Origin of the sequence: Streptococcus sp. S784/96/1 (genome assembly GCF_902729355.1) — a bacterium.
GTDB lineage: Bacteria > Bacillota > Bacilli > Lactobacillales > Streptococcaceae > Streptococcus > Streptococcus caledonicus.
The window spans coordinates 1-101,189 of record NZ_CACVCC010000006.1 but is presented as its reverse complement, the minus strand read 5'-3'; the positions used below and the strand labels follow the sequence as shown (position 1 = coordinate 101,189).

Genomic DNA, 101,189 nt, shown 5'->3' with positions numbered 1-101,189 from the left:
CATACCCTTACCTTTAACCAGAACCTGAGGTAAATCCAGAGACTGAGGTAGAACCAGAACCTGAGGTGAAACCAATGCCCGAGGTAAATCCAGAGACTGAGGTAGAACCAGAACCTGAGGTGAAACCAGAGACTGAGGTGAAACCAGAGACTGAGGTAAAACCAAAACCTGAGATAGAGCCAAAATCTGAGAAAAAACCATCGCCTAAGTTTAAATCAACCCTCCCTCCCAAAAATGAACAACCTAGAGAATCTACTCCGATTGTTCCTAAAACGTCAATGACTCCTGATGTCAGCAAGGAAGTTCAAGTAAAATCTAACAAAATGGAATTACCTGCAGAAAATTTGGAGATAAAAGTCAAGCAAATACCTGTAACATCCAAAACGAAGACAACTTCTATTCAGAGAACAGCTCAGTTACCGATGACTGGTGACCTACCGTCGATCTTAGCCTTGTTGGGTAGCAGTCTACTAGCATTATTAGGAATTACACAAATCAAGAAAAGCAAGGACTAACCTCCCAAATGATTTTGCAACGATTTAACTTTCCAGTTATTTTGCTATCAGAGCTATACGTTGGACTCTCTCTCTAAACAGTAGAGCACTGTCCTTTGTAAGCTGTAAGGGATTGTGAAAACCACATCCTAGAAAGGACTGAACTGCTTCTTTTAAGTGGACAATACTATAATATAAAAGATTGAGCAGCGGCCTTGTTCCTCGTTTAAAGAGGTGCAAAGCCGTTTTGATTCCCTTGAAATCATTCGCTATTGTATAGTTATTTGAATTAAGAACAGGACACAGATGGATCATTTTAACCCGCGATAATACTATTGGTTATTCTATTATTTATCCTAATCTTTTTTTCAATTTACTATAATGCATGCTGCCAGATGAAAAAAATCATCAGAGAAGAACTTAGATTCAGATTTTGAATTTAAAGTAAGTATAAAAACAGATACAGTAATCCGTATCCACTGAAGCGACTTTTATATAGAAGCATCGTACTTCTCTAGAGTTAAGAATAATCCTTCTCGTTGACAATGTTAAAAAAGACAATATCCATAAGTTTTCAACAGTATTTTGGTATCCTTATTTCATTCATCAGTAGCCTTGAGTTCCTTTACCGCTACCTACTCTTTCAGCCATCCTCAGAGCACAAAATCTCAAGAAATATCATGTTTTGGTACTAGTAGGTAAACGAGTTCTTGCTGATCAAACTTATTTTTAGCTCAAAAATAGTCTTCATCAATATCATTTAAGAAACAGCACTAACGGTAATCTCCTAGTGTATGAAAGTCTCGTTAATTGTCTTATGTTGGAAGTCAAAAACCTCCAGCAAATATTAAGCATGTATGAAAGTAGATTGATTAAGTGAAAAAAACTAACAATATAAAGATAGCATTAATAATATTTAGATAACCTTAAGATTGTCTTATCTTTAGATAAAATCGTCACGAAGCCTATTGTAAAGTCAAAAAAAGCCTGTAAAATTAAGTATGAATAAATAAAAGGAGTTAAAAATTAAATGAAAATTCAGTATATCATGTCAAAATGATTAAGAGGAAAAAGCATGGATTAGTATGGTAAGTACATAATGTTGGCAGTAACAAATGTCATGACTTCGACAGTTCATGCTAAGGAAAATACTACCGATCGATTTACACGATTTGCAGAGTAAAGTGAAGGTCAATGGGTATATTGTTCCGGCAGCTGATGAAAAGTTTATTGAGGAGAAAGTCTTATCAAAACTTTCTTATCCAGGAGGAGGAACAGCTCAGTTAACAGGAGAGGTTACTGTAACTGTGCTAGCTAAAGCTAGTGTTGATAAAGTGTGCTATGTTTTAGGCTCTATGAAAGAAAGGTTGCCGTTTATAACAAATCCCGATGGAAGCGTAGGATTTAAGGTTACACACTTTAGTGTTTATGTACTTGTTTATAAAGTGGTAGAATAACCAAGACAGGATATGGATACTATATCTGAGATGCGACCAAAAGATGGGATGCTTGTGCAGATGTTAAGTCTCAACCAAAGCCATGAGATGAACAAGAAAGAACCTGGTCGGTCACAAAAAAGTCATCGTGATAAGGAACAAATGAAAGTATTGGAATTAAAACCAATCGTTAAAGAGCAGTTGTGTTTAACATCAAATCATGATGTCATTGAATCTAATAAAGCAATGGCATGTCGTATACCGAAAAACTTCCACGAGCAAATTCATTGGAATCAAGTCTAACAACAGAGTTGGTGGTATTTCTAGGCGTTTTAGGAGTTTTATCATTTATAATCTATGTGGTGAAACGTCATCGTAAATCTATGAAGTAGAGAATTACAGTACATAGAGAGGTTAAAAAACTCTTTTCTATGTTTATTTAAAATTGATTGAAAGGAGAAAACAATAAAATGATTTTAATGATTGTTGGAGCTATTTTCATACTCCGACTAGCTTTTTTAACGATTTCTAAGAAAAATGAGGCTGATATTCTAGCAAATGGTGGTATTGAATATGGCGTTAAAAATACGAAATTACTAACCGTTGCTCATATCTTATTTTATCTAGGATGCTTCGTGGAGGCTTATGTACGTCATACAATACTTGATCAGGTAGGTTTCTTAGGGCTAGGTTTACTTTTATTTGCCTTTATCATGCTTTGTGTTGTTATCCATTTGTTATCTGATATTTGGACTGTTAAGCTGATGATTGCTAAAAATCACCAATTTAACAATCACTGGCTATTTCGTGTCGTGAAACATCCTAATTACTTTTTAAATATTGCGCCAGAACTAGTAGGTCTTAGTTTGCTATGTCATGCTTGGTGGACCTTGATTTGTGTCGGTCCATTTTATGCTTTGATACTTCGTAATCGGATCGTTGAAGAAAATAACCTTATTATCACACAAATACTACCTAATACGGAAAACAACTGTAAACATGTAACGGGTGAAGGCAGAAGGTTTTAACTAGAATTGGTGCTCATATTTTGTCATAAAATGCTACAATAGGAGAAAGAAATTATTGAACCTTTACGAGGAGGAAAGTGATGTATACGATATTGCTTGCTGAAGATGATCAGGATATTGTTGAATTACTCAGATTATATCTAGAAAATTCGTCTTATACAGTATTGATTGCTAACGATGGCGAAGAGGCTTATGAGCTTTTTAAGCAAAATCAGGTAGACTTAGCGATTGTCGATATTATGATGCCGAAATTGGATGGTTATGGGCTGACAAAATTAATCAGACAGGATAGTAATATCCCAATTATTATTTTATCGGCTAAAATGTCAGACATGGATAAAATTCTAGGCTTAAATATTGGTGCTGATGACTATATCACAAAACCTTTTAATTCTTTGGAAGTTGTAGCGCGTGTGCAATCGCATTTGCGTAGGTTCTATGAACTGAATTCAAAATCGAAAGAGACAAAGGAAATTGTTGCGGGCTCTCTGAGATTAAATATTGATGAGGTGTTGTTAAGGAAAAATGGAGAACCTATTGCAGTAACGGCGACAGAATTTAAAATTCTTCAAAAATTGATGGAATACCCAGGGCAAATTTTTACGAAATTGCAGTTGTATGAAGAGATTAATGGAAGTCATCAATTTATAGATGGTGATGAAAGTACAATTGTTGTTCATATTTCTAACCTTAGAGATAAGATTGAAGATGATCCTAGACATCCTGACTATATAAAAACGATGAGAGGTATAGGCTATAAATTTGAAAAGCAGACCTAAAAAAAGCGTTAGCTTAGTTCGAATGCTCCTATCTCAATTCATTATCTATATGGTTGTTTTATTTGTGGCAATATTTACTTGGATTTTTTTATCACTAATTATGCTGGAGAAAGTAACGATGGGTATTTCCATGACTGATCTTTCTAAAATTGAGAAGGAATTGAAGCGTGAAAATTTTGCAGATAAATCTCTTTCTATTATTAATAGATATGGTCAATTTTATGAAGTCATTTCTGATGGAAGTGTTATTTATTCTAGTAATCCCTCTAAAAGTTACTCTTTTTCTCCAGAGGAGTTAGAGATTATGCTACCTTATGATACAGAATCTTATTATACAAGTACAAGGTACACGGAAGTTGATGGTAAAGGACGTTATTTTATTCAGAAAAATAAGGAAATCGCAGATAAATATGTTGCTTCAGGAGTAATTGTCGAAGAAGAAGAGTTTGTTTATTTATTAGACGAGCAATTAAATGTTTTAATTGCGAATACGTCAACGCGAAAAGAGAGTTTTACACCACGTGAAATTGGTCTATTGACTCAAACCTTGTTTGATGATTTTCACGTCTATAAGTATGACTTTAAGACTAATAGTGGTAAAAAAATGACATTAGTTATGTTTAGGCCATACGATATTATGCTGGTAGAACAACGTTTTTATGACAGTACCATCTTTAATCTTGGAATTTTATTAATTATTGTTACGATAATTATTATCGTATTTACATGGCGCCTAAATAAAAGAATCTCTATGCCGTTGAAAGTATTGAATGACGCTATTAAAAAATTATCTCAAAAAGATCGGATTGAGACAGTTACCGATTACAATGGTCCGAAAGAATTGATGGAAATTTTTAAAACCTTCAATATAGTATCTCTTGAATTTTATAATAGTGAGAAGAAGCGTCAAGAAGTTGAAGAAAGTAATCAAACGATGATTGCCAACCTTTCTCATGATTTAAGAACACCTGTGACGGTAATTCAAGGTTATTCAAAAGCCTTGGCAGATAATTTGATTGCTAATGAGACACGTGAACGTTATACGCAAATTATTTATCAAAAAGCTGTCTTGTTAGATGAATTGATTTCATCCTTGTTTGATTTTAGTCAAGCACAGCATCCAAAATTTCAATTGCAGACCAAAACGATAGACTTTTGTGAATATTTAAGAAGTTACTGGGCAAAACATTATGATGAATTCATTTTGCAGGATTATGAATTGGAGATAGATATCCCAGAAATTGCCTATTATGCTCAATTAGATACTACAAGTTTTACAAGAGCCTTGGACAACTTGTTGAATAATTTTTTGAAGTATAATCCTCCAAAAACGCGATTGACCTTTACCTTGAAGCGTGAGAAACATGTGTTAATTTTGTCAATTGCTGATAATGGAACAAAAATATCCAAAGAGGTAGCAAAAACCCTTTTTCAACCTTTTGTCACTGGCAGTCCTGCCCGAACTGCTGGCAAGAGTGGTGCAGGGTTAGGTTTGTCCATTGTTAAACAATTTGTTATAATGCATCGTGGTAATATTATTCTCCGCACGGAAAATGTAGCTCCTTATTCTAAGATATTTGAGATAACCTTACCGATTGATTCGTATAAAAAATAATATTGTAAAAACTCTAAAGACGGATAAAAACTACTCATAATAAGTTCTTATTTAGACCGTACCTGCTCAGGTTATTTTGTGTTAGTGTTATAATTGTTTAGTTTTTTAATATTAAGATTAAGATAAATTGTCTTAGTGTTACAATTCATTATAAAATATAAATGATGATAACTGTATAATGTTGGCACTCGAAATATATTAAAAACTTCCAAAGTCAGTGATTTTGGAAGTTATTTTTGTCAAGGACAGTATTTGATCAAAATATAGTCATTCCACTTTAAAGAACTGTTCTCAAACACTCCTCAATTGTTTGGCACTAAGCGAGTAGTTTTATGACGCTTTTTTTTAGGATTACCCAAGATTTTTCAATGGGGTTACATTTAGGTGGCTAGGTTGGTAGGGGTTAAAAATAGTAACCTTGTGAAATGCAGGTCTTGTCTAGCGCTTTCTTTGGATGGAAACTGGCATTATCCATGACAATAACATATGAGCCGCCTAATACTGGTATAAGGTAATTGTCGAATCATTTGATAAAGAACTCACTGATCACATGTTGTTTATAAATTAAGTGGGCAATAAAACGCTATCAATCTGATCAACGACAATCGATATCCATCCGTTCAAATCATCTGCCACTAATGTGCTATAAACCTTTTGTTCGCGTTTTGCTCTGCCATTTTTCCGATAAAGGGAGGTGTCAATACCTGTTTCATCGATATAAAACAATGGGAATCATGATTAATGCAGACAGGATACCCAGGAATTGTTCTACGCTTTATGGCTTTTGCTCGTGATAGGTAGTGGCCTTTTTTTTAAGTGATGCCATGTTTTCTGAAAGATTTCCATACGGCATTGATGGTGCAGCAACAGTGCTCGGTGATTTCACGTATATAAGCTTTTGAATGTTCTTCAACGTAGGCGAGGAGCTCGTTTTTAGGAAGTTTCTGGGGGAGGTTCTCTTGGGCTGTCCTCTAAATGACTTTTGGTTCCTAACATTACTTCCTATTTTTTTAGGGTTGTGAGTCTCATTTTGAAAACACGGCAAGCTTCTACTTTGGTGTGGCCTTCATTGACAACATCTAAGGCGGGTTGTCTAAAATCTTGGATAAAGGTCATAAAGATATGATAACACATTTTTGAAGTGGAAGGACTGTAATGATTGTCCAAGTGTTTATGTTTATCTAAAATTCATTTCAACCTCATATTGGGGGCATAAAGACTAAATGATGATTGATTAAAAAAGAAATAGTAAACACATTTGCTACGAAGTGGTTCTTATAGGCCAGTCAGTATTCAAAGCTATCAAAATGAAAAATTTTGGCATTCTGTGGGGAGATTGTTAGACATTATTGGATGTTTCAATATTAAAAAAGTATAACTAATCTTTACTTACTTCATCATAATTCCTTAACTCGGATGGTTTCACTCCATACTCTTTTTCAAATTTTTTATAAAAGAAGGTGCGGTTTGAAAAACCGGTTTGTTGGGCAATGTCTTGAATGGAGAGTTGAGTGGATTCGATGAGGAGTTTGGCGCGTGAGAGGCGTTTCTGATGGAGGATTTGGGTAAAAGTTTTGCCGCTTCGTTCCTTGATGAGATTACCAAGGTAATTTTTATTGAAATTGAGTCTTTTAGCGGCATCTTTCAGGGTAAGTTTGGAAAACTCTTGGTCTATTAATTCAAGCACTTTAGCAAAGGGATCATTGGTCTTTGTTAAAAGATTTTCCTGAGTCACTTTGGATAGGGTTCGTGCTAAATGGTACATGAGAATGGAAAGGTAATTACTGATGATTTTATCAGAAAAATCTCCCGGGAAGAAATATTCTTCCAATAATTGATTAAGGATGGGGATAACAGGACGTGTTTTTTCGGCAGGAAAAATGGCAAAATTGCTCTGCTTTTTATCTGAGAGTGTCTCGTTGAGAAGAAGTTGGTAAATAAGACTATTATGACTCTGTAGTTCGGATAGCCAATCCAATGAGATGGACTTATCACGAAATAAAATGTTAATTAAGATATCATCCTCACCGAGGGATTTGATAGATTGTACACTATCGGTGTCCATCAGGATAAGATCACCTGTTTGAAAGTGATAAGTCTTGCCATTGATTACCTGTTCACAAGTGCCGTGATAGACATAGTTGATTTCAAGGAATTGATGAGAATGAGCAGGGTAATCTGCAAAACGACTGTGCTTACTAATGTAAACTTCTTTATTTGTTCCAAAAATTTGCTGGCTAATGATTGGAATATCGGCATCATTTAGCTGTTTTAATTCTGGAAAATCACTGACAAACTGGTGTTCAGAGAGCTGCTTTTCTTCGTGTTCTGTATGAAGAAATAGGAAATTTTTAAGTTTAGTCATAATGTCCTTGTTAATCTGTAAATTTGATACAATTTTACTGTTTTTAGGATATTGTAGCAAAAATAGTAGAAATGGTAAAATCATAAATGTAAACGATAACAAAAAATAAGAAAGGACGATTGAATGACTTATCATGTTGCCGTTGATATTGGTGCTTCAAGTGGGCGTGTGATTTTGGCAGATACGCGTCAATCCCTTGAATTGACTGAAATTCATCGTTTTAAAAATGGTTTTACGAAACAAAATGGGCATGATCGTTGGAATGTTAGCCAACTGCTCAAAGAAATTTTAACAGGACTTGAAAAAGTAAAAACCAAAGGTGTTATGGACTGTACCATTGGTATTGATACTTGGGCGGTTGACTATGTTCTTCTGGATAAAGAAGGAAACTTGTTAGAGGAGCCGATAGCTTACCGTGATGCTAGGACACAAGGCATGATGGAAAAGGTTTTTAAAAGCATTCCGAAAAATGTTGTCTATGAAAAGACAGGGATTCAATTCTTAAATTTTAACACATTGTATCAATTGTGTGCTGAAGAAAGAGAGTTGCTTGAAAAGTCGCAAGATATCTTGCTGATTCCTGATTATATCGCCTATCGTTTAACAGGACAAAAAGTTGGTGAAGTGACAAATGTCTCAACAACTCAATACCTTAATATTCACAGTCGTGATTATGATAAAGACTTGTTGGATGTGGCTGGAGTTTCTCTTAATCAATTGCCTGAGTTAATGGAAACAGGAACAGTTATTGGAGAAATCTTACCAGAACTTTATGAGACCTATGATTTGCCTAAAGCAAGGGTGATTGCCGTAGCAACTCATGATACAGGCTCAGCAGTTGTTGGAGTTCCAGCGACCTCAGAGAATTGGGCTTATATCTCAAGTGGCACCTGGTCTCTCATTGGTGTAGAAAATAGCGAACCGTTGGCAACTCAACCTGCTTTTGAGGAAAATTATACCAATGAATGGGGAGCCTACAAAACTTACCGCTTCCTCAAAAACATTACTGGCATGTGGGCTGTTCAAGAAATTGCTCGAATGTTGGATTATCAGTATTCTTTTGCAGAAATGGCAGAGCAGGCCTATCAGGTAGAGCCGTTCTTGCAGTATATCAATCTCAATGATGACCGTTTCACCAATCCAAAGAATATGATTGAAGAGATTCAAGCTGCTTGTCGTGAGAGCAACCAAATTGTTCCAAAAACAGTAGGCGAATTAGTCATGTGCGTGTATTCCAACCTAGCATTGGCTTATGCCCATGAATGGAAGGTGTTAGAACGTCTGACAGGAAAAGAGTTGGAAGTACTTTATATCGTTGGTGGTGGTAGCAACGTGAAACTCCTTAACCAATTAACGGCAGACGTTATCGGAAAACCAATTATCGCAGGCCCAAGCGAAGCGACAGCTATTGGAAATATTATGGTACAAATGATTTCGTCTGGTGAATTAGAAAATCTGGCAGAAGCGCGAGCTTGGTTGTCCAAAAATCAAGCATTCGACCGCTATGAACCACAGCCTATTGCAGACCGAGATCACTTGAAACAATATCAAAAATTAGTATTTTAATAGGAGAATAAGATGACAACAGTAGAACAACGCTATCAAGAAGCAAAAGCAAAATACGCTAGCATCGGTGTAGACACAGATGCCGTTTTGAAACAATTGCAAGAGGTCAAAATCTCAATGCATTGCTGGCAAGGAGACGATGTAAATGGTTTCCTTAATCCAGACGGAGAGTTGACCGGTGGTATCATGTCAACAGGAAATTATCCTGGAGCAGCTCGTACGCCAGATGAATTACGTGCGGACCTCGAAAAGGCTTATTCTCTCATTCCTGGAAAACACAAATTGAATCTTCATGCCATTTATCTTGATACGGATGAGACGGTAGATTTGAATGAGATTGAGCCAAAACACTTTGAAAAATGGGTTGCTTGGGCAAAAGAACAAGGTCTTGGACTAGATTTCAATCCAACGTTCTTCTCACACCCAATGATGAAAGATGGTTTCACACTTTCTCACCCTGACAAGGAAGTCCGTGATTACTGGATTGAACACGGAAAACGCAGTCGCCGTGTTGCTGAATATTTTGGGAAAGAACTTGGTCAAACTTGCTACACGAATTTCTGGGTTCCAGATGGTTTCAAAGATAATCCAGTTGACCGCCTATCTCCTCGCAAACGTCTCATGGAATCACTTGATGCCATTTTCTCAGAAGAAATTGATGAAGCGTATAATGTTGATACCGTTGAAAGTAAACTCTTTGGGCTTGGTGCAGAAGCTTATACCGTGGGTTCGCATGAATTTTACATGGGTTATGGTTTGACACGCAATAAAGCGATTTTGTTAGATGCTGGGCATTTCCATCCAACAGAAGTGATTTCAAATAAATTGTCTTCATTGTCACTCTTTAGTGAAAAGAACTTGATGCTCCATGTGTCACGTCCAGTGCGTTGGGATTCTGACCACGTTGTCATTATGGATGATGAATTGCAGGATATTGCTAAAGAAATTGTTCGTAACAATCTACTTGATAAGACCGTTATTGGACTTGATTTCTTTGATGCGACAATCAATCGTGTGGCTGCTTGGGTCATCGGTACCAGAAACACTCAAAAAGCACTTTTGAAAGCCATGCTTGAACCAACTGCAGAATTGAAAGAATTGGAAAATAAATTTGATTTCACGGCACGTTTGGCTTATACAGAAGAACTCAAAGACTTCCCATATGCGGATGTATGGAATTATTTCTGTGAGCAAAATGGCGTTCCAGTAGGTCTTGATTGGCTTAAAGAAGTGCAAGCATACGAAAAAGAAATCTTAGCAACGCGTTAAAAAGACTTAATAAAATAACTGAAAGAAATTGAACTCGTCTGCAAGGCTTAGCAAAGGGTTCAAACATAAAAAGGAAAGGAAATAAAGGGGTTCGAGTCGTTGAACTCGAGTTATGGACTCTGCGAAAATGATAGATTCTACTAGAGGAAAATCTCCTATTTTCGCTCTGTCCGTAAATTCCCTCTAGTATCAGAAAAATGACAAAATTTGTTGATTCATCATTTGTAAAAAACATGCGTGAGGTGACGCGCGAGTCTTATCTTCGGTATTGGGATGAGCGTAATGGTGGTAACGTTTCTTATCGACTTTTAGCAGAGGAAGTAGAAGGTTTTGAAGATGTTTCAGAGGTCAAAGCGACTTATGAACTTGGCTTTGATGCTTCGGCTATTGCTGGTTTTTATTATTTGGTAACAGGGACTGGGCGTTACTTCCGTAATGTGTATGACCGTCCAACATTGGACCTCGGTCTTGTTAAAATTTCTGAAGATGGTAAATCTTATGATGTCGTTTGGGGATTTGAAGACGGTGGTAAACCAACGTCAGAGTTTCCAAGCCATTTGCTCAGTCATATTGAGCGGCTCAAAGTGAATCCTGAGCAACGCGTTGTTTTCCATTGCCATCCAACAAACCTGATCGCGATGAGTTTTACACAACCTTTGGATGAACGTCATTTATCACGTATTCTTTGGAAAATGCAGGCAGAATCAATCGTCGTCTTTCCAGAAGGCATTGGGGTGATTCCTTACATGACCCCAGGTACAAATGCTATTGGTGAAGCGACAGCAGCAAAAATGTCAGAATTCCAAGCAGTCCTTTGGCCACATCATGGTTTGTTTGCTTCGGGAGTTTCACTTGATGAAACCTATGGTCTTGTTGAAGTTATCGAAAAAGCTGCTATGATTTTTTCTCAAGTTGGTGCGCAAGGTGGTCAAATACTTCAAGAAATTACAGATCAAGAATTGCAAGAAATTGCAGATTATTTTGGACAAACACCACATGCAGGGTTTCTTGACCTGTAAATATTGAAGCGTGTTTAAATAATGGGTTAAGGGCAGTTAGGCTCTTAACTTTTTGAAAAAATATGTGAAAAAATCAACAAAATTTCTTGTGTTTTGGCTAGATTAATAATAAAATAAAGAAGAAAACGATTACAAAAAATCTATAAATAGCTTTGAAATTTTTAATTATTTATAGATAAACATTTATTCATATTGTATTTAAAATAAAGGAGTCTCTTATGTCAACTTTTTATGTCCCTTCAGTCAACCTTATTGGTCGTGGTGTTATCAATGAATTTGGTGCCCATGTTGCTGAACTTGGTTTCAAGAAAGCTTTAGTCGTCACTGACCATTTTATTGCTGGTAGTGATATTCTGCCTAAAGTGACTGCACCGCTTGATGCAGCAGGTATTGCTTACGTCGTCTTTGAAGATGTCGATCCGAACCCATCAACTAAAAATGTTTATGATGGTCTTGCAGTGTTGAAAGAAAATGACTGTGATTTTATTGTTTCAGTTGGTGGAGGTTCACCTCAAGATGCTGCTAGCTGTATCTCAGTCATGGCAACAAATGATAAAACTCCACAAGAGCTTGAAGGTCTCCATAAATCTGATAATAAAGGGCTACCAGTTGTCGCAATCAATACAACAGCTGGAACTTCGGCTGAAATTACCATTAACTATGTTATTACTGATGAAGAACGCAAAGTCAAAATGGTTATGGTAGATAAAAACAGTCTTGCGCTGATGTCAGTTAATGACCCAGAACTTATGCTTTCTAAACCAGCAACATTGACAGCAGCAACTGGTATGGATGCATTGACACATGCTATTGAAGCACTTGTTACTCCAGGTGCCTATGGCGTGACGAAGAAATTGTCAATCGGTGCTATTGAGTTAATCAATGAATTCTTACCTCGTGCCGTTGCAAATGGGCAAGATATTGAAGCGCGTGAAGCAATGGTTAATGCGATTTTCCTTGGTGGCATGTCTTTCAATAATGCTGGTCTTGGTTATGTCCATTCTATGGCCCACCAATTAGGTGCTGTTTATCACTTGCCACACGGTGTTTGTTGTGCGATGCTATTACCAATTATTGAACGTGAAAATGCTAAACGGGTGCCAGTAGCTTTCCGTGATGTTGCCAAAGCCTTTGGATTTGTCACAGAAGGTAAAACAGATGAGGAATGTGCAGATTTTGCCATTGCCAACATTGAACGCTTATCAGAAACAGTTGGTATTCCTAAAAAATTGACAGAATTAGATATCAAGGAAGAAGATTTTGATTTTGAATATCTCTCTAAGAATGCCCTAATTGATGCCTGTGCACCAGGTAACCCATTCATGCCAACTCTTGAAGAAACAATTGCTTTTTATAAAGAATTGTTCTAAAGAGAATATGGTTTGTCATGATAGTGGGATAGAAGTCTTGACTTCTATCCCACTATCACAAGTTAAAGTTTTTAGCGTCAGCTTAAAAAGAGAATATAAGGTCGCTCAACACAGACAGTTGAGACCATGGTCAAAAGACGATTGACTATATTCTGCCAATTGTCAGGTTAGCTTTAAAACTAAAAAGCTAACGGAGATATTAGGTTTAAAAATAGCAGTGGAACTGCGTTAGGAGGTTTTGACGCCGACTTTGCTGGCTTTATTTTCACCTCCAAAGGGCTCCTAGACTCTTGGAGCATCCCTAAAACATAAGACTAACTGTCCAAAAAATTGTGAATATAAGTTATCATATTTTGATTTTAAATGACTATAACTACTGCATCAAATTCTATCCACATTAAAAGGTCAGAAGTGAGAACACTTTTCCTTGCCAATAATAAATGTAATTACTCTTCTTGTCTGAACTGCTTCGGATAGGGAGAGATTTTTATTATAAGATAACAGTATTTTAAAACATTTATGCATTTATTATTGTTCGTCGAAATAATTAAGAAAAGTTTTTATCTGTAGAGTTTCTTGACAGATTTGAACAAGCAGGTATGTATAGTATCGAATCACTTTTAATATCTATTTGAGAAATTAAAGTGGAACTTATTTTGTGAAATTCTCTCCTGTGTACGGCATGGCTAGTTTTACAAAAATAATGGTCAACCGCTTACTTTTTTGCTATAATATTAAACACAAACGTATATAGAAAGAGGTTCTCTCATGGGAAATTTCCAAGTTATTGCACATCCACTAATTCAGCATAAGTTGTCTATTTTACGTCGTACAACGACCTCTACGAAAGACTTTCGTGAGTTAGTTAATGAAATTGCTATGCTCATGGGGTATGAAGTATGGCGTGATCTTCCACTTGAAGATGTTGAAATCGAGACGCCGATTACAAAAACTATTCAAAAGCAGTTGGCTGGTAAAAAATTAGCAATCGTTCCAATTTTGCGTGCGGGTATCGGTATGGTTGATGGTCTTTTGAGTCTTGTCCCAGCCGCAAAAGTGGGACACATCGGAATGTACCGTGATGAGGAAACACTTGAGCCGGTTGAATACTTAGTGAAACTTCCAGAAGATATTGAGCAACGTCAGGTCTTCTTAGTTGACCCAATGCTTGCGACAGGTGGTTCAGCTATTTTAGGTGTTGATTCATTGAAAAAACGCGGTGCTACTAATATTAAATTTGTCTGCTTAGTAGCTGCGCCAGAAGGAGTTGCAAAACTCAGAGCTGCGCATCCAGACATTGATATCTATACAGCAGCCCTTGATGAAAAACTAAATGAACAAAGCTACATCGTCCCAGGGCTTGGAGATGCCGGCGACCGACTCTTTGGGACTAAATAGGTCCCGTGTGACCTATTTAGGTCGTTGTTTGAAAACTAGAGAACAACGAGGTTCGGGCGACCTATTATTTAGGTCAGTCGTCAGAATTTGAGGATGATAAAAAATGATTGCTTAGAGTTCTTCGTGTTGCTAAGCCGAGAAGAATTGGGGTTGATTATATCATCAATATGAGAAGGGGCAATTGGGTTTGCTCTTTCATTTTCAAGTGTTTTAGCACTCTTGTGAAATGAGTGCTAAAAATAAGTTTTTTTATTTGACCTTTGCTGACTAAAAGCATATAATAGCATTAAGAAATAAGAAGAAAAGAGGAAAACTATGATTCCTGTAGTTATTGAGCAAACTTCACGCGGTGAGCGTTCTTATGATATTTATTCACGTCTTTTAAAAGACCGTATTATTATGTTAACAGGTCCAGTTGAGGATAATATGGCGAACTCAGTGATTGCCCAGCTATTATTTTTAGATGCGCAAGACCATACAAAGGATATTTACCTTTATGTAAATACACCAGGCGGTTCAGTGTCAGCAGGGCTTGCGATTGTTGATACAATGAACTTTATCAAGGCTGATGTGCAAACTATAGTTATGGGGATGGCGGCCTCAATGGGAACTGTCATTGCCTCATCAGGTGCCAAAGGTAAACGCTTTATGCTTCCAAATGCTGAGTATATGATCCACCAACCTATGGGGGGGACTGGTGGAGGGACCCAACAGACAGATATGGCTATTGCAGCAGAACACCTACTCAAAACACGTAACCGCTTGGAAAAAATCTTGGCAGACAATTCTGGTAAAACCATTAAGCAAGTTCATAAAGATGCTGAACGTGATTACTGGATGAGCGCAGAAGAGACGCTTAAATATGGGTTCATTGATGCTATCATGGAAAATAATAATTTAAATTAAGTTGCCAAAGCAGGGGTTCCCTGCTTTTTTGCTGTTGCGGATTTGGAATTATGGTACAATAAAAGTGTTGTATTATTGGGAGTATACATTTTGAAAATCAACAGATTTATTACTGATTGCCCCTAATGATGCCAAGAGTACAACACATTCAGCCTCACTAAACTTTATTGTCAAAGGGAAGCCGGCCGTAGCAGTCGATAAAATATGTGCCAATAAAAACGATATGACAGGTGCAGTCAATAATGACTAGTGTAAAAATAAGGTAGAAAGGAAAAATCATGTTTGAAAAACAAGAACGAATGAGTTTAGCAGTGTATCTTTACTATAATCGTGATGCTCGTAAATTAAATAAATTTGGTGATATTTTTTACCATTCCAAAAAATTGCGTTATGTTCTCCTCTATGTGAATACAACAGATGTGAATGATCTTATCCCAATGATTGAAAAACAAAAATTTGTAAAGCGTGTTTTGCCATCTCACTTGCAAAAAATTGATCAGAATTTTGTTGGAAGCCTTTCCAAAAAAGTAGAAGAATTAGCAACTAAATAAAAGAGACAAAAAATATAAAAATTGAGATAAAAGTGTTGCAAATTTTCAGATAATTCAGTATACTTGTACAGTATTAAATTTTAGAAATTATTAAGGAGTATATCTCGTGAAGAAAAAATTAACATTTGGAATGCTTGCTTTTACAAGTTCAGTAGTTCTTGCTGCCTGTGGTGCGGCACCATCAGCTGGCTCCTCGGCATTAGGAACGGAAGTTGGAGATACTTTGAAGATTGGCCTTAATTTTGAATTATCAGGTAGTACAGCAGCATATGGTACTGCAGAAAAAAATGGTGCCGAACTTGCTATAGAAGAACTAAAGGCAACAGGCGAGAAATTAGAAGTCGTTACCCAAGATAATAAATCTGAAAATGCTGAGGCTGCAACTGTAGCGACTAAATTAGTAACAGAGAATAAAGTTAATGTCATGGTAGGACCTGCTACATCTGGTGCAGTTGCAGCAACTATTCCAAATATTACATCTGCGGGTGTTCCGATGGTTACACCTTCAGGAACACAAGATTCTCTGACAATTGGTGCAGATGGTAAGGTTAATGAATATGTTTTCCGTACAACCTTTATTGATAGCTATCAAGGTGCTGTTTTATCTAACTATGTGACAAATACGTTAAAAGCTAAGAAAGTTGTTCTTTATTATGATAATTCTTCGGATTACTCTAAAGGAATTGCAGAAGTCTTTAAAGAAAAATATAAAGGTGATATCGTCATTGAAGAAACCTTTGCAGCTAAAGATACGGATTTCCAAGCAGCTCTTTCAAAAATCAAATCAGCTGACTATGAAGTGATTGTTATGCCAGGTTACTATGAAGAAGCGGGTTCAATTATTAAACAAGCTCGTGAGATGGGAATTGAGAAAGCAATCGTAGGTTCTGATGGTTTAGCGGATAGTCGTATGATTGAATTAGCCGGCGCTAACAATGTTGATAACGTTTTCTATATTTCGGGTTTCTCAGCTGAAGCTTCTGATAAAGCAGCAGCGTTTGTTAAAGCCTATAAAGCAAAATATGGTGAAGAACCTTCAATGTTTGCAGCACTTTCGTATGATGCAGTCTATTTAGCAGTGAGTGCTGCTGAAGGTGCTAAAACATCTAAAGATATTGCAGCAAATATTGCTAAAGTTAAAGATTTTGAAGGTGTAACAGGAACAATGACAATTGATGAGACACATAACCCAGTAAAATCAGCCGTTATGATTGGCTTGACTGATGGTAAAGTGACTTCTTCAACAGTCGTAAAAGCTGACTAGTCATATTAGTTTGAATGTAAGAAAGGAATTTGTTAATTCATCCTTCTTGCATATCACTGAAAAAGAAGTTATATTAATCTGGGAAGCAAACTGTCTTCCCAGATATTGTTATTTTATAGAAAGATTGGTAAATAAACAGATGATCCAACAATTGGTCAATGGTTTAATTCTAGGAAGTGTGTATGCCCTCCTAGCTTTGGGTTATACCATGGTTTATGGAATATTAAAGTTGATTAACTTTGCTCATGGAGATATCTATATGCTAGGTGCCTTCATTGGTTATTATCTTATCAACACCCTCCAGATAAATTTCTTTATCGCTTTAGTGTTAACAATGATGATAACAGCATGTATTGGGATGTTGATTGAATTTTTAGCCTATCGTCCCTTGCGGAATTCAACAAAAATAGCTGCACTAATTACTGCGATTGGGGTGTCCTTCCTTTTGGAATATGGCATGCAATATTTTGTTGGAAGTGAAAAACGTGCATTCCCTCAAGTTATTGAAAAGGTTCGTTACGATTTTAGTGCTTTTACAATTGATAGTCATCAAATCATTATTTTAGTAACCTCTTTGATACTTATGATTGGTTTGCAATTTATTGTTAAGAAAACTAAGATGGGTAAAGCTATGCGTGCTGTTTCTGTTGATGGTAATGCAGCTCAGTTGATGGGGATAAATGTCAACACAACAATCAGTTTTACTTTCGCTCTTGGTTCAGCTTTGGCTGGAGCGGCTGGTGTCCTAATTGGTCTTTATTACAACTCAATCGAACCACTTATGGGGATGGCTCCTGGGATTAAATCCTTTGTAGCCGCAGTACTTGGAGGAATTGGAATTATTCCTGGAGCTGCTCTAGGAGGTGTTGTAATTGGTATATTAGAAACATTTACTTACGTTCTTGGTATTTCAACCTATAAAGATGCTGTTGTGTATGTGATTTTAATTTTGATTCTTTTGGTTCGTCCAGCAGGAATCCTTGGTAAAAATGTGAAAGAGAAGGTGTAAGCATGAAGAAAAATTTAAAACCTATTCTAGCTTGGCTCGTTCTTGTTCTAGCTATTTACGGGATTTTATCTATGTTTGTAAGTACTGGTTTAATTGGCCTCTACTATGTCCAAATCTTAATGGGAATTGGTATCTCTATGATTATGGCTTTGGGAACTAATTTAGTTCTTGGATTCTCTGGTCAATTCTCGCTTGGTCAAGCGGGTTTTATGGCTATTGGTGCTTATACGACAGCTATTTTAACTAAAACAATGCCAACTTATGGAGGATTTTATATCTCTATGCTTGTTGGGGCACTTGTTGCAGCTTTGGTGGCACTAGTAGTTGGTTTACCAACCCTTCGTTTAAAAGGGGATTATCTTGCCATTGCGACTCTTGGTGTCGCCGAGATTATTCGTATTGCTATTGTCAACGGTGGAACATTGACAAATGGTGCAGCCGGTATGTCTGGAATTCTTCCTTTTACAACTTGGCCTGTTGTCTTTATCTTTGTTGTTTTGCTGACAGTATTAGTTTTGAACTTTTTAAGAAGTCCAATTGGTCGAAGTGTCATTTCTGTTCGAGAGGATGAAATTGCAGGAGAATCAATGGGTGTAAATACTACTAAAATTAAGGTTATGGTCTTTGTCCTAGCAGCTATGATGTCAGCCATTGCAGGCTCTCTCTATGTTGGCTATATTGGAACAATTGTTCCTAAAGATTTTGCTTTGATGAAATCTATTGAGTATCTTATTATTGCGGTCCTTGGTGGCATTGGTTCTATTACGGGGACAATTATTGCTGCGGTGGTGCTTGGTATTTTAAATATGTACTTAGCCTCATTTGCTGACATCCGAATGATTATCTATTCACTAGCATTGATTTTGGTGATGGTTTTCCGACCAGGCGGTTTATTGGGAACTAAAGAATTGATGTTTTCAAAATTCTTTACAAAAATTAAGGAGGGCAAATAAGTATGGCACTTCTTGAAGTTAAAAACCTAACGAAAAATTTTGGTGGTCTGACTGCTGTCGGTGATGTGACTATGGAACTCAATGAAGGGGAATTAGTTGGCCTTATCGGTCCTAATGGTGCTGGTAAAACGACTCTCTTTAACCTTTTGACAGGTGTTTATGAGCCCTCTGAAGGTTCAGTAACTCTTGATGGTATTTTGTTAAATGGGAAAGCTCCTTATAAAATTGCTGCGCTCGGTCTATCTCGTACCTTCCAAAATATTCGATTGTTTAAGAATATGACGGTTTTAGAGAATGTGCTAATCGGCTTTAATAATCATCATAAGTCACATATCCTAGCTTCTTTACTCCGATTACCAAAATATTATGCTCATGAAAAAGAGTTGGAGGAAAAAGCTTTAGCGCTATTGAAAATCTTTAATCTTGATCAAGATGCTAGAACTCTAGCTAAAAATCTTCCTTACGGACAACAACGTCGTTTAGAAATTGTGCGTGCTCTTGCAACAGAACCTAAAATCCTCTTCCTTGATGAACCTGCAGCTGGTATGAATCCGCAGGAAACTGCTGATTTGACAGCTCTTATTCGTCAAATTAAGGAAGAGTTTGGAATTACCATTATTTTAATTGAACATGACATGAGTTTGGTTATGGAAGTAACAGAACGTATCTATGTACTAGAATATGGTCGTTTGATTGCCCATGGAACGCCAGAAGAAATCAAAAATAATAAACGTGTTATTGAAGCTTATCTTGGAGGTGAAATTTAATGGTAATGTTAGAAGTAAAAAACCTCTCGGTTAGCTATGGGGCAATTGAAGCAGTTAAAAATGTTTCTTTTGAGGTAAACGAAGGCGAGGTTGTTACTTTAATCGGTGCTAATGGTGCTGGAAAAACATCTATTCTTCGTACGATTTCAGGGCTAGTTAAACCAAGTGCTGGAGAAATTTTTTATGTTGGCAATGATATTACAAAAATACCAGCACGAAAAATCGTAGCAGATGGTCTAGCTCAGGTGCCTGAGGGACGTCATGTTTTTGCAGGTTTGACTGTTATGGAAAACCTTGAAATGGGTGCCTTTTTGAAAAATAATAAGGATGAAAATGCTGCGAATTTGAAAAAAGTTTTTGCTAGATTCCCACGTTTAGAAGAACGTAAAAATCAAGATGCAGCAACCCTTTCAGGAGGAGAACAGCAGATGTTAGCTATGGGGCGCGCTCTCATGAGCCAGCCCAAACTCCTTCTTTTAGATGAGCCTTCAATGGGATTAGCACCTATTTTCATTCAAGAAATTTTTGATATTATTCAAGATATTCAAAAGCAGGGAACAACAGTTCTCTTGATTGAACAAAACGCTAATAAAGCACTATCAATCGCTGATCGTGGTTACGTTCTTGAAACAGGAAAAATTGTTCTTTCTGGAACAGGAAAAGAACTTCTGGAATCAGACGAAGTCCGCAAAGCATACTTAGGTGGTTAATGCTAATATAAAACCGAAATAAAAAAAAGAGAGGCTGGGCAAAAACTCAAATTTTAGCCTTGCTGTTGAAAATTGCACAAAATAAAATGGCTTAGAATCAACGTTTTTTTTGACGACGTTATTCTAAGCCGTTTACAATTTTGAAAACTTTTTGCCAGCCTCTTCTCTTTTGACAATATAGTCAATTGAAATAGGGATAGGACAAAAGAGCTTCATAAAAAGTATTGTAATTTGGCAATATTTTTTTGAGGTGCTTTTTGATATGAGTCCATGTTTTCTCAATAGGATTGTACACAGGAGAGTAGGGTGGAAAAGGTAAAAGTTTATGCCATGCTCTTCACATAAGAGTTCTAGCCTACTAATTCTATGGAATCTTACCTTATCCATAATAATAACTGATGGTGTGCCTAATGTTGGTAGCAGAAATTTCTGAAACCATGCTTCAAAAAAGTGGCTCGTCATTGTCTCTTCATAAATCATGGGAGCGATTATGTCACCATTTATCAGCCCTGCAACCAAAGAAATCCTCTGATACCTTTTTCCAAACACTTTACCTTTTATCAATTGACCTCTTAATGAGCGACCATATTTTCGATAAAAATAAGTATCGAATCTTGTTTCATCACTATAAACAGGTGTTAAGTGCTTTAAATGGTTAACATTTTTAAGAAATAAAGCTACTTTTTCTGGATCTTGTTCATAGTAAGTGTTGAGTATATCCCATAGCTTTGAGAGCATAGTGAATGGTAGTTGGATGACAGTCAAATTCAGAAGCTATTTCAGCCAAATAAGCATCTGGATGATCAGTAAGATAGTTTTTGAGGCTATCTCTATCAACTTTCCTAGGTTTTGTTCCTTTGACTTGATGTGATGGTTTAGATTCCTTGTTTTCTCTTTTAGTTTTAACCAGCCATAAATGGTATGTCGTGAGATTTGGAAAACATCTGATGCTTCTGTGATACGACCTGTTCGCTTACAATAGGCGGGAACTTTTTCACGAAAATCTAATGCATATGCCATAAGAAGCTTATATCACATTATGTACTATTGGTATTTTATTTTACTATCATATTAGAGAATTTATAAATCTAATTTTGATTTTGAATGAGTATGACGACATTTTTTATAGTTGGATAGTATAGGCGTTTGGTTTTTAGATAGTAAGCATCGTTGGGATAAATTGTCCCAGTTGTAATTTAGTTGTTATCAATACATGAGGGGCAATTGGAGTTTTCTGAAATCATTACAGGCGACGAAGTTGCAATAACGAGAAATTTCTGTAGTGAAGCAAACGAGAATGAGGGTAAGTCAAAACTTTGAAAACATGACTTACCCTCACTCTATTTTTGATTTCTTAAATCTATTAGCAGTTCTTGTGCAGTTTCTTGATTTCGGTACTTTTCTTTAAGTAATCTGGGGAGAAGTATGGTGGCCTCTTTTTCTGTTGCACCGACAAGGAGTAGCAATGACTTAGCCTGAAGTTTCATATGTCCTTCTTGGATACCTGTTCCAATTAATGCTTTTAAAGCAGCAAAATTTTGTGCTAGTCCAACTGAAACAATAACACTTGCTAGTTCTTTTGCACTTGGGGAATTGAGAAGTTCGTGTGCTAATTGCACGGTTGGATTAAGGCCGATGGAGCCTCCTTTGGTTGCGATTGGCATTGGTAGTGTGAGTTTACCGTGAACTTGTTGTTTTTTTCTATCGTAAAACCAATTAGATAAACCACGATATAAACCTCCTTGAGTAGCGTAGGAATGTCCGGCGGCTTCAATAGCTCTCCAATCGTTTCCTGTTGCTAAAACAACAGCATCAATACCGTTGAAAATTCCTTTATTGTGAGTGGCAGCACGATAAGTATCAACCTGTGCTAAGTGAGTTGCGAGTTCCATTTTTTGAGCTAATTGTTGAGCTTCTTCAATGTTACGACTTAAAAAACGTAGGTCAACGGAACATTCAGCAGTTACTAAACTTTCGGTAGCATAGTTGGACAAAATTGCCATAAGACTTTTCCCAGCTGTTATCTCTTCCAAAATAGGGGCAATAGCTTCTAACATAGTGTTTAACATATTAGCTCCCATTGCTTCCTGTGTGTCCACAGACAAATAAACGATGAGAAACTCTTCTTTTTCTTCTGTCCAAATATTACGAGCACCACCCCCGCGTTTGAGGATAGAAGGATGGGCTTCGTTTGCATGAGATAAAAGCTGTTCTTTGTGAGATGAGATTATTTGCTCTGCTATTTTTTTATCCTTAAGATTGTAAAGAGCAACTTGACCTATCATAAGTCGATTGTGGATTGTAGTAGTAAAGCCACCTGAACGCTTGATAAGTTTAGCAGCAAAGCTAGCAGCGGCGACGACAGAAGGTTCCTCTGTTACCATAGGAACATGGTAAATTTTATTGTCAATTAGAAAGTCTGGAGCTATAGAAAATGGCAAGGAGAAAGTTCCTAGGACATGCTCTGCCATCTGATCGGCAGTTTTAAGAGCGAGTTGCTTGTTGTCCCTAAGAAGTGTCTGTTTTTCTTCTGTTAAGAGAGATGAAATAAGTTTTTGGCGTTCTAAGGGTGTTTTTTTTGAAAAGCCAGTCCAATTAATTTTCATTTTTGATATAAATCCGTTGATGTTGTTCAATGCCTTTGAGGCGATAAGATCCAGTTTTATAGTTGTTAAAAGTGGCTGAGCCCTCTTCATCTAGGTCAGCTTCTTCATAGAATAATTTCTCATATTCAGTTACAGAAAGGGGAGAGCGTTTGTCTAAATCGAGTAGTCGAGATGGTTTTAACATTGCCTTGTACCCTTCAACTAAGTTAGCTGAGAAAATTTCAGAGACTGCTCCTGAACCATATGAAAATAACCCGATTTTATCTCCTGCTTTGATGGTATCACTAGTTTCAAGAAGAGATAGGAGTCCCAGATAAAGGGATCCGGTATAGATATTTCCAACTTTCCGGCTATAGGCAATAGAATGCTCAAAATTAGCCAAAAGCTGTGCTTTGTTCTGCTCTGGGAGATTTTTTGTGATTAATTTATTGAGTCCTTTGAGGGCTAATTTTGGAAATGGGAGGTGCAGACACATAGCCGCAAAATCTTTTAAATCTGTCTGGTGGCGCTTTTGATATTCTGCCCAGGTTGTTTTTAAACTATCCAAATATTGTTTAGTAGAATAAATTCCATTTACATATGGGGTAGTAGAATAGTTTGGACGCCAAAAGTCCATGATATCACGCGTCTGAGCCACATTGTCATTGTTAAATGTAAGAATCCTAGGATTTGAGCTGACTAGCATAGCTACAGCACCGGCTCCTTGTGTTGATTCTCCGGCAGAGCCAATGCCGTATTTAGCAATATCAGAAGCAACTACTAAAACCTTACTATCAGGATTAGTAGAGACGTGTAGTTTAGCGTAATTGAGCGCAGCAGTAGCCGCATAGCAGGCCTCTTTTATTTCAAAAGAACGCGCAAATGATTGGATACCTAAAAGGCTATGAACATACACACTAGCGGCTTTTGACTGGTCAATGCCAGATTCGGTCGCTAGGATAACCATATCAATATCTGCCTTATCTTGTTCTGTTAGGATGTCCTGGCTAGCTGTAGTAGCTAAGGTTACAATATCCTCTGAGATGGGTGTGATACTTAGGGCATCTAACATAAGCCCTATTGAAAATTTTTCAGGTTCGGCTCCGCGAGCGCAAGCTAGATCATTCATGTTGAGGACGTATTGTGAGGTTGCAAAACCAATTTTATCAATTCCAATGTTCATCGATTTATTCTCCAAATGGGTAGAAACTGCTATCAAGTTAGAAAGTAAGCAACTTTGCCAAGTTAACTTAGTCATGTGCAAAAATGTCATAATTTTAATATGCTGTAGAGATATTCCATTTATGTACACAGTTTCTTATTTAGTTTTATTAGGGGATTTTACCATTGTCCATTTTATCATATTTTTTTGAAAAAACCCTAAGACTTGAGACCAATTTTTTTCGTTGGCTTTTTTAGGTATTTTTCGGTAAAATAGCATAGCGACTAACAAAGTAAAGCGTCTATTCAAATTTGTAAAGAAGGGTAAAAAATGACTAAAGCGGATGCTATTTTCAAAGATAATATCAGAAAAATTTTAGAAGAGGGAGTTTGGTCAGAACAGGCTAGACCTAAGTATAAGGATGGAAGGGTAGCCAACTCTAAATACATTACAGGTGCTTTTGCTGAGTATGATTTAAGTAAAGGAGAGTTCCCTATTACCACATTGCGTCCAATCGCAATAAAATCGGCTATTAAAGAGATGTTATGGATTTATCAAGATCAATCTAATAGCTTAGATGTTTTAGAGGATAAATACAATGTTCACTATTGGAATGATTGGGAAGTAGCAGGTGTTACTGCTAATAATGGTGATGCTCGTTCCATCGGACAACGCTACGGTGCAGTCGTTAAACAGCATGACATTATCACCAAGCTATTGAAACAACTAAAGGAAAACCCTTGGAACAGACGTAACGTCATTTCTCTTTGGGATTACGAAGCATTTGAAGAAACTGCTGGGTTGTTACCGTGTGCCTTTCAAACCATGTTTGATGTCCGTAGAGTTGATGGTGACATATATCTAGATGCAACTTTGACGCAACGTTCCAATGATATGTTGGTGGCTCATCATATTAATGCCATGCAATATGTAGCTCTCCAAATGATGATTGCCAAGCATTTTGGCTGGAAGGTTGGGAAGTTTTTCTATTTTATTAATAATCTTCACATTTATGACAATCAATTTGATAATGCGGCTGAATTACGACGTCGCACGCCATCAGATAAAGAACCACGTTTAGTGCTCAATGTGCCTAATGGAACTGATTTCTTTAAGATTAAACCTGAGGATTTTGAATTAGTAGACTATGAACCTGTTAAACCACAGCTTAAATTTGAATTGGCAATCTAATCTAGAGTCAATGTTTACGACAGGGGTTGATGCAGTTGTAAAAGATGTCACAGTGTCTTTGAAGTTTTGGGCATCTTTTGATTTCAAACAAGCTTTTTTAGCTTATTTTTGGTAAACTATAGACATGACTAATGAAAAAAAGATGATTGCTATTTGGGCACAAACGGAAGACGGTATTATTGGAAAAAATCAAACCATGCCTTGGTATTTACCTGCCGAATTAAACCATTTTAAAGAAACTACAATAGGGCAAGCGATTTTGATGGGGCGTGTGACGTTTGATGGTATGAACCGTCGTAAGTTACCAGGACGAGAAACCTTGATTTTAACCCGTGATACGAATTATAGTGTTGAAGGAGTTACTGTAGTTCACTCTATTGAGGAAGTTTTAAATTGGTTTGAACAGCAAGAAAAAACTCTCTATATCGCAGGTGGTTCAGCTATTTATAAGGCTTTTGAAGCCTACTATGATGGTTTAATTAAAACGACTATTCATGCAGATATTGATGGAGACGCCTATTTTCCATCATTAGATATGAAGCCGTTCGTTCAGATATCTGAACGAAATATTCAAAAAGATGATAAAAATCCCTATGATTTCACCATTTCCATTTTTGATAAAAAGGAGGGAGACTAGTGCAACGTAGTCTTTTTGGTGTGTTTACCGCCTGCTTAGGCGTCATTTGTGTACTTGCTATAGGGCCAGCGCTTAAGAAAAAGCGATATGGTTTAGCAATTTTTTTCTTACTCAATGCAATTAGTAACCTTGTCAATACGATTCAAGCCTTTTATGGCAACTTATTTTAAATAACTAGAAAGTGAAGATAATGGCCTCAAATAGAAAAATGGATCACAGAGTTTATTGTTCTTTCTGTGGAAAAAATCAGGAAGAAGTTCGTAAAATTATCGCTGGTAATGGCGTTTTTATCTGTAATGAATGTGTTGAACTTTCTCAAGAAATTATTCGAGAGGAGTTAGCAGAAGAAGTTTTAGCTGATTTAACAGAAGTTCCAAAACCAAAAGAATTACTAGAGCTTCTAAATAGCTATGTTATTGGTCAAGACCGTGCCAAAAGAGCTCTAGCGGTAGCAGTCTATAATCATTATAAACGTGTTAGTTTTACAGAAAGTCGCCACGATGATGATGTTGAGTTGCAAAAATCAAATATTCTTATGATTGGTCCAACAGGTTCTGGTAAAACTTTCTTGGCTCAAACGTTGGCTAAAAGTCTAAATGTTCCATTTGCTATTGCTGATGCTACATCATTGACTGAAGCAGGGTATGTAGGTGAGGATGTCGAGAATATCCTACTAAAACTGATTCAAGCAGCAGATTATAACATTGAACGTGCTGAGCGTGGTATTATCTACGTGGATGAAATTGATAAAATTGCAAAAAAAGGGGAAAATGTTTCCATCACCCGTGATGTTTCGGGAGAAGGAGTTCAACAAGCTCTTCTAAAAATCATTGAAGGTACAGTGGCTAGTGTGCCCCCTCAGGGAGGACGTAAACATCCAAATCAAGAAATGATTCAAATAGATACTAAAAATATTCTATTTATTGTTGGTGGTGCTTTTGATGGTATTGAAGATATTGTTAAACAACGCATGGGTGAAAAAATCATTGGTTTTGGACAAAATAATAAAAAACTTGATGATGAAGCATCTTATATGCAAGAAATTATTTCTGAAGACATTCAAAAATTTGGTTTGATTCCGGAATTTATTGGGCGCTTACCGGTGGTAGCGGCTCTTGAGCAACTAACTGTAAATGATTTGGTTAAGATTTTAACGGAACCTAAAAATGCCTTGGTTAAACAATATCAAACATTACTTTCTTATGACGGTGTTTTATTAGAGTTTGAGCAAGAAGCGTTAGAAAGCATTGCTTCAAAAGCTATTGAGCGTAAGACAGGAGCACGTGGACTACGTTCAATTATAGAAGAAACTATGTTAGATGTTATGTTTGAAATTCCAAGTCAAGAAGAAGTGACCTGCGTTCGTATCACCAAAGAAGCTGTTGAAGGGAAAGCCGGCCCTGTTTTGGAGACAGCGTAAGGAGGTCACATATGGCAGAAGAAATTTTTCTAAATACCCATAATGCCTCAATCCTTTTGAGTGCGGCTAATAAATCTCACTATCCTCAAGATGATCTCCCTGAGATTGCCTTAGCAGGTCGTTCAAATGTTGGAAAATCTAGTTTTATTAATTGTCTTTTGGGCAGAAAAAATCTGGCGAGAACATCAAGTAAACCGGGGAAAACTCAGTTACTGAACTTCTTTAACATTGATGACAAGCTTCGCTTTGTTGATGTTCCGGGCTATGGCTATGCCAAGGTTTCTAAAACAGAACGTGCCAAATGGGGCAAAATGATTGAAGAATATTTGACTAGTCGTGATAATTTGCGCGCTGTTGTCAGTCTTGTGGATATGAGACATGATCCATCAGTTGATGATGTGCAAATGTACGAATTTCTAAAATATTATGAGATTCCTGTTATTGTTGTGGCAACTAAAGCCGATAAGATTCCACGAGGTAAGTGGAATAAACACGAATCAGCGATTAAGAAAAAATTAAATTTTGATAAAAATGATAATTTTATTGTTTTTTCATCTGAGACCCGTCATGGCTATGATGAAGCATGGGATACTATTTTAGATTATCTCTAAGAATAATTGTCATTGATAAAATAAAGGCTTGAAGTTCGGGTTAGAAAACCAAAACTTCAAGCCTTTTAAGATGTTTTTGTAAGCAGGAGATAGTTATGGGAATGAAATTGCTATCTCTAAATCTTACCATCATAGGTGAATACTGACATCGCAACAGAAAGTGCTGATAGGATGTGTTTTATCAAAAAAACGATGGAATCCTGTAGGAGGGAATTTTGATACTAGCTTCGTTAACTTTTCTTAAAAGGTCCCCTGAATCTTTTGAATGTCCCACACGTTAGAAAAATTGATTAGATACTAGAATAGGTATTTAATCCATCTAATGATAGCTCGGGAATCAGACTTCCATCGGCATGAAATGACCGACGATGATTCCGATGATACGAGGCTCCTCATCATAGGGGGCAAATTTATCCTTATATTTAGGATTTAGGGATACCAAACGGAGGCCGCCCTCTTCTCGGTAAACTTTTTTGATATAGGTTTGGCCATCCCAGTCAACAGCATAAACAGCACCATCGTAATCAAAACCAGTTTGTTTGATAAGAGCCACTTCACCGTTTAGATAAACAGGATTCATGCTATCACCAAAAATCCAAGAAGCAAAGTCATGATCAAGCTCTTCTTCGTAAAAAACGCTGTCGTAGTTGCCGTCATTATAATAAGAGAAGCCTCCTCCAGCTGATAATTTTTCATAAACCTTATATTCAAAACGTGGTTTGGAAAGGCGAACTTGTTCTTCAAGTTGCAAATGAGCAAAGTCTATTACCTTTTCTTTGCGGGCACTTTCTAACTGGGCAAAGATGGTATTCAATTGAGGGAATTGATTTTCTTGACCATAAAGAATGTAATCAATGCTTGTATTTAAGAGCTCTGCTAATCGGCTTAGGCGTCGTCCTGTCGGAAGGGTTTTACCAGCTTCCCATTTGGAAATGGTACTATCAGATTTATAGCCTAATTGGTTTGCTAATTCTGCTTGTTCAAATCCAGCCTTTAATCGTAACTGCTTTAATCGCTCTGCTATTTCCAAAGACATCATATTTCTCCTTAATACTTGTTTAATAAAAGTGTATCATCTGTATGAAAAAAAATCAAGTCGATTGAAAAAAAATCAATAAAAACAATTTTATTTTGCAAAATTCAATAAAAATCGGTAAAATGGTACAGATGAAAATTTTCGGAGGCTATTTTGGCTAAAAAAGATATTAATGTAAATAACTATAATGATGATGCGATTCAGGTATTGGAAGGGTTGGATGCCGTTCGTAAGCGACCAGGAATGTATATTGGATCAACTGATGGGACTGGACTGCATCACCTGGTTTGGGAAATTGTGGACAATGCGGTTGATGAAGCTCTATCTGGCTTTGGAAATCAAATTGATGTGACATTAAATGCGGATGGCTCTGTTAGTGTAGCTGACAGTGGTCGTGGGATGCCTGTTGGGATGCATGCTATGGGTAAACCAACGGTTGAAGTAATCTTCACCGTTCTTCACGCAGGTGGTAAATTTGGTCAAGGGGGCTATAAAACTTCAGGTGGTTTGCACGGGGTAGGATCGTCAGTGGTTAATGCCCTCTCAAGTTGGCTTGAAGTTGAGATTACTCGTGATGGTGCTGTTTATAAGCAGCGCTTTGAAGATGGCGGAAAACCTGTAACCACCTTGAAAAAGATTGGCACAGCACCTAAGTCTAAGACAGGGACGACCGTTACCTTTATGCCGGATAACCGCATTTTTTCCACGACTGATTTTAAATTCAATACGATTTCAGAACGTTTGAAAGAATCTGCTTTTCTCTTGAAAAATGTGACCATGACGCTTACTGATTTGCGTGGAGAAGAGCCTGTATCTGAAGCTTTCCATTATGAAAATGGGGTGCAGGATTTTGTCGCTTATCTGAATGAAGACAAGGAAACCTTGACACCAGTTATTTCTATCGAAGGGCAAGATCAGTCATTCCAAGTGGAAATTGCTATGCAGTACAATGACGGTTACTCGGATAATATCTTGTCCTTTGTCAACAATGTCCGTACCAAAGATGGTGGAACGCATGAGACGGGTCTAAAAACAGCGATTACAAAGGCGATGAATGATTATGCCCGTAAGACAGGTCTACTCAAAGAAAAAGATAAAAATTTGGAAGGGTCTGACTACCGTGAGGGCTTGTCTGCAGTTTTGTCCATCCTTGTGCCTGAAGAGCATCTACAATTTGAAGGGCAGACCAAAGATAAGTTAGGTTCACCTTTAGCTCGTCCAGTTGTGGATGGGATTGTCTCTGAAAATTTGACCTTTTTCCTCTTGGAAAATGGTGAACTGGCAACGAATTTAGTACGTAAAGCCATTAAAGCAAGAGATGCTCGTGAAGCGGCTCGAAAAGCGCGTGATGACGCTAGAAGCGGTAAGAAAAATAAGAAGGACAAAGGACTTCTGTCTGGGAAATTGACCCCTGCTCAATCTAAAAATGCGGCTAAAAATGAATTGTACCTTGTCGAAGGGGATTCTGCCGGTGGTTCTGCTAAACAAGGGCGTGACCGTAAATTCCAAGCCATTCTGCCATTGCGTGGTAAGGTCTTAAATACTGAAAAAGCTAAAATGAGTGATATCCTTAAAAATGAGGAAATCAACACCATGATTTATACGATAGGTGCAGGCGTTGGTGCGGATTTTAGCTTAGATGATATCAATTATGACAAAATTATCATCATGACAGATGCCGACACCGATGGTGCCCATATCCAAACCCTCCTACTGACGTTCTTCTACCGTTACATGCGACCACTGGTTGAAGCAGGGCACGTTTACATTGCCCTTCCACCTTTGTACAAAATGTCTAAAGGCAAAGGTAAAACAGAAAAAATCGCCTATGCTTGGACAGATGGAGAGTTAGAAGAGTTGCGTCGTGATTTTGGAAAAGGTGCCATGCTCCAACGCTATAAAGGACTTGGTGAAATGAATGCCGACCAGCTTTGGGAAACGACCATGAATCCAGATAGCCGCACTCTTATTCGAGTGACCATTGATGACCTTGCGCGTGCTGAGCGCCGTGTATCGGTCCTTATGGGGGACAAACCAGCTCCTCGCCGTCAATGGATTGAAGATAATGTCAAGTTTACCTTGGAAGAAGCAACAGCCTTTAGCAAGTAAGGAGATATGATGGTTTTAGAAAATAAGCTAGGAATAGGAAATTCTCTAGAATTAGCAGAAGCAGAAGAAAAACTCAGTAAGCTCCGTGCAAAACAACTGTTTGAAAAACAATTGTTGGAGGATAAGCCAGCAGGCATATTTGAAACATTAGCTTATATCCATGATTTTCTTTTTGAGGAAATCTACGATTTTGCTGGCAAGGTCCGTACGGTCAATATGGCTAAGGGAGCTTTTAGATTTGCACCAGTTATGTATCTTCAAGTTTCCTTGGAAAACATCGACAAAATGCCACAGGATAGTTTTGATGCTATTGTTGAAAAATATGTCGAGATGAATGTTGCCCATCCTTTTCGTGAAGGGAATGGGCGCAGCATGCGTATCTGGCTTGATCACATCTTGTCAAAAGAGCTAGGTCAAGTGGTTGACTGGTCTAAGGTTGATAAGGAAGATTACCTCTTGGCTATGGAAAGAAGCCCTATCCGTGATATTGAAATTAAACATATTCTGAATAAGGCATTAACTTCCGACATTACTAATCGTGAATTGTATATGAAAGGAATTGACTACTCCTATTATTATGAGGGGTACACACTGTATAAGATTGAGGAGTTATAGTTAATGGTGAAGTCATTTCCTAATAAGTTAGTTTTATTTCTCAGTCTAACTTTTTTTATGACATGGGTTTAGGCTGGGGTGCAATGGCAACTTTCATATCCCTTTGACCTCGTCCATAGGCAATGTGATGCATATTTTTTCAGGTTTAAGTCCGACCATTGCAGCTATAATGTATTTAGAAGATAAATCATTAAGTGGGTTAAAAACTTTCCTATTTAGTATAAAAAGAAATTCTTGGCAATATTTAATCTTGTTTTCAGTATTATTATTGCTTGTATTTAGCTTATCTTCTGTCGGGATTAGTGGGCGTTTTTCAAACTCACTCATTCTAATTTTACTGATATAGGCAATCTTAATTGGTGGTGGTAATGAGGAGCTAGGATGGCGAGGGACGATGCAACCTTTGCTAGAGGAAAAATTGCTTATTGGAAATCTAGCTTGCTAACTGGATTTGTTTGGGGGTTCTGGCATTGACCACTATAGTTTATTGACGGTAGTATTCAGCAACAATTTCCCTATTATCAATTTTTAATCTACGCCGTTATTTTTAGTTTTGTGCTAGCGACATTATATCGTAAAACGCAATCGATACTTTTTTGTATGATTTTGCACGGCTTAAACAATATTGTATTAGGTTACTTTATTACAAAAGTAGATTCAGTATTGATAGCAGGCTTAATGATTTTATGGGGAATTTCAGTGTGCTTAGCCAATTCAGATATCGACATGCTGGAATAAAGATAGTATTACTTAGTAAATAAACGATATAGTCGCCTATTCAGAAATCTCCTGCCGTAGTGAAAGAGAGTGGAACAGGAGCCATGATTTCGAAGTCTTGACTTCCCCTCGCTCTCTGATTTCTAAGCTCAGGCTGAAACTGTCCACTGGACACTTTCACTCCTACTTCCGCACAGCTCCGAAGGTCTGGGAGATTTTTGGAGGTTGGAAATAAGATGAACAACGTTCATCACATTTGTATAGGATGGCCGCTAACGATTGCGTGGTACTAAAATAGTCTGGTGGACTATTTTAGGTGGACACTTAAAACTAAAGAAGTGTCCAGTTGCAGACTGCCAATCAACCACTGCGTCAATCTGCTATTACCATTAAAAATAGAAGGTGGAGATATTTATGTTTCAACCTCTAGGGGACTATTGAGACCTAGGCTCAACAGTTAGGGATGGAACGGTAGGCTCGCTTCCGTCCTCACTACTTAAAGGAGCTTTCAAAAAATCAAAAGAAAGATATTTAGAAAATGTCAAACATTCAAAACATGTCCCTTGAGGACATCATGGGAGAGCGTTTTGGTCGCTACTCCAAATATATCATTCAGGAGCGGGCGCTTCCTGATATTCGAGACGGGTTAAAACCCGTTCAACGTCGTATTCTTTATTCGATGAATAAGGATGGCAATACCCATGATAAGGGCTACCGTAAGTCGGCTAAGTCTGTCGGTAATATCATGGGTAATTTCCACCCCCACGGGGACAGTTCGATTTATGATGCCATGGTGCGCATGTCTCAGGATTGGAAAAACCGTGAAATTTTGGTGGAGATGCACGGGAACAACGGTTCTATGGACGGTGATCCACCTGCTGCCATGCGTTATACGGAGGCTCGGCTATCTGAAATCGCAAGCTACCTCCTTCAAGATATCGAAAAAAATACCGTGCCATGGGCATGGAACTTTGACGATACGGAAAAAGAACCAACGGTTTTACCAGCTGCTTTTCCTAACCTTCTGGTCAATGGTGCCACAGGTATCTCAGCAGGTTATGCGACCGATATTCCACCACACAATTTATCAGAAGTGATTGATGCAGTGGTTTACATGATTGACCATCCATCAGCTAAGTTAGAGAAATTGATGGAATTTCTCCCTGGTCCAGACTTCCCGACAGGAGGTATTATCCAAGGTGCGGATGAAATCAAAAAGGCCTATGAGACAGGTAAGGGACGTGTTGTTGTTCGTTCACGGACAGAAATCGAAACCCTCAAGGGTGGCAAACAACAAATTGTGGTAACTGAAATTCCTTACGAGGTCAATAAGGCTGTCCTTGTCAAGCGGATTGACGATGTCCGTGTGAACAATAAGGTTCCGGGAATCGCGGAAGTTCGTGATGAGTCAGACCGTACCGGTTTGCGCATTGCAATTGAATTGAAAAAAGATGCCGATAGCCAGACGATTCTCAATTATCTACTCAAATACACAGACCTTCAAGTCAATTACAACTTCAACATGGTTGCCATTGACAACTTTACCCCTCGTCAGGTAGGACTTCACAAAATCCTCTCTAGCTACATCGCGCACCGCCGTGAGATTATTGTGGCGAGATCTCAATTTGATAAGGAAAAAGCAGAGCGCCGTTTGCATATTGTAGAGGGACTTATTCGTGTTATTTCGATTTTAGATGAGGTCATTGCCCTTATTCGTGCTTCGGAAAATAAAGCTGACGCCAAGGAAAACTTGAAGGTTAGCTATGACTTTTCCGAAGAACAGGCAGAAGCGATTGTGACCCTACAACTGTATCGTTTGACCAATACTGATATTGTGACCTTGCAAAATGAGGAAGAAGCGCTTCGTCAGCAAATCATGGAGTTAGCCGCTATTATTGGCGATGAACGAACCATGTACAATGTCATGAAAAAAGAACTCCGTGAGGTGAAAAAACACTTTGGTAACCCACGCCGTTCAGAATTGCAAGACGAGGCTGTTGCCATTGAAATCGATACAGCCAGTCTTATCGTGGAAGAAGACACCTTTGTCAGCGTAACCAAAGGAGGTTATATCAAGCGTACTAGCCCACGTTCGTTCAATGCTTCAACGGTGGACGAAATTGGAAAACGTGATGACGATGATCTTCTATTTGTACAAGCGGCTAGGACAACGCAACATTTGTTGATTTTCACGACTTTGGGAAACGTTATTTACCGCCCAGTCCATGAGTTGACGGATATTCGTTGGAAAGATATTGGTGAGCACTTGTCGCAAACCATTACGAATTTTGCAACTAATGAGGAAGTTCTGTATGCAGAGTTGCTTGATCAGTTTGACCAGGGAACCTACGTTGCGATTACCGCATTAGGTCAAATCAAACGTGTTGAACGCAAGGAATTTAGTCCATGGCGGACTTACAAATCGAAATCTGTGAAATACGCTAAACTGAAAGAAGACAGTGATCGTATGGTAATGGTTAGCCCGATTCTCTTGGAAGATGTGATGCTTGTGACACGAAACGGTTATGCCCTTCGCTTTACGATTAATGACGTTCCTGTCGTCGGGGCGAAAGCGGCAGGGGTTAAAGCCATTAACCTTAAAGATGCTGATGTCATCCAGTCTGCTTTTATTGCAAATACGGATAGTTTCTATCTCTTGACACAGCGTGGTAGCTTGAAGCGAGTAGCACTCAGTGAGATTCCACAAACCAAGCGAGCTGGTCGAGGTCTGCAAGTTTTACGTGAACTAAAAGCCAAACCTCATCGTGTCTTTGTAGCTGGCCCTGTTCTTTCGGAAAATAGCGGAGCTGTACTCGATTTATTTACGACAGAAGTTGCAACGGATGACGCACAAATTCTTCAGATTACAGATACTGCTGGTCAAGTGATTGAAAAAGATTTGAGTCAACTCAGCCTTTCTGAACGTACTAGCAACGGTAGCTTTGTCAGTGACACGATTTCAGAACATGAAGTTTTATCAGCTAAAATACGATAACAAACCAATCTCTAGCCATTTCGGTTAGAGTTTTTTTGTGTTCAGTATCGCTAAAAGACAGAATTGTCTGAAAATTTATTGATTTTCTTTTCCAAAAGCGTTATACTAAATAACAATTATTAATGAGAGAGTGGGTATAAACAATGACAGTTGAATTAGATTGGGAAAATTTAGGATTTGAATACCGCAAATTACCATTTCGTTACATTTCTTACTTTCAAAATGGGAAATGGGATGATGGTGTGCTAGTAGAAGACACGCAATTGCACATTTCAGAAAGTTCTCCAGCACTGCATTATGGGCAACAAGCGTTTGAAGGTTTGAAAGCCTATCGGACGAAAGCGGGAAGCGTTCAACTTTTTAGACCAGATCAAAACGCAGAGCGCCTACAACGGACTGCAGATCGTCTGTTGATGGAACCTGTTCCAACTGACAAATTTATTGATGCTTGTAAACAGGTGGTGAAAGCTAATGCTGATTTTGTTCCTCCTTATGGCACAGGAGGAACACTCTATCTTCGTCCTCTATTGATTGGTATTGGAGATATTATTGGCGTAAAACCTGCAGAAGAATACATTTTTACTGTTTTTGCGATGCCTGTCGGCAATTATTTTAAAGGGGGCTTGCAGCCAACGAATTTCTTGATTCAAGACGATTATGACCGTGCGGCACCAAACGGCACAGGAGCGGCTAAGGTTGGCGGAAACTATGCAGCAAGTTTGTTGCCAGGTAAAAAAGCTAAATCTGCTGGTTTTTCAGATGTGATTTACCTTGATCCGGCCACCCATACTAAAATTGAAGAAGTTGGATCAGCCAATTTCTTTGGCATCACAGCTGATAATGAATTTATCACTCCAATTAGCCCATCCATTTTGCCTTCAATTACTAAATATTCGTTGTTTTATCTAGCAGAGCACCGCTTTGGAATGAAGGCAATTGAAGGTGATGTCTTTGTTGATGATTTAGCTAAGTTTACGGAAGCAGGTGCCTGTGGTACAGCAGCAGTTATTTCACCGATTGGTGGGATACAACACGGAGAGGAATTCCACGTTTTCTATAGTGAGACAGAAGTTGGACCAATCACTAAAAAATTATATGATGAATTAACAGGCATTCAATTTGGTGATAAAGAAGCACCTAAAGGTTGGATTGTTCCCGTTGATTTATAGAAAAAATAACAGCTTGCACTTGCAAGCAGTTTTCGTTTTCGGTAAAATATTAGTGTTGCCCGAAAAATAAGACAAGGAGAATAAAAGTCGGTTACTAACAGTGGAAGATGAGTGACAAGTGATTGTTTGAAAACTTCCATTTGATAGCCATAGTGTTTTAGAAATTATGAGTAAAAAAGATAAAAAAATTGAAATTCAAATTGTAGATGCAAAAATTGAGGTGAATGGGACCGAAGTCGATGGTTATCAGCTTAATATTGCCAAAAAAATGATTGGTGAAATTGCAGAGCTTGATGACCGCTTTGCCCTTGTAAAAGATAGCAAAGTTGATAGGTTTTATAAGACATTGGATCAAGCGGTTGAAAAAATTATTGAAAACTACAATTTAAATCATTAAAAATTTAAATATATGACTTGATTTCAACAAGGAACTGTGTTATACTAATCCTTGTGTTTTGGAAAGATAGCGAAGAGGCTAAACGCGGCGGACTGTAAATCCGCTCCTTCGGGTTCGGGGGTTCGAATCCCTCTCTTTCCATTTAATGGGGTATAGCCAAGCGGTAAGGCAAGGGACTTTGACTCCCTCATGCGTTGGTTCGAATCCAGCTACCCCAGTCATGGTAAGCTCTTGCGAGTAACCTTGAAAATAAGATATACCAAAACCCAGAATAGGCTGGGTTTTGTTGGAGGATTTTTTAGAATGAATGAATTTGAAGATTTGCTAAACAGTGTTAGCGAAGTTAACCCAGGTGATGTTGTCACTGCAGAAGTATTGACAGTTGACGCTGGTCAAGCTAACCTTATCATCAGTGGTACTGGTGTTGAAGGTGTATTGACTCTTCGTGAATTGACTAACGACCGTAATGCTGACATCAATGACCTTGTAAAAGCTGGCGAAACACTTGAAGTGCTTGTTCTTCGTCAAGTTGTAGGTAAAGATACTGATACAGTAACTTACCTTGTATCTAAAAAACGTTTGGAAGCTCGCAAAGCTTGGGACAAATTAGTTGGTCGTGAAGGCGAAGTTGTTACTGTTAAAGGGACTCGTGCTGTTAAAGGTGGACTTTCAGTTGAGTTTGAAGGACTTCGTGGTTTCATCCCTGCGTCAATGATTGATACACGCTTTGTTCGTAACACTGAACAATTTGTTGGTCAAGAGTTTGATGCTAAAATTAAAGAAGTTGATGCTGCTGAAAACCGTTTCATCTTGTCACGTCGTGAAGTTGTTGAAGAAATAGCTGCAGCAGCTCGTCAAGAAATTTTCTCAAATATTGAAGTTGGTTCAGTTGTTACTGGTAAAGTTGCTCGTTTGACAAGCTTCGGTGCTTTCATCGACCTTGGTGGTGTTGATGGACTTGTTCACGTGACTGAATTGTCACACGAACGCAACGCTTCTCCAAAATCAGTTGTATCTGTAGGTGAAGAAGTAGAAGTTAAAGTTCTTGCAATTGATGAGGAAGAAGGACGTGTATCACTTTCTCTTAAAGCAACAACACCTGGACCATGGGATGGCGTTGAGCAAAAACTTGCAGCTGGCGATGTTATTGAAGGTAAAGTTAAACGCTTGACTGACTTCGGTGCTTTCGTTGAAGTATTACCAGGTATTGATGGACTTGTTCACATCTCACAAATTTCACACAAACGTGTTGAAAATCCAAAAGATGTTCTTTCAGCAGGTCAAGATGTAACTGTTAAAGTTCTTGAAGTAAATGCTGAAGCTGAACGTGTATCACTTTCAATCAAAGCATTGGAAGAGCGTCCAGCACGTGAAGAAAATTCCAATGAAGAAGGCGAAAAACGTCAACCACGTCGTCGTGCTCCAAAACGTGAAGCTAAACGCGATTACGAATTACCAGAAACACAAACTGGCTTCTCAATGGCTGACCTTTTCGGTGATATCGAATTGTAATTTTAACCAAAGACCTGTTAAACAGGTCTTTTAATTTTTGATTTTTCATGCTATAATAATTTAGTTACCACTCTTAGTGTAATGGATATCACGCAAGATTCCGGTTCTTGAAATAGGGGTTCGATTCCCTTAGAGTGGATGAAGGATACAGAGAAGTCCTTGTGATTTAAGCTTTTTAATGTTCATAACAAATGCTAATCGCTGATATCTTCTATTTGCTCTAAAAGCTTGTCTGAAGATTGCAAGGGAGATGAAAATTTGTTATACTTAAAAAGTGTTACACGTAATGGGGTCGTTACGGATTCGACAGGCATTATGAGGCACATTTTGCGACTCGCGTGACGGCGTTAACGTTCAGTTAAATATAACTGCAAAAAATACAAACTCTTACGCTTTCGCTGCCTAAACACCAGCAAGCGTGATTTCTATAAGATTGCTTGTGTCTTATTAGAAGTCTTAAAACAGCAAGCTACGTTTGACTATTGTCTAGCTAGTTAAAAAGAGATTGATAGACTCGCAAGGTTTGGGCTTGAGTTATGTGTCAAAATTTTGTTAAAGCAAGACATAACCTATGGTTGTAGACGAATGTGTTGGCAGGTGTTTGGACGTGGGTTCGACTCCCACCGGCTCCATATCTATTTGGCAGATTTTTTCTGCCATTTTTTTAAAGGAAAAAAGATGAAAAAAAACTTATTATTTCTAGGACTTGGGATATTTTTTCTTTGTTTATCAGCTTGTTCTTCTAAGAAAGATACAGAAGTAAAAACTGTTGAAAATGTTACATTAGATACTAATGTTGTAAAAAAAGATACAACCCCAATTCATCAAGATATACGACTGAAGTTTAATGATATTCAATTAGCCAGTGCTGCTAATGAGTTTAAAGGTGGTACAAATCTTGAAGGTTTAAAAAATCTGTTTGGTGAGCCTATGAGCCACGAAACAGTTCCTGCAGGTAGTGTTTCTGTTGATCTATACACTTGGAATTTTGACCAAGTATCGTTACGTGTCCACATTTATCAAGATAGTAGTATTGTTCGTTCTATTTCAAACTTTCAATTTAACCGTGAAGAAACTATCACAAAATCGGATGTTGATGCTTTAAAGATTTCTCAAGAGAATATACCTGGTGATAGTTTCAAAGCTATATCGGATAAGCTTGGGCAACCTGATGTGATGTCACAGGCAGTTTCCTCAGAAAAAGAGGAAATACAAGCGGTTTGGACCAGTGGTCTTAAAACGGATAGTGGAGCTACTCTAATTCTAGATTTTGAAAATAATGCTCTGGTAAGAGTTGAACAGAATGGAATTAAGGATTAATTACCCAAACTATTAGAATTAGTTTTATATGATATAACCTTGGCTAGTCTGTTTGGAAAATTTAGGGATTCTTTTTGTTGTTCTTATGTTTAAAACATGGTTAAAAGGCATAGAATCCGATTGTAAAACAGATGATTTTGTGCCTTTTAGTGTTTAAATCGTAAATAAAAAAATTCATGCTTATTTTGTATGTTACCATTAAATGCTTGTACAACTTTTGGGTAATAGTGTGTCGCTTTTTTGATTTTTTATCTTTAAAAAACACAAGTGAACGACTACTTTGGCTATAGTTGTTGGCGTTCTGTAGGAGTGTTGTCATAACTTGCTAAATCAGGTCATTTAGAAATTAGGTATAAGAGGTTGACTTGTTTGGTATAATAACTGTTATCTTGATAGAGGATTTTTTACTGACTTGTTTTAGTTGTTTTTTTGATGGTAAATGATTTATAACATTTTACTAAAAGTGATTAGATTGGTTTAAATCTTTTAAAATGTATGTGATAAACGTTTACGGTTTTAGTCTGTATAAAATTGATCAAATGAGTCTATTATTTCGTTTTTTGAGTCTCACTAAAAGAGGGGGTGAACGTCTTTTCTGAATCATTCCCGTTGTTCTTCCTCTCGGTCCTATCAAGCGATTGGAAGACTATAAAAATAACAATCGCCACATGATATTAACGTTTTAGCTTATCAACTTATAGAAGAACATCCATTTTTCAACATTATCGCCACAAAGTTTTGGCGTTTTCAGATATAAAGGTAATTGAAATTGTAGGTGTAAGGACAGTTGTATCGCGCATAATATGGGTTATTTGATTGTATTTTCAAAAAATTGACTTTTCTATCCTGAAATCACTCATTGAAATTAGCAACTACGGGAATGATTCTTTCTTATTTTTACTAACATTTTAGAAAAAAATAGGGTATAATATTAGGGTTATAATAGTATGAAGCAACTGTTTTTTAAACTATATAAAATTGACCTATTTATGATAGGATATTGATAGAAAGGAATAAAATGCGTAAAGAGATTTCTCCTGAATTATTTAATTACAATAAATTTCCAGGGCCTGTTTTTGTTTATTTTGATCAGATTGTAAAATCTGATGATACGAGTTTTACGCTTTTAAAAAATCACAAGGAAGCCTTTGATACTGAGGCTTTCACTCAACGTTTTTCGGAATGGCTTCTAAAGTATGATTACATTGTTGGCGATTGGGGTAACGAACAACTTCGTCTGAAAGGTTTTTATCGTGAGGATAAATCAGTAGCTAATACACTGAAAATTTCTCGCTTAGAAGATTATCTTAACGAGCATTGTGCTTTTGGCTGTGCTTATTTTGTTTTAGAAAATGGAGAGCCTCGTGAAATAATATCAGAGGATGAAGAGCAGAATAAACGTCGTCGTAAGCGTCGCCGTAGATTATCCGCTAAAAAGCCTCAAAAAGACTTTAAAATGAGCAGTGTCAATCGGGAAAAGACAGAAAAATCCCGTCGGCGTGATTTTGACCAAAAAAACTCGGATGGCAAACAGCATTTTACCATTCGTAAAAAAGAACAATAGTTTGTTAATATGAAAAATGAAAGGATGTTTAACTAAGGAAATAGTTGAATGTGAGGTTATCATTGGGAAAATATAGTCACTTTCTCAGTTTAGTTAACTCTCTGGTGCTTTATTAATGACTGAAGATATAAAGGTAACACGATCAAAGCGTCGTCCAAAATTAGAAGATATGCCAGATTATAAACCTTCTATTTATAATTTGACACAGGAACAGTTGATTGAGTGGGCGATTGAAAATGGTGAGAAAAAATTCCGTGCGACTCAAATCTGGGATTGGTTGTATCGCAAACGTGTCCAATCATTTGATGAAATGACTAATATTTCAAAAGATTTTATTGCGAAATTGGATGAACACTTTTGTATTAATCCTCTTAAGCAACGTATTGTCCAAGAGTCAAAAGATGGTACGGTTAAATATTTGTTTGAGCTTCCTGATGGAATGTTGATTGAGACCGTTTTGATGCGTCAGCATTATGGTCTTTCTGTCTGTGTGACGACTCAAGTGGGATGCAATATTGGATGTACTTTTTGTGCCTCTGGCTTGATTCCTAAACAACGTGACTTGGTGAGTGGAGAGATTGTTGCTCAAATCATGTTGGTGCAAAAATATTTTGATGAGCGAGGCCAAGGAGAGCGTGTCAGCCATATCGTTGTGATGGGAATTGGTGAGCCACTCGATAATTATACCAATGTGATGAATTTCCTTCATGTCGTTAATGATGACAAGGGGCTTGCAATTGGTGCGCGCCATATTACAGTATCAACCTCTGGCTTAGCCCATAAAATTAAAGATTTTGCTAATGAAGGTGTGCAAGTCAATCTTGCGGTCTCTCTTCATGCACCCAATAATGACTTACGTTCAAATATCATGCGTATCAATCGTTCTTTCCCACTAGAGAAACTGTTTGAGGCTATTGAATATTATATTGAGACAACTAACCGTCGTGTAACCTTTGAATATATTATGCTCAATGAAGTCAATGATCATGTTGAAAATGCCCAAGAATTGGCTGATTTAACAAAGAAAATTCGCAAGTTATCTTATATTAACTTAATTCCTTATAACCCTGTTTCAGAACACGATCAGTATAGTCGTTCGACGAAGGAAAGAACAGCTGCATTCTATGATGTTCTTAAGAAGAATGGCGTTAACTGTGTCGTGCGTCAAGAGCATGGAACGGATATTGATGCGGCTTGTGGGCAGCTTCGTTCAAATACGATGAAGGCTGATCGCCGTAAAGCAGTTGTTGAAGCGGCAGGTCGTTAATGCCTAGTTTTTTTGATAAACAAGCAGAGCTAACCTTAAAAGGACGTCAGCTAACTTGGAGTTTAGTGATTCTGTATAGCTTAACATTAGTATTGCTGTGCTGGACACCTCAGTATGGGACTATTGAGGGTGTAGAGACCCCTAATGTCTTTTCGGTTGGAAGAATGGTGTTTCTATTAGTTCCCTTTAATTCTTTAATCGGTTTTGGAGAATTAGATACTGCCTTGGAAATATTTTGGGTCATCACTCAGAATGTGATGAATATCTTCTTGATATTTCCCTTGATGTTAGGTTTGCTTGGTCTTTTTCCAAACTTGAGAAATCTGAAGAAAATCCTTTGGTTAAGCTTTGCTATTTCCTTAACCATTGAGGTAGGGCAGTTAATCTTAGATTTGCTTATTGATGCCAATCGTGTCTTTGAGATTGATGACCTTTGGACTAATACACTTGGGGGCGCTATTGCTTTTTGGACATTTAATAAGCTACAAACTTTATTGAGAGTGGGGTATAAGTTGTAACTTCTTTTACTACTTAAATTTTCAATTTCTGAATGATCTTTTATACAGAACTGTTTTATAGTTACTTAGTTTTAAAATATCACAATATTGATAAAGTTATTAACTTATGCTATCAACATATAACTGTATTATATTAGTAATTGATTTTTGAAAAAATCATGGGCGACGTAGTCGCCATAACTAACCCTTTCTGAAATGGTGAAAACACTCAAACTGTCAAGTTTTAATATGAGGAGTGAGAATGTCCAATGAATAATTTCAGCCTGAACTTATAAATTAAAGAGTGAAGGAGAACTAGGATCTCTAAATTGGAGCAAACCCACACACTACATTAGGATAAGTGCTAATAAAAATGATACTAAATAACTATAGCATTTTACGAACTGCAACGACTATTACTATAAAAAAGAAGGCTGGAATAGGTTTACCAGCCTTCCTTTCTTGGAGGTAGATGATGTATCAGAGAATAATGATTATTGGTTCTCCAGGCTCTGGAAAGTCAACCCTAGCAAAGAGATTAGCTCAGGAATTGGAGCTTCCCCTCATCCATCTGGATAAACTGAATTGGATTGATGACAAGCATACCGTTTCAAAAGAGGTTTTCTTGGAGCGATTAGACAAAGTGGTATCAGGAAGTTCTTGGATTATTGATGGTAATTATGGTAGTTCAATGGAAGTTCGTCTTAAAAGAGCAGAGCTGGTCATCTGGCTAAAGGTGCCACGCTTGGTGTGTCTTTATCGTGTTGTTAAGCGGTATTTGCACAGCCTTTTTCAAGATAATAGTGCTGGTAACCCAAAGCGTATTGATTGGAACTTTATCCGTTTTATATGGGGTTTTCCAAAAAGCCATCAAAAGACAGAAGAACTTTTGGAACAATTCTCAACTGTAAAAGTGCTAAAGGTGAGCAATTTAAAGGATGCTTTGCATTTTGTAAGAGAAAATACTTGACCTTTGAGAAGGTCTAAGGTGTATGATAAAAGTTGTGTGTGCTGAAAATAGCAGGCAATAGATGAAAAGAAATTGAAAGGGAAACAGGTAGGTCTTTCTGTAATAAGTTTAAACCAATATTCGGAAAGTCTTGCATTAAGATTATGCAAATTATAAAAAAATTATGGTGGTTTTTCTATCAAGAAAGACGCCGATATCTCATTGGGATTATTGCACTGAGCTTGGTCGCGGTACTTAATTTGGTGCCCCCTTTTGTGATGGGGGGGATTGTTGACCACATTGTTAGTAGAAGCTTAACGGAAACAGAATTGGTAATTAACCTTATCTATTTGTTATTGGCTTCCCTAGGCATGTATTTTTTACGTTATATTTGGCGAATGTATATTTTTGGAACATCCTATCGTCTAGGCCAAATCATGCGTTTCAGATTGTTTGAGCATTTTACCAAAATGTCTCCGTCCTTTTATCAAAAATACCGTACTGGGGACTTGATGGCGCATGCGACTAATGATATTAACTCTTTGACGCGTCTTGCAGGTGGTGGTGTCATGTCTGCAGTTGATGCTTCGGTAACAGCTTTGGTAACATTGGCAACTATGTTCTTTAGCATTTCTTGGCAAATGACCTTGATTGCGGTGTTACCTTTACCATTTATGGCCTTGGCAACAAGTCGTTTGGGACGTAAGAATCACGAATCATTCCGACAATCTCAAGCGGCTTTTTCAGACCTTAACAATAAGGTTCAAGAATCAGTTTCAGGTATCAAAGTCACCAAATCATTTGGTTACCAAGAAGAAGAAACACAAGCTTTTCAAAAAGTTAATGAAGCAGCTTTTGAAAAAAATATGGTGTCAATGAAGTACAATGCGATGTTTGATCCGACAGTGATGCTTTTTGTAGGAGCTAGCTATGTCTTGACCCTTTTAGTCGGTTCTTATATGGTACAAGCGGGGCAGGTAACTGTCGGTAATCTTGTTACTTTTGTGACCTACTTAGATATGCTCGTTTGGCCTTTGATGGCTGTGGGATTCCTTTTCAATATCACACAACGTGGTAATGTTTCCTATGACCGTATTGCTGAATTATTAGATCAAGAATCTGATGTTCAGGAGACAGATAGTCCAGTTGAGGGGATTTGCAATGGTTGTTTAGAATACGCTATTGATCACTTCGCTTACGAGGGTGAACCTACTCTTGAAGATATTCATTTTACTCTTGAAAAGGGTCAAACACTTGGCTTGGTTGGTCAGACAGGTTCTGGTAAGACAACCTTGATTAAGTTATTATTGCGTGAATATGATGTTAATGATGGCTCTATTAAGTTAGATGGTTGTAATATTCGTGATTATCGATTGTCTGATTTGCGTGGTTTGATTGGTTATGTTCCGCAAGACCAATTTTTATTTGCGACAACAATCTTAGAAAATGTTCGTTTTGGAAATCCTGCTCTGCCATTGGAACAAGTGGAAAAAGCGACTAAGCTGTCTCAAGTCTATGATGATATTAAGGCGATGCCTGAAGGCTTCGACACTCTTATTGGTGAAAAGGGTGTTTCTCTTTCTGGGGGACAAAAGCAGCGCTTGGCCATGAGCCGTGCCATGATTTTGAATCCTGATATTCTGATTTTGGATGATAGTCTATCTGCTGTAGATGCTAAGACCGAACATGCCATTATTGAAAATCTGAAAGAGACACGTGACCATAAGACAACGATTATAACAGCGCATCGCTTATCAGCAGTAGTTCACGCTGACCTTATTTTGGTCATGCAAGATGGGCGTATCCTTGAACGTGGGACTCACGAAGAACTGTTGGCGCAAAATGGCTGGTATGCTGAAACTTATGCTTCACAACAATTAGAAATGGAGGGTGTTGATGAAAACTAAACAAAATCAATGGGAAGTTCTCAAACGTCTTCTATCCTATTTAAAAAATTATAAGTGGTTAACTGTTCTGGCGCTAGCTTTTCTTTTGACCACAACCGTTCTACAAACCATTATTCCATTGGTGGCTAGTCGCTTTATTGATGACTACCTTGGCAATATGACGCAGACAGCAGGTCTGATTTTGGTGGGGTATTATCTGCTTTACCTACTGCGCGCAGCTTTTTCTTACCTAGGTAATTTGCTTTTTGCGCGTGTTTCTTACAGCATTGTCCGAGATATTCGTCGTGATGCCTTTGCGACAATGGAGCGCTTAGGAATGTCTTATTTTGATAAAACACCTGCGGGTTCAATTGTGTCTCGTTTGACCAATGATACGGAATCCATCAGTGAGATGTTCTCTGGGATTTTATCAAGTTTTATCTCAGCTATATTTGTCTTCACGGTGACGCTTTATACCATGTTGGTTCTGGACATTAAATTGACGAGTTTGGTTGTTATTTTCTTACCCCTCATCTTTATTCTTGTTAATTTATACCGTAAAAAGTCAACGGCTGTTATTGAAAAAACGCGTTCGCTTCTCTCAGATATCAACAGTAAATTGGCTGAAAGTATTGAAGGGATTCGTATTATCCAGGCTTTCAACCAGGAAGAGCGTCTCAAAGAAGAGTTTGATGCTATCAATGAAGAACATGTGCTTTACTCAAACCGTTTTATGGCTTTAGACAGTTTGATGCTTCGTCCTGCTATGTCACTTTTAAAACTCCTTGCTTATGCTGTTTTGATGGGCTATTTTGGAGCGATGGGAATGAAAACAGCGGTAACAGCTGGTACAATCTATGCTTTTATCCAGTATGTGAATCGTCTCTTTGATCCACTTATTGAAGTCAGTCAAAACTTTTCAACACTTCAAACCTCTATGGTATCTGCCGGTCGTGTTTTCAAACTGATTGATGAAACTGGTTTTGAACCTGTTCAAAATGACAATAGCAGTGCAAGGGTGACTCAAGGGAATATTGTCTTTAAAAATGTGAGTTTCTCGTATGATGGTAGTCGTAAAATTCTTGATGATATTTCCTTTGAAGTGAAAAAAGGTGAGACCATTGCTTTTGTTGGTCACACAGGTTCAGGGAAATCATCTATTATCAATGTTTTTATGCGTTTCTATGAATTTGCAGAAGGGCAAGTACTTCTTGATGGTATTGATATCCGTGATTATAGTCAAGCTGAGTTACGAAAAAATGTTGGTTTAGTTCTCCAAGATCCATTCCTATATCATGGAACCATTAAATCTAATATTGCCATGTATCAACAGTTGACGGATGAAGAGATTCAAGCAGCAGCAGAGTTTGTTGATGCAGATCAATTTATTCAGAAATTACCTGAAAAATATGATGCCCCAGTTTCTGAGCGTGGCTCTTCGTTTTCAACAGGTAAGCGCCAGCTTTTGGCCTTTGCCAGAACGGTAGCCAGTCAACCTAAAATCCTCATTCTAGACGAAGCAACAGCCAATATTGATTCTGAGACAGAGAGTATTGTGCAAAATTCTCTTGCCAAGATGCGGAAAGGTCGGACAACAATAGCGATTGCTCATCGATTGTCAACCATCCAAGATGCCAATTGTATTTACGTGCTTGACAAGGGACGGATTATCGAGTCTGGAACCCATGAGGAGCTTTTAGAACTTGGTGGAACCTATCATAAAATGTACGAACTCCAAGCAGGAGCCATGCAGAATTAAAACAGAATCTCTTAGCAAATGCTAGGAGATTTTATTGTTGTAGAAAAATATATTGTGACTATAGTTACAATAATCCTGTTTCCTTTCCAACTAAAACAAGAGCATAGCCCATAACTATAAGAGGAATGAATGCTATTGTTTTTTGTTTATTGAGTTTAAAGAGGTAGAAAAAAATTCCTAGGATGCTAGCGAATTGGACAATCCAAAGAAGGTCTGATAATGGGATTGCTAATCCTAGGGTTGCTAGGTATAGAAAGTCTCCAGCACCGACATTGATATTTTTCAGTAGGGCAAAAATTCCTAGCAGGCATAGTAATGTAAAAGTGAGATTAGCTGTGTAAAATGGTAGTAGTAATAGAGTTGAAAGTAGCCAAATGATTAAAGGATACTCTTGGTTTTTTAAATCATAATAGCTGAGGATAAAACCGAGTGTTAGGGTGTAAAAGTAAAAAAAGATTTCCATATCTTATTATTCGTAAAAGCAAAATTTTTGACTTTTATTTAGAATCATTCTAAAATAGAAGTGTAAGTTATTAGCATACTTAAATGCTTAGCAAATTTTCACAAAGAACAAAGGAGATTCTTATGGTAATAGATATTACACCAAAAACAATTGATTTTCCAGAAACAAAATTGGTTTTGAACCAAGCTGTTGCAGATATATCTAAAGCGATGTCAATCATTCACCAGGCACACTGGTATGCGCGTGGAGCGGGTTTTGTTGCTTTCCATGAAAAAATGGATGAGTACATGGATGATTTGGCAGATGTTTTGGATGAATTTAGTGAGCGCTTAATCATGCTAGGCGGCAAACCTTTTTCAACGCTCAAAGAATTTGATGAGGAGTCAAATTTGACAGAAACACCAGGTTCTTATGATGTGACAATACCAGAGCGTCTAGAACGTTTAGTGGAGCTTTATCGCTATTTGTCAGCTCTTTATCAAACGGGACTTGAAGTCACTGATAAAGAAGGTGATGATGTGACTAATGGTCTATTTGCGGATGCTTTGGGCGATAGCCAAAAAATCATCTGGATGTTACAAGCAGAACTCAATCAAGCTCCAAATCTTTAAAGATAGCCAAAAGCCTCCAAAAAGTGTATGATAGGTACACGTGGAGGTTTTTTCATGAAAAAATTATTTGTTGTAGGGGATGTGCACGGGGAATTTGACCTCTTGCAGGCACTTTTGAAGCATTGGGATAAGGAAAGTCAGCAATTAGTCTTTTTGGGAGATTTAGCTGATCGGGGTCCAAAATCCAAAGAATGCTTTGAATTAGTCATGTGTTTTGTTAAAAACGAAGGTGCCATTTGCATCACTGGAAATCATGAGGATATGATTTTACGCTGGTTGGCCTCTCCAGAGGATAAGATGGAATGGTACCTGCGAAATGGTGCCAAAGAAACTTTTGAAAGCCTTTTTTATCCAGGTATTGTTGAGGAAAAGTCACCTTTAGAAATAGCAGAGCTTTTTAGGTCGGAGTACGCGGACCTATTAGACTTTATCACGAATCTACCGGTTTACTATGAGCATGATTATGCTATCTGTGTACACGCTGGCTTTGATTTGACCTTGGAAAACTATAGGGAAACAAGTCGTTATGATGCTATTTGGATTAGGGAAGCTTTTTACGGTAGTGATATTGTGCCAGATAAGTTAGTCGTTCATGGGCATACCCCGGTAACTTCTATCCGTCAGGATAAATTGCAGACGCAATTATGTTATAAAAATAATAAGCTTAATATTGATGGTGGCGCTGTTTATCAGGGAAGTCTTCATGGGGTTGTGATTGGTGAGAATGGACTTGAAGCCGACTATCAAATTTTTCACAAAGACTACTTAAAGGGGGAGTAAAATGACTCTGAGGATTGTTGAAGTGGTCCTACTAGCTTTCTCTTTTATCAGCATTGCTTATCATTGTGAACGATAGCTTGAGAAACGTTGCGCAGACGGCTTATGATGAGAAATGTTACTATCATCTGACTTGCAGTAATTGCCATCTTATCCAGCGGTTGAACGGTCGGAAGTTGAAATCTGCGGTGAAAGGAAAACTGTGAGAGACAAAAGAATTTTTAGGAAACCGTAAAGTCTCTTATATCTTATTCTATCCGTCTTGTCAGAAAAAAGTGGTAGCCTGTCTTGATGTTAGAAAACCAAGGTGATTAGGTGAGTACATGCTTTGGTTTTGGCCATATCAGAGGAGATAAAAAGCGTATTAGCTATGATTTTAGTCAAACTGATGATTTATCTTCTCATTAGCCGATTTGTGATAAGATTGATTTTAGCTATTTTTAATTTTTCTTGCAAAATGCAATCGTTTGCGAAAACTGCTTGAAAAAGAGCATTTTTTTTGGTACTATTTCTATATGAAAACACTCTATGATGTGCAACAGTTGTTGAAACGATTTGGGATTATTATTTATCTTGGTAAACGACTCTATGATATTGAACTCATGAAAATTGAGATTGAGGGCTTGTATCAAAATGGCTTAGTTGAAAAGGATGATTATATTTTAGCTGAATTAATTTTACGACGGGAACACCGATTGGAGATTGAAAAGGAAAGGAAATAGTTCTTTCAGGAAGTGAAGCTCAGCTGTTATTGAGAGTGGTTACCCTGGTGTTAGCTTACTAAACTGATTGAACTGGTATGGAAACGATGGTAAAAAAACTACTAGGTATTGACCTTGGTGGAACGACTGTTAAATTTGGGATTTTAACACTTGATGGTGAGGTCCAAGAAAAATGGGCTATTGACACTAATATTTTGGATGATGGTAAACAGATTGTGCCAAATATTGTGGAGTCAATCAAACACCGCTTGGAACTTTATGGATTGACAAAAGATGATTTTGTTGGTATTGGTATGGGCTCTCCAGGCGCAGTTGATCGTGAGAAAAAAACAGTTACAGGTGCTTTCAACTTGAACTGGGATAATACTCAAGAAGTAGGTTCAGTGATTGAACGTGAACTTGGTATCCCATTTGCGATTGATAATGATGCAAATGTGGCAGCTCTTGGTGAACGATGGGTCGGTGCTGGTGAAAACAATCCTGACGTCGTCTTTATGACACTTGGGACAGGTGTTGGCGGTGGTATCATAGCTGATGGAAATCTTATCCACGGTGTCGCAGGTGCTGGTGGTGAAATCGGTCATATGATTGTAGAGCCAGACCATGGTTTTGCTTGTACTTGTGGAAGTAATGGATGCCTAGAGACCGTAGCTTCAGCAACGGGTGTAGTGCGCGTCGCTCGTTTGTTGGCAGAAAGTTATGAGGGAGTATCAAGCGTTAAAGCAGCGATTGATAATGGTGAAATAGTAACAAGTAAGGATATTTTTACAGCTGCAGCAGCAGGAGACAGTTTTGCCGATTCTGTCGTTGAAAAGGTTGGTTTCTATTTAGGACTTGCCGCAGCAAATCTTGGAAGTATTCTTAACCCAGATTCAATTGTTGTCGGTGGAGGTGTGTCAGCAGCTGGGGAGTTTTTACGTAGTCGTATTGAAAAATATTTTACTCGTTATGCTTTTCCACAAGTTCGTAAGACAACTAAGATTAAAATTGCAGAGCTTGGAAATGATGCTGGTCTTATCGGTGCGGCAAGCTTGGCTCGACAATTTGTTACCAAATAAGGAGATACTATGACACCACTATCACTTATTTTATGGGGGATCTTGATTGTATGGGGGCTCTATTTAGCTTGGAATTATTTTCGTGTTCGACGTGCAGCAACTTTTCTAAGTTTTAAAGAATTTGAAGGTAAAATGCAAGGAGCACAGCTCATTGATATCAGAGATACGGGAAGCTTTCAGAAAAAGCATATTCTAAGAGCACGCAATCTTCCAGCCCCTGGCTTTGCCCAGTCGCTCGGAGCGCTCCGTAAGGATAAACCAATCCTTCTGTATGATGCCACTCGTGGCACAGAGTTGCCTAAAGTGATTATGACCTTGAAAAAGGCAGGCTTTAAGGATGTCTATGTTCTTAAAGATGGTTTTGATTATTGGCAAGGAAAGACTAAGATTGGAAAATAATAGAAGCTGAGCATTGGCTCAGCTTTTATAGTACACAAAAAATGGGGTATTATAGCATAGACTTTTGAGGAATTGGTACAGAATGCTAGGCATAAAACTGTGAAAAGTGTATAATGAAAATAAGAAAAACGGTTACAAGGAGACGGCATGGCTGACATTGATTACAAAAAGGTAACAGGAATGGTGCATTCTACCGAAAGTTTTGGTTCTGTGGATGGGCCTGGTATACGCTTCATCATCTTTTTACAAGGATGCAAGCTCCGCTGTCAATATTGCCATAATCCTGATACTTGGGAAATGGTATCAAATAAAGCTACCGAGCGTACGGTGGAAGATGTTTTGAAAGAAGCGCTCAATTTCCGTCATTTTTGGGGGAAAAATGGAGGAATCACGGTATCTGGTGGGGAAGCAATGCTTCAAATTGATTTTCTAATAGCTCTCTTTACAGAAGCGAAAAAATTAGGTATCCATACGACTTTAGATACCTGTGGGTTTGCTTATCGACCAACACCAGAATATCATGAGATTTTAGACAAATTATTAGCAGTAACAGACTTGGTCTTGCTTGATTTGAAAGAAATTGATCCTGTGCAGCATAAAATTGTGACGCGCCAGCCAAATACTAATATTTTGAAATTTGCACATTATCTATCAGATAAAGGCATTCCTGTTTGGATTCGTCATGTTTTAGTGCCTGGTTTAACTGATATTGATGAGCATTTGATTGATCTCGGTAAGTTTGTTAAAACCTTGAAAAATGTTGATAAATTTGAGATTCTTCCTTACCATACTATGGGAGAATTCAAATGGCGTGAACTTGGTATCCCTTATCCGTTAGAAGGGGTTAAACCTCCGACAAAAGATCGTGTGCAGAATGCTAAAGATTTGATGGAAACTGAAAGTTACACCGAATACATGAATCGTATGGCAAAAGTTTAATGTCTTTGAAAATTGATACGTTACTTCGTCGAGCTTTAATTTTTTGTCTAGCCTTTCATGCTTTTCGGTAACAAAATAATGACATTATGAATGATTTGGTTTAGAACAAATCAAGAGAATGGTATTAGAATATAACATTTTATTTGAGTGAGAGTGAAACAGAAGTCAAGATTTCTATTTCACTTTTTTTGTTTTCGATAGTGATGTGGTGTCATATGGTAACGCTGTTTGAACTGGCGATTGAAATTAGATAAGTTATTAAATCCTACCTGCTTGGCAATTTCTGAAATAGGATCTAATGAGTGAATTAATGCTTCACAGGCTTTGTTGAGCCTTAATTGAATTAAAAAATCCATACATGAGCTACCTGTGTGTAATTTAAAAATACTCATGAAGTGATTTTTACTATAGCCAAAGTCTTTTGCTAATTGTTCAATTGAAATATCCTTGTCATAATTTTCTTGAAGAAAATGGATTAAGTCTTTGAGTTTTTGATATTTTTGGTAAGTATCATCAGTGTAGTGACGATTGACATGGCGGTGTTTAAAGAGAAGATATAAGAGCTCATGTAGTTTTGCTTTCAGTAGCATATCGTAATAGAGACTTTGTTCTTCAATGAGAGCGAAAATGCTGAGCAGGCAATTTTTGATATCAGAATATCCAGTATCAGACGGTTGAAGAAGAGAAACGAGATGAAAGTGACCAGAGTGTAAAGGCTGAATATAACGTTGACTAAAAGTTTCAATGTTATTACGTCCAAGATTATCCAGATGAATACGAAAAACAGTTGAGTGTTCTTCTCTATTGTCTAAGGGATGGATAGCATGCATGGCGGTTGGTTGGATAAGAATGATATCACCAGCTTGACTTTCAAACTGTTCAGAATTAATATGATAAGAAGCTGTGCCATTGTGCACAAAAATAATTTCTAATTCAGGATGCCAATGATACATGACATTTGGATAACCATTTTGAATATGATTTTTCTCGTAATCAAAAGGAAAGCCAGAAGGATTATCTTTTAGAAAGCGGCTATATTTTGACATAATCTCTCCTTTTTTAGTGTTATTATACCCAAAAAACTTCCCTAAGGTGAGGAAGTTTTTGGTTTATCCTTTTTTATGAAGTTTCATGTAAAGAAAGTTAAGTCCTAATCCTATAAGTGCTAAAATGATAGCGATATAGAAGGCTTGGCTATAGTTACCATTGTTGGCCGTAGCCATTTGTACGGCAACACGTGGGGCAAAGAAGGCCGCAAGTGAGTAACCTGTAAAGACGATACCGTAGTTTACTCCCTGGTTAGCTGGACCGTAATTTTCCATGACAATGGATGGGAAAACCCCCATAACCCCACCAAAACAGATACCAAGTCCAATAATACCAAGCGTGAAGCCGAATTGACCAGGGATAACTGTTAACACAAGAAGTGCAACTGCAACAACTGAGTAGATGATAAGGAGTGTCTTGCTACGACCGATTTTGTCTGAGACAGAGCCCCAGATAAGACGACCGCTTGAATTGGCAATGGAATACAGGGATACATATAGCGCAGCGGTTCCAGCTGAAAGTCCAAACATAGATTGTCCGATTGGCGATGCTTGAGAAGCAATCATTAAACCTGAAAAAGCACCGACAAAGAACATTGAGATAATAATATAGAAAATTGGTGTTTGGACCATATCAGTCCAGGTTTTATTAACCATTCCCTTACCAGCTTGAGCAGGCGGGTTCCATCCTTCTGGCTCGTATCCAAAAGGAGCAGCTTTAATAAAGAAACTTGCAATAAGAACGACGGCAATGTAGACAAGCCCAATGGCACGGAAGGCAAATTTTGCATCATGGCTTTGGATAATGATTGATGCGATTGGTGACACGATAACAGCAGCAAATCCCATACCACCTGTTAAAATACCAGAGGCTAAGCCACGTTTATCTGGGAAGAGGCGTAATGTATTAGATAAAGCGCCAGAATAAGCGAAGCCTTGTCCCAAACCAGCCATGAGACCATAAGTGAGGTAAAGCATGGTTGGCGTTGTTACGTAACCTGTTAAGAAAAAGCTAAGGGCAAAGAGCAATGCACCGAGTGCAATTGTCCATTTGACATAGCCTTTATCGACGAGATAGCCGCCTAAAATCATGGGAATAGGGCCAATGGCAGAGTTAATGGTAAACGCCATCATGATTTCTGACATGGACCAACCTGTCTGGGCACTGAGTGGCCCAGCAAAAACTGAAAAGGCATAAACAGCTCCAGTACATAGCAAAATGGCAGTTGAGGCAGTAATGACTTGCCAACGATTTAACGATTTCGACATAATAATCCCTCTCTAAAAGAAACTTTGTTTATTTTTTCACGAATATACCATAAAATCGAAAAAGCTGTCAATGAGTTTTATACAAAAATTGAAACTTTTTTCACAAAGTGATACAAAAACACGAGATAATAATATAATAACCCGAATTTTATCAAGAGAACGTTTACAAAAGCATTAAAAGTAGTATAATGATACCATAAAATTGTGAAAGAGGTAACAAGATGAAATTAGTTGCTATCGTCGGTACCAATTCAAACCGATCAACCAATCGCAAATTGCTGAAGTTTATGGCAAAGCACTTTGAACAACAAGCTGATATTGAGGTTTTGGAAATTAAGGATTTGCCAGCTTTCAATGAGCCAGAAGACAAAACCGCGCCAGAAACAGTGGCAGTATTTTCTGAAAAAATCTTAGCTGCAGATGGGGTGATTATTTCAACACCTGAGTATGACCATACGATTCCAGCACCGTTAGCGTCTGCGCTTGAATGGATTGCATACACCAGTCGCGCCCTTATCAATAAACCAACTATGATTGTAGGGGCATCACTTGGTCTTTTGGGAACATCGCGTGCACAGGCACACTTGCGTCAAATCCTAGATGCACCAGAGTTGAAAGCACGTGTCATGCCAGGGACAGAATTCTTCTTAGGTCACTCAGAACAAGTTTTAGATAATAACTTTAATTTGAATAATTCAGAAAAAGTGGCTGAGTTGGAAGAACATTTCGCAGAATTTGTCCAATTTGTGACCTTGACCAATCAATTAGTTAAGCCAGAAGATACTGATCGTAAAAAGTCTTTCATCTGGGAAGATTGGCTAAAAGCGTAAGTGATGGAGGAATGAAGTGATGAAATTAGTAGCGATTGTTGGTACCAATGCGAAGAAGTCTTATAACCGCATGCTTTTGCAATTCATGCAGAAGCATTTTATGAAAAAGGCTAATCTTGAGATTTTAGAAATCACAGACGTGCCAATGTTTAATGAAACCGATGACCAAACTGACACGCCAGTGATTCAAACGTTTAATACTAAAATTACTGAAGCAGATGGGGTAATTATTGCGACACCTGAGCACAACCATACCCTCCCGTCAAGCCTTAACAGTCTGATTGAATGGTTATCTTTTAATGTCCATCCATTGGATGGCAAACCAACCATGATTGTTGGGGCGTCATACGATGTGCAGGGGTCATCTCGTGCACAATTGCACCTGCGTCAGATTTTAGATGCTCCCGGTGTTAATGCGACTGTTATGCCAGGTAGTGAATTCCTTTTAGGTCGTGCTCATCGTGCCTTTGATGAGAATGGTGACCTTACCAATGAAGGGACAGTCGATTTCTTAGATAGTTGTTTCTTGCGTTTCTTGCGTTTTGTTGAGGTGGCAAATCAGCTCAATATTCCAGAAGAAGTTCGTTTTGAACCAGGTACTTATGCGGTTACGACAGAGGGGCATAATGGAAAACTTCCTATGGCGGTCACTCTTTCTGAAGAAAAGATTGAGAAAATTGACATTGATTCATCTGGTGAATCATCTGGGATTGCAGATATTGTTTTCACCCGAGTTCCAGCTGAAATCATTGAAGGCCAAACTCTTAACGTTGATGCGATTTCAGGTGCGTCAGTCACTTCAAATGGGGTGATTGATGGGGTAGCGCGTGCCGTTAAATTAGCAGGTGGTAATCCAGATGTGCTTCGTAAACGCCCTAAAGCGCCTTCGGCTTTGGACAAAGAAGATAAGACCTATGAAGCTGATGTCGTTGTCATCGGTGGTGGTGGTGCCGGTCTTGCAGCGGCGGTAGCTGTTATCCAAGAAGGTAAGAAAGTTATTGTCGTTGAAAAATTCCCAGCAGTCGGTGGGAATACCGTTCGAGCAGGTGGTCCAATGAATGCACCAGATCCTGCTTGGCAAAATACTTTTGCGGCTAATCCAGGTGAAGCGCATAACCTTCAAGAATTGATTAACACGGATGAAGCAACCATTGATCCAGAATACTTAGAAGACTTTAGGACACTGAAGGCTGAGGTGGAAAATTATCTAAAAGATCCAAGTTATCTTTTTGATTCAACCCTTCTTTATCGCATTCAGACTTATATCGGCGGAAAACGAACTGACCTTAATGGACAGGAAATTCATGGGAATTATGACTTGGTGAAAGTCTTGACAGAAAATGCCCTTGGATCTGTTCGGTGGTTGGAAGATATTGGGGTAGAGTTTGTTCGTGATGAAGTGACCATGCCAGTTGGTGCACTTTGGCGCCGTGGGCACAAGCCTGTTCAGCCTATGGGATTTGCCTTCATTTCTGTTCTTGACAAATACGTTCGAGAACACGGAGGCACCATTTTGACCGACTCACCAGTTAAAGAATTGATTGTTACTGATGGTATTGTTCGAGGTGTTATTGCTGAAGGACGAAATGGTCAAACCATTACAGTAAATGCTAAGGCCGTTGTCATGGCTTCTGGTGGTTTTGGTGCCAATACGAAAATGTTGCAACAATACAACACGTATTGGTCTGAGATTGATGATGATATTGCTACATCAAATACACCAGCTGTAACCGGTGATGGTATTCTCCTTGGGCAATCTGTTGGTGCCGACCTTGTTGGTATGGGCTTTAGCCAAATGATGCCAGTGTCAGATCCCGTGACGGGAGCTCTCTTCTCGGGGCTTCAAGTGCCACCTGCTAACTTTATCATGGTCAATAAAGAAGGAAAACGCTTTGTTGACGAATACGGCAGCCGTGACAAATTGTCGCAAGCTGCGATTGACAATGGTGGACTTTTCTACCTTATCGCAGACGATAAGATTAAAGCGACAGCTTACAATACTAGTCAAGAAAAAATTGATGCGCAAGTTGCAGCAGGGACCCTTCACCGTGCCGATACCTTGGAAGAATTGGCAGAACAAATTGGTGTTGATCCAGAAACATTGGTCACAACGATTAAAAACTACAATTCATACGTTGACGCAGGTTTTGACCCAGAATTTAATAAGGGTGGTTTTGACCTTAAATGTGAAGTAGCACCATTTTATGCTACTCCACGTAAACCGGCAGTGCACCATACTATGGGCGGCCTCAAAATTGATACCACAACACACGTTATCAATGAAAGTGGTGACATAATCAAAGGACTTTATGCTGCTGGTGAGGTAGCAGGAGGACTCCATGCGGGTAACCGTTTAGGAGGTAATTCATTGACAGATATTTTCACCTTTGGTCGTATTGCAGGTATTACTGCGGTTTCTGAAAATTGCTAACAGTTATAATATAGGGGACTGGGTGATGTACCAGTCCTCTTGTTTTATCATTGAGGAGGAAAAATGGAGGCTTTAAAAAAAGTTTTTGACATTACGGTAGAAGTTGGTGTGACGATTTTGGTAGGACAAAATGATATCAATGGTAGGCGTTAGTTGATTCCTATTTTATCAGGTGAGTTAGTGGGAGATGGCTTACATGATAAAGTTCTTTCCGGAGGAGTGGATAGTCAGATTATTCGACCGGATGGTCGCTATGAGTTATCGCCTCGTTGGATAATGGCGGAGTTTTTACTATAGAAAATAATGTTATCCGTACGGTTATAAAAGATAATGTAGAACAGGTTAAGATCGGAGCTTTTATAAAACTGTATTATTTTGTCAGAAAACCAGAGTTTGAGGCTTATGGTGAGTATTTGTCTTGGATTAAAGAAAAATACTCTATCTCTAAAGCCAAGCGCTTGCCAAGCAGAGTAGTACTCTTTTTATATGAGATGATCTAAAGAATTGTTTGGTAAGGCTTTATTGGATAGATGGTTTTATGGTATAATAAAGAAAAATTTGAAAAAGAGGTAAATCATGTCTAAATGTTTAGTTTTTGGTCACCAAAATCCTGATACAGATGCTATTGCATCATCATACGGTTGGGCTTATCTTGAGCGTACTGCTTGGGGTCGCGATGCGGAAGCTGTTGCTCTTGGTATACCTAATGAAGAAACCGCATTTGCGCTTAACTATTTTGGTGTTGAGGCTCCACGTGTGGTAGAATCTGCTAAAGCAGAAGGTGTTTTTCATGTTATTTTAACTGACCATAACGAATTTCAACAATCAATCGCTGATATCCGTGAAGTAGAAGTGGCAGCAGTGATTGACCACCACCGTGTGGCGAACTTTGAGACTGCAAATCCTCTTTACATGCGTTTAGAACCAGTTGGATCTGCATCATCAATCGTTTACCGCGCGTCAAAAGAAGCAGGTGTGACACTTCCTCGTGAAGTAGCAGGACTTCTTTTATCAGGTTTGATTTCAGATACGCTTCTTCTTAAATCACCAACAACTCATGAATCTGATGCACAAGTGGCTAAAGAATTGGCAGAGCTTGCTGGTGTCAATTTGGAAGAATATGGTCTCGAGCTTCTTAAAGCAGGTACAAATCTTGCGAGCAAGTCAGCAGAAGAATTGATTGACATTGATGCTAAAACATTCCCGCTTAATGGAAATAGTGTCCGTGTTGCACAAGTGAACACTGTTGATATTGCAGAAGTTTTAGAGCGTAAAGCAGATATCGAAGCGGCAATGACAGCCTCATCAGTAGCAAATGGTTACTCAGACTTTGTTCTTATGATTACTGATATCTTGAATTCAAATTCAGAAATTCTTGCTCTCGGTTCTAATATGGATAAGGTTGAAGCAGCTTTCAACTTTAAACTTAAAAACAACCATGCCTTCCTTGCAGGCGCTGTTTCTCGTAAAAAACAAGTGGTACCACAATTGACAGAAAGCTTTAATGCTTAATAACTAAAAAGCCAGCTTTAGTGCTGGTTTTTTAGTCTCAAATATTTGCTAAAGTAAGCAGAGCTTTTATATAATGGATTTGTTTGATAGCTAATTCTAATGTTTGTTTTTAACTTGGATAGTCTATCATTATTAAACATTTGATATAGAAAAAAATAATACTCTTAAAATACCATTTATTCCCATTTTTTAAGAGTATAAGGAGTTAACATGAAGAAATTATTAATAGTGAACATGTTTGTCTTAGGACTTTTTCTGACTGCTTGTCAATCAATATCTGATATGAGCACATCAAATACTGATAAGGAACAAACTTCCGTTTCAGCTGAGAAGATTGATTGGGAAAAGGCGGGGCCAGATGCCAAGGCGAATCGCATTTCTTTTGATATGGTTAAGGAAGATGTGGAGTCAGGAGCTAAGTTTTTTGATGTCCGCTCTGCAGAGGAGTATAAAGCTGGTAATTTTGGTATTACAGAGAATTTTCCAATTACAGATTTAGAAAACGGAAAGCTACCAGAGCTTCCTAAAGATACTAAAATCTATGTTCATTGTCTAAAAGGAATTCGTTCAGCACAAGCAGTCAAACTTTTACGAGATGCTGGCTATACTCAAGTCTTTGATATGGGCGGTGTAGAGCATATAGAAGCTATTGGCGGTATCTTGGAGTAGGAACTTCAATTAAGTTTTTCAATGTGAATAACTAAAATTCCCCGACTAGGGGGATTTTTTGCTATAATAAAAGCAAGTTAAATGAAAGAAAGAGGAACTCTATTTGCAAGAGTATTCTGTGGAAGTTACTTTAAATCACCCTGATGATGTGATGGCATTGTTTGGTAGTAATGAGCGTCATTTGAGACTGATTGAAGAAAATCTTGGTGTCATTATTCATGCCAGAACGGAGCGTGTTCAGATTTTAGGAGATGATGAGGAAGCTGTTGAAATAGCACGTCTCACGATTAATGCCTTGCTGGTCTTGGTAGGTCGTGGCATGGTAGTGAATACCTCTGATGTGGTGATGGCCTTGTCTATGGCTCAAAATGGTAGCATTGACAAATTTGTTGCCCTCTATGAAGAGGAAATCATCAAGGACAACTATGGCAAGCCAATTCGTGTGAAGACCTTGGGGCAAAAACTCTATGTGGATAGTGTGAAAAAACATGATGTGGTATTCGGAATTGGTCCAGCGGGTACAGGAAAGACTTTCTTAGCTGTCACTTTGGCGGTTACTGCCCTCAAACGTGGTCAGGTGAAGCGTATTATCTTAACTCGTCCAGCAGTTGAAGCTGGTGAAAGTCTTGGCTTCCTTCCTGGTGATTTGAAGGAAAAAGTTGATCCTTATCTTCGTCCTGTCTATGATGCTCTCTATCAAATTTTAGGAAAAGAGCAGACCACGCGCCTGATGGAGCGTGAAACCATTGAAATTGCACCACTAGCCTATATGCGTGGACGGACTTTAGATGATGCCTTTGTCATCTTGGATGAAGCACAAAACACGACCATTATGCAGATGAAGATGTTTTTGACACGTCTTGGCTTTAATTCTAAGATGATTATCAACGGTGATATCAGTCAGATTGACTTGCCAAGGAAAGTTAAGTCTGGTTTGATTGATGCGACGGAAAAATTGCAGAGCATCAAAGCTATTGACTTTGTCTATTTTTCAGCTAAAGACGTTGTCCGTCATCCTGTTGTTGCTGAAATTATCAAAGCGTACGAAGATGAGCGATCAGCTGACTTCCAGAAAGAAGTGGCGGAGGCTGCCGAAGCAACTTCTGGTTTGACCAGCTATGAAGTCATTGGGGAATTACCTGAGGAAGAATAAGTTATTTACAGTAGGTGAGTTAATGGAAATGTTATCATCATATTTCAAAGTTCGTCCGATTGTTGAAGAGGATTTAATACAAGTTTTAGAACTTTATCAGGGAAATCTATTTTTCTTTAGACATTGTCCACCTGAACCGAGTTTAGCGAGTATACAAGAGGATATCCGTCGTTTGCCAGATGGGAAATCTCAAAGTGATAAGTATTACCTTGGCTTTTGGGAGAAGGAGAAGTTAGTAGCAGTCATGGATTTTGTCTATGATTATCCAAACGAGGAGACTGTATTTATTGGCTTTTTTATGGTCAATTCATCTTGTCAAGGTATGGGAATAGGGAGTCGAATCATTCAAGAGACCTTTGTCTATTTTTCCAGAAGTTTTAGAAAAGTGAGACTAGCTTATGTAAAAACCAATCCTCAAGCAAAACATTTTTGGGAAAAGCAGGGTTTTCTACCAACAGGTATTGAAGTAAAAGAAGAGTTGTACACTTTTGTTATTGCGGAAAGAGAATTGTCGCAAGGAGAATAGCACCACATTTCTATCTTTTTAGAGGTAGAGATGTGATGCTATTTCTTTTTAGTCCACCCAAGTCACGACTTCTTCACGTGATTTGCGGGTACGAGGGTGTTTTGGTTCTTTGAGGCGATAGCCAAAGGACACCATGCTAGCGATGCCTTCTGTTTTGGGATTGATAAGACCGGCGTCTGCTAAAATAGCGTTCACCTTGTCGTAGTCAAAGCCCTCGATAGGGCAAGAGTCTATGCCGAGGCGGATAGCGGTTATCATCATATTGCCCATAGCGATGTAGGTTTGCTTAGCTGTCCAATCCCAAAGGGCACGAGGGTCATTAGCCACCTTCATGTCACGCTCTTGAAAGGCTTGATAGAGTGGCAGACGGCTTTTCACACCTTCTTCGTCAAGACCACGGCGGACGAGGCTTTGGTAAATAGCAGAGCTGTCGTAGCGGGCATTTTTCTCAGCCAAGAGAAAAACGAAGTGACTAGCAGTATCAAGCTGAGGCTGAGCGCCCCAAGCTACCTCTTTAAGCTGTGGTTTAATGCTCTCAAGTTTTCCTGTGCCATTGTTTTCAAAGACTAGGAAACGCCAGCCTTCTAAGCCAACAGAAGATGGGCTGAGCCAAGCTGTATCGAGTATAAGTTCCATATCCTCACGAGCTATTTTTTGGTCATTGTACACACGGATAGCCATGCGGCGGTTGAAATTGTTACGGATGTCGTCATGAATAGAGGTCATAAAGTCTCCTTTTTAATAATAGTAACGCAGGGTAAGGTTATGTTGGCGATGAGTAGTCCTAGAAAACTGAGGCACAGAATCATTGACAAAATGAGCCCATATTGTAAGGATGGTGTGAAAAATCCGATGAAACTTTTTAACAATTGGTATAGTAATAAGTATATAGTAGCCATTTTGAATGATATTCCCTGGCTTGGTTTGTGTAGTTAATAGTCGCTCACCGTCTGAAATATCTAGAGTAACTTTTTTTATCAGAGAAGATTTGATACGGAGTTGACAGGATGTCTGTGGAAGATTACGTTTAACTATTTTCTTATTCCTGATTTTAGCAACCCATTCACTATTGATATAGATAGAATACTTTTGGAATTTTCCCAAATGTCCCGTCTGTCGTTCAATCTAAATCATGATAAGTACCTCTTCTAATATCATATCAAAATTTTATGAGTTAGGTGTCTTTTTGATAATTGCAATAGTTGGATGAGTGATATAGATGACGGTTAGGATAAGTATATACAGAATGATTAAGCCTAACATGACGTACTTATACTGTTCTAGTATGGGATTTGAGTATCTGAACAAATTAAGCATTGGTAGGCTCACTATTCCCATATAATAGAGAATACGTAAAAGGTATCCTAACTGATTGACTTTAATGATGAGATGGTCACCCTCCATAGCGTCGATATATGCTGCTTTTTGAAAGTCTTTTTTGACCCTAAGCTGACAATGAGACTGAGGTAACTGCATCTCTTGAATCTCATTGTTGACAATGGTTCTGACAAGCTGTGAATTTAAGTAAATTCGATAACTTGTTAGTGTGTCAAGCCAACCAGTTTGTCGTTCTATCTTGATAGTCATAGCATCACCTCTTTTACCTATATTATAACGCTTTCAATGATTTTTGTCATGAGATAGCAATATCCTTGTATTGCCATTATCACAAAGTTTACGTACAATAAGTATTATGGATATTAAGGCAGAAATTAAGCAGTTAGCTGCTGAGATTGGAATTTCAAAGATTGGGTTTACAACGGCAGATGATTTTTCCTATTTGGAAAAATCGCTGCGCCTCGGTGTCGAAGAAGGACGGACCACAGGTTTTGAACATAAAAATATTGACGAGCGTATTGATCCCAAATTATCCTTAGCAACAGCTAAGACCATTATTTCTATAGCAGTTGCCTATCCCAATAAATTGCCAGTTTATCCACCGAAAACAGCCTACAAACGTGGTAAGATTACCCCAAACTCTTGGGGACTGGACTATCACTATGTGCTACAAGACAAGCTGAAACGTTTGGCAGAAGGCATTGAAAAACTAACCGAAAACTTTGAGTACAAGGGGATGGTGGATACAGGTGCCCTTGTGGATACAGCAGTGGCCAGACGGGCAGGAATCGGCTTTATTGGCAAAAATGGTCTGATCATCTCTAAGGAATACGGCTCTTACATGTATCTGGGAGAGTTGATTACCAATCTTGAGATTGAGCCAGATAGTCCAGTCGATTACGATTGTGGAGACTGTACCCGCTGCTTGGATGCCTGTCCAACCTCTTGCTTGATTGGGGATGGTACCATGAATGCCAGACGGTGTTTGTCTTTTCAGACTCAGGACAAGGGCATGATGGACATGGAATTTCGTAAGAAAATTAAGACCGTGATTTATGGGTGTGACATCTGTCAGATTTGTTGTCCTTACAATAAAGGGATTGATAACCCTTTAGCCTCTGAGATTGATCCAGAGTTGGCACATCCTGAACTCATTCCATTCCTTGAACTGTCGAATAAATCCTTTAAAGAGAAATTTGGCAGGATTGCGGGTTCTTGGCGGGGAAAAAATATTCTGCAACGCAATGCCATTATCGCGCTAGCCAATGCCCACGATAGAAGTGTTGTGGTCAAGTTATTAGAAATCATCGATAAGAATAATAATCCCATTCATACCGCGACAGCCATCTGGGCTATCGGTGAGATTGTCAAAAAGCCTGATGAGGCAATCCTTGATTTTATGCGCAGCCTTTCTCCGAAAGAGGAAGAGAGCCAGAAAGAATTAGCTTTGGTTTTGGAAAAATGGCAGAGCGCTTAATTTTATGGTAAAATAGATAGGATTGAATAAGAGAAATGGAGAACACCCATGGAAGTGGCTGAAATTCGCCAAAAAATAGTAGAAAACAAAGAGAAGTTGACTAGCTTCAGGAGGTCTCTTTGACCTAGATAGGTTAGAAGAAGAGATTGCCTTACTTGAAAATCGTATGACGGAGCCTGACTTTTGGAATGACAATATTGCGGCTCAAAAGACATCGCAAGAGTTAAACGAGCTTAAAAACACTTATGAGACTTTCCATAATATGGAAGAACTTTCTGATGAGACAGAACTCTATCTTGAAATGTTGGAAGAAGACGAGAGTGTTCATGATGATTTGGTTGAAACCCTTGAAAAGTTAGAAGGTATCATGACCAGCTATGAAATGACCTTACTTTTGTCTGGACCATATGATCATAATAATGCGATTTTGGAAATCCATCCAGGGTCAGGAGGGACAGAAGCTCAGGACTGGGCTGACATGCTTTTGCGCATGTACACCCGTTATGGAAATGCCAAGGGCTTCAAAGTTGAAACACTTGATTATCAAGCGGGAGATGAAGCTGGTATCAAGTCAGTGACCCTTTCATTTGAAGGTCCAAATGCTTATGGTCTCTTGAAATCAGAAATGGGTGTGCACCGTTTGGTACGTATTTCACCATTTGATTCAGCAAAACGTCGCCACACCTCATTCACCTCTGTTGAAGTTATGCCAGAGTTGGACGATACGATTGAAGTTGAAATCCGTGATGATGATATTAAAATGGATACCTTCCGTTCAGGTGGTGCCGGTGGTCAGAACGTCAATAAGGTTTCAACTGGTGTACGTCTGACCCACATTCCGACAGGCATTGTCGTTGCCTCAACAGTTGACCGTACCCAATATGGCAACCGTGATCGTGCCATGAAAATGCTTCAAGCTAAGCTCTACCAAATGGAGCAAGAGAAAAAGGCAGAAGAAGTTAACGCCCTTAAAGGTGATAAACGTGAAATCACTTGGGGAAGTCAGATTCGTTCCTACGTTTTCACCCCATATACCATGGTCAAAGATCACCGAACAGGTTACGAAGTCGCCCAAGTTGATAAGGTTATGGATGGAGATATTGAAGGCTTTATGGATGCCTATCTTAAATGGTTGATTGACTAAGACTTGAGCAAAACGTTAATCCATAAAATCCATTGCTGAGCCATATAATATGGTTATATCATCTTTAAAGAAAATAAAGTCGAAAGGAAAAGAGTTCTTTTAAAACTCTTGAAATAAGCTAAATGCCATTGATTGAATTACGCGATGTTACCAAAAAGTACCATCGTTCAACAACTGCTCTTCGTGAGATTACAGTCAATGTAGACCAAGGAGAGTTTGTCTACATTGTTGGGCCGTCAGGAGCAGGAAAGTCATCTTTTATTAAATTGCTTTATCGTGAAGAAAAAGCGACAAAGGGCACTATTAAAGTGGGAGAATTCGATTTGACGAAACTTCGTCAAAAAGATGTTCCCTTTTTGCGTCGTTCTATAGGTGTTGTTTTCCAAGATTATAAATTACTTCCTCGTAAAACTGTTTTTGAAAATGTTGCTTATGCAATGGAAGTTATTGGAGAAAAACCTCGGAACATTAAAAAACGTGTCCCAGAAGTTCTAGATTTAGTTGGATTGAAACATAAAATGCGTTCTTTCCCTAATCAGTTGTCAGGTGGTGAACAACAACGTGTTGCTATTGCTAGAGCTTTGGTCAACAATCCTAAACTTCTTATTGCTGACGAGCCAACAGGAAACTTGGATCCAGAAAATTCATGGGAGATTATGAATTTGCTTGAACGAATTAACCTGCAAGGAACAACAGTTTTAATGGCGACGCACAATAGTCAGATTGTAAATACCCTTCGCCACCGCGTGATTGCGATTGAAGGTGGACGTGTGGTACGTGACGAAGAGAAGGGAGAGTACGGATACGATGATTAGACGATTTTTCCACTATATGTGGGAGGCATTCAAAAACCTCAAACGTAATGGGCTCATGACCATTGCCTCTGTTTTTTCTGTAACAGTTACGTTAACACTGGTTGGAATTTTTGCAGCGGTGCTGTTAAATACTGAAAAATTAGCGCGTGGGATTGAAGAAAATATTCAAATAAATGTTTTTCTTCGCGTTGATACCTATGATCAAGATAAGGAAGTAAAAAACGATGTTGGTCAAATGGTTCCCAATGAGAATTACCAGGTTGTCCAGAAAGCAATTGAAGTGATTCAAGGTGTTGATACGGTAACTTTCTCAAGCAAGGAACAAGAATTAAAGAAACTTCAAGAACGCATGGGCGATGCTTGGAAAATGTTTGATGGGGATGCCAACCCACTTTCTGACGTGTATGTTGTTCAAACAACATCACCTAAAGAAGTTGCCTCAGTAACTGAAGAAATCAGTAAAATTAAAGGAGTTGACCGTGCTGACTACGGTAAAGCTGATACGGAAAAAATCTTTAAAATGGCATCGTTCATTCGTGTCTGGGGATTTGGAGCAATTTTATTGCTAGCCTTTGTTGCCCTCTTTATGATTTCAAATACTATTCGTATTACCATTATTTCTCGTCGTCATGAGATTCAAATCATGCGACTTGTTGGAGCGAAAAATTCTTATATCCGTGGACCATTTTTCATGGAAGGTGCATGGGTTGGTTTACTGGGGACAATTATTCCAGCTGTTATTCTTTATATTGGATATCAGTATGCTTACAACAGTTTCCAGAAAAATCTCTCAATTGAGCATTTATCAATGTATGATCCTAACCCGTATAGCTACTATGCTATTGGAGCTTTGTTCCTTGTAGGGATTTTAGTTGGATCTATGGGGTCAGTTCTTTCTATTCGCCGTTATCTTAAAGTATAAAGAAAAGCCTTTCAGATTGGAAGGCTTTTTCATTATTGTAAAAAGGGATTAAAGGTCTTTTCGTGACCGATTGTCGTATTAAAACCATGGCCTGGATGGACATCGTACCGACTTGGGAGGGGCAGTAATTGTGTCTTGATACTGTTTATCAAGGTATCAAAGTCACCTGTGGGCAGGTCAGTTCTTCCAATGGTTTCTTTAAAGAGAGCATCCCCTGAAAAAACGAGATTTTCCTCATCAAAGACAAGCGATACACTGCCATGAGAATGCCCGGGTGTTGGTAAGACTCGGAACTTAAATCCTGAAAGGTTATAAGCTCTGCCATTTTCAAAAAGAACATCAGCAGGAGATATGATAACATCTCCCAGATCGGGATGTCTAGCAGAACCATTGAGTGCAGGATTTCCCAACCAATCCGCTTCGAGTGGATGAACATAAACAGGAGGGCGGTTGAACTGCTCCCTTATGGCATCAACACTGATGATATGGTCATAATGCGTATGTGTCAATAGAATAGCAGCAATAGGTTTATTGATTTGGTCAATCTCTTGAAGAAGTCCTTGAGTGTCGCTTCCTGGATCAATGACAAGGAGGGCCTCATCATTTGATACCAAATACGTATTTTCCCCAGCAACAGGGTTTAAGTGCTTTTTAATCTTCATGGTTTTAGTTTACGCCAAATGAGAAAGGAAATCAAGTTATAGGCCACAAGGGAGGCATACAGTATCAGCTAATGAGAAGTTTTTGTAACAGAGAAAATTTTCTTTCGGATTGAAATAAGCCCACTTTTCAGCTATAATATTAGAAGTTATTATGTTAATGACGCCTTTTTGTGCGCCTAAAAGAAAGAAAACCAATGTAGAATGTAGAAAAACTATCAGAACAAATAATAGTGTAGCTTTGCTATGTCATAATGAAATAGAAGTGAGAGAAAAATGACTTTACAAGACGAAATTAAAAAACGCCGTACCTTTGCCATCATTTCCCACCCAGACGCAGGTAAAACAACCATTACTGAGCAACTGCTCTACTTTGGTGGAGAGATTCGTGAGGCTGGGACGGTTAAAGGAAAGAAAACAGGAAACTTTGCCAAGTCTGACTGGATGGATATTGAGAAACAACGTGGTATCTCGGTAACTTCATCTGTAATGCAGTTTGACTATGCTGGTAAGCGTGTTAATATTTTGGACACACCAGGGCACGAGGACTTTTCAGAAGATACTTACCGTACCTTGATGGCGGTGGATGCGGCTGTCATGGTCGTTGACTCTGCCAAAGGTATCGAGGCACAGACCAAAAAACTCTTTGAGGTTGTGAAACACCGTAACATTCCAGTTTTTACCTTCATTAACAAATTAGACCGTGATGGTCGTGAGCCGCTTGATTTGCTTGAAGAATTGGAAGAAGTGCTTGGCATTGCCAGCTACCCAATGAACTGGCCAATTGGTATGGGAAAATCTTTTGAAGGCCTTTATGATTTGCATAATCAGCGTCTAGAACTCTACAAAGGTGATGAGCGTTTTGCAGACTTGTCAGACGGTGATCAACTCTTTGCGAACAACCCTTTCTATGAGCAAGTGAAAGAAGATATTGAATTGCTCGCTGAAGCTGGAAATGAATTTTCTGAGCAGGCGATTTTAGATGGTGATTTGACACCAGTTTTCTTTGGCTCAGCCCTCACTAACTTTGGGGTACAGACTTTCCTTGATACCTTCTTAGAATTTGCGCCAGAACCTCACGGACATAAGACCACAGAGGGAGAAGTGATTGACCCGCTCGACAAAGACTTCTCAGGCTTTGTCTTCAAAATCCAAGCCAATATGGACCCTCGTCACCGTGACCGTATTGCCTTTGTGCGCGTGGTATCTGGTGAATTTGAGCGTGGTATGGCAGTTAACCTACCTCGTACAGGAAAGGGGGCGAAGCTCTCTAACGTGACCCAGTTCATGGCAGAGTCTCGTGAAAATGTTGAAAATGCTGTCGCTGGAGACATTATTGGTGTCTATGATACAGGAACGTATCAAGTTGGTGATACCTTAACAGTTGGTAAGAATAAATTTGAATTTGAACCCTTACCAACCTTTACTCCAGAGATTTTCATGAAAGTTGCTGCGAAGAACGTCATGAAACAAAAATCTTTCCACAAGGGAATTGAGCAATTGGTGCAAGAAGGAGCTATCCAGCTCTACAAGAACTACCAAACAGGAGAGTACATGCTTGGTGCGGTTGGGCAACTCCAATTTGAAGTCTTCAAACACCGTATGGAAGGTGAGTACAATGCAGAAGTCGTTATGACCCCAATGGGTAAAAAGACCGTGCGTTGGATTAAGCCAGAAGACCTTGATGAGCGCATGAGTTCAAGTCGAAATATCTTGGCTAAAGATCGCTTTGACCAACCTGTCTTCCTCTTTGAAAATGACTTTGCCCTTCGTTGGTTTGCGGACAAGTACCCAGATGTAGAATTAGAAGAGAAGATGTAATGATGTAAAAAGCTGACGCAAGTTAGCTTTTTTCTTAGCTAAAAAATGTAATCGTTTGCATTTTTTTCCGAATATGCTATACTTGAGGCAAAAGTTGAGGAGGTATTATATGTTTCCTATTTCTGAACCAATATCAAATCATTTCTTGTTGTCGCTGATTCCCCTAGTGCCAGGACTACTAGCCCTACGCTACCTTCCTTGGAACAGGATTTCAGATGTGACGATCACGATGAACAATAACGCATTAACACTAAAGAGAGAGAATTTAGTAACGAGTGCTAAAATGATTTTAGCTATTTTTACTGTAGTGATAAGTTTTTCCCTATTTTCTCTAGGTCTTAGCCAAGGTCAGGGGTGGCTACGCTTTGTGTATTTAGGTTTAGCTCTATTAAGTGTAGGTTTTCATTTAAAAAAGGCCGTTGACTAATTTAGTGCTTGTGATTTCAAAAGTATCTGATCATTTGAGAGGGTACTTTTATTATTTTAGTTAAAATGTGGTACAATATAGAAAACACTTTAAAATATGCAAGTTAGAAGGGAAGAGTACTTTAAAATGGGAATTTTTTCTGGAATGATTGGCAATGCTTCACAAAAAGATAACGATAAGGTTGAACGACAGCTGGAGGATATTTTGATTCCTGGTGAACAGGTCACTTTGGCTTACTCCTTGGTCCGAGACTTGATTGTTTTTACTGAGAAACGCTTGATTTTGGTAGACAAGCAGGGCGTGACAGGGAAGAAAACGTCTTATAAGTCTATTCCCTACCGTTCGATTTCACGTTTTACGGTTGAAACATCAGGGCATTTTGATTTAGATGCGGAGCTAAAAATTTGGATTTCATCCGCTGTTGAACCAGCAGAAATCTTACAATTTAAGAGCGACCGTAATGTTGTGGAAATTCAACAAGCCTTAGCAGAAGCTGTACTGAGATAACTAAAATCTATTATTAGAGCAACTCTAATGTTGTTCTTTTTTTGTTTTTTTAGAAAAGTTTGTGAAAAATGTCTAAAATAATCTTGTTAAAAGTTGTGAAAAATTATACAATGTAAGTGTATTCATCTATAAAAATAAGAAAGGAAATTTAGATGAAAAAGAAATATTGGTTAGGCTTTGTCATGAGCCTGTTAGCTGCCTTGTTTTTAGTAGCTTGTGGAGGTAAGTCTGAAAAGGCTGCTGAGACAAGAACAGAAGCTAAAAAAGAAGAAGTGGTTTCAGGTGCATCTGCTAAAGAATACACTAATCCTAAAGAATTAAAAGACAGCTATGATGTTGTGGTTATCGGTTCAGGTGGTGCTGGAATGTCTGCGGCCATCGCTGCCAAACAAGGTGGCGCAAGCGTTGCTATTTTTGAAAAAATGCCTGTTATCGGGGGAAATACCTCTAAATCTTCTGGAGGAATGAACGCTTCTGAAACCAAGTTCCAAAAAGAACAAAATATCGATGATACAAATGATCTTTTCTATGAAGAAAGTTTGAAAGGTGGTAAAGGTACCAACGATCCAGAATTGCTTCGTTACATGGTTGATAACTCAGCAGAAGCTATTGACTGGTTGGATAGCATTGGTATTACACTTAGCGATATCAGTTTCTCAGGAGGTTTCTCAAAAGCACGTATTCACCGTCCAGCAGATGGATCAGCAGTAGGTGGCTACCTTGTTAATGGTCTTTACAATAACTTGGTGGAAAATAAGATTCCAATCTTTGTAAATGCAGATGTTACAGAAATCATTGAAAAAGATGGTGTTGCGGCAGGTATCAAGGTCACTGTTGAAGGTAAAGGCAAAACAATCTCAGCTAAAGCAGTTGTAGACGCCGCTGGTGGTTTTGGTGCTAACATGGATATGATTACAGAATTGAAGTCTGAATTGAAAGGCTATGTGACAACTAACCACGAAGGAGCAACTGGTGATGGTATTGAACTTGCTAAAAAATTGTGTGCAGCAACTGTTCAATTAGAGCAAATTCAAATTCACCCAACCGTTTACCAAGAAGAAGGAAAAGAACCATTCCTCGTTTCTGAGGCTATTCGTGGTGAAGGTGCTATTCTTGTCAACGCTCAAGGAAAACGTTTCTACACTGAAATGGAAACACGTGATAACGTTTCTGCTGCAATCAACAAACTTCCAGAACAATATGCTTATGTTGTCTTTGACCAAGGACTTCGTGAACATTCAAAATCAATTGACACTTACGAAGAAAAAGGTATGACTGTCAAAGCTGAAACTGTTGAAGAATTAGCTAAAGCTATCGATGTTGATGCCGCTAACTTGAAAACAACAGTTGAAAACTGGAACAAATACGTTGCAGACAAAAACGACCCAGAATTTGGTCGTAAAACAGGTATGGACCGTGATATGTCTAAAGCGCCATACTATGCAATCAAAGTCTCACCAGGTATTCACCACACCATGGGTGGTTTGAAAATCAATACAAACACAGAAGTATTGAAAGAAGATGGCTCAGCTATTCCAGGCCTATATGCTGCTGGTGAAGTTACAGGAGGTGTTCACGGTAACAACCGTATGGGTGGTAATGCCGTAGCAGATATCGTTATCTTTGGTCGCCAAGCAGGTACAAAAGCAGCAGAATTTGCTAAAAAATAATAATGTCTTCTCTTGACGAGATATCAATTATAAATTCTATTTAAATAAAGCCCTTGCTAGTTCCTAGCGAGGGTTTTACGATAGCCAAATAGAACGAAATTTTAGCTATGAAATCTTATTTTCCACTACAAAAGTTTATCTAAATATTATGATATTCGCCCTTGCTAATAAGATAGTGAGGGGCACTTGATAGACTAGTTTGAGATAAATGTGAAAAAAAGAACAAAAGGGGTTTCATAGAATTTGATTTTGGGTTATAATGGTATTGTAAGTTTCATCACAAAGTTTTGAAAGGAGTCTATATTTGATGAAAAAGAAACTTGTTTTAGGCTTTTTCCTAAGTCTATTTGCGATGGTTTTAGTTGCTTGTGGCGGATCAAAAGCTGCTAAAGAAACAGAAACAACAACTGAAGCTAAAAAAGAAGAAGTCGTTTCTGGTGCTTCAGAAAAATCTTATACAGATCCAAAAGAATTGAAAGATAGCTACGATGTCGTTGTTATTGGTTCAGGTGGTGCTGGTATGGCGGCAGCAATTTCAGCTAAGGATGCTGGAGCTAACGTAGCAATTTTTGAAAAAATGCCTGTTATTGGAGGAAATACGTCCAAATCATCTGCTGGTATGAACGCTTCTGAAACAAAATTCCAAAAGGCACAAGGTATTGAAGATAAAAATGATTTGTTCTATGAAGAGAGCCTTAAAGGTGGTAAAGGAACAAACGATACGGAATTACTTCGTTACTTTGTTGATAATTCTGCGTCAGCTATTGATTGGCTTGATGGTATGGGAATCACACTTGATAATATCACAACAACTGGTGGTATGAGCGTTACACGTACACACCGTCCAACAGACGGATCTGCAGTAGGTCAATACCTTGTGGATGGCCTTTATGCTAACGTTACGGAGCGTAAAATCCCTACATTTGTTAATGCTGATGTAACTGAATTAACTGATAAAGACGGTGCAGTAACTGGCGTTAAAGTTAAAGTTGCTGGTAAAGAAAAAACAGTTACAGCCAAGTCTGTAGTCCTTGCAACAGGTGGTTTTGGTGCCAATATGGACATGGTCACAAAATTCAAACCAGAATTGAAAGGTTACGTTTCAACAAACCAAGAAGGTTCAACAGGTGATGGTATTGCGCTTGCAGAATCTGAAGGTGCAGCAACTGTTGATTTAGATCAAATTCAAATTCACCCATCAGTAGAACAAAAAACAGCATATCTTATCACTGAAGCTGTTCGTGGTGAAGGTGCTATTCTTGTAAACTCAAAAGGTGAGCGCTTTGTTAATGAATTAGAAACACGTGATAACGTTTCTGCAGCGATTAATGGACTCAATCCTAACTATGCTTATGTTATCTTTGATAATGCCCTTCGTGGACGTGTAAAAGCGATTAACCAATATGTTGAAAAAGGTCTTGTTGTGGAAGCAAAAACAATCGAAGATTTAGCGAAAGCTATTGACATTGATGGTGCGACACTTAAAACAACACTTGACACATGGAATAAAGCCGTAGCTGATAAATCAGATGCAGCCTTTGGTCGTACAACAGGTATGGACAATGCTCTTTCTGAAGCACCATACTATGCGATTAAAGTGTCACCAGGTATTCACCACACAATGGGTGGTTTGAAAATTAACACTAACACTGAAGTGTTAAATAAAGAAGGAAAAGCTATTCCAGGTCTCTATGCCGCTGGTGAAGTAACAGGTGGTATCCACGGACAAAACCGTATCGGTGGTAATGCCGTGGCCGATATTATCATCTTTGGTCGCCAAGCAGGTAATCAATCTGCAGCACATGCTAAATAGTTTACAAGAAGAGCTAGGAAGTCAATTTTTAGCTCTTTTTAAATTGTAGAAAAAAGGGGGAAACAGAGAAACTTACCATTTGAATACGTTATATTAAGCAAAAGAAATTCCTATTAGCCATTATTTTTTGTGTGAAAACGTGTTTATGAAAAAAATACGGCACTTTCCTATCATTTTAGAAGTGATTGTGTTACACTAGATAAGTTGTTAATCAAGACGACAAACCGTGCAGAGTAGGTCTGCACAAAATAAGTTATATAAGACGGCTTCGCACCGTTTTTAGAAAAGAGAAACAATTGAAATTTACTGAATTAAACTTATCCGCTGATATTCAATCAGCTGTTGTTACTGCTGGTTTTGAAACACCATCTCCAATTCAAGAGTTGACTATTCCACTCGCTCTTGAAGGGAAAGATGTTATTGGTCAAGCCCAAACGGGGACTGGAAAAACAGCTGCTTTTGGTTTACCAACCTTAAATAAAATTCGGACAGCAGAAAATACCATTCAAGCACTTGTCATTGCTCCGACACGTGAGTTGGCTGTTCAATCTCAAGAAGAACTCTTTCGTTTTGGTCGTGATAAAGGCGTAAAAGTACGTTCCGTTTATGGTGGTTCGAGTATTGAGAAACAGATTAAAGCTCTCAAATCAGGTGCCCATATCGTTGTCGGAACACCCGGACGTTTGCTTGATTTGATTAAACGCAAAGCCTTGAAATTACAAGATGTGGAGACCTTGATTCTTGATGAGGCTGATGAAATGCTTAACATGGGCTTCTTGGAAGATATTGAAGCGATTATTAACCGTATTCCAGAAGAACGTCAAACCTTGCTATTTTCAGCAACTATGCCTGAACCAATCAAACAAATTGGGATTAAGTTCATGAAAAATCCTGAACACGTTAAAATCAAGGCAAAAGAATTGACCAATGTTAATGTAGATCAGTATTATGTTCGCGTCAAAGAACAAGAAAAATTTGATACCATGACACGTCTGATGGATGTTGATCAGCCTGAACTATCAATTGTCTTTGGTCGTACCAAGCGACGTGTGGATGAGTTGACACGTGGTCTTAAAATTCGTGGATTCCGTGCCGAAGGTATTCACGGTGATCTAGATCAAAACAAACGCCTTCGTGTTATCCGTGACTTTAAAAATGATCAGATTGATATCTTAGTAGCAACTGACGTAGCAGCGCGTGGCTTGGATATTTCAGGTGTTACACATGTCTATAACTACGATATCCCACAAGATCCAGAAAGCTATGTTCACCGTATCGGACGTACAGGCCGTGCTGGGAAATCTGGTCAATCAATTACTTTTGTCTCACCAAATGAGATGGGGTACTTGGCTATCATTGAAAACTTGACGAAAAAGCGCATGACTGGTTTAAAACCAGCAACCTCTGAAGAAGCTTTCCAAGCTAAGAAAAAAGTAGCACTTAAGAAAATTGAACGTGATTTTGCAGATGAGAGCCTTCGTCAAAACTTCGATAAGTTCAAAGCTGATGCTGTCAAATTAGCTCAAGAATTTACACCTGAAGAACTTGCCCTTTACATTTTTAGCTTAACAGTTCAAGATCCAGATTCTCTCCCAGAAGTTGAAATTGCTCGTGAAAAACCATTACCATTCAAATATGTTGGTGGTGGTCATGGCAATAAAAATTCTGGTAAAAATGGTCGTGGGAATCGTGATCGTAATCGTAATGGCCGTGATAATGACCGTCGTGGAGGACGTGATCGTCGTCGAGATGATCGAGAGGACTACCGCGGAGGCAAACGTCATGAACGCCGTGATACCCATGATGGTAATGGACGCAGTGACTTTAAACGTAAAACCCGTCGTGGTAGTGACTTTAAAAACGCTGACAAATTAAACAATTCAGGGTCAGGATTCACCATTCGTCATAAAGGTGAGAAGTAATAGTGTTCAAATAAATCTAAACACTCTGTTTTTCAGGGTGTTTATCATTTTTAGTCTATTTTACTCATTTTAAACATGACTATTTTATGCTCATTTAAAATCAAAATCTGATAACTTGTATTCACAAATTTTGGACAGTTTATGTAGTAGGGGGCTCCAAAGGTTTGGGAGACCTTTAGAAATGTGAAATAAAGCTGACGAGGTCAGCAACAAAGCCTCCTTCAGATAGTTTGACTGATAAGAATACCATCATGGTGAAAGAAATATCTTCTCCTCACTGTGTATGTTGTGTTTGAATAGATATAATACTAGTCATAAATAAATTTTCATGTTAAAATAGTCATAATATTTTGAAAATTAGAGGATAAAGCATGAAGGTACCTTTTATTTCTGCTAGTGAATTAGAAACTATTACAGCACAATTTCCAACTCCTTTCCATTTATATGATGAAAAAGGAATTCGTGAAAAAGCACGTGCTTTAAACAAAGCCTTTGCCTGGAATAAGGGATTTAAAGAATATTTTGCAGTTAAGGCGACCCCAACCCCTGCGATTTTAAAGATTTTGCAAGAGGAAAATTGTGGTGTTGACTGCGCAACTGAAGTCGAGTTACTAATGAGCCGGAAACTTGGTTTTACGGACATTATGTTCTCCTCTAACAATACTCCTGCGCGTGAATATGCCTATGCTCGAGAAATTGGGGCTACCATTAATCTAGATGCCTATGAGATGATTGCGTTTCTGAAAGAAACAGCAGGACTACCAGAGACTGTGTCGCTTCGCTATAATCCAGGTGGCGTTTTTGCTCTGGGAACAGAGATTATGGATAATCCTGAAGAATCAAAATTTGGGATGACCCATGACCAGTTGATTCAGGGCTTCAAAGATTTGGAAGCTTATGGTGTTAAGGAGTTTGGTATTCATTCCTTCTTGGCTTCAAATACGGTTACAAATGATTACTATCCTGAATTGGCGCGTCAGCTTTTTACCCTTGCCGTTGAAATCAAGGAAAAAACAGGTGTAGAACTTAGTTTTATAAACCTATCTGGCGGTATTGGTGTCAACTATCGTCCCGAGGAGGTGGCGAATGATATTGACATTATCGGTAAAGGTGTGCACGAGGTTTTTGATGAAGTGTTAATCCCAGCTGGTCTTGGTCATATTAAGATTTTCACAGAGCTTGGTCGTTTTATGCTAGCTCCTCACGGCCTTTTAGTGACAAAGGTTCTCCACCGCAAGAAAACCTATCGGGATTATGTTGGCGTTGACGCATCAGCTGTAAATTTGTTGCGTCCAGCAATGTATGGGTCTTACCATCACATTACCAATATGACAAATCCTAATGGAAAAATAGAAGTTGTCGATGTGGTAGGCTCTCTTTGTGAAAATAATGATAAGTTTGCGAAACAACGTGGATTACCAGAGGCTCGTGTAGGAGATACCTTAGTCATTCATGATACAGGAGCCCACGGCTTTTCAATGGGGTATCAGTATAATGCTAGATTACGTTCGGCAGAAATTCTCTATCAAGAAAATGGGACTGCCAGATTAATCCGACGTGCTGAGAGACCCGATGATTATTTTGCAACTTTATATGGGTTTGATTTTGAAAAATAATATGGAAACCGCGTGCTAACGTGGTTTTTACACGTGTAAGATTAGTTATACCTACTCTAACATAGAAAGGATTTTCAGCTTTTGGAAAAGCTGAAGTAGAGACTAGTGTCTAGGGAATGATTCTCTCGATAATTTAAGGTTTCTTTGAGTGATAAAATGAAAAATTCAGGTCTTGATTTAACAAAAGGTTCCGTTTTAAAGGTTATTTTAGCTTTTGCTTGGCCGATAATGGTATCTAATATTTTTCAACAATTGTATAATACGACCGATACAATGATTGTTGGAAATTTTTTAGGTGAAAATGCGTTAGCCGCAGTAGGGTCGACGGCTGCCGTTTTTGAATTAATTATTGGCTTTACTATAGGGATTACAAATGGTATGGGGATTGTAATTGCTCGCTATTTTGGTGCTAAAGATGATGTTATGCTAAAAAAATCTGTTGCTGCTTCGATTACAATAGGTTTTATGGTTGCTTTATTTTTCACGGTTTTGGGATGGATTGGATTGTATCCTCTTTTACAAATCTTAGGAACCCCAGATAATATAATCCACCAAGCCTATCATTATATTATCCTTATTTTATCTGGATTGCTTATTACTGTTTCTTATAATTTGGGGGCGGCCTTGCTAAGAGCGATTGGTGATAGTTTAACGGTACTGTATATTCTTGTTTTCTCTGCTGTTCTTAATATTGGATTGGACTGGCTTTTTGTTGGGCCTTTTCAAATGGGTATAAAGGGGGCAAGTATTGCGACATTGATTGCTCAGGCGCTATCAACGGTTCTTTGTTGGACTTATATCTATCAAAAACGTCAATTATTGATTCCTAAAAGAAATCATTTTCGAATTGATAAAAACTTGTATCGTGATATGTTAGGCCAAGGAATGTCAATGGGATTGATGTTTTCTATTGTTTCTATTGGAACAGTTATCCTACAAACGGCAATCAATGGTTTGGGAGTTTATATTATAGGTGCGCAAGTGACTGCTCGACGCATTCAAGCCTTCTTTATTATGCCAATGACAGCAACAGCATCAGCTATGGCAACTTTTGCGTCACAAAATTTTGGAGCACGTCAATACGAAAGGATTATAAAGGGAATAAAAAGGGCTTCTTTGGTTGTTGTGATTTGGGCGATATTTGCTTTCCTCTTCCTCGCTTTTGCTGGTAAAGGACTAACCATTTTAATTTCAGGGTCTAATCAAACAGAACTTCTTTCTGCTTCTCAGCTCTATATTCGTTTGACGACACCTTTTTACCCAATTCTAGGGTTGTTGTTTGTTTTACGGAATAGTTTGCAGGGACTTGGCTTCAAGAGATTACCTTTAATTTCTAGTTTTATTGAATTGTTTGGCAAAATTATTTTTGTAGTGTTTATTATTCCGAAACTTGGTTACCTAGGTGTGATTTTATGTGAGCCTCTCCTATGGGTGCCAATGGCGGCGCAGCTTTATATTGCTTACCGAAAGAAAAGAGAATATTTCAAGAGTTACAGGGCCTAGATACGGATGGATTATCACTAGGTGAAGTTAGGTTAAGGTCTTAGCTAGTTTTGCTACATTTCAGAGACGCAAGTGGCTCATATAAATGATTTTCAATGTTGCTTATTGAAACATTTTTAGAAATAGTTAGTACCTAGGAAGATAAAGATCGAAATATTACGCTAGGCATGAAGAAATTGTTGCTTTTAGATAATGTATTTTCGTAAAAGGGTGATTATTATGATGATAATCTGTTATCATTAATGATAAAAATGCAAGACTACTCATAATAACATGTAAACATCATAAAACAATCAAAATTGGATGTGGTTAGAAAATAGTGATATCTTAGTAAGTTTGTTATGCAATTTCTTCGTTCTTGTATTGTTTAGAGATGCTTTTTCTCGTTGTCATTTTACCTTAAAAATGCTATAATATGACAGTAAAAATATTTAGAGAGAATAGGAATCATTATGAATACATTTCTTTGGATTTTATTATTAGTAGTAGCTTTTGGAGGCGGTATGTTTGCAGGTGGTTATATCTTGCGCAAACAGGTTGAAAAAGAATTTTCTGAAAATCCACGTTTGGATGTTAATGCAGTCCGTGAGATGATGAGTCAAATGGGGCAAAAGCCGAGCGAGGCTAAAGTTCAACAAGCTTATCGCAATATCATTAAACATTCAAAAGCAGCAGCTAACAAAAAGAAAAAATAAGAGATAGGGAGTGGGAGTGGGATTCCCGTTCCTTTTCTTTGTAAATTTTTGTAGGCCAATTGATACTCATTCAAAATTAAAATTAGCATTTTGGAATCTCTAATGTCATTGGTGGATTAATGAACGTAGTAATGATAAAACGTTTCTTTCGCCATAGTGGTACTTTTATCAGTGCAATTTCCTTGTCGCTGAGAAATAAAAGAGCTCAGAGTTTTCTCGTGATAAGAACGGACTTTGGTAAGAACTACAGAAATTGAGAATCAATGTCGTAGTAGTTCTCTCGCTAGGATGATTAGGCAGAATGGATGCAGTCAAGTAGCCGACAAGTATGGTTAGGCTCAAATCTAGTAATGGCACTCAGAAGGAGGTTTTAATGCTAACTTCGTTAGCTTTATTTCCTACTTCAAAAGGTCCACCAGACCTTAATGATTGTGACGAACTCTGTTCGTCTTATTTCTCACCTTCAAAGGTCTCCTATACCTTGGCAGTGTCCTCACTTTTTTAGAAAGAAACAAAAAATAATTTTTGAATTTGAATTAGTATTAGGGGAAATGTATCTAATTGAAAAAATTAGGAAAAATAACTATGGATAATCGACCAATTGGTTTTTTAGACTCAGGTGTTGGTGGTTTGACGGTTGTTCGTGAACTGATGCGTCAATTGCCACACGAAGAAATTGTTTATATCGGAGATTCAGCACGTGCTCCTTATGGACCTAGGCCTGCTGATCAAATAAGGGAATATACTTGGGAACTGGTTCATTTTCTATTGACCAAAAATGTCAAAATGATTGTTTTTGCTTGTAATACGGCGACTGCTGTAGCTTGGGAAGAAGTTAAGAATGCCTTAGATATTCCTGTTCTTGGAGTGATTTTACCTGGTTCGAGTGCTGCTATTAAATCAACGACATCAGGAAAAATAGGAATCATTGGTACGCCAATGACAATTACCTCAGACATTTATAGAGAAAAGATTCATCAGTTATCACCACAAATGTCTGTGACAAGTCTTGCTTGTCCCAAATTTGTTCCCATTGTAGAATCAAATGAAGCCTCTTCGAGTCTTGCTAAGAAAATCGTCTACGAGACCTTAGAACCTTTAGTGGGGAAAATAGATACCCTAGTTTTGGGGTGCACACACTACCCGCTTTTACGGCCAATTATCCAAAATGTTATGGGAAATCAGGTGAAATTGATTGATAGCGGAGCAGAATGTATCCGTGATGTATCAGTTCTTCTTAATTATTTTCAACTCAATCACAGTCGAGAGGTTGCTATGGAGAGACATCGTTTTTTCACCACCGCTGGCGTGGCCACATTTAAAGAAATCGCTGAAAATTGGCTAGGGCAAGAAATTCATGTGGAGCATGTGAATTTATAATGAGACAACTCAACAAGTATTGGACAAAAACTGACTGGGTATATTGGAAAATGGGATGATTTTACTCATTTTACTTGTGTTGGAGATGATGATTTTAAAGAGCCTTCGTAGGCTTTATACTAGCTTGCTGGTGGCTCTGGAGATTTCGAAGCTTCAAGTCTATGTTGTCATCCAAGAATCTGATAGTGACTCTATCACTTTTGTTGTTAATATGATTAAAGACAAAACAGAACGTTCATTAGCAGTAAAGAAGTGGCAAGGTGCAGTGTTAGTTGTGGAAGAAAATCTAATTAGTTACTTCTATTTGCCTAAAAATGGTATCAATGTTGAAAAATTTCTTGAATACAAATAAAAATAACAATATGGAGCACGTGGAGCAATGACAGAAAAAATTTATGAATATAAAGATGACAATAATTGGTTTATCGGAAAAGGTTCTTTCGCCAATATGTTTTCTAGTTTTGGAGAGAATGGGAGAGAACAGGATATTTCTCGGCTTGCTCATCAGTTGGATCAATTGATTTTTCCAAGGTATGAAGATGATTTTAATCAATGTGTAGCTATTGAGGTCATCAGACTACAATCAGATGTTCAGCTGATTCAGTTTGCCCTAGAGATTTTAAATGACCTAAATGACCGTCAATTTAGAGTAGTCCATCATAAAGGAACTGTTCTTATTATCGAAGGGGAAAAGCTTTACTCCGTTTATGTGTCAACAAATGGTGTGTCTTTGAAAGACTTCTTTGGTCAATCTGATACAGGCTTTGGGGATACGCTTTTAATAGCTACGAAAAACGAAGGAAAAACCAAAGAGTTTCGTCAATGCTTTGACAAGATGGGGATTAAGGTTGAAAATCTAAATGATTACCCAGATTTACCAGATGTTGAAGAGACTGGAACCACTTTTGAAGCTAATGCACGTTTGAAAGCAGAGACAATTGCTAAATTAACTGGTAAAATGGTCTTAGCTGACGATTCAGGCCTTAAGGTTGATGTGTTGGGTGGTTTACCAGGTGTTTGGTCAGCACGTTTTTCTGGACCAGATGCGACAGATGCAAAAAATAATGCAAAATTATTACATGAATTACAAATGGTTTTTAATCAAAGTGACAGAACTGCCCAATTTCATTGCTGTTTAGTTGTTGCAAGTCCTGATAAGGAGTCTTTGGTTGTTGAGGCTGAGTGGCCAGGCTATATTGGGATGCAAGCTCAAGGAGACAATGGCTTTGGTTACGACCCACTTTTCTTAGTTGGTGAAACTGGCCGTACCGCTGCCCAGCTTTCTTCTGATGAAAAAAATGAACAATCCCACCGCGGTTTAGCGGTCAAAAAACTCATGGAGGTCTTTCCAACATGGCTGAATACACATTAATTGTGATGAGCGATTCTCATGGCGACAGGCAAGTCGTCGAAAACATTAAGCATTACTATTTAGGAAAAGTTGATGCCATTTTCCATAATGGTGATTCTGAATTAGAGTCCAAGGATCCTATCTGGAATGGGATATCGGTGGTATGTGGAAATTGTGATTATGATTCTGGTTATGAAGAGAGTCGAGTGACGCATTTTTCAAATCTGACGATTGTACAGACACATGGTCACCTTTATCATATCAACTTTATGTGGGATCGTTTAGATTTATTTGCTCAAGAAGCAGGTGCTGATATTTGCTTATATGGACACTTACATAGAGCAGCGGCCTGGCAGGAAGGTAAAATTGTTTTTATCAATCCTGGCTCTGTTCTACAACCGAGAGGCGAAGTATCTGAGAAACTTTATGCTAAAGTAACGGTGACAGATGATAAGATTGTTGTTGATTTTTATCGTCTTAACCACACACTTTTTGAAGGATTATCAAAGGAATTTTCACGATGATTGCAAAAGAATTTGAAGTTTTTTTAAAGGGGCAGTTAGAGACTTATTTGACACCAGCAGAAGAAGTTGCCATTTTTGTGGACACCCACAATGCTGATCACGTTTTATTACTTCTTGCAAGCAATGGTTTTTCTCGTGTTCCTGTCATTACAAGGGATAAAAAATATGTGGGAACGATTTCTCTTTCAGATATTATGAGGTATCAGTCGGAGAACGGTCTGCAAGATTGGGAAATGGCTCAAACGGATATTGCTCACATGGCCAATAGCAAGATTTCTACAGTATCTATTGATGCTGATGTGACAGAAGTTCTCCACAAATTGGTGGACTTTCCATTCTTACCGGTTGTTGATGCCGAGCAAACTTTCGTCGGAATTATTACCCGAAAATCAATTTTAAAAGCTGTCAACAGCCTATTACATAATTTTACAAAGGATTACACGATTCATCCCAATGACTGATTTTGTCTCTTATATTTCTCTTTTTTTGTCGGAAAAAAAGCTGACGCAGAACTCTAGAAAATCCTATGCCTATGATTTGGAGCAATTCGTGGCACAGATTGGTGATCGGTTAGATGCTTATAGCTTGCGCCTATATCAAGAAAGCCTTAGCGAACTTAAACCATCAGCTCAAAAGCGTAAAATTTCGAGTGTTAATCAGTTTCTATACTACTTATATGACAAGGGACAAGTCGACTATTTTTACAAATTAAAAGCAGTAGAAAAAAAAGTCGTTCCATTACAAGAAGTATCTTTAATTGATTTAGAGTGCTTATACCGAAAAACGAATCATTTGTCTGGACAGCTCATTGCCTTACTTATATTAGAGCTTGGGTTACTACCAAGTGAAATAGCAGAACTTAAGGTTTCAAATATCAACAAAGAATTTCAGATTTTGACCATAAAAAAGTCAGAAGCAGTTAGGATTTTACCCATTAATGATTGGTTGATGCCCTATTTGAATTGGAAGGACGGACAAGTTTATTTGTTTGAAAATAAAGGAAAAACCTATACGCGTCAATGGTTTTTTGTCACTTTATCTGCCTATTTGGATAGTCTTGACTTATCTGAATTAACGGCTCAAAAATTACGTGAACAACACATTTTGCGTCAACAAAAATCAGGAGTTGCTATTTTGGATTTAGCTAAAAAATTAGGACTAAAAAGCACAGCAACCTTAGAAAAATACTATAAAAATGGATATTAAATTAAAAGACTTTGAGGGACCTTTGGATCTTTTACTTCATCTGGTTTCTAAATATGAAATGGATATTTACGATGTTCCGATTGTAGAAGTCATCGAACAGTATTTAACCTATATTGAGACGCTTCAAGCGATGCGTCTAGAGGTAGCTGGTGAATACATGCTTATGGCAAGTCAATTGATGTTAATCAAAAGTCGTAAATTGCTCCCCCAAATTGTTGAAACAGAGCCAGAAGCAGATGATCCTGAGTTGGATTTGTTGAGTCAAATTGAGGAATATCGAAAATATAAACTTCTCGGTCAAGAATTAGCAGCCCAGCATGACTTGCGTGCTCAGCATTTTTCGAAGCCTAAACAAGAACTTATTTATGATGATGTGACGTTGAATCATGATCGAACGACTATAGATTTATTTTTGGCCTTCTCACAGATTATGGCTAAAAAACAAGCAGAAATTAGAAGTAGCCACACTACAATTTCACGTGATGATTATCGTATTGAAGATTTGATGATATTTGTGGAAAACCAATTGGCACAAAAAAGACGCCTTATGTTGTCAGAATTGTTTCATCAGGCAACAGACAGACAAGAAGTCATCACGATTTTTTTAGCCACATTAGAGCTTATCAAAGTACAAAAGGTTAAAGTATCTCAAGACGATAACTTTGGGGAGATTGTTTTAACAAAAGGGGAGTCTTATGATTAAAATTATTGCACATGCTTTTGCAGAACCTACGGAAGCTGTTGTGGAAGTTGTTTATGCTTCAACAGATGAGACAGCTATTTTAGAGAAAATGGCTACGCTTAAAAAACGGTATCCAAACGACTATTTAGCTACCTATGACTTACCTTTAGATACCGATTTGACGGTGTTACCACATTATCCTTCTGTTGCGATTTGTCCCGATGATTTTTCAGGAGGAACGTCATGAGCCATTTAGCTAATATTGAAGCTCTGCTTTTTGTAGCAGGTGAAGACGGGCTTAGCATGAGGCAGTTGACTGAGTTGACTCAGTTAACGGCGTCAGCTTTATCCCAACAACTTGAAAAGTTAGCCGAAAGATATATCAATGATAATCAATCAGCCCTATGTCTTGTCGAAACAGGAAGAACTTATAAGTTGGTGACGAAAGAAAGACATGCAGAGCTCCTGCGCCTTTACTCAAGTACACCAATCAATCAGAGTCTCTCGCGTGCCAGTTTAGAAGTGCTTTCTATTATTGCTTATAAACAACCGATTACTCGTATAGAGGTCGATGAGATTCGTGGTGTTAATTCAAGTGGTGCTATCTCAAAATTACAAGCCTTTGACTTAATAAAAGAGGATGGTAAAAAAGAAGTATTGGGACGGCCAAATCTCTATGTAACAACAGATTATTTCTTAGATTATATAGGAATTAACCGATTAGAGGAGTTACCGGATGCTTCCTCTATCCAACTTCATAATGAAGAAGTCACTCTCTTTGACACAGATAGTGATATAGAGTAAGATGGATAGAATAAAGCAGATAATTGAATGTATATTGTGATAGACTTTGTTCAATCTCAAAGCAAGAAATAGCTATTACAGACGTGAGTTAGTAGAAAAGGAGGGAGGGGGATTCCTCTCAAATATAATATGCGTATTAATAAATATATTGCCCATGCTGGTGTTGCCAGTCGTCGTAAGGCGGAAGAATTAATTAAAGCTGGTCTTGTTACAATTAACGGAACAGTTGTCCGTGAGCTGGCAACTACGGTTAAAGCTGGTGATAAGGTTGAAGTAGAAGGAACACCTATCTACAATGAAGAAAAGGTCTATTACCTTCTATATAAGCCCAAAGGAGTTATTTCAAGTGTTAGTGATGACAAGGGGAGAAAAACAGTTCTTGATTTATTGCCACAGGTTAAGGAACGTATTTATCCTGTTGGTCGGCTGGACTGGGATACATCTGGTGTTTTGATTTTGACCAATGATGGTGATTTTACCGATAAGATGATTCACCCACGAAATGAGATTGATAAGGTTTATTTGGCGCGTGTTAAAGGCATAGCTACTAAGGAAAATCTTCGTCCGCTAACACGTGGTGTTGTGATTGATGGAAAGAAAACAAAGCCTGCGCGTTATCATATCATCAAGGTAGAGCCTGATAAAAATCGTTCGGTTGTTGAATTGACTATCCATGAAGGGCGCAATCATCAAGTTAAGAAAATGTTTGAATCCTGTGGGCTTCTTGTAGACAAACTCTCTCGAACACAATTTGGTACCTTGGATTTAACAGGTCTTCGTCCGGGTGAGGCTCGTCGTCTCAATAAGAAAGAAATTAGTCAGCTCTATAATGCTGCCATGACAAAATCAAAATGAAAAAATTCCTAATAATTCCAGTAAGATGGTATCAACGCTTCCTATCGCCTGTTTTTCCCCCTTCTTGTCGCTATAGTCCGACTTGCTCTAATTATATGATTGAAGCAATCGAAAAGCATGGTGTAAAAGGTGTTTTTATGGGCTTAGCTCGTATCCTAAGGTGCCATCCTTTTACAAAGGGAGGAGAGGATCCAGTACCGGATTTTTTTAGCCTCCGAAGATATAAGATGAAAAAAAAGAGTTTGAGACAAAAAGACTTTTAGTTTAGAAAAATGATACTATTCAATCTTATTTTCTAATAAATTGTATATAAAAACGAACAAAGATGCTCTTTGATGTATAGGAGATAATCTTTGTTCGTTTTCGGTTTTATTGTTCAGAGTTCTGTCTCCGACTCTTTGTAGTTTGAAGAAAAAGTTCTTTTATAATACTTTCTTTTTCTTTCCTCGTTTATTATGCACATAAAAATCAAAATCTAAAAATGTGAATCTTATATAGTATGGTATGAAATGATCGGAGCGGCTCACACTACATTAGGATAAGTGATAGTAAAGAATTACGAAATAAAATCTAAATATTGTCTATAAGACTAGAATCTTGTCCATATTTTGATTTTAAATTGAGTAGAAAAGAAAATCAAATCTATTATAAAATCTCTATTTGAGTGTGGTAAATTCACGCCAGCTCATCTGTGGCATATTGTTTACAAAGGAATCGGTAGCTTTTTATTTTCGATGTAGCTGTTGATTTTTGAGGTAGACTTCTGTTGCTTTTGCAAATTTTTTCAATTTTTTTAAGTCCTCAGGGTGAGTTACAAAGGTAATGACACTTCCTGTTTTTCCCATGCGTCCCGTACGCCCAGAACGGTGAGTATAGGCCTCTTTATCTCTCGGAACTTCAAAATTAATAACAATTTCAAGATTGTCAATATCAATACCACGAGCAACTAAATCAGTTCCAAGTAGTAAGGAGATATCGTGATTTTTGAATTTTTCTAAAATAACCTTACGGAATTTGACGTTCACATCACTGGCTAAGGAAATAGCAGAGCTTCCAGCGAATTGAAGGCGCTCTTCGGCTGCTCCTAAATCAGATAGGCTATTAAAGAAAACCAATCCTCGAAAATCTGGAATATTTGAAAACTTACGTAGTAGCTCTAAGCGGTCACGCTTATCAACTGGTATATAGAAGTGGCTAATGGTGTCTAATGTCTGATTAGAAAGGTCTAAAATCACAGTATTCTCTACCAAATGAGCAGTATCGACCTTATTTGTTGCAGAAATATAAACCATCTGATGGTCACGAGGAACATGAGTCGTGATATTTTTGACAAAATGGTATTGGCTATCACTTAGAAGTTCGTCAAACTCATCTAGGATGATAGTATTCACATTCATCATCTTGATTTTTTTGAGTTTAATCAGCTCAAAAATTCGTCCGGGAGTTCCGATAAGGATTTCAGGACCTTTTTTGAGACGCTCAATTTGACGTTTTTGACTTGATCCTGATAAAAAAAGCTGAGCTGTTAAACCAATAGGTTCTGCCCATTCTTTAGTTACTTCAAAGATTTGTCCTGCCAATTCTGTATTGGGAGCTAGAATAAGGAGCTGTTGTGATTTTTTAGGTGCCAGCTTTTGAAGGGCTGGTAAGAGATAGGCCAAAGTTTTACCAGTACCTGTTGGACTGATGCCCAGAAGGTTTTCACCAGAAAAAATAGGTTCAAAAGCTTGTTCTTGAATAGGTGTAGGTTCTGAAAAGCCAAGTGAGTTGAACTTTTCTTGCCAAATAGTTGGGAAATTTTGATACATATTTTAGTCCTTTACAATTCTTCTTTTCCATTATAGCACGAAATATGGTAAAATAGTGAGAATGTAAATTTTAGAAATTGAGGAAAGGAAGGGCAGAGCAATTAGGAAGGTATCCGGTTAATTTCTCTGTGTCTATCACAATGCGTAAAAAACCTATTATAATTGGTGTCACTGGTGGTTCTGGTGGGGGTAAAACAAGTGTTTCACATGCTATTTTAGCGAATTTTCCAGATGAAAAAATTGCTATGATTGAACATGATTCTTATTACAAGAATCAAGATCATTTGACTTTTGAAGAACGTGTTAAAACTAATTATGATCACCCTCTGGCTTTTGATACTGACTTTATGATTGAACAGCTCAAAGAGCTTATTGCAGGGCGACCAGTTGATATCCCTGTGTATGATTATACACAACACACACGTAGTGATAAAACCTATCGTCAAGAACCGCAAGACGTTTTTATCATTGAAGGTATTCTCGTCATGGAAGACGAGCGTTTACGTGATTTAATGGACATCAAAATTTTTGTGGATACAGATGATGATATTAGGATTATCCGTCGTATCAAACGTGATATGGTTGAGCGTGGACGTAGCTTGGATAGCATTATTGAGCAATACACTAGCGTCGTTAAGCCAATGTATCACCAATTTATTGAGCCAACCAAGCGTTATGCCGATATCGTGATTCCAGAGGGAGTGACAAATGTTGTTGCTATTGATTTAATCAACACCAAAATTGCTAGTATTTTAGGAGAGTAAAGAAGTATTAGCAAATCAATTGTCAGAAAAACTACGAAATGGTAGAATAGAACGAGGAAGACGATTGGGAGAGATGGTGTGGATAATAAGAAAAAGCATGTTTTGTCGGCTATAGGGATTCTATCTTTAATATTAGCAATATTAGCTCTTTTTCATTATCATCATCTGCAAATTGAATCGCAACGAATTGTCATTGAAAAAAGAGTTAGTCAGACATCTAATAAACAACTATCTGATGTGGAAGAGGCTATTAAAAGACTTGAACATGATATGACTGATGAGAATATCACAGAGGCCCAAAAAGCTTTGGATCAATTAAAAGATAGTGATGCAAAGACAGGTCTTCAGAAACGTATTGATGTGGTAAGGGATTATTTGGCTACAAAGCAAGCAAATGAAAAGCTCAACAATCAAGCGGAAGAAGCAGTCAATCATCTTGAAAAAACGATTTTAGTTGAAAATCTTATTTCTGCTCAAGAAGCGGTTGATAAGATAACAGATAAGGAACTTCAAGAGAGGTTACAAGCACGTATCAATAAGGTCAGAGGCGGACTGGAAGCACGTTTACAAGAGCCTACACCTAGTGAAGCGACAACGGAAATCTTTATTCCACAAGATAATCAAAATAGTAGTGATAATTCTTCTGGGACACTAGGATTAGAAAATACTGATCATCAGGGATTGGAAACTAGCTATGCTAATTCTCCTCAAACAACTCCGGAGTCAGGTAATACGGATCCTAGTGTCAGTGAAACCTCATCACCGATTGTTGGGAATACAGGAAATGAGAATGAATAATCAAAAAGGTTGGGATGATTTGCTTATTCCGTCTTTTGTTTATGGTTAGTATTTTGTAATCAAAAATGCTTGTACCTTGACACTAAAAGTTAAAAAGTCTAGAATATAAATCATTTCATACAACTTATCTGAGGTGAAAAAATGACTGAAACACAAGAAGAATTACGTCAACGTATTGGCGATTTAGCTTATGAAATAACACAAAATGCAGGTACTGAGCGTGCTTTTACAGGCCAGTACGATGAGTTTTTTGAAAAAGGCATATATGTTGATGTGGTCAGTGGAGAACCACTGTTTTCTTCATTAGATAAATATAATTCAGGCTGTGGTTGGCCTGCTTTTACTAAGCCGATTGAAAATCGAATGGTTACCAATCATGATGATCTTTCTTATAACATGCGCCGTATTGAGGTGCGGAGCCGTGGAGCTAACTCTCATCTTGGTCATGTCTTTAACGACGGACCGATGGAAAAAGGTGGTTTACGATATTGCATCAACTCAGCAGCTTTGCAATTTATTCCTTATGATGAACTAGAAGAAAAGGGTTATTGGGAGTATAAAAACTTATTTGAGTAGTTAAAAGACTATTGGAGGTCTTATGCCAATTTTTACAATCACTTTTTGGATTCTTGTTTCTAGAGAGTTTTTCTATATTTTTTATCTTGAGACACTTGCAACGAGCTCTCAATCCACATCACGTGTGTTCGAAATGTCTGAAGAAGAACTTGTACGTCCAATTGTCAACACGTTTTTTTAAAATTAAGGTGTCTATAATGGATTGATTGGCGTGTTAATTTTGGTAGTGCTTTTCATTTTTCCAAGCAAACAATGGCTGGCGCTTTTGATGATAGACATTGTTCTAGTAGTAATCTATGGGGGCTAACAAGCGATAAAAGCATTATCTTTAAAACAGGCTGGTTTAGCCATTTTTACTCTTATTTCAATGCTCTTTTAAGATGAGAATGAGGAATCGAGAATTCGGTTCTTTTCATTTTATTTTCAAAAAAATGTAATCGTTTTCTTTTATTTGTGATATAATTAGAGATGACTTCAAATCAATGATAACTAGAAAGGAGTTTCTATGCGATCAGTTGAGATTACAGAAACTTTATTGCGGGATGCTCATCAGAGTTTGATGGCGACGCGTATGTCCATAGAGGATATGCTACCTATCTTGTCCTCATTAGACAAGGTAGGATACTATTCTTTGGAATGTTGGGGAGGTGCAACTTTTGATGCCTGCTTGCGTTTCTTAAATGAAGATCCTTGGGAAAGATTACGCACTCTAAAGAAACATCTTCCCAATACCAAACTTCAGATGTTGCTTAGAGGACAAAATCTCTTAGGGTACCGTCATTACTCAGATGATGTAGTGGATAAGTTTGTGGAGCTATCTGCTGAAAATGGGATTGATGTTTTTCGAATTTTTGATGCTCTCAATGACACCAGAAATTTACAGCGAGCTTTGGATGCTGTTAAACGAACTGGTAAAGAGGCTCAGCTCTGCATTTCTTATACAACTAGTCCGGTTCATACCGTTGACTATTATATAGAGTTGACCAAACAGATGGTGGCTATGGGAGCAGATTCGATTTGTATCAAGGATATGGCAGGTGTGTTGACACCTAGGGATGCTAAAGCTCTAATTTCTGGAATGAAATTAGTAACAAATCTTCCAATTATCCTCCATACTCATGCGACTAGTGGTATTTCTGAGATGACTTACCACGCAGCTGTTGAAGCAGGTGTCGATCGCATTGACACTGCTCTATCGCCATTTTCAGGAGGAACTTCTCAACCTGCGACGGAGTCGCTTTATCTTGCACTTAAAGATGAGGGATATGATGTTCCTCTAGATGAAAAACTGATGGAAGAAATTGCTGTTTATATGAGGTCGGTTCGTCAGAAGTACCTCGATAATGGCACGATGAGTCCAACCCTTCTTTTTGCAGATCCTAGAACTTTAATTTATCAAGTTCCTGGTGGCATGCTATCAAATATGTTATCACAACTGAAGCAAGCTGGTGCTGAAAGTAAACTTGACCAAGTATTATCCGAAGTTCCAAAAGTTAGAAAAGATATGGGCTATCCGCCATTGGTTACTCCTATGAGCCAAATTGTAGGGACTCAGGCAGCTATGAATATTATACTTGGTGAGCGCTATAAGATGGTTTCAAAAGAGGTGAAACAGTACCTAATAGGAGAATATGGAAAATCTCCTGTTCCAGTTGATCCAGAGTTTGCTAAATCAATTATTGGGGATGCTGAAATTTATACAGGGCGTCCTGCAGATCGCTTAGAACCAGAGTTTGATAAACTCCGTGAGGAAATTGGTGAGTTAGCTAAATCTGACGAAGATGTACTGATTTATGCCCTTTTCCCAAATGTTGCCAAGGACTTTTTAACAAAAAAATACGCTCCTAACGACGAAGTGATTCGTGTGACAGGATATGTGCGATAAGGAGGAAAGATGACTTATTCACTGATTGATATTTTACAGGTAACGGTGGTTTCGATGGGACTGGTATTTATCTGCTTACTAGGAATCATGTTAATGATGCAGTTAACTGGTAAGATTTTAGGAAAACAAGCACCCATTGCGAAACAGTCTACTCAAGCAGTTCAGTTACCTGTGGCAGCAGTGCCAGCACAAACGGGTCTTGCTTTGGTAGAAGAAGATGAGCTGGCTAAGGTTGCTGTTTTGACAGCGCTAGCTTTTGCTTCTAAAAAGGAAAGCGGTAAACGTTTTGAAGTGGCAAATGTTGTCAAGAAGTAAGTGGCTTTAAATGACATGTGGTAAAAGAAAGGATAATTTAGATGAAATATGAAGTAACGGTAAATGGTCAAATCTACGAGGTAACATTACGTGAGTTAGCGGAAGGAGAGACGGTAGCAACATCTAGTCCAGCTCCAAAGGCAGAACCTTCACCTGCACCAGTCGCTACAACTGGAGATGTCCTCAAGGCACCGATGGCAGGAACTGTTTTGGCCATTAAAGTGCAAGCAGGGCAAGCTGTTAAAAAAGGTGAGGTGGTTGCTATTTTGGAAGCGATGAAGATGGAGAATGAAATCCTTGCTTCAGCTGATGCAACAGTGTCTCAAGTATTGGTGACGCCAAATCAAGCGGTTGAATCAGACCAAGCGCTCTTAGCATTTTAGGAGGCGCCTATGTTAGAAGTAATCAATCAAATGATTGAAACCTCTGGATTTGCTAACATGACTTGGCAACACATGGTTATGATAGCTCTGGCTTTAGTCTTTCTCTATTTAGGAATAAAAAAAGAGTATGAACCTTATTTGATGGTTCCGATTGCTTTTGGTATTCTCTTGGTCAATCTACCACTTGGAGGTCTAATGGCCCATCCAGAAGGTGGTAATCCTGGGGGGCTCTTATACTACCTTTATCAAGGAACTCACCTTGGAATTTACCCTCCACTTATTTTCTTGTGTCTGGGCGCTTCAACAGATTTTGGACCGCTAATTGCAAACCCTAAAACCATTTTACTTGGTGGCGCAGCGCAACTTGGTATTTTTGCAGCATTCTTCTTCGCAATTGTACTTGGCATGACTCCCCAAGAAGCAGCTTCTGTAGGTATTATTGGTGGAGCTGATGGACCGACCGCTATTTATGTGACAACACGTTTGGCACCAGATTTACTTGCCACCATTGCCTTAGCAGCTTATTCTTATATGGCTTTGGTACCAATTATTCAGCCGCCGATTATTCGAGCTCTGACAACGGAAGAAGAACGTAAAACGAAGATGGTTCAAGCACGTCCGGTTTCACAAACGGAAAAAATTATATTCCCAATCGTCGTTACGATTTTTGTTAGTCTGATGGTCCCTAGTGCGACAACTTTAGTAGGATGTCTAATGTTAGGTAACTTGGTTCGTGAGATTAAGATTGTTCCAAAGATTGTTGATAATTTGCAAAATACGCTCATGTATTGTGTGACGATTATCCTTGGTTTAACAGTTGGTGCTAAGGCAAATGCAGAGCTATTTTTGTCTGTAACAACGTTGAAAATTATTGCTCTTGGACTGTTAGCCTTTTCTATTGGTACAGCCGGTGGTGTACTTTTCGGAAAAGTGATGTACCGATTGTCTGGTAAAAAAATCAATCCAATGATTGGTGCTGCGGGTGTTTCTGCGGTTCCAATGGCTGCGCGTGTGGTTCAAAAAGTTGGTCAAGAGGAGGATTCCAGTAATTTCCTTTTGATGCATGCCATGGGACCAAATGTGGCAGGCGTGATTGGCTCTGCCATTGCTGCGGGTGCACTTTTAGCCTTCTTTGGGTAAAGTAGTTGATACTAACCTGCCAAAAATATGCAAAATAGAGAGTCGGACAAAAATCGTTAAATCGTCAAAAAAGACGATTTCGATTTTGTCGTCCCACCTCCGCACAGTTGATTAGGATGGCCGTTAACGATTGCTTAGTACTAAAATAGTCCAGTGGACTATTTTAGGTGGACACTTGAAAATGAAAGAAGTGTCCAGTTACGGTCATCCAATCAACCACTGCGCCAATCTGTTATTACTATCACAAAGAGAAGGTTGAGATATTTTTTGAACCGCTCCCTGTCAAGTGGACAATGAAATAATAAAAGATTAAGCAACGGCCTTGTCCCTCAATTCAAGAGGGGCAAGGCCGTTGTGCTTCTCTTGAAATCGTTCGTTATTGTAAAAATAGATATAGTCATCAATATCATAAACTAATTCCTCAAATGTCTTGTAAGCCTTCAAGTCATAACACTCCGTCTTAAAGTGACCAAAGAAACTCTCAATTGGCGCATTGTCAATGCATTTACCAACTCGTGACATAGAGCGTGTCATCTGATAGCCTTTCTTAGGTTCTCCATGACAAGAGGATTGTCATTATGCTTACTGATAGGGTAAGCCACGATAGAACCATCATAAAGGTCTTTAATAGCACTTAAATAAGCTTTACAACCTTGTCCATACGGTAAGAAAGTCACATCTGTACACCATTTTGATTAGGGGCTTGAGCTGTGAACTCTCGATTGAGAAGATTCTCTTCGATAGTCACAAAACTAGTCTTCGTGCAATAGTTTCGAGAACGACGGATAATTGATGAGATACCAAGGATACGCATTAAGCGACGAATTCGCTTCTTGTTATAAGTTGTTCCAAGTTTCCGATTGACAGCTCGCGTCATTCGACGGTAGCCTAAAATTCCCTTGCGTTTGGTATGGAGTTCCTTGATGGTTTTTAATAGTGTTCGATTTGTCTCCTCAGATTGTCCCAACCTCTTTTTCTTACAAAACTGTAAGTGTATTATCTTGTATTCATTGTATAATCAATACAGGTAAAACTTGACAAGTTATCTTTTAAAAGATATCATTGTATTACATAATAAATACATAAAAGGAAAATATGATGGCACGTAAAAAAGATAAAAAGAGATTTTTGAATAAAAAGACAATTGGAGGTGGTATAGCTGGACTAATTATCCTAGTTACAGGTGGTTATGCCTATATGGCTTCAACTGTGGGTAGTGGTTCCAAAGAACAAAAAACTTATCAAACCTCAATTGTCAATGAGGGAATGTTAGCTTCTTCAACACTTTTATCTGGAACTGTTAAAGCTCAATCTGAGCAATATGTGTATTTTGATCCTAGTAAGGGAACAAGCGCTTCAGTTACGGTTGCAGTCGGAGATAAGGTAGTAGCAGGTCAACAACTAGTCCAATATGACACAACAATTACGCAAGCATCTTATGATGAGGCTGTTCGTGGACTTAATAAAGTTGGTCGTGATATTAATCAATTAATGACATATGGTGTGCCACAAGCAACAACGGTGGTTGATGAAAAAACTGGAGAATTTACCACAGTCAACCCAACAGCTCAGGCTAATGCAGACTATCAAAATCAACTGCAAACCTTGTATGAAGCTTATGCCTCTGCAGAGGCTCAGGTGGCTAAGGCCCAAACAGCTTTAAATGAAACGGCTTTACTCAGTGATGTCGAAGGAACCGTTGTTGAAATTGATAACAATATTGATCCATCATCTAAAGAAAGTCAAGTTCTAGTACATGTGACTAGTGAAGGGAAATTACAAGTTGAAGGTAGTTTAACTGAATATGACTTAGCTAATATTAAGGTGGGTCAAACAGTCAAAATGAAATCTAAAGTCTATCCAGACAAAGAATGGGCTGGTAAAATTACTTATATTTCAAACTATCCTACTCAAAACGTTAGTTCCACAAGTACAGCAGGCAACACATCATCTGGAGCTAGTTACGCCTATAAAGCAGAAATTACGAGTGATATTGCTGAACTTAAACAAGGTTTTTCGGTATCAGTTGAGGTTGTTAATGACCAGAAAAGTTTATTAGTACCCTTAACTGCTGTCGTTGTAGATGGCGATAAATCCTATGTATGGATTTTGAATGATAAAAGTAAAAAAGTTTCAAAAGTAGAAGTTGCGGTTGGAAATGCTGATGCAGTTTCTCAAGAGATAGCATCGGGGGTAACAGCAGGGCAAACTATTGTTGTAAATCCTGACAGTTCTTTAAAATCCAATCAAAAATTAGAGAACACAAAAACCTTCGAAGAAACTGAGGTGACTTCTAGTGACAAGTAATCAAAAAGAATTGATGTCTTTGTCTGGTATTACCAAGTCTTATCGTAATGGTGAGGAAGAGCTACAAGTTTTAAAAGAAATTGATTTGACTGTTTATGAGGGTGAATTTGTAGCTATTATGGGACCATCTGGTTCTGGTAAATCAACACTTATGAATATCATCGGTCTTCTTGACCGTCCAACTTCTGGAACCTATCATTTATCAGGGACAGCAGTTGAGGAGTTAGGTGAGAAAAGGTTAGCTCAGGTTAGAAATGATGAAATTGGTTTTGTCTTTCAACAATTCTTTCTCTTATCAAAACTAACAGCTCAAGAAAATGTTGAATTGCCGTTAATTTATGCCGGTGTAGGTGCTAATAAACGTCGCGAATTGGCACAAGCTTTTCTGGAAAAAGTAGAATTGAGTGAACGTCGCAAACATTTACCATCTGAACTTTCGGGTGGACAAAAACAGCGTGTGGCGATTGCTAGAGCTTTGGTCAATAGTCCATCCATCATCTTAGCGGATGAACCTACAGGAGCACTTGATACGAGGACTGGAAAGCAGATAATGGATCTTTTAACACAGCTGAATCGTGAAGGCAAAACTATCATTATGGTTACTCACGAGCCTGAAATTGCTGATTATGCTACACGAAAAATAGTCATTCGTGATGGTGAAATTACTGCAGACACTACTGAAAGTGTTAGAATAGATTAGGAGGAGTTATGGAAAATTGGAAATTTGCAATTAGCTCTGTCCTTAGCCATAAAATGCGGTCCATTTTAACCATGTTAGGAATTATTATCGGTGTTGCTGCTGTTGTTATTATCATGGGGCTTGGAAATGCAATGAAAACCAGTGTGACTGACAGTTTTACAGGTGATAAAAAGATCGTTCAGCTCTATTATCAACCCAAAGGGGAAGAGGAAAACCCATATGCTGCCTTTTATGGTGGTACTACAATGGCTAATACTCCGATTAAAGATGAATGGTTACAGGAGATTGTTGATAATATTCATGGTATTTCGGCCTATTATACAACGAATAATACGGGTGGCAGTATCTATTATGGGAAGAAGACGATAAAGAATGCTCAGGTAACTGGTGTAAGCGCTGATTATTTTAAAATCAAGGAATATGATATTATTGCAGGACGTGCCTTCAAAGAAACTGACTATCAAAACTTTTCTCGCATTATCATGTTGGATACAGTGATGGCTGATGAATTGTTTGGTAAGGGAAAATACAATAATGCTTTGAACAAAGTTGTTAATCTAGACAATAAAGATTACTTGGTTGTAGGAGTTTTTAAAACTGATGTCAATGTAGTAGGAATGTATGGACTTACAGGATTAGCAGTTATGACTAATACTCAAGTTGCCTATGAATTTGGTGCTCCTGAAAATGATATGATTTATTTTCATGTTAATGATGTGACACTTAGTCAAGAGTTAGGAAAAAAAGCTGGTGCTTACTTAACACGTCTTTCTCAAGTTAAGGATGGTGAATACACTGTTGCGGATACTACGGAGATTCTTAACGAAATTAATACACAATTTGGTATTATGACAACAGTTATTGGGTCTATTGCTGGAATTTCATTATTGGTAGGTGGCATTGGAGTGATGAATATTATGTTGGTCTCTGTTACTGAAAGGACTCGAGAAATTGGTCTTCGTAAGGCTCTGGGTGCAACACGTGGAAAAATTCTTACTCAATTCTTGATTGAGGCAGTTGTCTTGACTGTTTTAGGAGGTTTTATCGGACTTTGTCTGGCTTATTTAGCTGTAGGTGCTATGGGAAATGCTTTGCAATTACCAAATGCTTCTGTGTCACTTGATGTTGCGGGAGTTGCAATAGCTTTCTCTGCTGCAATTGGTATTATTTTTGGATTGTTACCTGCCAATAAAGCAAGTAAATTAGATCCAATTGAGGCTCTACGTTATGAGTAAAGAAATTGATCCAAAGCGTTACTATCGCTATCAGAAAATTTTTAAGATTATTGGTATTATAGCGGTCGTTCTATCGGTTGTGTTAGTTGGCTATCTTGTCAGAGGTTTGAAGATTTTTGAAAACCCAGATGCACTTGCGAATCTGATAAAAGATCACATGATTATTGGTAGTTTTTGCTTTTTTCTGATTCAAGTGATTCAAGTTGTTGTACCTATTATTCCAGGAGGTGTGACAACAGTTATTGGATTTATGGCATTTGACTTTTGGTGGGGACTATTTCTGAACTATATCAGCTTATCGCTAGGCTCCATCATTTTATTTTGTTTAGTCAAAGAATACGGCCGTCCCTTTATTTTGTTGTTTGTTAATGAGAAACATCTATTGAAGTATGAGAAACATCTCAGTTCAAAAACTTACGAACGATTTTTCATCTTAAATATGTTATCGCCTATGGCACCAGCAGACATTATGGTAATGGTAACTGGTCTATCTAGTATGCCTTACTACAAATTTCTTAGAATTATTCTGATATGTAAACCAATTTCCATTGTAACTTATAGTTATTTTTGGATTTATGGTGGACAGTGGCTAGAAAAAATATTTTAAAAATTTTAAGAGGTGTCAAGTTTTTTTCTTGACATCTCTTTTTTATGTGATATACTAGTTAGAGTAAGTTAGTAGCTCTGCTATTGACCATAATAAAAAAGAAAAGAGACTTTATATAAAATGGCAGTAAAAATCCGTTTAACTCGTATGGGTTCTAAGAAAAAACCTTTCTACCGTATTAATGTTGCAGATTCACGTGCACCCCGTGATGGTCGTTTCATCGAAACTGTTGGTACTTACAATCCACTTGTTGAAGAAAACCAAATCACAGTTAAAGAAGACCGTGTTCTTGACTGGTTGGCTAAAGGTGCACAACCATCTGATACAGTTCGTAACATCCTTTCAAAAGCTGGTGTTATGAAGAAATTCCACGAACAAAAATTTTCAAAATAATAAGTGAGTGACAAGAGCCTATGGATACCATCGAAAACCTCATTATCGCTATTGTGAAACCTTTGATTTCACAACCAGATAATTTAACTATTAAAATTGAAGATACTCCAGAATTTTTGGAATATCATCTAAGTTTAGACCCACAAGATATTGGGCGTGTTATTGGTAAAAAAGGACGTACGATTACAGCGATTAGAGCTATTGTTTATTCGGTGCCAACCTCAGGCAAGAAAGTCCGCTTAGTTATTGATGAAAAGTAAAAAGGGAGTGGCAGAAGTCATGATTTCGAAGTCTTTACTCCCCTTCGATATTTTATTTCTAAGCTCAGGATGAAGGTGTCCACTGGACAGTTTCACTTCCACATCCGCACATCTCCAAGTGTCTCCGAAATGTTTGGAGGTTGGAAATGAGACGAACAATGTTCATCTCATTTATATAGGATAGCAGCTAATGATTTCGTGGTACTAAAATAGTCAGGTGGACTATTTTAGGTTTGAGCTTGAAAACGAACGAGCGAGAATAATCCAGTGGATATTTTAGGTGGACACTTGAAAATAAAGAAGTGTCTAGTTGCAGATTTCCAATCAACCATTGCGTCTATCTGTTATTACTATCAACAAGAGAAGGTTGAGATATGAACTGCTCCCTGTCAAGTGGACAATGAAATAATAAGAGATTAAGCAACGGCCTTGTCCCTCAATTCAAGAGGGGCAAGGCTGTTGTGCTTCTCTTGAAATCGTTCGTTATTGTAAAAATAGATATAGTCATCAATATCATAAACTAATTCCTCAAATGTCTTGTAAGCCTTCAAGTCATAACACTCCGTCTTAAAATGACCAAAGAAA

The 101,189-nt window shown here is 38.1% G+C and carries 100 protein-coding genes, 3 tRNA genes, 1 other RNA gene and 4 pseudogenes; 93 read left to right on the top strand and 15 right to left on the bottom strand.

The genetic code is table 11. The features are described 5' to 3' along the window. Positions 1-74: 74 nt before the first annotated feature. From GZ996_RS03525 to GZ996_RS03500, 6 genes are all read left to right on the top strand, one after another. Positions 75-515 carry an LPXTG cell wall anchor domain-containing protein gene (locus GZ996_RS03525; RefSeq protein ID WP_162011344.1) on the top strand — a complete coding sequence of 147 codons (441 nt, stop codon included), beginning with the start codon at positions 75-77 and terminating at the stop codon, positions 513-515. Positions 516-1,666: 1,151 nt separating this feature from the next. Beyond that, entirely contained in the window at positions 1,667-1,951 is a 285-nt protein-coding gene (locus tag GZ996_RS03520; protein WP_162011343.1) for a hypothetical protein, read from the top strand. A gap of 12 nt (positions 1,952-1,963) precedes the next feature. Continuing rightward, a complete protein-coding gene (locus tag GZ996_RS03515; protein ID WP_156806699.1) occupies positions 1,964-2,233 on the top strand; it encodes a hypothetical protein in 270 nt (89 codons plus the stop codon). Between the two features lie 167 nt (positions 2,234-2,400). Continuing rightward, the gene (locus tag GZ996_RS03510) at positions 2,401-2,958 is read left to right on the top strand and encodes an isoprenylcysteine carboxyl methyltransferase family protein (RefSeq protein WP_156806698.1); all 558 of its coding nucleotides are present in this window, start codon (positions 2,401-2,403) and stop codon (positions 2,956-2,958) included. An 80-nt stretch (positions 2,959-3,038) separates the two neighbouring features. Beyond that, positions 3,039-3,737, top strand: coding sequence for a response regulator transcription factor (locus GZ996_RS03505; RefSeq protein ID WP_156806697.1), 699 nt, complete (start codon positions 3,039-3,041; stop codon positions 3,735-3,737). 49 nt (positions 3,738-3,786) lie between these two features. After that, entirely contained in the window at positions 3,787-5,352 is a 1,566-nt protein-coding gene (locus tag GZ996_RS03500) for a sensor histidine kinase (protein WP_162011342.1), read from the top strand. A 1,378-nt stretch (positions 5,353-6,730) separates the two neighbouring features. Here the strand turns inward: GZ996_RS03500 and GZ996_RS03495 are convergent. Beyond that, positions 6,731-7,717, bottom strand: a complete 987-nt coding sequence (locus GZ996_RS03495) for an AraC family transcriptional regulator (protein WP_162011341.1) — start codon at positions 7,715-7,717, stop codon at positions 6,731-6,733. 123 nt (positions 7,718-7,840) lie between these two features. Here GZ996_RS03495 and rhaB point away from each other — a divergent pair, with 123 nt between their 5' ends. The 12 genes and pseudogenes from rhaB (at position 7,841) to GZ996_RS03435 (ending at position 20,499) form a co-directional block, all read left to right on the top strand. Next, on the top strand, positions 7,841-9,283 hold the full coding sequence (gene rhaB / locus GZ996_RS03490) for a rhamnulokinase (RefSeq protein ID WP_162011340.1): 1,443 nt from the start codon (positions 7,841-7,843) through the stop codon (positions 9,281-9,283). A gap of 12 nt (positions 9,284-9,295) precedes the next feature. Beyond that, positions 9,296-10,552: an L-rhamnose isomerase gene (rhaA, locus tag GZ996_RS03485; protein WP_162011339.1), complete on the top strand. Its 1,257-nt coding sequence runs from the start codon at positions 9,296-9,298 to the stop codon at positions 10,550-10,552. Between the two features lie 197 nt (positions 10,553-10,749). Beyond that, positions 10,750-11,571, top strand: a complete 822-nt coding sequence (rhaD, locus tag GZ996_RS03480) for a rhamnulose-1-phosphate aldolase (RefSeq protein ID WP_162011338.1) — start codon at positions 10,750-10,752, stop codon at positions 11,569-11,571. A gap of 218 nt (positions 11,572-11,789) precedes the next feature. Further along, positions 11,790-12,941, top strand: coding sequence for an iron-containing alcohol dehydrogenase (locus tag GZ996_RS03475; RefSeq protein ID WP_161980740.1), 1,152 nt, complete (start codon positions 11,790-11,792; stop codon positions 12,939-12,941). 768 nt (positions 12,942-13,709) lie between these two features. After that, positions 13,710-14,339 carry a uracil phosphoribosyltransferase gene (gene upp / locus GZ996_RS03470; RefSeq protein WP_156806690.1) on the top strand — a complete coding sequence of 210 codons (630 nt, stop codon included), beginning with the start codon at positions 13,710-13,712 and terminating at the stop codon, positions 14,337-14,339. Positions 14,340-14,651: 312 nt separating this feature from the next. Beyond that, positions 14,652-15,245: pseudogene (locus GZ996_RS03465) on the top strand (ATP-dependent Clp protease proteolytic subunit); the annotation flags it as partial. Between the two features lie 278 nt (positions 15,246-15,523). Then, positions 15,524-15,796, top strand: a complete 273-nt coding sequence (locus GZ996_RS03460; RefSeq protein WP_156806688.1) for a DUF2129 domain-containing protein — start codon at positions 15,524-15,526, stop codon at positions 15,794-15,796. 106 nt (positions 15,797-15,902) lie between these two features. Beyond that, positions 15,903-17,060 (top strand): ABC transporter substrate-binding protein, encoded by a 1,158-nt coding sequence (locus GZ996_RS03455; RefSeq protein ID WP_198039919.1) that lies wholly within the window; start codon positions 15,903-15,905, stop codon positions 17,058-17,060. Positions 17,061-17,199: 139 nt separating this feature from the next. Next, positions 17,200-18,069 (top strand): branched-chain amino acid ABC transporter permease, encoded by an 870-nt coding sequence (locus GZ996_RS03450; RefSeq protein ID WP_162011337.1) that lies wholly within the window; start codon positions 17,200-17,202, stop codon positions 18,067-18,069. Between the two features lie 2 nt (positions 18,070-18,071). After that, positions 18,072-19,022, top strand: a complete 951-nt coding sequence (locus GZ996_RS03445) for a branched-chain amino acid ABC transporter permease (protein ID WP_156806686.1) — start codon at positions 18,072-18,074, stop codon at positions 19,020-19,022. Positions 19,023-19,024: 2 nt separating this feature from the next. Further along, complete coding sequence (locus GZ996_RS03440) at positions 19,025-19,789, top strand: ABC transporter ATP-binding protein (protein ID WP_156806685.1); 765 nt, start codon at positions 19,025-19,027, stop codon at positions 19,787-19,789. Further along, on the top strand, positions 19,789-20,499 hold the full coding sequence (locus GZ996_RS03435) for an ABC transporter ATP-binding protein (protein WP_156806684.1): 711 nt from the start codon (positions 19,789-19,791) through the stop codon (positions 20,497-20,499). Before GZ996_RS03440 ends, GZ996_RS03435 begins: the two co-directional genes overlap by 1 nt. 181 nt (positions 20,500-20,680) lie before the next feature. Here the strand turns inward: GZ996_RS03435 and GZ996_RS03430 are convergent. The 3 genes and pseudogenes from GZ996_RS03430 to GZ996_RS03420 all read right to left on the bottom strand — a co-directional run bounded on the left by GZ996_RS03430 (position 20,681) and on the right by GZ996_RS03420 (position 24,267). Further along, positions 20,681-21,519, bottom strand: a pseudogene (locus GZ996_RS03430) (IS630 family transposase). Positions 21,520-21,839: 320 nt separating this feature from the next. Then, the gene (locus tag GZ996_RS03425) at positions 21,840-23,105 is read right to left on the bottom strand and encodes a hydroxymethylglutaryl-CoA reductase, degradative (protein ID WP_238386385.1); all 1,266 of its coding nucleotides are present in this window, start codon (positions 23,103-23,105) and stop codon (positions 21,840-21,842) included. Next, positions 23,095-24,267 (bottom strand): hydroxymethylglutaryl-CoA synthase, encoded by a 1,173-nt coding sequence (locus GZ996_RS03420; RefSeq protein WP_162011335.1) that lies wholly within the window; start codon positions 24,265-24,267, stop codon positions 23,095-23,097. Before GZ996_RS03420 ends, GZ996_RS03425 begins: the two co-directional genes overlap by 11 nt. Positions 24,268-24,576: 309 nt before the next feature. Between GZ996_RS03420 and GZ996_RS03415 the strand changes: the two genes are divergently transcribed. The 5 genes from GZ996_RS03415 to yihA all read left to right on the top strand — a co-directional run bounded on the left by GZ996_RS03415 (position 24,577) and on the right by yihA (position 28,105). Then, a complete protein-coding gene (locus GZ996_RS03415; RefSeq protein ID WP_156806681.1) occupies positions 24,577-25,437 on the top strand; it encodes a thymidylate synthase in 861 nt (286 codons plus the stop codon). A gap of 124 nt (positions 25,438-25,561) precedes the next feature. Further along, positions 25,562-26,074 (top strand): dihydrofolate reductase, encoded by a 513-nt coding sequence (locus GZ996_RS03410; protein ID WP_162011334.1) that lies wholly within the window; start codon positions 25,562-25,564, stop codon positions 26,072-26,074. Beyond that, positions 26,074-26,244, top strand: coding sequence for a hypothetical protein (locus GZ996_RS11705; RefSeq protein ID WP_156806679.1), 171 nt, complete (start codon positions 26,074-26,076; stop codon positions 26,242-26,244). Before GZ996_RS03410 ends, GZ996_RS11705 begins: the two co-directional genes overlap by 1 nt. A gap of 20 nt (positions 26,245-26,264) precedes the next feature. After that, positions 26,265-27,494: an ATP-dependent Clp protease ATP-binding subunit ClpX gene (clpX, locus tag GZ996_RS03405; RefSeq protein WP_162011333.1), complete on the top strand. Its 1,230-nt coding sequence runs from the start codon at positions 26,265-26,267 to the stop codon at positions 27,492-27,494. Positions 27,495-27,505: 11 nt separating this feature from the next. Further along, positions 27,506-28,105 carry a ribosome biogenesis GTP-binding protein YihA/YsxC gene (yihA, locus tag GZ996_RS03400; protein ID WP_156806677.1) on the top strand — a complete coding sequence of 200 codons (600 nt, stop codon included), beginning with the start codon at positions 27,506-27,508 and terminating at the stop codon, positions 28,103-28,105. A gap of 337 nt (positions 28,106-28,442) precedes the next feature. Here the strand turns inward: yihA and GZ996_RS03395 are convergent, their stop codons facing one another. After that, the gene (locus GZ996_RS03395) at positions 28,443-29,141 is read right to left on the bottom strand and encodes a helix-turn-helix domain-containing protein (RefSeq protein ID WP_443255842.1); all 699 of its coding nucleotides are present in this window, start codon (positions 29,139-29,141) and stop codon (positions 28,443-28,445) included. Between the two features lie 153 nt (positions 29,142-29,294). Here GZ996_RS03395 and parE point away from each other — a divergent pair, with 153 nt between their 5' ends. Next, positions 29,295-31,250 (top strand): DNA topoisomerase IV subunit B, encoded by a 1,956-nt coding sequence (parE, locus tag GZ996_RS03390; protein ID WP_161978767.1) that lies wholly within the window; start codon positions 29,295-29,297, stop codon positions 31,248-31,250. Between the two features lie 9 nt (positions 31,251-31,259). After that, on the top strand, positions 31,260-31,865 hold the full coding sequence (gene fic, locus GZ996_RS03385; RefSeq protein WP_161978768.1) for a protein adenylyltransferase Fic: 606 nt from the start codon (positions 31,260-31,262) through the stop codon (positions 31,863-31,865). 93 nt (positions 31,866-31,958) lie between these two features. On the opposite strand, the gene GZ996_RS03380 is transcribed toward fic, so the two are convergent. Then, entirely contained in the window at positions 31,959-32,192 is a 234-nt protein-coding gene (locus GZ996_RS03380; RefSeq protein ID WP_162011332.1) for a hypothetical protein, read from the bottom strand. Positions 32,193-32,351: 159 nt separating this feature from the next. On the opposite strand from GZ996_RS03380, the gene GZ996_RS12180 reads away from it, so the two are divergent. From GZ996_RS12180 to GZ996_RS03300, 16 genes are all read left to right on the top strand, one after another. Beyond that, a complete protein-coding gene (locus tag GZ996_RS12180; protein ID WP_156806702.1) occupies positions 32,352-32,603 on the top strand; it encodes a CPBP family intramembrane glutamic endopeptidase in 252 nt (83 codons plus the stop codon). Positions 32,604-33,120: 517 nt separating this feature from the next. Continuing rightward, a complete protein-coding gene (gene parC, locus GZ996_RS03370) occupies positions 33,121-35,577 on the top strand; it encodes a DNA topoisomerase IV subunit A (protein WP_162011330.1) in 2,457 nt (818 codons plus the stop codon). A 143-nt stretch (positions 35,578-35,720) separates the two neighbouring features. Next, positions 35,721-36,746, top strand: coding sequence for a branched-chain amino acid aminotransferase (locus GZ996_RS03365; RefSeq protein ID WP_162011329.1), 1,026 nt, complete (start codon positions 35,721-35,723; stop codon positions 36,744-36,746). 166 nt (positions 36,747-36,912) lie between these two features. Continuing rightward, positions 36,913-37,143, top strand: coding sequence for a DUF2969 domain-containing protein (locus GZ996_RS03360; protein WP_156806671.1), 231 nt, complete (start codon positions 36,913-36,915; stop codon positions 37,141-37,143). Between the two features lie 60 nt (positions 37,144-37,203). Beyond that, positions 37,204-37,284: transfer RNA gene (locus GZ996_RS03355), tRNA-Tyr, on the top strand. A gap of 5 nt (positions 37,285-37,289) precedes the next feature. After that, positions 37,290-37,361 (top strand) — tRNA-Gln (locus tag GZ996_RS03350). A gap of 85 nt (positions 37,362-37,446) precedes the next feature. Next, positions 37,447-38,655 carry a 30S ribosomal protein S1 gene (gene rpsA, locus GZ996_RS03345; RefSeq protein ID WP_156806670.1) on the top strand — a complete coding sequence of 403 codons (1,209 nt, stop codon included), beginning with the start codon at positions 37,447-37,449 and terminating at the stop codon, positions 38,653-38,655. A 67-nt stretch (positions 38,656-38,722) separates the two neighbouring features. Further along, a tRNA-Arg gene (locus GZ996_RS03340) sits at positions 38,723-38,794 on the top strand. Between the two features lie 149 nt (positions 38,795-38,943). Continuing rightward, positions 38,944-39,290: a transfer-messenger RNA gene (gene ssrA, locus GZ996_RS03335) on the top strand. A 43-nt stretch (positions 39,291-39,333) separates the two neighbouring features. Continuing rightward, entirely contained in the window at positions 39,334-39,975 is a 642-nt protein-coding gene (locus tag GZ996_RS03330) for a DUF3862 domain-containing protein (RefSeq protein WP_156806669.1), read from the top strand. Positions 39,976-40,993: 1,018 nt separating this feature from the next. Beyond that, positions 40,994-41,539: a YutD family protein gene (locus GZ996_RS03325; protein WP_162011328.1), complete on the top strand. Its 546-nt coding sequence runs from the start codon at positions 40,994-40,996 to the stop codon at positions 41,537-41,539. A gap of 115 nt (positions 41,540-41,654) precedes the next feature. Beyond that, on the top strand, positions 41,655-42,806 hold the full coding sequence (gene rlmN, locus GZ996_RS03320; RefSeq protein WP_162011327.1) for a 23S rRNA (adenine(2503)-C(2))-methyltransferase RlmN: 1,152 nt from the start codon (positions 41,655-41,657) through the stop codon (positions 42,804-42,806). Further along, positions 42,806-43,324: a VanZ family protein gene (locus GZ996_RS03315; protein ID WP_156806456.1), complete on the top strand. Its 519-nt coding sequence runs from the start codon at positions 42,806-42,808 to the stop codon at positions 43,322-43,324. Before rlmN ends, GZ996_RS03315 begins: the two co-directional genes overlap by 1 nt. A 454-nt stretch (positions 43,325-43,778) precedes the next feature. Further along, positions 43,779-44,273 (top strand): AAA family ATPase, encoded by a 495-nt coding sequence (locus tag GZ996_RS03310; protein WP_162011326.1) that lies wholly within the window; start codon positions 43,779-43,781, stop codon positions 44,271-44,273. Positions 44,274-44,416: 143 nt separating this feature from the next. Further along, positions 44,417-46,159: an ABC transporter ATP-binding protein gene (locus GZ996_RS03305; protein WP_162011325.1), complete on the top strand. Its 1,743-nt coding sequence runs from the start codon at positions 44,417-44,419 to the stop codon at positions 46,157-46,159. Further along, a complete protein-coding gene (locus GZ996_RS03300) occupies positions 46,149-47,897 on the top strand; it encodes an ABC transporter ATP-binding protein (protein ID WP_162011324.1) in 1,749 nt (582 codons plus the stop codon). The genes GZ996_RS03305 and GZ996_RS03300 overlap by 11 nt, the downstream gene beginning before the upstream one ends. 64 nt (positions 47,898-47,961) lie before the next feature. Here GZ996_RS03300 and GZ996_RS03295 read toward each other — a convergent pair whose 3' ends face one another. Further along, positions 47,962-48,360, bottom strand: a complete 399-nt coding sequence (locus GZ996_RS03295) for a prepilin peptidase (protein ID WP_156806460.1) — start codon at positions 48,358-48,360, stop codon at positions 47,962-47,964. Positions 48,361-48,482: 122 nt separating this feature from the next. On the opposite strand from GZ996_RS03295, the gene GZ996_RS03290 reads away from it, so the two are divergent. From GZ996_RS03290 to pflA, 6 genes are all read left to right on the top strand, one after another. Further along, on the top strand, positions 48,483-48,971 hold the full coding sequence (locus GZ996_RS03290; RefSeq protein WP_332307257.1) for a Dps family protein: 489 nt from the start codon (positions 48,483-48,485) through the stop codon (positions 48,969-48,971). Positions 48,972-49,025: 54 nt separating this feature from the next. Continuing rightward, positions 49,026-49,751: a metallophosphoesterase gene (locus GZ996_RS03285; RefSeq protein WP_156806462.1), complete on the top strand. Its 726-nt coding sequence runs from the start codon at positions 49,026-49,028 to the stop codon at positions 49,749-49,751. Positions 49,752-50,263: 512 nt separating this feature from the next. Then, positions 50,264-50,470: a YqgQ family protein gene (locus GZ996_RS03280; protein WP_156806463.1), complete on the top strand. Its 207-nt coding sequence runs from the start codon at positions 50,264-50,266 to the stop codon at positions 50,468-50,470. Between the two features lie 86 nt (positions 50,471-50,556). Next, positions 50,557-51,528: an ROK family glucokinase gene (locus tag GZ996_RS03275; RefSeq protein ID WP_161978779.1), complete on the top strand. Its 972-nt coding sequence runs from the start codon at positions 50,557-50,559 to the stop codon at positions 51,526-51,528. 9 nt (positions 51,529-51,537) lie between these two features. Continuing rightward, positions 51,538-51,927, top strand: a complete 390-nt coding sequence (locus GZ996_RS03270; RefSeq protein ID WP_156806465.1) for a rhodanese-like domain-containing protein — start codon at positions 51,538-51,540, stop codon at positions 51,925-51,927. A 147-nt stretch (positions 51,928-52,074) separates the two neighbouring features. Continuing rightward, the gene (pflA, locus tag GZ996_RS03265; RefSeq protein WP_156806466.1) at positions 52,075-52,866 is read left to right on the top strand and encodes a pyruvate formate-lyase-activating protein; all 792 of its coding nucleotides are present in this window, start codon (positions 52,075-52,077) and stop codon (positions 52,864-52,866) included. A 179-nt stretch (positions 52,867-53,045) separates the two neighbouring features. On the opposite strand, the gene GZ996_RS03260 is transcribed toward pflA, so the two are convergent. Both GZ996_RS03260 and GZ996_RS03255 read right to left on the bottom strand, forming a co-directional pair. Beyond that, positions 53,046-53,912 (bottom strand): helix-turn-helix transcriptional regulator, encoded by an 867-nt coding sequence (locus GZ996_RS03260; protein ID WP_162011323.1) that lies wholly within the window; start codon positions 53,910-53,912, stop codon positions 53,046-53,048. 63 nt (positions 53,913-53,975) lie between these two features. Then, positions 53,976-55,181 (bottom strand): L-lactate MFS transporter, encoded by a 1,206-nt coding sequence (locus GZ996_RS03255; RefSeq protein WP_162011322.1) that lies wholly within the window; start codon positions 55,179-55,181, stop codon positions 53,976-53,978. A gap of 221 nt (positions 55,182-55,402) precedes the next feature. Here GZ996_RS03255 and GZ996_RS03250 point away from each other — a divergent pair, with 221 nt between their 5' ends. The 8 genes from GZ996_RS03250 to GZ996_RS03215 all read left to right on the top strand — a co-directional run bounded on the left by GZ996_RS03250 (position 55,403) and on the right by GZ996_RS03215 (position 62,302). Next, complete coding sequence (locus GZ996_RS03250) at positions 55,403-56,011, top strand: NADPH-dependent FMN reductase (RefSeq protein WP_162011321.1); 609 nt, start codon at positions 55,403-55,405, stop codon at positions 56,009-56,011. Positions 56,012-56,030: 19 nt separating this feature from the next. Next, the gene (locus GZ996_RS03245) at positions 56,031-58,442 is read left to right on the top strand and encodes a flavocytochrome c (protein WP_162011345.1); all 2,412 of its coding nucleotides are present in this window, start codon (positions 56,031-56,033) and stop codon (positions 58,440-58,442) included. 153 nt (positions 58,443-58,595) lie between these two features. Next, complete coding sequence (locus GZ996_RS03240; RefSeq protein ID WP_156806467.1) at positions 58,596-58,739, top strand: hypothetical protein; 144 nt, start codon at positions 58,596-58,598, stop codon at positions 58,737-58,739. Further along, on the top strand, positions 58,712-58,942 hold the full coding sequence (locus GZ996_RS03235; protein WP_162011320.1) for a hypothetical protein: 231 nt from the start codon (positions 58,712-58,714) through the stop codon (positions 58,940-58,942). Before GZ996_RS03240 ends, GZ996_RS03235 begins: the two co-directional genes overlap by 28 nt. Positions 58,943-59,018: 76 nt before the next feature. Beyond that, positions 59,019-59,954 carry a manganese-dependent inorganic pyrophosphatase gene (locus tag GZ996_RS03230; protein WP_156806469.1) on the top strand — a complete coding sequence of 312 codons (936 nt, stop codon included), beginning with the start codon at positions 59,019-59,021 and terminating at the stop codon, positions 59,952-59,954. Positions 59,955-60,164: 210 nt separating this feature from the next. Next, positions 60,165-60,623: a rhodanese-like domain-containing protein gene (locus GZ996_RS03225; RefSeq protein WP_156806470.1), complete on the top strand. Its 459-nt coding sequence runs from the start codon at positions 60,165-60,167 to the stop codon at positions 60,621-60,623. Positions 60,624-60,726: 103 nt separating this feature from the next. Then, positions 60,727-61,776: a PhoH family protein gene (locus GZ996_RS03220; protein ID WP_162011319.1), complete on the top strand. Its 1,050-nt coding sequence runs from the start codon at positions 60,727-60,729 to the stop codon at positions 61,774-61,776. A gap of 22 nt (positions 61,777-61,798) precedes the next feature. Then, a complete protein-coding gene (locus GZ996_RS03215; RefSeq protein ID WP_156806472.1) occupies positions 61,799-62,302 on the top strand; it encodes a GNAT family N-acetyltransferase in 504 nt (167 codons plus the stop codon). Between the two features lie 48 nt (positions 62,303-62,350). On the opposite strand, the gene GZ996_RS03210 is transcribed toward GZ996_RS03215, so the two are convergent. Then, positions 62,351-63,028: an NAD(P)H-dependent oxidoreductase gene (locus GZ996_RS03210; RefSeq protein ID WP_162011317.1), complete on the bottom strand. Its 678-nt coding sequence runs from the start codon at positions 63,026-63,028 to the stop codon at positions 62,351-62,353. Positions 63,029-63,469: 441 nt separating this feature from the next. Further along, the gene (locus GZ996_RS03205) at positions 63,470-63,889 is read right to left on the bottom strand and encodes a hypothetical protein (protein WP_162011316.1); all 420 of its coding nucleotides are present in this window, start codon (positions 63,887-63,889) and stop codon (positions 63,470-63,472) included. 106 nt (positions 63,890-63,995) lie between these two features. Between GZ996_RS03205 and queG the strand changes: the two genes are divergently transcribed. The 4 genes from queG to ftsX all read left to right on the top strand — a co-directional run bounded on the left by queG (position 63,996) and on the right by ftsX (position 67,998). After that, complete coding sequence (gene queG, locus GZ996_RS03200; RefSeq protein ID WP_162011315.1) at positions 63,996-65,117, top strand: tRNA epoxyqueuosine(34) reductase QueG; 1,122 nt, start codon at positions 63,996-63,998, stop codon at positions 65,115-65,117. A gap of 48 nt (positions 65,118-65,165) precedes the next feature. After that, positions 65,166-66,261, top strand: a protein-coding gene (gene prfB, locus GZ996_RS03195; RefSeq protein WP_156806476.1) for a peptide chain release factor 2 whose coding sequence is annotated in 2 segments (ribosomal slippage) — positions 65,166-65,237 and positions 65,239-66,261 — 1,095 coding nt in all. Because the reading frame shifts where the segments join, the coding sequence is not laid out codon by codon here. A gap of 122 nt (positions 66,262-66,383) precedes the next feature. Continuing rightward, entirely contained in the window at positions 66,384-67,076 is a 693-nt protein-coding gene (gene ftsE / locus GZ996_RS03190) for a cell division ATP-binding protein FtsE (protein WP_156806477.1), read from the top strand. Beyond that, a complete protein-coding gene (gene ftsX / locus GZ996_RS03185) occupies positions 67,069-67,998 on the top strand; it encodes a permease-like cell division protein FtsX (protein ID WP_162011314.1) in 930 nt (309 codons plus the stop codon). Before ftsE ends, ftsX begins: the two co-directional genes overlap by 8 nt. A 32-nt stretch (positions 67,999-68,030) precedes the next feature. Here ftsX and GZ996_RS03180 read toward each other — a convergent pair whose 3' ends face one another. Then, a complete protein-coding gene (locus GZ996_RS03180; RefSeq protein WP_156806479.1) occupies positions 68,031-68,660 on the bottom strand; it encodes an MBL fold metallo-hydrolase in 630 nt (209 codons plus the stop codon). A gap of 273 nt (positions 68,661-68,933) precedes the next feature. On the opposite strand from GZ996_RS03180, the gene GZ996_RS03175 reads away from it, so the two are divergent. The 20 genes from GZ996_RS03175 to yidD all read left to right on the top strand — a co-directional run bounded on the left by GZ996_RS03175 (position 68,934) and on the right by yidD (position 87,696). Beyond that, positions 68,934-70,478 carry a peptide chain release factor 3 gene (locus tag GZ996_RS03175; protein WP_162011313.1) on the top strand — a complete coding sequence of 515 codons (1,545 nt, stop codon included), beginning with the start codon at positions 68,934-68,936 and terminating at the stop codon, positions 70,476-70,478. Positions 70,479-70,587: 109 nt separating this feature from the next. Further along, positions 70,588-70,905: a hypothetical protein gene (locus GZ996_RS03170; RefSeq protein WP_161978785.1), complete on the top strand. Its 318-nt coding sequence runs from the start codon at positions 70,588-70,590 to the stop codon at positions 70,903-70,905. A gap of 126 nt (positions 70,906-71,031) precedes the next feature. Then, positions 71,032-71,412: a PH domain-containing protein gene (locus GZ996_RS03165; RefSeq protein ID WP_156806482.1), complete on the top strand. Its 381-nt coding sequence runs from the start codon at positions 71,032-71,034 to the stop codon at positions 71,410-71,412. A 152-nt stretch (positions 71,413-71,564) separates the two neighbouring features. Further along, on the top strand, positions 71,565-73,082 hold the full coding sequence (locus GZ996_RS03160; RefSeq protein WP_162011312.1) for a flavocytochrome c: 1,518 nt from the start codon (positions 71,565-71,567) through the stop codon (positions 73,080-73,082). A 307-nt stretch (positions 73,083-73,389) separates the two neighbouring features. Beyond that, the gene (locus GZ996_RS03155; protein WP_162011311.1) at positions 73,390-74,895 is read left to right on the top strand and encodes a flavocytochrome c; all 1,506 of its coding nucleotides are present in this window, start codon (positions 73,390-73,392) and stop codon (positions 74,893-74,895) included. 296 nt (positions 74,896-75,191) lie between these two features. Then, positions 75,192-76,817, top strand: coding sequence for a DEAD/DEAH box helicase (locus GZ996_RS03150; protein WP_162011310.1), 1,626 nt, complete (start codon positions 75,192-75,194; stop codon positions 76,815-76,817). 371 nt (positions 76,818-77,188) lie between these two features. After that, positions 77,189-78,433, top strand: coding sequence for a diaminopimelate decarboxylase (locus tag GZ996_RS03145; protein ID WP_161978789.1), 1,245 nt, complete (start codon positions 77,189-77,191; stop codon positions 78,431-78,433). A 156-nt stretch (positions 78,434-78,589) separates the two neighbouring features. Beyond that, positions 78,590-79,936: an MATE family efflux transporter gene (locus GZ996_RS03140; RefSeq protein WP_162011309.1), complete on the top strand. Its 1,347-nt coding sequence runs from the start codon at positions 78,590-78,592 to the stop codon at positions 79,934-79,936. Positions 79,937-80,388: 452 nt separating this feature from the next. Further along, positions 80,389-80,631, top strand: coding sequence for a YneF family protein (locus GZ996_RS03135; RefSeq protein WP_161978790.1), 243 nt, complete (start codon positions 80,389-80,391; stop codon positions 80,629-80,631). A 585-nt stretch (positions 80,632-81,216) separates the two neighbouring features. Further along, complete coding sequence (gene racE / locus GZ996_RS03130) at positions 81,217-82,011, top strand: glutamate racemase (RefSeq protein WP_161978791.1); 795 nt, start codon at positions 81,217-81,219, stop codon at positions 82,009-82,011. 55 nt (positions 82,012-82,066) lie between these two features. After that, the gene (locus GZ996_RS03125) at positions 82,067-82,363 is read left to right on the top strand and encodes a hypothetical protein (RefSeq protein ID WP_161978792.1); all 297 of its coding nucleotides are present in this window, start codon (positions 82,067-82,069) and stop codon (positions 82,361-82,363) included. 27 nt (positions 82,364-82,390) lie between these two features. After that, positions 82,391-83,383 carry a nucleoside-triphosphate diphosphatase gene (locus tag GZ996_RS03120; protein ID WP_161978793.1) on the top strand — a complete coding sequence of 331 codons (993 nt, stop codon included), beginning with the start codon at positions 82,391-82,393 and terminating at the stop codon, positions 83,381-83,383. Beyond that, positions 83,365-83,886: a YfcE family phosphodiesterase gene (locus GZ996_RS03115; RefSeq protein WP_161978794.1), complete on the top strand. Its 522-nt coding sequence runs from the start codon at positions 83,365-83,367 to the stop codon at positions 83,884-83,886. Before GZ996_RS03120 ends, GZ996_RS03115 begins: the two co-directional genes overlap by 19 nt. Then, positions 83,883-84,347, top strand: coding sequence for a cyclic-di-AMP-binding protein CbpB (gene cbpB, locus GZ996_RS03110; protein ID WP_156806493.1), 465 nt, complete (start codon positions 83,883-83,885; stop codon positions 84,345-84,347). The genes GZ996_RS03115 and cbpB overlap by 4 nt, the downstream gene beginning before the upstream one ends. Further along, positions 84,340-85,092, top strand: a complete 753-nt coding sequence (xerD, locus tag GZ996_RS03105) for a site-specific tyrosine recombinase XerD (RefSeq protein WP_161978795.1) — start codon at positions 84,340-84,342, stop codon at positions 85,090-85,092. Before cbpB ends, xerD begins: the two co-directional genes overlap by 8 nt. Further along, positions 85,082-85,795 carry a segregation/condensation protein A gene (locus GZ996_RS03100; protein WP_161978796.1) on the top strand — a complete coding sequence of 238 codons (714 nt, stop codon included), beginning with the start codon at positions 85,082-85,084 and terminating at the stop codon, positions 85,793-85,795. Before xerD ends, GZ996_RS03100 begins: the two co-directional genes overlap by 11 nt. Continuing rightward, positions 85,788-86,021 carry a phosphoribosylaminoimidazole carboxylase gene (locus tag GZ996_RS03095; RefSeq protein WP_161978797.1) on the top strand — a complete coding sequence of 78 codons (234 nt, stop codon included), beginning with the start codon at positions 85,788-85,790 and terminating at the stop codon, positions 86,019-86,021. The genes GZ996_RS03100 and GZ996_RS03095 overlap by 8 nt, the downstream gene beginning before the upstream one ends. Next, complete coding sequence (gene scpB / locus GZ996_RS03090; protein WP_161978798.1) at positions 86,018-86,578, top strand: SMC-Scp complex subunit ScpB; 561 nt, start codon at positions 86,018-86,020, stop codon at positions 86,576-86,578. The genes GZ996_RS03095 and scpB overlap by 4 nt, the downstream gene beginning before the upstream one ends. A 129-nt stretch (positions 86,579-86,707) precedes the next feature. Further along, positions 86,708-87,433 (top strand): pseudouridine synthase, encoded by a 726-nt coding sequence (locus GZ996_RS03085; protein WP_161978799.1) that lies wholly within the window; start codon positions 86,708-86,710, stop codon positions 87,431-87,433. Further along, entirely contained in the window at positions 87,430-87,696 is a 267-nt protein-coding gene (gene yidD, locus GZ996_RS03080; RefSeq protein WP_161978800.1) for a membrane protein insertion efficiency factor YidD, read from the top strand. Before GZ996_RS03085 ends, yidD begins: the two co-directional genes overlap by 4 nt. A gap of 462 nt (positions 87,697-88,158) precedes the next feature. Here the strand turns inward: yidD and GZ996_RS03075 are convergent, their stop codons facing one another. After that, entirely contained in the window at positions 88,159-89,241 is a 1,083-nt protein-coding gene (locus GZ996_RS03075; protein WP_156806500.1) for a DEAD/DEAH box helicase, read from the bottom strand. A 140-nt stretch (positions 89,242-89,381) separates the two neighbouring features. Here GZ996_RS03075 and udk point away from each other — a divergent pair, with 140 nt between their 5' ends. The 8 genes and pseudogenes from udk to GZ996_RS03040 all read left to right on the top strand — a co-directional run bounded on the left by udk (position 89,382) and on the right by GZ996_RS03040 (position 95,102). Then, on the top strand, positions 89,382-90,005 hold the full coding sequence (gene udk / locus GZ996_RS03070; RefSeq protein WP_156806501.1) for a uridine kinase: 624 nt from the start codon (positions 89,382-89,384) through the stop codon (positions 90,003-90,005). Positions 90,006-90,083: 78 nt separating this feature from the next. Continuing rightward, on the top strand, positions 90,084-90,803 hold the full coding sequence (locus tag GZ996_RS03065; RefSeq protein ID WP_161978801.1) for a hypothetical protein: 720 nt from the start codon (positions 90,084-90,086) through the stop codon (positions 90,801-90,803). A gap of 141 nt (positions 90,804-90,944) precedes the next feature. Next, entirely contained in the window at positions 90,945-91,379 is a 435-nt protein-coding gene (msrB, locus tag GZ996_RS03060) for a peptide-methionine (R)-S-oxide reductase MsrB (protein WP_156806503.1), read from the top strand. A 22-nt stretch (positions 91,380-91,401) separates the two neighbouring features. Beyond that, positions 91,402-91,758, top strand: a pseudogene (locus tag GZ996_RS11830) (DUF1304 domain-containing protein). A 126-nt stretch (positions 91,759-91,884) separates the two neighbouring features. After that, positions 91,885-93,264, top strand: coding sequence for an oxaloacetate decarboxylase subunit alpha (locus tag GZ996_RS03055; protein ID WP_162011308.1), 1,380 nt, complete (start codon positions 91,885-91,887; stop codon positions 93,262-93,264). Between the two features lie 9 nt (positions 93,265-93,273). Continuing rightward, positions 93,274-93,579, top strand: a complete 306-nt coding sequence (locus GZ996_RS03050) for an OadG family protein (RefSeq protein ID WP_161978804.1) — start codon at positions 93,274-93,276, stop codon at positions 93,577-93,579. A gap of 41 nt (positions 93,580-93,620) precedes the next feature. Next, on the top strand, positions 93,621-93,962 hold the full coding sequence (locus tag GZ996_RS03045) for a biotin/lipoyl-containing protein (RefSeq protein ID WP_162011307.1): 342 nt from the start codon (positions 93,621-93,623) through the stop codon (positions 93,960-93,962). Between the two features lie 9 nt (positions 93,963-93,971). Continuing rightward, positions 93,972-95,102, top strand: a complete 1,131-nt coding sequence (locus GZ996_RS03040) for a sodium ion-translocating decarboxylase subunit beta (protein WP_156806507.1) — start codon at positions 93,972-93,974, stop codon at positions 95,100-95,102. Positions 95,103-95,411: 309 nt separating this feature from the next. On the opposite strand, the pseudogene GZ996_RS03035 reads toward GZ996_RS03040, so the two are convergent. Then, positions 95,412-96,117: pseudogene (locus tag GZ996_RS03035) on the bottom strand (IS3 family transposase); the annotation flags it as partial. Positions 96,118-96,200: 83 nt separating this feature from the next. Here GZ996_RS03035 and GZ996_RS03030 point away from each other — a divergent pair. From GZ996_RS03030 to GZ996_RS03005, 6 genes are all read left to right on the top strand, one after another. Further along, the gene (locus GZ996_RS03030) at positions 96,201-97,409 is read left to right on the top strand and encodes an efflux RND transporter periplasmic adaptor subunit (protein WP_162011306.1); all 1,209 of its coding nucleotides are present in this window, start codon (positions 96,201-96,203) and stop codon (positions 97,407-97,409) included. Further along, positions 97,399-98,109 (top strand): ABC transporter ATP-binding protein, encoded by a 711-nt coding sequence (locus GZ996_RS03025; protein WP_156806509.1) that lies wholly within the window; start codon positions 97,399-97,401, stop codon positions 98,107-98,109. Before GZ996_RS03030 ends, GZ996_RS03025 begins: the two co-directional genes overlap by 11 nt. Positions 98,110-98,117: 8 nt before the next feature. Then, the gene (locus GZ996_RS03020; protein WP_156806510.1) at positions 98,118-99,344 is read left to right on the top strand and encodes an ABC transporter permease; all 1,227 of its coding nucleotides are present in this window, start codon (positions 98,118-98,120) and stop codon (positions 99,342-99,344) included. Beyond that, positions 99,337-99,951 carry a TVP38/TMEM64 family protein gene (locus GZ996_RS03015; RefSeq protein WP_162011305.1) on the top strand — a complete coding sequence of 205 codons (615 nt, stop codon included), beginning with the start codon at positions 99,337-99,339 and terminating at the stop codon, positions 99,949-99,951. The genes GZ996_RS03020 and GZ996_RS03015 overlap by 8 nt, the downstream gene beginning before the upstream one ends. Positions 99,952-100,071: 120 nt before the next feature. Then, positions 100,072-100,344: a 30S ribosomal protein S16 gene (gene rpsP / locus GZ996_RS03010; RefSeq protein WP_027974556.1), complete on the top strand. Its 273-nt coding sequence runs from the start codon at positions 100,072-100,074 to the stop codon at positions 100,342-100,344. Between the two features lie 20 nt (positions 100,345-100,364). After that, positions 100,365-100,604 (top strand): KH domain-containing protein, encoded by a 240-nt coding sequence (locus GZ996_RS03005; RefSeq protein WP_156806512.1) that lies wholly within the window; start codon positions 100,365-100,367, stop codon positions 100,602-100,604. A gap of 416 nt (positions 100,605-101,020) precedes the next feature. Here GZ996_RS03005 and GZ996_RS03000 read toward each other — a convergent pair. Next, positions 101,021-101,189, bottom strand: a 169-nt coding sequence (locus GZ996_RS03000) for an IS3 family transposase (protein WP_162011304.1), incomplete at its 5' end; no start/stop codon positions are given.

Bases quoted from the DNA above. Each gene is read 5' to 3' on its own strand.
- GZ996_RS03525 (WP_162011344.1), top strand. From the start codon at position 75: ATGCCCGAGGTAAATCCAGAGACTGAGGTAGAACCAGAACCTGAGGTG.
- GZ996_RS03515 (WP_156806699.1), top strand. From the start codon at position 1,964: ATGGATACTATATCTGAGATGCGACCAAAAGATGGGATGCTTGTGCAG.
- GZ996_RS03510 (WP_156806698.1), top strand. From the start codon at position 2,401: ATGATTTTAATGATTGTTGGAGCTATTTTCATACTCCGACTAGCTTTT.
- GZ996_RS03505 (WP_156806697.1), top strand. From the start codon at position 3,039: ATGTATACGATATTGCTTGCTGAAGATGATCAGGATATTGTTGAATTA.
- GZ996_RS03500 (WP_162011342.1), top strand. From the start codon at position 3,787: ATGGTTGTTTTATTTGTGGCAATATTTACTTGGATTTTTTTATCACTA.
- GZ996_RS03495 (WP_162011341.1), bottom strand. From the start codon at position 7,717: ATGACTAAACTTAAAAATTTCCTATTTCTTCATACAGAACACGAAGAA.
- rhaB (WP_162011340.1), top strand. From the start codon at position 7,841: ATGACTTATCATGTTGCCGTTGATATTGGTGCTTCAAGTGGGCGTGTG.
- rhaA (WP_162011339.1), top strand. From the start codon at position 9,296: ATGACAACAGTAGAACAACGCTATCAAGAAGCAAAAGCAAAATACGCT.
- rhaD (WP_162011338.1), top strand. From the start codon at position 10,750: ATGACAAAATTTGTTGATTCATCATTTGTAAAAAACATGCGTGAGGTG.
- GZ996_RS03475 (WP_161980740.1), top strand. From the start codon at position 11,790: ATGTCAACTTTTTATGTCCCTTCAGTCAACCTTATTGGTCGTGGTGTT.
- upp (WP_156806690.1), top strand. From the start codon at position 13,710: ATGGGAAATTTCCAAGTTATTGCACATCCACTAATTCAGCATAAGTTG.
- GZ996_RS03460 (WP_156806688.1), top strand. From the start codon at position 15,524: ATGTTTGAAAAACAAGAACGAATGAGTTTAGCAGTGTATCTTTACTAT.
- GZ996_RS03450 (WP_162011337.1), top strand. From the start codon at position 17,200: ATGATCCAACAATTGGTCAATGGTTTAATTCTAGGAAGTGTGTATGCC.
- GZ996_RS03445 (WP_156806686.1), top strand. From the start codon at position 18,072: ATGAAGAAAAATTTAAAACCTATTCTAGCTTGGCTCGTTCTTGTTCTA.
- GZ996_RS03440 (WP_156806685.1), top strand. From the start codon at position 19,025: ATGGCACTTCTTGAAGTTAAAAACCTAACGAAAAATTTTGGTGGTCTG.
- GZ996_RS03435 (WP_156806684.1), top strand. From the start codon at position 19,789: ATGGTAATGTTAGAAGTAAAAAACCTCTCGGTTAGCTATGGGGCAATT.
- GZ996_RS03425 (WP_238386385.1), bottom strand. From the start codon at position 23,105: ATGAAAATTAATTGGACTGGCTTTTCAAAAAAAACACCCTTAGAACGC.
- GZ996_RS03420 (WP_162011335.1), bottom strand. From the start codon at position 24,267: ATGAACATTGGAATTGATAAAATTGGTTTTGCAACCTCACAATACGTC.
- GZ996_RS03415 (WP_156806681.1), top strand. From the start codon at position 24,577: ATGACTAAAGCGGATGCTATTTTCAAAGATAATATCAGAAAAATTTTA.
- GZ996_RS03410 (WP_162011334.1), top strand. From the start codon at position 25,562: ATGACTAATGAAAAAAAGATGATTGCTATTTGGGCACAAACGGAAGAC.
- clpX (WP_162011333.1), top strand. From the start codon at position 26,265: ATGGCCTCAAATAGAAAAATGGATCACAGAGTTTATTGTTCTTTCTGT.
- yihA (WP_156806677.1), top strand. From the start codon at position 27,506: ATGGCAGAAGAAATTTTTCTAAATACCCATAATGCCTCAATCCTTTTG.
- GZ996_RS03395 (WP_443255842.1), bottom strand. From the start codon at position 29,141: ATGTCTTTGGAAATAGCAGAGCGATTAAAGCAGTTACGATTAAAGGCT.
- fic (WP_161978768.1), top strand. From the start codon at position 31,260: ATGGTTTTAGAAAATAAGCTAGGAATAGGAAATTCTCTAGAATTAGCA.
- GZ996_RS03380 (WP_162011332.1), bottom strand. From the start codon at position 32,192: ATGAGTGAGTTTGAAAAACGCCCACTAATCCCGACAGAAGATAAGCTA.
- parC (WP_162011330.1), top strand. From the start codon at position 33,121: ATGTCAAACATTCAAAACATGTCCCTTGAGGACATCATGGGAGAGCGT.
- GZ996_RS03365 (WP_162011329.1), top strand. From the start codon at position 35,721: ATGACAGTTGAATTAGATTGGGAAAATTTAGGATTTGAATACCGCAAA.
- GZ996_RS03360 (WP_156806671.1), top strand. From the start codon at position 36,913: ATGAGTAAAAAAGATAAAAAAATTGAAATTCAAATTGTAGATGCAAAA.
- rpsA (WP_156806670.1), top strand. From the start codon at position 37,447: ATGAATGAATTTGAAGATTTGCTAAACAGTGTTAGCGAAGTTAACCCA.
- GZ996_RS03330 (WP_156806669.1), top strand. From the start codon at position 39,334: ATGAAAAAAAACTTATTATTTCTAGGACTTGGGATATTTTTTCTTTGT.
- GZ996_RS03325 (WP_162011328.1), top strand. From the start codon at position 40,994: ATGCGTAAAGAGATTTCTCCTGAATTATTTAATTACAATAAATTTCCA.
- rlmN (WP_162011327.1), top strand. From the start codon at position 41,655: ATGACTGAAGATATAAAGGTAACACGATCAAAGCGTCGTCCAAAATTA.
- GZ996_RS03315 (WP_156806456.1), top strand. From the start codon at position 42,806: ATGCCTAGTTTTTTTGATAAACAAGCAGAGCTAACCTTAAAAGGACGT.
- GZ996_RS03310 (WP_162011326.1), top strand. From the start codon at position 43,779: ATGTATCAGAGAATAATGATTATTGGTTCTCCAGGCTCTGGAAAGTCA.
- GZ996_RS03305 (WP_162011325.1), top strand. From the start codon at position 44,417: ATGCAAATTATAAAAAAATTATGGTGGTTTTTCTATCAAGAAAGACGC.
- GZ996_RS03300 (WP_162011324.1), top strand. From the start codon at position 46,149: ATGAAAACTAAACAAAATCAATGGGAAGTTCTCAAACGTCTTCTATCC.
- GZ996_RS03295 (WP_156806460.1), bottom strand. From the start codon at position 48,360: ATGGAAATCTTTTTTTACTTTTACACCCTAACACTCGGTTTTATCCTC.
- GZ996_RS03290 (WP_332307257.1), top strand. From the start codon at position 48,483: ATGGTAATAGATATTACACCAAAAACAATTGATTTTCCAGAAACAAAA.
- GZ996_RS03285 (WP_156806462.1), top strand. From the start codon at position 49,026: ATGAAAAAATTATTTGTTGTAGGGGATGTGCACGGGGAATTTGACCTC.
- GZ996_RS03280 (WP_156806463.1), top strand. From the start codon at position 50,264: ATGAAAACACTCTATGATGTGCAACAGTTGTTGAAACGATTTGGGATT.
- GZ996_RS03275 (WP_161978779.1), top strand. From the start codon at position 50,557: ATGGTAAAAAAACTACTAGGTATTGACCTTGGTGGAACGACTGTTAAA.
- GZ996_RS03270 (WP_156806465.1), top strand. From the start codon at position 51,538: ATGACACCACTATCACTTATTTTATGGGGGATCTTGATTGTATGGGGG.
- pflA (WP_156806466.1), top strand. From the start codon at position 52,075: ATGGCTGACATTGATTACAAAAAGGTAACAGGAATGGTGCATTCTACC.
- GZ996_RS03260 (WP_162011323.1), bottom strand. From the start codon at position 53,912: ATGTCAAAATATAGCCGCTTTCTAAAAGATAATCCTTCTGGCTTTCCT.
- GZ996_RS03255 (WP_162011322.1), bottom strand. From the start codon at position 55,181: ATGTCGAAATCGTTAAATCGTTGGCAAGTCATTACTGCCTCAACTGCC.
- GZ996_RS03250 (WP_162011321.1), top strand. From the start codon at position 55,403: ATGAAATTAGTTGCTATCGTCGGTACCAATTCAAACCGATCAACCAAT.
- GZ996_RS03245 (WP_162011345.1), top strand. From the start codon at position 56,031: ATGAAATTAGTAGCGATTGTTGGTACCAATGCGAAGAAGTCTTATAAC.
- GZ996_RS03230 (WP_156806469.1), top strand. From the start codon at position 59,019: ATGTCTAAATGTTTAGTTTTTGGTCACCAAAATCCTGATACAGATGCT.
- GZ996_RS03225 (WP_156806470.1), top strand. From the start codon at position 60,165: ATGAAGAAATTATTAATAGTGAACATGTTTGTCTTAGGACTTTTTCTG.
- GZ996_RS03215 (WP_156806472.1), top strand. From the start codon at position 61,799: ATGGAAATGTTATCATCATATTTCAAAGTTCGTCCGATTGTTGAAGAG.
- GZ996_RS03210 (WP_162011317.1), bottom strand. From the start codon at position 63,028: ATGACCTCTATTCATGACGACATCCGTAACAATTTCAACCGCCGCATG.
- GZ996_RS03205 (WP_162011316.1), bottom strand. From the start codon at position 63,889: ATGACTATCAAGATAGAACGACAAACTGGTTGGCTTGACACACTAACA.
- queG (WP_162011315.1), top strand. From the start codon at position 63,996: ATGGATATTAAGGCAGAAATTAAGCAGTTAGCTGCTGAGATTGGAATT.
- ftsE (WP_156806477.1), top strand. From the start codon at position 66,384: ATGCCATTGATTGAATTACGCGATGTTACCAAAAAGTACCATCGTTCA.
- ftsX (WP_162011314.1), top strand. From the start codon at position 67,069: ATGATTAGACGATTTTTCCACTATATGTGGGAGGCATTCAAAAACCTC.
- GZ996_RS03180 (WP_156806479.1), bottom strand. From the start codon at position 68,660: ATGAAGATTAAAAAGCACTTAAACCCTGTTGCTGGGGAAAATACGTAT.
- GZ996_RS03175 (WP_162011313.1), top strand. From the start codon at position 68,934: ATGACTTTACAAGACGAAATTAAAAAACGCCGTACCTTTGCCATCATT.
- GZ996_RS03170 (WP_161978785.1), top strand. From the start codon at position 70,588: ATGTTTCCTATTTCTGAACCAATATCAAATCATTTCTTGTTGTCGCTG.
- GZ996_RS03165 (WP_156806482.1), top strand. From the start codon at position 71,032: ATGGGAATTTTTTCTGGAATGATTGGCAATGCTTCACAAAAAGATAAC.
- GZ996_RS03160 (WP_162011312.1), top strand. From the start codon at position 71,565: ATGAAAAAGAAATATTGGTTAGGCTTTGTCATGAGCCTGTTAGCTGCC.
- GZ996_RS03155 (WP_162011311.1), top strand. From the start codon at position 73,390: ATGAAAAAGAAACTTGTTTTAGGCTTTTTCCTAAGTCTATTTGCGATG.
- GZ996_RS03145 (WP_161978789.1), top strand. From the start codon at position 77,189: ATGAAGGTACCTTTTATTTCTGCTAGTGAATTAGAAACTATTACAGCA.
- GZ996_RS03140 (WP_162011309.1), top strand. From the start codon at position 78,590: ATGAAAAATTCAGGTCTTGATTTAACAAAAGGTTCCGTTTTAAAGGTT.
- GZ996_RS03135 (WP_161978790.1), top strand. From the start codon at position 80,389: ATGAATACATTTCTTTGGATTTTATTATTAGTAGTAGCTTTTGGAGGC.
- racE (WP_161978791.1), top strand. From the start codon at position 81,217: ATGGATAATCGACCAATTGGTTTTTTAGACTCAGGTGTTGGTGGTTTG.
- GZ996_RS03125 (WP_161978792.1), top strand. From the start codon at position 82,067: ATGATTTTACTCATTTTACTTGTGTTGGAGATGATGATTTTAAAGAGC.
- GZ996_RS03120 (WP_161978793.1), top strand. From the start codon at position 82,391: ATGACAGAAAAAATTTATGAATATAAAGATGACAATAATTGGTTTATC.
- GZ996_RS03115 (WP_161978794.1), top strand. From the start codon at position 83,365: ATGGCTGAATACACATTAATTGTGATGAGCGATTCTCATGGCGACAGG.
- cbpB (WP_156806493.1), top strand. From the start codon at position 83,883: ATGATTGCAAAAGAATTTGAAGTTTTTTTAAAGGGGCAGTTAGAGACT.
- xerD (WP_161978795.1), top strand. From the start codon at position 84,340: ATGACTGATTTTGTCTCTTATATTTCTCTTTTTTTGTCGGAAAAAAAG.
- GZ996_RS03100 (WP_161978796.1), top strand. From the start codon at position 85,082: ATGGATATTAAATTAAAAGACTTTGAGGGACCTTTGGATCTTTTACTT.
- GZ996_RS03095 (WP_161978797.1), top strand. From the start codon at position 85,788: ATGATTAAAATTATTGCACATGCTTTTGCAGAACCTACGGAAGCTGTT.
- scpB (WP_161978798.1), top strand. From the start codon at position 86,018: ATGAGCCATTTAGCTAATATTGAAGCTCTGCTTTTTGTAGCAGGTGAA.
- GZ996_RS03085 (WP_161978799.1), top strand. From the start codon at position 86,708: ATGCGTATTAATAAATATATTGCCCATGCTGGTGTTGCCAGTCGTCGT.
- yidD (WP_161978800.1), top strand. From the start codon at position 87,430: ATGAAAAAATTCCTAATAATTCCAGTAAGATGGTATCAACGCTTCCTA.
- GZ996_RS03075 (WP_156806500.1), bottom strand. From the start codon at position 89,241: ATGTATCAAAATTTCCCAACTATTTGGCAAGAAAAGTTCAACTCACTT.
- udk (WP_156806501.1), top strand. From the start codon at position 89,382: ATGCGTAAAAAACCTATTATAATTGGTGTCACTGGTGGTTCTGGTGGG.
- msrB (WP_156806503.1), top strand. From the start codon at position 90,945: ATGACTGAAACACAAGAAGAATTACGTCAACGTATTGGCGATTTAGCT.
- GZ996_RS03055 (WP_162011308.1), top strand. From the start codon at position 91,885: ATGCGATCAGTTGAGATTACAGAAACTTTATTGCGGGATGCTCATCAG.
- GZ996_RS03050 (WP_161978804.1), top strand. From the start codon at position 93,274: ATGACTTATTCACTGATTGATATTTTACAGGTAACGGTGGTTTCGATG.
- GZ996_RS03045 (WP_162011307.1), top strand. From the start codon at position 93,621: ATGAAATATGAAGTAACGGTAAATGGTCAAATCTACGAGGTAACATTA.
- GZ996_RS03040 (WP_156806507.1), top strand. From the start codon at position 93,972: ATGTTAGAAGTAATCAATCAAATGATTGAAACCTCTGGATTTGCTAAC.
- GZ996_RS03030 (WP_162011306.1), top strand. From the start codon at position 96,201: ATGGCACGTAAAAAAGATAAAAAGAGATTTTTGAATAAAAAGACAATT.
- GZ996_RS03020 (WP_156806510.1), top strand. From the start codon at position 98,118: ATGGAAAATTGGAAATTTGCAATTAGCTCTGTCCTTAGCCATAAAATG.
- GZ996_RS03015 (WP_162011305.1), top strand. From the start codon at position 99,337: ATGAGTAAAGAAATTGATCCAAAGCGTTACTATCGCTATCAGAAAATT.
- rpsP (WP_027974556.1), top strand. From the start codon at position 100,072: ATGGCAGTAAAAATCCGTTTAACTCGTATGGGTTCTAAGAAAAAACCT.
- GZ996_RS03005 (WP_156806512.1), top strand. From the start codon at position 100,365: ATGGATACCATCGAAAACCTCATTATCGCTATTGTGAAACCTTTGATT.